The organism is Flavobacterium azizsancarii (genome assembly GCF_027980145.1).
Lineage (GTDB): Bacteria > Bacteroidota > Bacteroidia > Flavobacteriales > Flavobacteriaceae > Flavobacterium > Flavobacterium azizsancarii.
This window is the reverse complement of record NZ_JAMZNK010000014.1, coordinates 1-115,343: the sequence shown is the minus strand read 5'-3', so window position 1 is coordinate 115,343 and position 115,343 is coordinate 1. Positions and strand designations below refer to the sequence as shown.

Below are 115,343 nucleotides of genomic sequence, written 5' to 3'. Positions count from 1 at the left end.
AACTTTCCGTTAGCATCATAAACTGATCGTGTTGGGTTTGCCATTAAAGTATGTACAATCAACTGACCGTTTGAACCACCGTCATCACTAGTAGGAACACCATCATCTTTGGTTTCACTAGCCGTAAGATTTACTTTTACTTTCAAACGTTTGTTATCAAGAAAAGATTCGGCAGCATTAATTCTACCCGACATACGTTTGAAATTACTATTTCGGATAATACCTTCCTGATCCATTTGAGCCACAGAAGCATAATAATTTCCTGACTCTGTTTGCTTAGAGAAAGACAGTGCGTTGTTTTTTGTAACTGCCGTTCTGTAAATTACGTCCTGCCAATCAGTGTTTCCGCCATGATCAAAAGCAGGTTCTTTAATAGCGCCTCTATATTGACTTGCACTTAAAACATCCAGTTTATTAGCTACAGTCGAAAGTCCTGTATAGGTATCAAATGTCAAAGTTCCCTCGCCTTTAGATCCTTTTTTAGTCGTTACCAAAACAACTCCGTTAGATCCTCTTGCACCGTAAATTGCTGCTGCAGACGCATCTTTAAGAACGGTAATCGATTCGATATCACTGCTGTTCAAAAAGTTCAAAGGATTTTTTGCAGATGAAGATCCAAAACCAACATTACTTCCTGAAGGGCTCACATCATCATTTGCCAACGGAACACCATCTACAACAAACAAAGGTGTGCTTCCGCTTCTGATCGATCCAACTCCACGAATCGTAACGTTTACTCCTGCTCCCGGTTCTCCACTTGTACTTACTACACGAACTCCGGCCACTTTTCCCTGTAATAAATTATCAGGCGAAATGGTAACTCCTTGCTTAAAATTTGCTGCTTCAAGTTGTGTAACAGCTCCAGTAACATCTTTTTTAGATTGCTTACCATAACCTACAACCAAAACCTCATTTAGTTCCGCCGTATTTGGCTCTAACTGAATGGTCATAAAACCTTTTTGAATTGAAACTGTCTTTGTTTTATAACCTACATACGAAACCTCGATTGTTTTTCCTTCGCCAACCGTAATTTCAAATATTCCGTCGAAATCAGAAACAACTGAATTAGAAGAACTAGTTTCCATAACGTTGGCACCAGGAATTGGCACTTTATTTTCGTCAACAATTTTTCCCTTTATCTTGATTCTTTCAACTGCATTATTAACAATTGTTTTAAGGGCTATTGTTTTTTGAATTAAAACTAATTTGCCATTTATATTATAATTGAAATTAGCTTTTTTAGAAAGATCACTTAAAATTAAAGCAATAGATTCATTTGTGTAATTTACTGTGTAAGTGGCATTATCAGCAATAATAGCCTGTCCGTAACTGAATTTATAATCCGTTTGGGCGCTCAGTTTTGAAAAAATAGAAACAAGTGTTGCTTTTTCTATTTTATTTTTTACATTTGATTCTTCAGGGAAATTAGTTTTACTGTAACCACTTTGCACGGCCAGTAACGCTAGTACTAAAAAGACGATTCTCCTTAGATTTAAATAGGTAAGTTTAAAATACATGATTTAAGTTATTGGTTTTTTTACGATACTTAATTATAAATGGCAGTTGTTCTCAGCAACTGCTTTTTTTGTTTTTAATTTACTTTTACTATTTCGCCATAAACTTTGAATTTTAGGTTTGTGATGTAATTAATTTGTTCTAAAACATTCTCTAATGATGCGTCCTTCTTGATGAACACCGTTAACGGCGTTGCTAATACATGTTCATTATTGTACTGAAATGAAACTCCGTATTTATATTGTAAAATCGTGATAACTTGCTTTAATGTAGTTTGATTCAGCGTCACATCTGTATTGTACCAATTGACCAAAAATGATTTATCAGCCATTTGCTTACTTAGTTTTTGTGCTGTAAACAAAGCTTCTTCATTTGGAACTACATCGACACTTTGCCCTTTTCCTGAAACATTGACTTTTCCGGTTACAACTATAACCTCGCATTTTGATTTTGAAAGCTGAATGTGAAATGAAGTTCCCACCACTCTCGTTTTGATTTCGCCGGAACTAATTATAAAAGGATGCTTTTTGTCTTTGGCAACTTCAAAAAATGCATTTCCTTTTAGTAGTGAAACTTTTCTTTCTCCGCCTTGAAATTTTTCAGGATACTGAAATAATGAATTTGCTGCCAGATAAATTTTCGAGCCGTCACTTAATTCGATAGATTTGGGGATATCTGACGTTTTAAATGATAATTGCTTTTCGGCCGTAACGTTTGGCTTATAGAAAATTCCTAAACCAACAAGAAAAAGAATGCTGGCAGCTGCCATATATTTCACATAAGGATTGAAGCTTTTCTTCTTCCCTATTCTAAGTTGAATATTTTCATATATGTTTTGAGAAACCTGATTCGAATTTCCCATCGAAGTTTCATCCCAATCTGAATTTTGATATTCGTTTAAAGCAAAACTATTCAGTAAATTTTCTTCTGCTTCAGATGTTTTGTTTCGACTGCTTTTATCGACAAGATATTCTAAACTATGCTTGATTCTTTTTATCATAATACTTCTTATTACAAGTAAGTACCAGAAATGTAAAATCGTACTATCGGGAAATATTATGAAACCGTTAACACAAAGTTATCTTAAAAATTTTGATGTAAAATAATGAATGGAGCAAGCCAGGCAAGGTCTTTCAGGCCTTCTCGCAATTGCTTTAAGGCCGAAGAAATTTGATTTTTAACAGTTTGTTTCGAAATTCCAAGTTCCTCAGCAATCTGATCAATTGACATATCCTGAAATTTGTACATCAGTAAAACTTCTTTTCGTTTCTCCGGAAGCTGATCTAATAAGGAATAAAGCACATCCATTAATTCAGGATCAATCGAACTGATATTATCAATAATATAATCTTCGAATTTATCTTCCAGAATCGTCTTATCGAACCTGTTATTTTGGTAATGTTTGAAGACCTGGTTTTTTACTGCTCTGAACAAGTAAGGTTCGATGGCATTAATATTCAAATCGTCTTTTCGTTCCCATAAATCAATAAAGACATCCTGAACAATGTTCTGCGCCAAGTCTTTATCCTGAGTCATCGTATACGAAAAGGCATTGAGCTTTTTCCAGTAATCAGTATACGTTTTTTCAAAAATTTCAGGGTTTTTCATAGCTTATTTTGGAACTGTTTGGTGATGTAAAATAATAAAATGTTATACCAAACTTTTTTGTCTGAAGGTTATCTTTAAATTAAATAAAGAATTATTTTGATGTAGAAATACTACTATTTTCGGGCAATGATCACAATCAGGTTGCGATTTCTTGCTTTTTTAATAACATAAAAATCAAACACAACTCCTAATTTAGTTTCCGCTAAAATACCGTTTGGATATAAGTATAAAACATAACACGAATTGCACTATTTGTCACTAATTCGTTCCTGAAATTAATTTCACAAACAAGGTTTACCTGTTCAAATTCGTGCAATTCGTGTTCAGATTTTATAATGCTTCCGTCCACATGGTGACTAAAAAGGTAATTTTCTTATGGTGCGTCCACAGTATTAATAAAAATTACACTCTCAAAATCATGAAACAAATTCTGTTTACCTTATTTATTGCCGGCACAATACATTGCAACAGTCAGATACAAAATGACCATCTAAAAATCAATCAACTGCAAGTAATCGGATCCCATAATAGTTACCGCCAGAATATCGAACCGGATCTCTACAATCTCATTCAGGCAAAAGATACTTCGCGTTCACTAAAGGGGTTGCAATACACCCATATTCCGCTTACAGAACAATTGAATAAAGGTTTAAGAAATCTTGAAATTGATGTTCAGGGAGATACAAAAGGCGGAAGATATGCACATCCAAAGGGATTGGACATTGCAAAATCTGACGAACCTTATGATCCAAATGGAGAGATGAAAAAACCTGGTTTTAAAGTTTTTCATATGATCGATATTGATTTTAGAACTTCATCTTACACTTTACAAAGTTGTCTTGCAGAATTAAAAAAATGGTCTGACGCAAACCCTGATCACATTCCGATTTTTATTACGCTGGAACCAAAAGATGATGATAGTTATTTAGGTACAAAAGCCGAGAAATTTACGCCTCAATTGTTCGATGCTTTAGACAAAGAACTTCGTAAAGGTTTAGGGAATAAACTAATCACGCCGGATATGGTTCGTGGAAAATACAAAACCTTAGAAGAAGCTGTTTTAAACAATAATTGGCCAACATTGAAAAAAGCAAAAGGTAAATTTTTATTTATCTTGGATAATAATGGAGAAAAAAGAGATTTGTATGCCCTGAATCATCCTTCCTTAAAAGGACGTGCTGTTTTTATCAATGCTGATCCCGGAAAACCCGAAGCAGCCACTTTATTCCGCAACAACTCTGAAGATCCTGAAATCACAAACTTGGTTAAAAAAGGATACATCATAAGAACCCGTGCAGATTCTGATACTAAAGAAGCTCGCGCCAATGATTACAAACATTTTGAAGCTGCTAAAAAATCCGGCGCTCAGGTAATTACAACAGATTATTATTTGCCAAGTACTCTTTTTAATTCTCCTTACCAGATAAAATACGATGATGGCAGTTATGTGAGAGTTAATCCTGTGAATGGAGTTGAATAAGTTTTCAGTCTCAGTCCCAGTTTTCAGGTTGGGATGAATAAAATTTAACCGCAAGGTACGCAAAGATTTTTTATCTCATTTTAATGCATAGAAAACGCAAAGTTCGCAAAGCTGATCGTTAATATAGCTTTGCGAACTTTGCGTTTTTAATAGATAAATCCGTTTAAATCCGCGTTTTCGCTTTAGCGAATCCGTATCATTCGCGTACTTCATAACCACAATCCCTTTCCGATCTCAAAGCAAAGCGAACCAAATCAAATCTTAGCGAACTTTGCGCAAAATCTTAACGCCCTTTGCGGTAAAATCTACGCCTACCTTAAACTCATTTCAAACTTGAAACCTGAAACAAAATAAACCTGAAACTATTTTTCACTCTTAATCTCCCCCGTTTTCAAATTTACACTAAAATGATCCGCCGGAACTTCGTGCATGAATTTATTGAAGATGATCAGAAACAACCGCATTTGGTTTTGCAATTCATTTTCTTTTGATGCATCCTCCCTATGATTCTCGAAATATAACTGAGATAAGACTTTATATTGTTTCGCTCTTGCGGTTCCAACATCGACCAAAGCCAATTCATCGGCGCTTCTGAAACGGTAAAAATCGACCAGAAGATCATAACCTGTCCAATTGAAATCTTGCTTTTTCAGATCGTTTTTAGCTAGAAATTGATCGGCTTTACTTTCTGCTTCCGTCCATTCTTTTTTAAAATTTTCTTTATTTTTTAAGATAACATCAAAATCTTTATCGGATTGAATATTTGCCAGAACCAACAAATCTTTTCCGGAAACATTCAGGATAAAATTCTTAAAACCTACAGGCCAATCATCTTTCAGAAAACGCAATCGAACCAACTCCTTCAAATGAAAATTAGTAAAATCGTGATAATTTTTAGTTTTCAAAATATCAATATTCCAAATATCTTTTGTGTTCTGACTTTCTAAGAATTGATACTCCGTTTTGTACAAATCAAAAAGTTCATCGTATCTCGGCACCTCATCAATTGTAATAGTCTGAATATCTACCAGATTATCTTTTTTGATCGTCAATAATTTATATGCGGGAATATAGGCTGCCAAAGAAGGCGTTTGAATATTTACTAAAGTATTTCCTTTTGCTGTGGTACGAACTCCTGTATCATTAATATGCATGTGCCCGCCAAAGTGAATCTTTAATCCCGCATCTGCAAAAACCTGTGCTACTTCTTCGACCGGAACGCGGTTCAATTGCCATTTGTTTGGCCCAAGTAATTCTTTTATTTCCGTAGAAGCGTCATCATTAAAATCAATCATCGGAAAATGACTGAAAGCGATCAATGTTTTACCTTGCATTTTGGCTTGCGCCGAAATTTCTTCTACCCATTTTATTAGGTGTTTTTTATTCGAAAGTACATTATTATATCCTGTACTCGCTTCAGCGTAACTTTTAGAATCTTTTGGATCTCCATCATTTTTCTTCGGAATATAAACATTGCCATCAATTGCCATTAACCAAAGTCCTTCGACTGGTTCAACCACATAACTCACATCCGGAACTTCAAATCCAGGTGCCACACTATAAACTCTATTGGATAATAAAGCAGCTTTCGACGCTTTTTCGAAACTATAATTCTCAGCAGTATACGTAGAAAATGGTGTTGCCCAGAATTTGCATTTTTTATTTGGATAAAAACCAAAATTTTTCAAATTGTCTGTAATTCCCAAATAACCCATTTTAGCAATATCGGCGGTCACAACAACGGGCTGTTCGATGGTTAAATTAGGCGTATATAAACCGTCTTTGCTATAAATGGGCTGACTTTTTCCGTCTTTGCCTAAAAAATCTTCTTTACCGGATTCTTGTGCAAAAGGTCCAACGGGATCGTGATTTCCTGTCGTGATGAAAAACTCGATATTGTATTTTTTTCTATATTGATCTAAGATTTTCTCTAATCCTTTTACATGTATTGGCTGACCATCATCTGTATAATCTCCGGGAAGTGCCACGTATTTTATCTTTCGTCTGGCGATATCTTCTAAAGCGGCTATAAATGCAAAATAATTCTCATTGAAGATTCGGGTCGAATGCAATTGAGAAGCCATCGTTCTCATCAAAACATATTTACCTGTGTTTGGATTCAAAATACCTTTATAATCATTATCTGAAAAGGTTCCGAATAAATCCTGTAAATGAACATCGGATAAAAAAGCAACTTGCGTTCCATCGAGATTTCTTTGTTTTTGTGCGGAAATAGTAATATTCAACAAAATAAAAAACAGAAGGGTTAAAGAAGTTTTATAAGGAGAAGTAATTTTTAAAGTCATAGCTCAGCTTTTGCAAATGGGATTTCTAAACATCAAAGAATCTGCAATTTTAGGAATTAAAAGCTGAAATACCTTTATCGTAGTGTTACGGAATGATAATATTTATGGCAATAAGGGAAATTTAATCGGTAAGTTTATTTAAACGCGAAGTCGATTTAACCGCAAGGTTCGCTAATTTTTTTTATTAAGTAGCTGTAATAAAGGAAAAGTTCGCAAAGCTTTGTATTCAACCAGCTTTGCGAACTTTTTGTTTATGAACATAATGTAGTATAAAAAACTTTACGAACCTTGCGGTTAAATTATACTCAAACTATTTTTTAATAAAACGTCTCACGGTTTTAATTCCGTCTTTCTCTACTAAAACCAAGTAAATTCCGCTTTTTAAACCCGAAACATCCACACTATTATTATTCACCGTTTGTGATGAAACCGTAGCGCCTCCTTCAGAATTAATAATGTTTACGTTTGCTCCGGAGACTTCTATACTAAAGAAAAGTGCTTCTTGTGTTGGGTTTGGATAAACATTCAAATTTGCAATTCCTTCAGCTGATAATTCTGGAGAAGCTGACTTTGCTGCCAAAGCTGTTCCTGATTTTGTGATTCGGAACCAGTTGATATTAACTCCTGAACTTTGTATAAATATTCCAAAATTATACGTTCCCGCATTTACATTTACGGTTTGAGATACCGTTTGCCAATTTTGCCAACCTCCCGTATTCGGAATATTTACAGTACCTAACTGAATCGTTCCTGCATTTAGATCTGATGAGATTCTGGCACCATTTACGGCACTTGCCACTCTATATTCGATTACATAAGAACCTGAAGTCGGAAAATTGACATTTGAATATGCCATCCAGTCACCTGTATCTGCGTAACCTACATTTAATCCTCCACCAGTATCTGTTGTTGGTTCACTTTGAATACCACTCATCGAAGAATAGTTTTCTGCTTGTATTAAAGTTCCCGTACCTGTTGGCGGCTGACTTCCTGTAATTACCTGGTTTACGGCTGTTAATAATGATTTAGCGCCAACAGCATCTTGTGATAATTCCCAAATCATAACTCCTCCTGCGTTCTGAATTGCAAAAGTTGTTTTTTGTTTGATCGTTGGAATCCCGTTATAATAAATCGTGTTTCCTACCTGATCCAGATTTTCTGCTCCCGGATATTGCGCTACGATATTAGCATAAGAAATTCCCTGATTGGCAGAAGCTCCAAAACCATATCCGTAAAACGGAAGTCCAATGATTGCTTTATTTGCCGGCAATCCTCTTCCGGTCCAGTAATTAAACTGATTTACGGCCATACTATATGGGGAATGTTGTCCCGGACTTCCGGGAGCCCAGGGACCTGTTGCATCATATGCCATAATATTAATCCAGTCGAAAGCAGCAAAAGTAGAAGACGGTACATTTGCACCACCATATCCTTCTGAAAGTGCTGCTGTAATTTGTTTTCCATTCGCGTGTAATTTGGCTGCAAGTGCTATCACAAATGCTCCGTAATCACTATTAATTGCAGGTCCTTCGAGATCCATGTCGACACCATCAAAATTATGGGCAACTACGTAATCGTATATTTTTTGGATAAAAGCCGTTCTGTTGGCGCTTTTAATCAGATTGAAATAATTGTCACGAATTGCTCCTCCTTCAGAAACTGATCCTCCACCAAGAGAAACAAAAACTTTTACGTTCTGTGAATGTGCCGCATTGATAATCGTATTAGATCCGGAATTAAAAGACAGATATCCGTTTGCATCAGGATTTTCGAAAGCAATATTTATATGGGTTAATTTGCTGTACTGAACACTACTCGAAAATGCATTGAGATCTACCCAATTGGGAATATAAGCAATCACTTTCTTCTGGGCCATTGACAAATTGAAAATTCCCAATACTAAAATGATCATCCACTTTAGTGGCATTGTTTTGTAATTGTCTTTCATAGGTTTTCGTTTAAAAGTTAATAAAAATTGTAATTAATTGGAAAAAGAAAAGACTCAAGATGATAAATTCCAATTTTTTTAAATTCCAAATTCTAATTTTTTAAAACTTCAGATTTGTAACTTCAACAAGTAAAGTCATAATTGGAATTTAGAGTTCGAAATTTGGAATTTACCATCCTGAGTCTTTTACTTCATTTAAAACTATTTCTTGATAAAACGTTTCACTGTTTTTTGACCGTTTTTTTCAAAAACTATCAAATAAACACCTCGTCTCAAATACGAAACATCTAAACTGTTATTATTTACTTTTTTCCCTGAAAATACAGTACCAGTCTGAGAATCTACAATGCTTACATTTCCTCCCGATACATCAGTTGTGATGTAAAGTGTATTTTCTACCGGACTTGGATATATAGTTAAAGCCGTAGCAGTTGTTTCTTCTTCGGCTAAAGGAGCTGAAGCCATTTTAGCTGTTAAACCAGCACCCGCTTTTGTGATTTTTATCCAGTTGATGTTCATTCCGGTATTCTGAATGTAAATTCCAAAGTTGTACGTTCCTGCATTTACGTTTACTGTTTGAGATACTGTTTGCCAGTTTTGCCATCCTCCGGTATTTGGAATATCAACACTACCTAAAACAATAGTTCCTCCGTTTAAATCAGATGATAATTTACCGCCTGTGACAGCACTTGCTACACGATATTCTATTAAGTAAGAACCTGTTGATGGGAAATTGATATTATTATACGCCAGCCAATCGCCTGTATCAGTATAGGCTACGTTAGAACCGCCTCCTGTATCTGTTGTAGCTTCCACCTGAATACCGCTCATGGAAGAATAATCTTCTGCCTGAATTAAAACCGAAGTCTGCGAACTTGTAGCCGGAACCAGTTTCCATTGTCCACAAGTTTGATTGTTGTTGTCCCATTGTTGTACAACAGCTCCGGAAGCTGTACTTGCTGCTGCAACCTCAACAATTCTACCGCTGTGTCTGGCGACAATTTTATAAAATCCATCGCCTGTAGCAACCAATACAAATTGTTGGTTGGTGGTTGCATTGTACGGATATTGCTCGACACGCGCACCATTGGCTTTATTAAAATTATTTACATCTAAAGATTGTCCGCTATGATTGGCTATAATTTTATACAAACCATCGCCTAAATGTGTGAAGGTAAATTTCTGATTGTTGCCTGAATTCAGAGCGCCCTGATTAATAGCCGCACCATTCGATAAATTAGCGTTCCAGACATCCATGTACAGATTACTGTTTCTGTTTTGAAGATAAAAAGTCTGATTCCCTAAAGTAGCCGTTCCGTTTGCGATTATACGAACAGAAGTTACTTTATCATTCCAGGTGGTATTCAAACAAGCATTATCAGAATTAATTACGGTTGAAGCTCCTGTAAAATTATCATCCTGATACAAAATCGCCTGAAATCCCTGAGTGACTTTAAGTGAAGAAATATCATCATTTAAAACTCCCAAAGAATTTAAACGCGCCAGATTATAGTCTCCAATAGTCAATCCGCCTGAAAATCCGGTATAATTACAATCTTTATAAACCGTAATAACGTCTGTCGTAGCAGGAACTGATGGTACTGAACCTGCGTATCCTCCATAAGTCGCAATTACTTTAGTAGGTTGCGTTGTATGAAGCGACGGCGACTGATCTGCCACATCATCATAAGCAAATCCGTAGGCGAGATTATCAACACTTATTCCCGGTAAATGCCAGAATTTAGAATAATGATTGGTTGGATTCACCTGATAAAATTTCGATGCATCGTACCAGTTTTGTTGTCCCGGATTTGGAGTTGCCGTATTAACAACATGACGGTTAATGGCAGCTGTTAATTGTGCCTGAATTACAAGATCTAAATCTCCATCGACCAATCTTCTGTCCAGAACACCTTTTCCTTCAAGCGCTTCCTGAGTCGAAGGTCTATTTTGAACTCTTCCTGTACGACCAACAAAACCACCTGATTGTCCTACCATTTCCAATTGTTCTCCAATAACCCTTCCTTTGAAAACACCTGCGTCTCCGGCATAAAATATTAAATCTTCATTTTTATATTTGTTCCAAATGGCATCAATATAAGATTTTAGATAATTGGCCTGAGCTCCAACGCTCGTTCCGCCACTACCATCTGCAAAAGCAGGAGTTTTTGATGGTGCCGTAATTTCTCCTGTTGCATCATTTACACAACCCTGAAATTCCGCTGGAACATTGGCTTTGAAAGCCGCCACAATATCTGCGTGTTTTTTTAATTCCCCCACACGTTTCTGGTAGCCATTCGCTCCAAATAATTCTAATCCCATTGGGTATTTATACGAATCGACTCTCGAAGGATTTCCAAAAAAACCGTATTGATTGTTCGTCAATTCGATTATTTCATATAAAATTCCCTGATTTGGATCTGTTGCATTGAGCGGATTTGGTGATGTATATCCAGAAGGTGCGCCGCTTGCACCAAAAAAGTAGAAATACAATTGCTGCCCTTTGGCAATAAAAACCCTACAGCCTGCAATTTGCGGCAGCGTAAAAGTCTTGTTGGGAATTTCGCTTAATTTAGTAAAACAATTGGCATATTTTGAGTTTTGTCCCGGTCCGGTATTTCCCCCAATTGTAGGTCCTGTAACTGTATTATAAGAAGCACTCATTGGCAAAACCTGACTTGTTTTGGCATTTACCCAAACGTGGTTTCCAGTATTGTAATCAATCCCCACTATGGCGACATACAATTCGTTATCATTAAATGTTGAAGTATTGCTAATGGTAAATGGTATAGGTCCCTGCCCATACATAAAGTGGCTGAGCAATGCCAGAAGCAGTGCAGTAAAAAATCTTTTTTGTAATTTAAAGTTTCTCATTGTTTAAAATTGTTTGGGTTAATAAACTTGTTTTTAATTCATTAGTAAGAAATGAGAAAATATTAAGTGATAACTCGTAGCGTATAATTAAGAAAATATATTTAAACACATAGAAACATAGATTCTATGGATCAAAAAAAGTATACAAACAGGAAAAACATTTCTTTTGCATAGATACTGATGCATTTTTTTTATAAAATGAAATACTTTTTTTAGTAAACAAAATTTATGTTTCTATGTGCTAAAAAGAATTATACCTAACGGGTTACTTTATAAAAAGTTGGGTGTAACTATTAAGGATCATTACACCCAACCGGAAATTTTAGTTTATTGCTTAATCAATTTTTTAGACCAGCTTTTTTGATCTGATTTAAAGTTTAGGATGTAAATTCCTTTTCTAAGTTTACTCACATCTATAAATTCTCCTTTAGTATCAGAATTCAGTTTTTTCTCTATTTTCAATGTTCCTGAATCATCATAAATGGTTACGACTTTATTGTCTAATTGTTCAGGTATTGCCAATTGAACATAGTTGTTTGCCGGATTAGGATACATCGCAAAAGCAGTAGTTGTTGCTTCTGTTTCCTCGGTAGCAACCGCAGCCATTTTGGCTGTAGAAGCAGATCCGTAAGCTTCGATCTCGAATAAAGAATATCCGTATGGAGCCAAAGCTTTTGCTGTACATAAAATTCTAATGTATCTTCCTGTTCCGCTTAGAGTCAAATCATCTGTTCCTCCGTCGCTTGCCGTTTGTGTATTTACGGTTTTGCTTTCGGTAAAATTCAAATCAGATGAAATTTGTACTTTGTATTGGGTTGCAAAAGCAGCTTCCCATTTCAGCACCACACGATTGATATTGTAGTTACTTCCTAAATCAACATAAATCCATTCGCTGGCATTTACAAAACCACTTGCCCATCTTGTTCCGGCATCTCCGTCTGTGGCTTTCGCCGAAGAAAAAGTAGCATTCTCCTCTGTAGAAGCTACAGTTGGTTTTGCTAAAGCTAAATTGACATTGCTCGTTGGAGGTGTAATATTGCGAACAATAACATCGCTGAAAACTCCCGTTGCCAAAGTTCCGTTTGCATGAGACGTTACCGCCATTCCCACATAAATAGTACTTGCCATAGCAATTGTTCTTGGTGTACCAATTGGTGTCCAGGTTGTTCCGTTATCTGATGAATAAGACGTAAATACATTTCCTGCTCTTGTTACACGAAGCCATTTTGGCGTTGTTCCTGTAGCGCTCTGAGCCGTTGTGATTCCTGAAATCGCATCTCTGGATAGAAATTCTACCCCAGCTGCGGCCGTAATATCAGTCATCGCATGTTTAGAAGTTGGTGTAAGGGTTTCACGGAACATTACTCCGGCTTTAGCATAAGTGTTTGTATTCGTTAATGAATTTACTTTGGCAATAATTTCAGCATCACCCGTAATAGGTTGGTTCACAAATTGGAATTGATCACTTGATTCCCAGATATCTGTTCCTGATCCTTTAATGGTGAAAGTTCCGCTAGCATGAGTTGCTGCTCCCGCTGGCGTTACAGCACCTAAATCATTACTAACCCACGGCGCCGGTAAAGTAGCAGGAGGATTTTCTGTAGAAACTAAATTTATCGCTCTGATATTATCAAAATAATACGTGTTTCCTGAATTGGTTCCCGGTTCAAACAAGAACACAAAACGGTTGACTTCAGTATCTAATGTTGAAGCATCAGGTGCACTTGCATAAGTAAAAGTAATCGTATGCCACGTATTGCTTTGTTTTACAACTCCCTGATAAATACTATGTCTCCCCACTGGATAATTTGAAGGAACCGAAGCACTGCTTTCTGCCTGCCATGAAATTACAGATCCCACAGGAGCAGAGGTGTAAACATCCATAGCGAATTTTTTCGTTCCGCTTTTAAAATCTCCAATATTGCTTAAAGTTGTATTGAATGAAAAATTATCATACAACTCTGTCGCTTTTCTAACATATTTTCCAACGTTCGAAGATGTATTAATTCCGCTCGCACTTGGATTTGGCGTATTTGCTGTATAAGTTCCAATGGCATCTCTGAATGTGATATTATGAATGGTTTGATAATCTTCGTAAACTACTCCGGGCGTGAAAGTATCCGGTAATTTGGTTGAACCAATTCTGATATTATCAAAATAATAGGTATCGTTTGTGTATGAACCTGAATTGGCTAAGATCACCATTTGGTTTACCGCAAGATTAGATGTTCCTTCATCAGGACTTGAATTGTAATAGAAAGTCAGGGTTTCCCACTGATTCTGTTTGGTTGTGATAGCAACATAATTACTATTTCTTCCTGTGGGGAAATTAGCCGGAAGCGATGTTGCACTATTCTCTAAATTCAGACTTACAACCGTACCAATTGGCGCTGTAGTATAAAGATCAATCATGATTTTATTGGTCTGATTTTTCAGTAAACCTGCGTCTTCGATATTGCCTTGTGTATTAAAGAAAAGTACATCATATTGTTCTGTAACATTACGAACATACTTCGCCACATTTGCAGACGAGTTTACCGAATTTGCTCCAGGATTCGCTACAACAGAATATACACCGGTTGTTGTTCCTTTGATAATTTTATTGATACCATCATAATTCTGAAGAACATCTGTCGCAATAATTGCTTTTTCAGGAGCGGCTTTTGTAAGCAGATTATCAAAATAATAGGTAGTGCCGGTATTTGAATTGGATTCAAAAAGAAATACTACATTATTGATTGACAATGCACTTGTATTGGCATCTATTACTTTTTCGAATTCAAATTCAATCGTTTCCCATTTGTTCTGAACCGTTGTCGTGGCTTTGTAACCGCTATGTCTTCCTGAAGGGAAATTAGTTGCTGTAGTTACCAGACTATTCTCGAGTTGCATCGAGATTTTTGTACCAACCGGCGCCGAAGTATAGATATCAAAAGAAAGTTTTTTTCTGCCATAAACGTAATCATTGGCATTGCTAATTACTACATTTTTGATATTCAGAACATCATACAATTCAGAGGCGTTACGAACATATTTCCCTACCAAAGCAGATGTATTGATTCCCGTAGCTGATGGATTTGCAACGGCTTCTGTCAAGACTCCTGTTTTAAGTCCGTACACCACATTTCTATTGGATTGAAAATCTTCGTAGATTCTTTCTACCGGTAAAGGCACTTCTGTAATTACCGCAAGTTTATAGGTATTACCGGCACATCCAGAAACTGTTGTCGCTACCGAAACATCTCCTCCTGTAGTTCCCCAATTTACCGTAATAGTGTTTGTTCCCTGTCCTGAAGTAATTGTGGCTCCGGCAGGAACTGTCCAGTTATACGTAGCTCCGGCAATTGTATTGATAGAATACGTTTTACCAGTTTGGTTTTGGTATACTTTTGCATTTCCTAATACTCCATAAGTAAAACTACCGCTGTAAACGCGAACATAATCTACTTGTAATTTTGCAGGAAAGTCAGCTGGAATTGGTTCTACCCCTGCTCCATTTACACTTGTATAAGGCGTTCCGCCACTACCAACGGCAAGATTTAAAATAATATAAAACTGTTGGTCATTAAAAGGCCATCCGCCATTTACAGTTGTCTGTGGTGTTGCGGTATGAAATAAATTGCCATCAATAAACCATTTAATGATATTTGGTCCCCATTCTACGGCATACACATGAAATTCACCAGACAAATCAGTTGGAGAACTATAACTTCTTCCTGTATAATGATATCCTCCCGCATCATAATGAATTGTTCCATCTACAGATTTTGGGTTTCTGTGTTTGGCTTCCATAATATCAATTTCGCCTGTAAAAGGCCAGTTTGAAGTCCCGGCTGGTAACATCCAGAAGGCCGGCCATGCGCCCATTCCATTAGATAATTTCATACGGGCTTCGATTCTTCCGTATTTTAAAGCATACTTGCCTTCTGTAGTTAGTTTTGCAGAAGAATACGGCTGTGAGGGAAACGAAGCATTGGGTGCGTATTTTGCCTCAATGTTCAAATAACTGTTTGTTCCTTCCTTGACAATTGTTGCCTGAGTGGGATCGTAACGTTGCGCTTCTGCATTTCCAAATCCGCAGAGTGACGGACAGCCGTTTCCTGAAATACTTTGCCATTTGGTTGCGTCGACGGTTGTACCGTTGAATTCATCTGACCAAATTAAGGTGCTGCATTGCGAGTGTACTTTTAGAAGTGGGGATAATGCCACCACTAATACCATTAAACACTTTTTTAATACATTGTAATTACTTCTCGGTGGTCGGCCGAAAAAAGAGTCTTTTTGTTTCATTTGTTTTTAGGTTATTTGTTAGTAGAGATTATTAGTGCAATAAAAATCAACTTTGTAAAAATAGATTGTTATTTTAGTAATAAAGGAACAATATTAACAAATAAATCAGGCAAGACTTACATTTTTGAATACGGTTTGACTACGGTGTTTGTAAAAAAATGTACTATTTAGCGGTCAAAAAGCGCAAAACTACTTAGGATTTTACTGATGATAGAAAAACTGAATTATTAGATCGTTTTCAGTATCTAAAGTCTACAAATTTCCAAATAACATGTTATGTTAGAGAAATCCCAGCTGGACGATATGTTTATAGGAATTTAAATATCCATTTTTCAAAGAGCCTCATAGGGGCGACATATTTATCGATTTGATAATTTATCTATATATCGCTCCGCTGGAGCTTTTGATTATTTCATTCTTCCAATTGAGCAGATTTTCATCATTTTTAAGCTTAGTCTGTCATTTCGACCAAAGGGAGAAATCGCACTATAAACGCAACAAAGATTTGAAAGATTATTAAGCAGAGCTACTCGTGTGATCCTTCCTTCGTCAGGATGACAAAAATGAGCATATATCTGCCTGAAAAAATTTAAACAAATCCAATAACCATCAGAATAAAAATTAAAAAAATATTTCTCGCAGATTTGGCAGATTTAAATTTGATAATTATCTGTGTGTATCTGCTTAAATCTTTTTAAAATCTGCGTGAAAAAATTTAAGCCACTAGCTATGTGTGAGAACTAGTTTCTTTTTATTCTCTTTTTTCAATTTCAAAATAGCCAATGTTTCTATTTGGTTAAAAAATTATACTTTAAAAATTCAAAATAAACGCTGTAATATTTGCCTCAGATGAAAGCTGTAATTTTTTGCGAATACGATACCTCGTATCTTCTACGCCACGAACAGAAATCCCTAAAAGCGGTGCAATTTCTTTGGTATTAAAGTTCATTCGCAAATAAGCACACAATCGCATATCGCGCGGAGTCAGTTCAGGAAAACTCGTTTTTAGACGTTGCATAAAATTATCATGAAGCTGATTAAAAATCTCCTCAAACTCGTTCCAGTGCTGATCTCCTTGTAATTCATGATCAATGATCCTGTTAATTTTCTTGAGTAAACCAAAATTAGTATTGAAATCATTTTTCTTATCAATCTGACCAATAAGATCTTTTATAGAAAGCAGAATTTCATTTAAATGAATCAGATTTACGGTATTCGAAGCAACTTTGGCATTTTTAGCATTAATAGTTGTTTCCAGATTTTCCTTCATAATGGCCATATTTTCTTGTTCCAAAGCCAATTTTTGCTCGTTTAATTCGGCTCGATTTCTAAGCAATTCCTTTTCCTGATTCAGAATCAATTGTTCGCGATCACGTTCTGCAACATTCTTTTGGTATTTAATAATCGTATAAATTAAAACGCCAAAAAGGATCAAATACAAGATATAAGCCCAGGTTGTTCTGTACCAGGGCGGCAGAATTTCAAATTTAAAAGTAGCCTGCTCGCTAACGACATCATAAATATTCTTTGCCCTTACATGAAAAACATATTGGTTCTCCGGCAAATTGGTATATTCTTTTTCAGTCTGAAGATTCCAATCAGACCATTTAGGTTCAAAACCTTCAAGCCAATATTCATATTTTGTAGCATCAGGCTGATCATAACAAAGTGATGCAAACGAAAAGTGCAAAGCATTATTCGAATAGGACAAAACTGGTGAAAGTGTATTATTGGCCTGTTCCGTTTTCGTTGAAAGTACATCGTATCGGCTTGAAAACAATAAACTATCTTTAGGAAAAATACATTTAACCTCAGAAATAACTGCTTTATACTTCGATTCATATTTCTTGTTTTTAGTAGAATTATAATGAATCAAACCCTCTTGTGTTCCAAAAAACACATCTCCGTTTGCGGTAGTCTGAATATTTTCGAAACCCGGAATATATAAATACCGCAGCTTTCGAAAAGGCAATTCTTCTTTAGTAAAACTTCCCCCCGGTTTCTGGCTCATTTTTCCGGTATTCTCCCCTGAAATGTACCAGATATTGTTTTGATGATCTTCTTTAAGCAAACGAATATGGCTTTCCTGTCCAAGATATTTTTTGAAACTAACATCAGGAACCATTTTCTTCGAATGAGCATCTTGTTTGTAAATACCTTTCGTGGTTCCAAAAAGAATCTGGTTATTGATCTTGAAATTATTCAAAAACAAACTCGACGGAAAACCATTTTTATCATTGTAAAATTGAAGATTCAAAACGGTATCAAATGTTTTATTCAGTCTCATTTTGAAGATTCCTTTATACCCATGTGCAATCCAAATGTTCTCGTCTTTATCAGTGACAATTACCCTGCTGCTTTCCTCAAAACCTTTTATCTTATGCTGATAAACCCAGGAATTATTAATCTGTTTTAATAAATATAATCCGTTATAACCGCCAACAAGCAACAAATCAGGATGATTCGCAATAACTACCCCTTGCCATGCGCCATCAGTTTTGGCTAATAATTTTGCCGAATTACCCGAGATTTCGAAGACTCCGTTTTTCTCGAAAGCCAATAGAGAATTGCCAAAAACACCAATATTCCAAACGTTTTCAGACATTCCCGATATATGTTGAAAGTTTACATTGTGATGCTGACCATTTTTGTAGGCATTCCAATCCAGCCAAAAAACACCATTATCTGTAGCGATATATAATTTATTTTGATAAATCTGACTACAATATATTTTGCTTTCAGAATTTGATGCATCCAATATTTTTGATAAAGGAGAAGCAATCTGAACCATCGAAATCCCTTCTTTAAGTGTAACCCACAAATTACCTTCTCTATCAGTCTTAAGATTAGTCACATAATCGTTTTGTAATCCTGCCTGTTTATTAATATGCTGAATTAAATTTCCTTTACTATCAATAACTATCAACCCCGTTTGACGTGTTCCTATTGCGAAATATCCACCGGAAAGCAAAACTCCCGTTGAGATCTGATTCTGTTTCAATAAATGATCAGCTTCGGTTACAAAAGGTTTTAACTGATTGTTTTTACATACAAACAAACCTTGCTTTTGCGTCAATAGGATCAAACCATCTTTGGTTTCAAAGATTTTTCTAATCTTCATTCCGATAAATTCTTTACTGTTTGGAATTTCAACTAAAGCATCATTTTCTAATTTCAGCAAACCTTTTGCATTATCTGAAACATAAATCTCTTTGTTGACCTCAAAAAAATCATCAAACTTTGCTTCGGACCGTATTACATTAATTTTATTATTTTTATAAATAAATAGCTCTTCATTAGAAAAAAAAACAACTTCATTATTACGAATAACGGTATGCAGAACATCTCCAAAATTTCTAGCTGAATCCGGCAGTAATCTTACCAGAGAAGTATATTTGTATTGTCCGTTTGGTAATTGAACTGTATAGCCTACTTCACCCTGAGCACCTACATACATTTTATCGTTTTTATCAATCGCCAGAGAACGAACCATGCTTCTATTCTCCGGCTGGGCGACAATACCCCATCTCACACCGTCAAATTGCATAATTCCAAAATGATTGGCAAAAAACATCATGCCTTTAGAATCTTGCAAAAGATCCCAATTCTCTGAAGCGGCTTTATACGTTTTTGAATTATAATTGCTGATAAACGGAACTCCAATTTTTTTAATTTGGGCATTAACAATTGGATACAAAAGGGAAATGAATAGAACTAAAATTCTAAGTGCAAATTTGGTCATTTTTGTTTCTGTCTGTAGGTTAGTTGTAGCTTTTGACAACTACAATCTTAAAAATGCCCCTTTTGGGAAAAGGCATTTCTAAGCATAGAGAAACAATTTAAACAATACTTTTAAAATTATAATTTGATAATTAAAAGCATTAAAAAAAATGAATCGCTACAATCAAATATATAAAATTTTATTTTAATGTAACAAATTACATTAAAATTAGAGATTTTGACAATGAGAAAAAGAGTATAAAAATAATTAGATAATGTAGCAATTTGATTTTATTAAAAGACAAAAGCTTTGTCAAAGTTTTGAACTTTGACAAAGCTAGCATGAACCTTAAACAAATGTCAAATCTCAGGTTTTTAAAAACTGTTAGGTAATTGTTACGCGTATCCTAACAAGTTTGCAAAACCTGTTAGGTATATTAAAATATCGAACTAAAATTTGAGACTAAATCATCTTTGAACCTAACCTGAACAAATATCAAACCCGACAGGTTTTTAAAACCTGTCGGGTTTACCCGTACTGCGTAAATCTCTCATTATAACAAACAAAAAGACTGAAAACTAAATAATCTCAGCTAACTCCTCATAACTACTAAAAAGCTCTGCTCCTTCTTTTTCTAAGTCTTCGTTATTGAATCCATTTGCAAAACCATAGACTTTGAATCCGCCTTGAATTCCGGCTATCACTCCGGCTTTGCTGTCTTCTATTACAATACAATCCTTAACCTCAAAACCCATTTCTTTTGCAGCATGAAGAAAAATCCCGGGTTCCGGTTTCCAGCTTTTAATTTGGTACGAACTGAATATTTTATCCTCGAATTTATCCAACAAACCTGCTACTTCAAGATTTAAACGAATTTTATCGACAGGACCACTCGAGGCAACACAATATGGGATTTTCAATTTATTCAGAAATTCAACGATACCCTCCATCGGTTTAACTTGTGTTTTGAAAGCTTCAAAACTTTTTTCACGATACTCACGCTCAAAACTATCGGGAAGATTTTTGCCAATTGCGGTTTCAATATGCGAAAAACATTCTTTTAAATTTCTACCGTTAAAGTCACGATAGGCATCTTCTAATTTCATTTCAAAACCATATTGTGCTGCCATTGAAAGTAAAATTCCGTTACCAATTTTTTCAGTATCTACAAGAACTCCATCACAATCGAAAATAATACACTTAACTTCCATATTCTTTATTTACATTTTTAATGATCCGTTTTGACCGGAAATGTAAATTACAAAATTATTCTTTAAGCCAATGCATCTTTTACAGAGAAGAGCTGATTTTTGAAATTATCTGAACAATAAAATCAGCCTGTGCAGGATTTATCTTTTTCAAAGCGTTTTCGGTTTGAAACCATTCGGCTTTGTCAATTTCAGGAAACGATTGTAGTTTTCCAGACTTGGGCGGCCATTCCATTTCGAATTCATTACTTTTTACCAACGTCACATCAATATCGAATTCTAATGCCCATGCAAAAATTGTTTTGCCAGATTTGAGTTTTACAGGATGAAGCGCAATAAAATCAGCTTCTGAGTCAACTTCCAATTCAAAACCGGTTTCTTCCTGAAATTCTCTCTTTGCACCTTCAAGCGGATCTTCATCACTTGTAAATTCTCCTTTAGGAATCGACCAGCTTTCCAAATCTTTATTCTTCCAAAATGGACCACCAGGATGAACCAGCAAAAAGAATATTGTCTTATCTGTGAATTTATAAAGAAGGATTCCGGCACTTTGTTTCATCTGGAGAGCTATTAGAATTGATCTTGTAAAGATAACCAACAATACATTCGTTCTCAGATTTCTGTACATATTTATACCTTTTATGTACTTCAGTTTAAAATTTGATTTGTAAATTTAAAAATTCATAAATGTCATAGAAATCAAAACTAAAACAGTATTATTTTGAAAAAACATATTTTACTTACCGCAATCCTGGCCAGCAGTTTTGCCATGCATTCACAAAATAAAATCATTACCGTAACGAACTCTCTTCCTATAGATCGTGAATTCGAAACAATAGAATTATCTAAAAAATCGCTGGGATTACCCGCTTCTGTCAAACTCGAAAATTATGCAATAAAAGAGATTGGAACGAATGCATTTATAACGACACAAACTGTAGACATTGATGGCGACGGAACAATGGATGTATTACTCTTTCAGCCCAAAATAAAAGCATCCTCAAATAAAGATTTTCAGGTTCTAGTTACCGAAAATCCATCAAAAGAAACAACAATTAGTTGTTATTCGAGATTTGTTCCGGAACGCACGGACGATTATGCCTGGGAAAATAATAAAGTTGCCTTTAGAACTTACGGGCCTGTAGCGCAAAAAATGGTCGAAGACAAGGTTGCCGGAGGAACTTTAACGAGCGGAATCGATGCCTGGCTAAAAAGAGTCGAATACCCAATTATCAATAAATGGTACGAAAAAGCAACTAACGGAACCGGAACTTACCATAAAGATACCGGTGAAGGTTTAGATAATTTTCATGTAGGCGACAGCCGTGGTGTGGGTGGAATTGCCGTAAAAGTCGATGATAAATACTATTTCTCTAAGAATTTTACCAATTGGAAAACCATCACCACAGGACCTATCAGAACGAGTTTTATCCTGACTTATGCCGATTGGGATGCAAAAGGAAACAAAATAACCGAATCAAAACTTATCAGTCTGGACTACGGAAGTTATCTTTCCCGTTTTGAAATCAACATTACAGGAACAAAATCTATTGCCGCCGGAATAACGCTTCACGATAAAAAAGGAACAATTGGAACCAATATAAAAGAAGGCTGGTTAAGCTATTGGGAACCAATCGATGATTCGGAAATTGGTATGGGAATCGTGGCGCCAAAAAATACTTTGACGAGTTTTGATAATCACATTACAAACGAAAAAGACTTGAGTAATCTATACGGAAATATTCAGGTAAAAAATAATAAAGCACTTTACTATGTTGGTTTTGGATGGAAAAAAGGAAGCCCGTTTCAAACGAAACAAGAATGGGAAAATTATTTAAGTTCGTTTGCTCAGAAGATAAATAGTCCGTTGATTGTTAAGGTGAAGAAATAGATTCTTATTACCCGCGGATTAGACGGATTTGAACGGATTTTCGCTGGTTTTTATTTTTTGTACTCAATCATCTTGTCATCTTGACAAAGGAAGGATCGCACTAGAAATTTGACAAAGAAACGGATCAATCTTTGTCGAATTTCTAGTGCGATTTCTAGTTCCTAGAAATGATAAACTTTACGTGTAAATCTAAACAAACAAACCCGACAGGTTTAAAAACCTGTCGGGTTTACTATTATAATAATGATAAAAAATCCGCGCAAATCCGTCAAATCCGTAGGCCAACTATTAAGATTTTCGCGCAGGAAAATAATTCTCTTTCAAAATAATTTCCAGCGGAATATAATGTGTATTGTCTACAGCTTCCTGCAAGACCAATTTTTTATACAAATGATTAATTCCCATATACCCCTGCTCTTCCGGTCGTTGATTAATTAAGAAATCAATTACACCTTTATTAAGATATTCAATATTCTCTATTAATAAATCATAACCAATAATCCGGACGCCTTTTATGTTATTTTGTTCTAAAAATCTGGCGACAATATATGCCCGCGAATTAGGAACAAAAACGCTATTTATTCCGGAAAACATTTCCAGATTCAATTGATCGATTCCGGAATCTTTTATGGTAACTTCTGAGAATTTAAAATTTTGAAGTTCTTCGTGATCCTTAAAAAACGAATAAAACCCATCAATGCGCTGCAAATAGACTGAAGTACTTTCTATTTCTCTGGTAATTTTAAAAATCAAAATTTGCCTTTCATTCTTTACCGCAAAACTAATAAGTCTTCCCGCCAGATAACCACTCTGAAAAGCATCCTGACCAACATAGGCATGTTCATCATTATTAGAAATATTCGAATCGATCATGACAACCGGAATATTTTTCTTTTCATATTCCTTTAGAAAACGAACCGATTCTTCATAAAAAATAGGCGCAAACAATAATCCGTCGCATTCAAATTCTAATACTTTGAGAACAGACTCCTTAAACGAAACAATATTAAAATCATAAAAGAAATAATCCAGTACAACTCCAAATTTACTAAATTCAATTGCGGCTTTTTCTATTCCTGCAATTTGACTTTTCCAATATTCCAGATTTTCATATTGCGGTAGAAATACTGCAAAATGAAACTTTTTGTTCAACGCAAGATTGCTTGCCAGGATATTTCGTTTGTAACCGTATTCTTCTATAATAGCATTTACCTTATCTACATTTTCCTGAGCAACCTGCCCGCGATTATGGATAATTCTGTCAACTGTTCCCGGAGAAACCTTAGCAAGTTCGGCAATTTTTTTTATCGTTATGATATTGATTATTTTTAAGTTAAATGATTCTTTAAACCTCTCGAAATTATTATTTTTTTTATCAAATATAAGTTGTTTTACCTAACTTTTTATATACATTTGTAAAAGCCCGTGTGCGTACACGCAAATATACACATGTGTGCTAAAAAATCACAACTTAAAAGAAAAATTATTTAGTTTTTCGCTTTTGAGGGATTTATATGCATTTGAAATAAAAACAAGAAAGCAATAAATAGTACAGAAACACAAATCAAACAGTTATTTAACAGCGAGTTGAAACTACTTATATAAAGAGATTATATAAGTAAAATAAAATTACAAAACAAACATTCTCAGTACTATAAAAACGAAAATGATTTAATTTTTGAATCGTACTAACATTATGCCTTATTATATTTAAACACCAGATAGTTGACATACATTATATAAAGTAATACTTAAATATTTTTAATTGAAGACAAAGTAATTTCAGAGGATCATTATCCCGACAGATTTATAAGATAAAAACAAATTTTAGCGCATAAAAAACACAAAAGAATAAAAACATAAAACCAAATAAAATGATTGTAGATTCATTACAAAACGCTGCAAAATATTTCAGCCTTCATCCTAATTTCAAAAAAGCATTTGATTATGTTCAGCAAACTGATATTAGTACTCTCGAAGAAGGAGCTTTTGAAATTGCAGAAGGATTAAAAGTAATTGTAATTGTTGGCGAAGGCGCAACTAAGGAAGAAAGCATAAAGGGTTTTGAATGTCATGATAAAAATATTGACATTCAGATTTCGATAATAGGACCGGAAACTTTTGCCTGGAAACCTAGAGAAAAATGTATCAGTCCCAACGGGGATTACAGCGACAAAAGAGATGTTCGTTTTTTTTACGACAAACCTGATATGTTTTTTGAGTTACAGGAAAAACAGTTTGCCATTTTATTTCCCGATGATGTTCATGCTGCCATGATAGGCGAAGGAACAATCAAAAAAATTGTTATTAAAGTAAAAATCTAAAGTTATGAGCAGTATTCAAAACAGTATTGATGTTATTGCAAAACAAGGAATACTTCCGTTGTATTTTAACACAGACGAAAACATTAGTATTGAGGTTTTAAAAACGCTTTACAAAGCAGGAATCAGAGCTGTAGAATATACCAACAGAGGTTCTGAAGCTTTATCCAACTTCAAAAAAATGGTTAAGGCCCGAAATACTGAACTTCCGGGCATGCTATTAGGCATCGGAACTATTAAAAATCTGGAACAGGCCAGGGAATTTCATGCCGCAGAAGCTGACTTTTTTATCAGCCCGGGTCTTGTACCTGAAGTAGCTGATTTCTTAAAGAGTAAAGAAGTGCTGTATGCTCCCGGTTGCATGACGCCTACAGAAATCATCGCAGCCGAAAATACCGGAATAAAACTTGTCAAGCTTTTTCCTGGAAATATTTTAGGCACGGAATTTTTAAGCAGTATAAAAGATATCTTCCCATCATTGGTTTTTATGACAACCGGCGGTGTAGAAACTACGCATGCAAGCATTGAGAGTTGGTTTTCTGCCGGAGCTTCTGCTGTTGGATTAGGAAGCAAACTAATTAGTAAAAAGCGCATGGATGAACAGGATTACGACATAATCGAAAATGAAACTAAAAAAATGCTGGAAATTGTCGGGACAATAAGAAAGTAATTAACTCTGAGTAAAATTTAAATTCTGCACATACAAGCATTGTTTTTATATCAATCTTATCTTTTTAAGATTTAAAATAATCTCTTTATCTGTTAGAAAATTATAATAATCATAAAATTCAATATGGATTCAATATTTAATCTAAAAGGAAAAATTGCACTCATTACAGGTGGTGCAGGTGTATTAGGAAGCAACTTTGCAAACGTTTTGGCAAAACAAGGCGTTACTATTGGCATTGTTTCTCAATCGATTGAAAAAGCCAATAAAACGGTCGAAACAATAGAAAAAAATGGCGGAAAAGCTTTTGCGATTCAGGCAAATGTCCTGAATAAAGAAGAACTGGAAAAAGCAAAAGATTTTATCGTAGAAAAATACGGCCGTCTGGATATTTTAATCAATGCCGCGGGCGGAAATATGCCTGGAGCGACAATTAGTCCGGATCAGGCAATTTATGATATGAAAGTGGATGATTTACAAAAAGTAGTCGACTTGAATATTATAGGTACAATGTTGCCATCGCAAGTATTTGCGGAACTTTTTGCCAAACAAAAATCAGGAAACATTATCAACATATCATCAGCATCAGCACAACGGCCTTTAACAAGAGTTGTGGGATATTCAGCTTCTAAAGCTGCAATTGATAATTTCACACAATGGCTCTCTGTTGAACTGGCTTCTAAATATGGCGAAGGAATTCGTGTAAATGCTATTTCTCCGGGATTTTTTATAGGAGAGCAAAACCGTGCTTTATTGCTGACTCCGGAAGGAAAACTTACACCAAGAGGCGAAAAAATCATCGAGCATACGCCAATGGGAAGATTTGGAACACCGGAAGATATCGATGGAGCGCTTTTATTTTTATGCAGCGACATGTCAAAATTTGTTACAGGAACTATCTTAAAAGTAGACGGAGGATTTGCCGCTACAAGTATTTAAAGATTCTATTTTACAGAGACATTTCGATTCTTTGATGGCTCATATTGTATTATCAGGCTGAGTGGAGTTCAGTAAACTCCGTTTGAAACAGATAGCGGGAAACAGCTCCTAAACATTAACTAATAATAATATCCGTAGGGTTATAAAAATCTTACAGGTAAATAAAAAAATAAATAAAAATGGAACAAACGTTAAGATGGTTCGGCCCAAACGATCCGGTTTCTTTACAAGATATTAAGCAAACCGGAGCAACCGGAATTGTAACCGCATTACACCACATTCCGAACGGGCAAGTTTGGGATATCCAAGAGATTATTAAACGAAAAGTTGAAATCGAACATGAAAATGGCGATCCTAAAAAAGGTGCATCAGGCTTAACATGGTTAGTTGTAGAAAGTATTCCCGTTCATGAAGACATTAAGAAACAAACCGGAAATTACCTTCAATATATTGAGAACTACAAAGAAAGTATTCGGAATCTGGCTTTATGCGGTATAAAATGCATTTGTTATAATTTCATGCCGGTCTTAGATTGGTCCAGAACTGATCTGGCTTATGAAACAGCAGACGGAACAAAAGCCCTTCGTTTTGATATTAATGCTTTTGCGGCTTTTGAATTGTATATTTTAAAAAGACCGGGAGCAGAAAAAGAATATTCTGAAACACAAATTCAGAAAGCAAAAACCTATTTCGAAGCCATGACAGCTGCTGATAAAGTAAAATTACAGCAAAACATTCTGGCTGGACTTCCAGGTGCTGAAGAGGCGTATTCTGTAGAAGAATTCCTGATTACTTTAAGCGGCTACAATCATATTGACAGAAAAGCACTGAAGGAAAATCTATTCTTCTTTCTAAAAGAAATTATTCCCGTTGCCGAGAGTAAAGGAGTTCTGATGGCGATTCATCCTGACGATCCTCCCTACCCTATTTTAGGTTTGCCAAGAGTTGTAAGTACCGAAGAAGATTTAATTGAACTAATGGCTGCCGCTGAATCACAATCAAACGGATTCACAATGTGTACTGGTTCTTATGGTGTAAGAGCTGATAATGATTTACCGGGAATCGTAAGGCGTCACGGTGATAAAATGAACTTTATTCACCTAAGAAGTACCGAAAGAGATGCAGAAGGAAGCTTTTACGAAGCCAATCACCTTGAAGGCGATGTTGACATGTACGAAGTGGTGAAAGCAATTATTGAAGTCGAAAAAAGAAATAACAGCCATTTGCCAATGCGCCCTGATCACGGACACCAAATGCTGGATGATTTGAATAAAAAGACCAATCCGGGATATTCAGCTATTGGCCGTTTAAGAGGTTTAGCTGAATTAAGAGGCCTTGAAATGGGAATTAAGAAATCGCTATAATAGTTTTTTTTGCCATGAAGACACTAAGACACGAAGTTTTTGTTTGACGCGGATGATACGTTTTTAGCCACGAATTCACGAATGATTGCGCTTAATTGATTAGAATAATTCATGAATTCGTGGCTGTTTTTTAAATGCCACTCCCTTTTAAAAGGTTGAAAGGTTCATCCTAAAGTCAGATTTAAAAAGATTGAAACAGATTGGGTAGATTTAATTAAAAAATAAGTAAATAAATTTGCGTGCATCTGCTTAAATCTGCACCATCTGCGTGAAACAAAAAAACCTTGTGTCTTAGTCGCAAATCTACTAACTAACCAAAATAACCACAAAACCATGAAGCATCAAACCATTCTGATCTGTTGCAGTCTTTTTGTAAATAGTATTGTATTTGGACAGCAAACTCCTAAAATACTAGCAGACAAGAAAACTAATTATTTACCGGATTTTAGTTATGCCGGTTATCATTTTGGAGAAAAAAACATTCCTGAAGTTCAGGGAAAAATAATCAACGCAACAGATTATGGCGTAAAAGCAAATGATGGTCTTGATGATTCGAAAGCGTTATTGAAAGCCGTAAGAGCAGCAAATGCTGTCGATGGAAATGTAATCCTGCAATTACCCGCCGGACGTATTATTCTGAGTGATTTTTTGTATATCCAAAGAAGCAATTTTGTACTTCGCGGTGCAGGTTCTGGCGAAACAGGAACAGAAATTTATTGCCCGAGACCAATGATGTATTTCAAAGATCCGGAATCGTTAGCAGAACTTAGGGAATATCTGACCACATTTGATAAAAGACAACGCGAACCGGAAAACAATGTCGATTTGCCTTTTTCTCAATACGCATGGTCCGGTGGAATCGTCTGGACGCAAATTCCCGGCGAGCGCGTAAAATCATATCTTGATAAATACGAACCTGTTTCAAATCCTTTGGCTAAAGTGATCTCGGGAAATATGGGCGAACATACCATCAATGTTTCTGATCTAAAAGGATTGAAAGTTGGCGATATTGTTGAATTGCAATTGTTCAATAAAGACGGTGAAAACGGCGAAATCATCAAGGATTTATATCAAGGCGCGAATGTAAAACCGGGTTCTCATCACTGGAAATTTCCAAAACTGCCTATTGTAAGGCAACAAGTTGAAATAACTAAAATTTCAAACTCAAAAATAACGATTAAAACACCTTTGACAATTGCGATAAAACCAAGTTATCAGGCGCAATTGGTCGAATGGAAACATTTGACTGAAGTTGGAATCGAACATCTTCGTTTTACTTTTCCGGATATTCCAAGGGTCGCACATCATGTCGAACCGGGAAATAATGCCATATTTCTGACACGTGTTTTTAATAGCTGGGTCAAGGATGTTACCATCACCAACGCTGATAGCGGAATTCTAGGCGAAGAAATCTCAAATGTAACTGTTCAGGATATCACCACAGATGGGCCTCATATGGCACATTATACAGTTACTTTGGGTGGCGTGCATAACGTATTGGTAAAAAATTTGAAAATCTATAACAAAGCAGTCCATCCTTTAAGTTTCAACACTTTTGCTACTAAAAATGTGTATCAGAATTGCGAGATTTTTGCTGATGCACTTTTAGATCAGCATTCTGGGGCGAATCATCAAAACTTATTCGATCATATAACAGTGCATATAACACCTGATAAAAACAATAGTTATTACCTGTTTGGCGGTGGTGGAGCTGATTACTGGAAACCTTCACACGGACCATTCAGCACATTTTGGAACCTGAATGTTCAGGTGGAGAAACCAGCCGAAATCACAAAACCAGTTTTATTGTATGGAATGAAAGACGGACCATTAGCAAGAATAATTGGTGTGAATGGCAACGCCAAATTCGAAGTGAAATATGAACCTGACCCTTATATTGAATTTCTAAATACACCAATGGATAAAATTCCTTCGTTGTATGATTATCAATTGCAAAGGCGCTTGAAGTAATTTATGCCACGAAGGCGCAAAGTTTTTTTTAATAAATTAATCGCACAAAGGCGCAAAGGCGCAAAGTTTTGTAAGTAACTATTAATCGTAGTGTTTGTCATTTCGACGAAGGAGAAATCACAATAGTAATTCGACAAAGATTGGCGATTTTCTATGCGGAGTTTCGTGTTTGATTCTGTTCGCTATCGCTCGGGTCTCCTTTATCGAAATGACAAATAAAACTTAAAAAATTTTGTGCCTTTGCGGCTTTGTGGCCAAAACCTTGAAGCTATGAAATACAAAATAGCCTTACTCCTAATCATATCTGTTTTCGGAAATATATTTTCCCAAAATAAATATCGTCTCAAAAATATCTCTACTACAGATGGGCTTTCGCAAAGTTCTGTCATTGCTATTCATCAGGATAAATTTGGTCAGATGTGGTTTGGTACGCGTGATGGACTTAATAAATATGACGGAAGTAAATTCACAATTTTCAGAAATGATGTTACCAATAAACATTCGATCAGCAACAATGATATTTTATCTATAGAAGAAGATAATACAGGAAAAATCTGGGTTGGGACCTACAACGGACTTAATTGTTATGATCCTGTAACGAACAATTTTACCCGATTCCTACACACCAAAACCAATCACACCATAAGCAGCAATGCCATTTGGTCGATTAAGGAAATTGGCAATGAAATGTGGTTTGGTACTTCAAAAGGATTAACGGTTTATAATAAAAAAACAAAACTTTTTACCTCTGTATTTCATTCAGATACAGATACTAAAACAGTTCCTAGCAACAATATTATTACCATTCTAAAAACCAAAAAAGGAGAAATCTGGATTGGTACAACCAAAGGTTTATGCCAGCTTACAGATCGAAAAAATGGAAAATTATCCTTTAAAAATTATCCGCTAAACAATATTGACCTTCTCAACGTTCAGGCGATTATTGAAGATGCTTCTGGAAATTTATGGGTGGGAACAAAAAACAAAGGTCTTTTGAAATTCGACAAAACATCTAATGCTTTCGTTTCTTTTTTGCCCGATGATAAATACCGTGAAATCAATACAGATATTCGCTCTTTGGCTATTGACAGTCAGGGTTCTTTATGGATTGGAGCTTATGACGGAATCTATATTTTAGGAAAAGACAACAGCATTCAAAAAATAAATAATAGCAACAACAGCAACGGAATTGATAAAGTAAAATCAGTTTATATGGATCGAAAAGGTTCTGTATGGATTGGCTGTTATTACAAAGGCGTTAATATTTGGGATATTTCGAATGTGAATTTTTCCAATTACAATCAGAATTCAAAAAAGATTCCAATGAGTTTTGATGTTGTGAGTTCTATTATAGCTGATAAAAACCACAATATTTATTTTGGAACTGAAGGTGGCGGAATTACGATTTACAATAAGAATACCGAAGCAATAAGCTACATCAACAGTAAAAGCGGTCAAACCGTTAAAAATGATATTAAATCGATGTGTCTTTCGGGAGATATTTTATGGATTGGGACTTTCCTAAAAGGATTATCGGCTTATAATACCATTACAAAAAGAATTGAGGACAATAGAATTGCTCCGGATTTGAATGCTTTGCTAAAAGAATCCGGCGTTTATTCTATCAAAGCAGAAGGAAATGAGATCATCTGGATTGGTACTTTTGGCAAAGGACTTATTCGGTACAACACCCTTTCTAAAACCTTTGAAACTATCGAAAATGATAATACAAAAGCCAATTATCTCAGTAATACAATTGTCCGTACTATTTTGGTCGATCAAAAAAAAGGCATTTGGGTAGGAACACAAAATGGATTGAATTATATCCCACTGAACAATTTTAATCCGGATAAATATGCAATTCAACATTACTTCTTTGATTCGGCATCTTTATCAGGAGATGATATTCTGACATTGTTTCAGGACACGCAAAAGAAAATCTGGGTGGGAACAAAAGCAAAAGGTTTGCATTATTTTGATGGAAAAAAATTCAACAAAATAAATCTAAAAGTAGGAAACACAGTCATTACCTCTATACATTCTATTCTTGAAGATGATGATAAAAACCTATGGATCAGCACCAATCAGGGAATTATAAAATACAGTACAACACAAAAGACCGTTGTGATATACGATCAAAAAGATGGTTTGGCGAGTAATGAATTTAATGATAATGCAGCTTTAAAACTCGATTCGAATAAATTCTATTTCGGAAGTCCCTCCGGAGCAACCTATTTCGATGCAAAGAAAATCTCGCTGAACAGATATGCCCCACAAGTATTAATTACTAATCTAAAAATTAAAAACCTAACCATTCAGCCTAATGATTCGATTGGGATTTTAGAAAAAAGCATTGGGTATACCAAAACGATTACATTGGATTATGATAAGGCAAATTTCTCCATAGATTTTGCAATTCCCAATTATATTCGATCCAAAAACAATCAATACAGCTATCGTTTGGTTGGATTAGAGAATAACTGGACGACGACCAAAAGTACCGAAGCTATTTTTGCCATTCAGAACCCCGGAACGTATACTTTTGAAGTTCGTGGCGCCAACAATGACGGCGTTTGGAATAAAGTACCAACAACATTGACTGTTATCGTAAAACCAGCTCCCTGGCGCAGTATCTGGGCGTTTTTATTGTACGGAATCGTAATTGGTTTAGGATTGTACGGCTTGATCTGGATCATGAAATCAAAAGCCAGACTGAAACAAAAACTGGAATTAGAATATCTGGAAACCAAACGAATTGAAGAAAATAATCTCGCTAAACTGGATTTTTTCACTAATATTTCTCATGAATTCAGAACACCATTAACGTTGATATTAGGTCCTTTGCAACAAATTTTATCCAAATACAACGGAACGAATGAAATGTATAAAAAACTATTGGTGATTGAAGGAAGTGCCAATCATCTCTTAGGTCTGATCAACCGCTTAATGGATTTCAGGAAACTCGAAAATCATCAGGTACAACTGGAATCTGCTGAAGGAAACATCGTGAAATTTACTAAAGAAATCTTTTTATCTTTTATAGAATATGCCAAAGATGGCGGCTATAACTATACTTTCGAATCTTCTGAAGAAGAAATTCTCGTGTACTTTGATCGCTATAAATTAGAACGTGTTTTTTATAATCTGATTTCAAATGCTTTTAGATACACTCCAAAAGGCGGAAACATCCATCTTAAAATATCGCATGACAATGAGCATCTTTTCATCGTAATAGAAGATTCAGGAGTAGGAATTGCACCGGAACATATTGACAAAATTTTCGATCTGTTTTTTGAAGTCCCAATGCACAACAACGTCCAGAAAAATTATAATAAAGGGACTGGAATTGGACTTTCGATTGTCAAAAACATCGTAAAACTCCACAAGGGAGATATTGATGTTACTAATAAAAAAACTGAAGGTGTTGTTTTTAAAGTCATACTTCCGTTAGGCAGAGCGCATCTTTTAGACAACGAAATTATTACCGATTTTAGAATTAGTGATGATATCGATCAATATACCGCACAATTGGAAACAACTGTAATAACGGAACCGGAAGATATTGGTGATTTTGTAGTAAATGACCAAAAGCAAACCATTCTGATTGTCGAAGATCATAAAGTGCTGCGATCTTTTATGAAAAATTTACTCAAAGAAGATTACAATATTATTGAAGCCGAAAACGGAAAAATTGCCTTTGAAAAAGCATTACAGCATTTGCCAAATCTAATTATCAGCGATGTTATTATGCCGGAAATGGTAGGAACTGAGCTTTGTTCTAAAATCAAGGAAAATTTAAAAACGAGTCATATTCCCGTTATTCTATTAACATCAAGAACTTCATTAGTCTATAAATTTGAAGGATTAGAAAGTGGTGCCGATGATTACATCAGTAAACCTTTTAATCTAACTGAATTTAAACTTCGCGTTAAAAACCTGCTGAATTCGAGTGAACGTTTGAAAAACAAATTTTCAAGTGAGGATAGTTTTATTCCTTCAGAAATTACCGTTTCATCTTTAGATGAAGAACTATTGAAAAAAGCATTTAAAATTGTCGAGGAGAATATTTCAAACGAGCAATTCGATATTCCGCTTTTCTGTACAGAATTAGGTGTCAGCCGTACCATGTTGTTTCTAAAAATAAAAGCCTGGACCAATTATACGCCAAACGAATTTATTCACGAAATAAGATTAAAACGTGCGGCTCAATTATTAGAACAAAATAAATTAAACGTTTCAGAAATTAGTTATAAAGTAGGTTTCAATAATCCGAAATACTTCAGTAAATGTTTCCAGAAAAAGTACGGAGAAACACCAACACAATTTGCTGACAAGTTTTTCAAATCTTCCGTAGTTTTTTAGGAAATTCGTTATTTTAAAGGGATTAAAAAAGGGTATCTGTATTTTTAGATACCCTTTTTTGTATTTCTATATCGTTTGCGACTGTTACATTTGCCATTATGAAAGTCAAAAAAACCAAATTCATATTACTGCAAATTCTATTTGTAATAATCATAATAGGAATGAGTTTATTGATTTTTTATTTTATCTAACATTAACCTAAAACCAAAATGAATGTTCACAAACCAAAATTTCAAATCGCTTAAATGGTGTTTGCTGGTAGCTTTTTTACTGGTAAATATTGTTGTAAATGCACAGGAGAGAAAAGTCACCGGAAAAGTAACTTCCAGCGAAGACTTAATGGGACTTCCTGGTGCCAATGTTTATATCAAAGGAACTTCTGTTGGAGGATCTGCGGATATGGATGGAAACTACAGTGTCATCGTTTCAGAGAAAAACGCTGTCCTGGTATTTAATTATGTAGGATTTCAAACAGTTGAAATTCCGTTGGGAAATAAAACCGTAGTCAATGTCAGTTTAAAACCGGATACCAAAAATCTTGACGAAGTAATTGTTGTAGGTTACGGAACCCGTAAAAAGAGCGATATAACCGGTTCAGTATCTTCTGTAACGGCAAAAGAATTAACGGCATACCCAACATTAAGTGCTGAGCAGGCTTTACAAGGTCGTGCAGCGGGTGTTTCAGTACAATCAAATAATGGTGGCGAACCGGGAGCTCCTGTAAAAATCAGGGTTCGTGGCGGAACATCCATTAACGCAAGCGGAGACGCTCTTATTGTTGTTGACGGTTTTGCAGGAGTAGCAATGCCGCAACCAAGTGATATTGCTTCTATCGAGGTTCTAAAAGATGCATCAGCAACGGCAATTTACGGATCCAGAGGATCGAACGGGGTTATTATGGTGACGACCAAAAAAGGTAAACCAGGAAAACCGGTCATTGAATTCAGTAATTCAACCTCAGTACAATCTGTAAACAACAAATTAGACTTATTAAACGGGGAACAATTTGTAGCCTATAGAAAAAGTTTTACAACACATACAGATGGTGGTGCTAACACAGACTGGCAAGATGTAATTTATCGCGAAGGAATGATTTCGAACACACAATTATCATTCTCAGGAGGTTCTGATAAAATCAGGTACTATGTTTCCGGAAACTATTTCAATCAAAACGGTGTTGTAATCAATTCCGGTATCGATAAGTATACGATTGTCAGTAACCTTGAAGCTGATTTAACGGATAAGTTTAAAGTAGGACTGAATTTATTTCAAAGCAAACAAAACAAAGAAGGGATTATCAGCCAGACTGGTGCCGGAGGAACAGGTGCTGCAGGTGTAATTGCATCAGCATACCGATTTATGCCGGACAAAGGAATTTATAATGCAGACGGAAGTTATACTACAACAGCCCCAATTGGTGATGATATTGACAACCCGTATGCAACGGCGATGGAAAATATTCTTGAAACGATTTCAATCGTAAACAGAAGTAATTTCTTTGCATCGTATCAAATTACTAAAGACTTAAATTTTAAAACTACTTTAGGTTTAACCGATAATAATTCGCAAACCGGAAGATATATTCCGTCCACTTTGATAGCAGGAAAAAATATCAAAGGAGAAGCTTCTATAAACAATACCAGATTTTCCTCTTTCCTTACAGAAAATTATTTGACGTTTAAACGTGAAATTATCAACAAGGGAATCCTTACGGTTCTTGGAGGGTACTCTTATCAAAAAAATAAAAACGAGCGTGCTTATGCTGCTTCAAGAGGATTTTTGACAAATAGTAATTCCTATCATAATTTAGGCGCCGGAACGGTTTACCTGAAACCGGAATCAAGTTTGTCTGAAACAGAATTGATTTCTGCTTTTGGAAGGTTGAATTTTGATTATGATGATAAATACCTGTTTACATTTACAGCGCGTCGTGATGGTTCTTCTAGCTTTAGTGAAAACTACAAATATGGAACCTTTCCTTCCGGAGCAATTGGATGGAATATTAGCAAAGAAAACTTCTTAAAAGACAATAAAACAGTTTCTAATCTTAAACTAAGAGCGAGTTATGGTGCAACAGGAAATCCGTCTATTGATGCCTACTCTACGCTTTCTAAATTTGCTGAAGTGTATGATGTAAGTGGTGACGTTATTGTAAATGCAGTGCAACTGACTGCTATAAACAATCCGAATTTGAAATGGGAAACATCCTATCAGCAAGATTACGGAATTGATTTAGGATTATTTGATAACAGAATCAGCCTTACAGCTGATTATTATAAAACAATTACCAAAGATCTTTTGTTCAACAGACCTTTACCGGGAGTTTCAGGAATTGCTTCTCAGCTTCAAAATGTTGGAGAATTAGAAAACAAAGGTTGGGAATTGGGTATTAATACCAAGAACTTTATTGGGGCAGATTTTACATGGTCAACGAGTTTTAATATTTCTTCGAACAAGAACAAAATATTGAAATTGGCAGATAACAAAGATCTTTTAATCAACTCTACACCTGGTCATTTCCTTGCTACAGATTCTCAAATTTTAAGAGTAGGACAACCAGTTGGATCATTCTTCGGGTTTGTGTATGATGGTGTGATTCAGCAGGGAGAAACAGTTCTTCCGGGGAATTTTGAAACCATAGCCGGAGGAGAAAAATTCAAAGATGTAAATGGTGATGGAAAATTAGATTCAAACGATAAAACAATTATCGGAAATCCAAATCCTGATTTCATTTTTGGATTGAATAATGATTTCACTTATAAAAACATCGACGTCAATATCTTCTTTCAAGGTTCAGAAGGCAACCAAATTTTAAATTATACTTTAATGGAACTGGCTTCAGGAAATAATAATGCCACTACAGAAGTACTGGATTCGTGGACACCAACTCACACAGATACAAACGTGCCTATAAATGCAGCAAGAACCAAAAGAGTTACCTCAAGATTTGTTTATGATGCAAGTTACATCCGTTTAAAAAACGTTTCTATCGGATATAGCTTAGACGACAAAGTGGTTTCAAAAATGGGATTAAGTAAAGTTCGTTTCTACATCAGTGCACAAAACATATGGACCATTACCAAATATCCGGGTTCTGATCCTGAGGTAAATTACTTAAATGATACTAATTCCAGAAGTAATACCAATTTAGGATTGGATTATGGAAGTTACCCGAATGTAAGAACTTTCACTTTTGGTTTTAATTTAAAATTCTAGTTTAAAAAATAACGTTATGAAAAAATATATAGCTTTTCTTTTCTTGGGAATATTCGCTTTTGGATGTTCAGATTTAGAAGAACATCCGGTGGGAATTATTCGTCCTGAAAACTTCTTCAAAAATACTGATGACTTACAGGCCGCTGTAAACGGAAGTTTTGCCAACATCGCCCACAATAATTATTGGGGAAGAGAATTTACAATCGCTCTAATGCTGCGTGATGACATGGCAGATATTGGCGACAGAACTACTCAGGCTGCACGTATCGATGTAAACGATATGAATATGAACGATACCAATGCACTTGTTGCCAACTTCTGGCCACAATCGTATATCATTATTGCAGCTGCAAATCAGGCAATAGCCGGTGCTAAAAAAACTCCGGGAGATCCTGCAAAAATTAATGCAATTGTAGCTCAGGCTTATTTTACGAGAGCTTTTACATACTATCATTTGGTACGTATTTTTGGCGATGTTCCCTACATTGATTTCGCCGTAAACGAAGTTTCTCAGGTCGATAAATTAAGCAGAACCAAAGAAGCAGAGATATATCCTAAAATCATTGCCGATTTAGAATTTGCAAAACAATGGCTCGAGGATAAACCTAAAGTAAAAGCTGTTCCCGGAAAAGGTACCGCGGCAGGTTATTTGGCATCTGTTTATCTGACATTAGGAAATTACCAAAAAGCGTATGAAGAATCTAAATTTGTTATTACAAACGAAGCCAAATTTGGCTTAGGTTTAGATGCTGATTTTCAGGATTTGTTCAATGCAACAAAAGCGTCGACTCTCAAAGAACCTTTGTTTACAATTGACTTTAACAATTTAGTTTCAGGAAATTACGGTCAGGATTATACGGCATTCTTTACAGGTTCCCTAAAAGATGACAGTTACAGTTACGGACAAGGATTTTCGGTTGCTGTTCCTTCTTTAAAAGTATTTAACGACTGGGACAAAAGAGATTACAGAAGGGCGGTAAGCTTTGATACTATCATCAGAAAGAAAACCGGTCCCGGAGGAGCTTTACAAATTTTCCCGTCAAGTGATAACGAGAAAGCGCCACGTCCGCATATTGCAAAGTATTTCCGTTTTCCGGGAAAAGCAGGTGCCAACGGAAGAACTTCTCAACACAACTATATTACCATGCGTTTTGCCGAAGTTCTGCTAACTGCTGCTGAGGCCTTAAACGAAATTACTCCGGGAACTACAGAAGCTGACAGTTATGTAAACCGAGTACGTGCAAGAGCCAGAAACAAAGCCGGAAAACTGGTTTCTTTTCCTGCAAATGTAACACCGGGATTATCTCAGGCTGATTTCAAAAAAATGGTTATTGATGAAAGAAGATTAGAATTGGCTTTCGAATATGTGAGATGGTACGATATCAAAAGATTGAAAAACGGTCCTGAGGTTTTTGGTCCGAATGGTTTTGAGCCGCACGCTAATTTTAATCCTGAAAAAGATTATTTATTCCCATTACCGGGAACTGAGTTAGCGATCAATCCTAATTTAAAACCGAACAACCCTGGATATTAAATAAATTAAAAATTGAGAATTAAAAATTAAAAAAAAATGAAATCGTAATTATTCTAATCACTATGTGTTTAATTTTTAATGCCATTTTATCCACATTTTTTATCATCTTGATGGAGAAGAAATCACAAAAGAATTGTCAATTTTTAATTCTCAATTTTTAATTAAAACAATTAATAAGTATGAATAAAGTTAGTTTTTTTGCTTTAATTCTTGGGTTTGCACTGCTGGCAACAGCGTGCAAATCCGGGATTAATTCTACAACAAAAAATACATCTGCAACAGCACAAGATCTTCTGGAAGCCCGATACAAAATGTTACTCGATTATCCGGTAGATTCGATGTCGATGCCAAGAAGTATGACCATCAAAACAAATGATATCAAAAAAGTTCCTTCAAGAGACTGGACCAGCGGATTCTTTGCCGGAAATCTTTGGCAATTGTACCGACTAACAGGTAATGCGGAATATAAAAAGCAAGCTGAAAAATGGACTCCTTTCAGCAAAAAAGAAAGCGCAAACAAAAATTCTCATGACGTAGGGTTCAAAGTATATTGCAGTTATGGCGAAGCTTTAAAAGTAGAAAACAAACAAGAATACAAAGACGTTATCACCAAAGGTGCTGAGACTTTATGTACTCGTTTTGATGCAAAAGTTGGTGCAATCCGTTCTTGGGATTTCAACAAAGACATTTGGGATTATCCTGTAATTATTGATAACATGATGAATCTCGAATTGCTTTTTGAAGCAACAAAACTATCCGGTAATAAAAAGTATCAGGATATTGCGATTCAGCACGCCAACACCACTTTGAAAAATCAATTTAGAGAAGATAACAGCTGCTATCATGTGATCGATTACGATCCTAAAACCGGAGCCGTGAGAAAGAAAACTACGCTTCAGGGATACAATGATGATTCGGTTTGGGCGCGTGGTCAGGGTTGGGCAGTTTACGGATTTACAATGTCTTACAGATATACCAAAGATCCGGCGTATTTGAAACAAGCTGAGGCTACTGCACAATTTTTTATAACAGACAAAAATTTGCCAGAAGACGGAATTCCATATTGGGATTTTAGAGATCCTGCTATTCCAAATTCGGCACGTGATGTATCTGCTGCAACCGTTATGGCTTCTGCTTTGTATGAATTGTACGGTTACACTAAAAACAAAACGTATCTGGCTTATGCAGATAAAGTAATCGCGACTTTAGAATCAGATAAATACATTTTAGACCCAAAAATAAACGCGCCTTTTATATTCGACCATAGTACAGGAAACTGGCCAAAACACGATGAAATCGACGAACCTATAATCTATGCCGACTATTATTTTCTGGAAGCATTATTAAGAAGAAAATAAAATGAGGTCCAAAAGTACAGAGTTACAGAGCGACAAAGGTTTTCAGCCTTTAAACCATTGAGCCTTTGCCACTTTGAACCTTAAAAAAAATAATCTATGAAGAATCGACCGTACCACAATACTACATTTTCTATTTTTGCTCTTTTTGTTTTTTTTCAAATTTGTCTGAGCAGCAGTTTTGCTCAGACAAAAATGAATATCAATGAAAATTGGCTGTATCTGGAAAATCATACACCAAATCTTGGCGAAGCGCAAAAAGCTACCAATTGGACTCCATTAAATTTACCACACACCTGGAATGCGGAAGATGCAACAGATCTCAATCCGGGTTACAGACGTGATGCAAGCTGGTATCAAAAAAAGCTGAACATCGCTCCAATAGATCAGAACAAATGTTATTACTTGTACTTTGAGGGATCGAATGTAACCACAAAAGTATATGTAAATGGTAAAGAAGCCGGCGGACATATTGGGGGTTACATTGGCTTTACGATTGATATCACGAATTTCATTAAAGAAGGAAGTAACGACATTTTTGTTCGCGTGGATAACAGTTATGACATTGAAGTTATTCCATCTCAAAAAAGTGATTTCTTTATTTATGGCGGAATAACCCGCGATGTCTGGTTAATGTCTAAATACAAAAATCATATTGAGAACCTAAAAATTACAACTCCTGAAGTTTCGGCTAAAAAAGCTTCTTTAAATATTGTAGCTTCAACAGTAAATCCTGATAATACAGCGGCCTTATCGTTAACCGTGGTTCTTAAAAATCCAAAAGGAAAAAAGATTGCCAGTAAAACGGTTCCGGTTTTGGATAAAACAACCACTATCAAATTTGAGAATCTTAAAAATCCTGAATTGTGGGATACTGAGAATCCAAATTTATACAAAGTGACCGCTTTTTTATCTGAGAAAAACCAAATCAGAGACAGCGTAAACGAAAAAGTAGGTTTCAGATGGTTTGAATTCAAAGACCATGGCCCTTTTTATCTGAATGGAAAACGATTACTGATTCGCGGTACACATCGTCATGAAGAACACGCCGGAGTTGGTGCTGCGATGAGCAATGCACAACATCGTGCCGATATGGAATCAATAAAAAAAATGGGCGCTAATTTTGTGCGTCTCGCGCATTATCCGCAAGATCCTGAAATCTACAAAGCCTGTGATGAATTGGGTTTACTGGTTTGGGATGAATTGCCGTGGTGCCGTGGTGGCATTGGTGGTGAACTCTGGCAAACGAATACCAAAAATATGCTGGCCGAAATCATCAATCAAAACTACAATCATCCAAGTATCATTATCTGGTCTTTGGGTAATGAAATGAATTGGTTACCTGATTTTCCTGATGGAGACAATACTGAAAAAACAAATGTCTTCCTGACTGAGTTGAACGACATTGCCCATAAAATGGATCCAACGCGAAAAACGGCAATCAGAAAATATTACGAAGGCTCACAAATTGTCGATGTCTTCTCCCCTTCTATCTGGTCAGGTTGGTATTCAGGAAGTTACAAAAACTACCAAAAAGCAATTGACGTTTACAAAAAAGAATACAAACATTTTATTCATGCGGAATATGGTGGAGACAGTCATGTGGGACGTCACAGTGAAAACCCGATTACGGGCGAGAACATCATAAAAGCCGAAGGTTGGGAAGAAGCCATTGTGCAAACCAAAGTGGCAAATATTGCTCAGATTGGCGATTGGAGTGAGAATTATATTGTTGATTTATTCGACTGGCATTTGCATATATCCGAGAATGATCCAATGTTCGTGGGTAATGTACAATGGGCATTTAAGGATTTTGCAACACCGTTACGTCCTGAAGATGATATCCCGTATATGAATCAAAAAGGTCTTGTAGATCGTAACGGGAATCCAAAAGATGCGTATTATGTTTTTAAAAGTTATTGGAGCAATGAACCTTTTACTTACATCGAATCACATACCTGGACTGAACGTCAGGGACCTGAAAATACACCAAGAACATTGAGCGTTTTCAGTAATTGCGACAAAGTAACTTTATTTCATCAGGGGAAATCGTTGGGACAAAAACAAAGAAATCTTTCTTTATATCCTGCAAATGGCTTAACTTGGGATGTTAATTTCTTAAAAGGTGAAAATATCCTGATTGCTATTGGAGAAACCAAAAACGGTACAAAAGTATCTGATACTATAAAAGTGAATTATCGCTTTAATAAAAATGACACGGCAACATCTTTACAATTGTCATCCGAAAAATTAAAAAACGGTAATTATTTAGTAACTGCAATTGCAATTGATAATAATAATTTGCGTTGTTTAGATTATGAGGAAAGTGTTTATTTTCAATGTTTAAAAGGTGGAAAAACCATGAAAAGTCAGGGAACTCCAACGGGAAGCGAATCAATAAAAATGGCAAACGGTAAAGCTTCTATCGAAGTAGTTCCCGACGGACCCGGGATTCCAATTGAAATGACAGCATTGAATCAGAGTTTTAAAGGAGAGTATTTGAAAATAGCGAATTGATTTGCTTAACGGTTTAACCGCTAAGTTCGCAAGGGTTTACGCAAGGAACGCAAAGGTTTATTATTTTATGCTAGGATGGGATTAATCGCGCAAAGGCGCAAAATTTATATACAATCTTGTCATCCTGAGGAACGAAGGATCACACTTGTAACTCTACAAAGATTGGCGACATAGTTTGCGGAATTTCTAGTGTAATTTGCTTCACCTATTCGCTATCACTCGGGTCTCCTTCGTCGAAAGGACAAAAATGAGAATAAATCTACGAAATAATAAAGATTATAAATTATGAAAAATACCATCTTCTACGGAATTGCTGTATTGGCTAGTTTTACATGCAACGCACAAGTAACCCTAAATGCTGACGGTCCTGATGGAGTTGGAACTTACGAATTAATTACAAATGCATTAGCACCAGGAACAAAAAACGGTGCCGTAGAAGCTCCGGATGCTATTCACCCAAGTTTTGGACGCCATATTACGGAAGTTTTCGATAACGATCTAAAAAAATACGTTTTCGAATTTAACCTTCATGTGAGCAACACACCTCCCGACAATGAACCCGTAAAGGGCAAAACGGACAGGCAACGTGTCGAAATAAAATCTTTCGAACCTTCTCCTGATAATCTAAAGGGAACAAGGGGCGAAACGGTACAATACAAATGGCGTTTTAAAGTGCCTGTGGGATTTAAACCTACTTCGGCTTTTACTCATATTCATCAGATTAAAGCGGTAGATGGCGATGAAGGCAATCCTTTGTTTACGCTAACTTTGAGAAAAATGCCAAATGGTTCAAGCAAATTAGAACTCATTTATGTAAAAGACCAAGCCACAGAAATGATAAAATATCAAGCTATAGATATGTCTCTTTTTGAAGGCGTCTGGGTTGAAGCTACAGAAACTATTACAGTTGGTCCGCAAGGAACATATGCAATAACTATAAAAAAAGTGAGCGACGGGGCTGTTTTATTGGAGTATAGCAATTCTGATATTCAAACGATTCGTTCTGCCTATACTTCGAAAACGGGAACTGCCTATACAGCAAATTCTTTTATAAGACCTAAATGGGGAATTTACCGCAGTTTGAAAGATATCTCCAATATGAGAGACGAAACCATCCGGTTTTCGGATTTTAGTATACAGGAATTAGCTGCCTCATCTAAAAAAAACAAGTAGGTCTGAAAGCATAAAAATATTAAAAAATAAAATTTACCCAATGAAAAAATTAATTACTCTTTTACTATTAACAACTGTCTTTATCGGGCAGGCACAAAACCTGATTTCAAATGTTCCAAACCGAACGACAACTTCTTTAAACGGCGTTTGGAATTATATTATTGATCCGTATCAAACGGGCTTCTACAGCTTTCATCTTGATCAGTATGACAAACAAGAAAAACCATCGAATGGTGCTTTTTTCAATAATTATCATGCCGTAAACAAACAGGAATTGGTAGAATATGATTTTGATAAATCGCCTAAAATAAATATTCCCGGCGACTGGAATTCGCAGGTTCCGGAACTAAAGTATTACGAGGGAAATATTTGGTTCAAGAAATCATTTGATTATGATTTGAAGGATAAAAAACGTCTTTTTGTCTATTTTGGCGCAATTAATTATAAAGCAGATGTTTATTTAAACGGTAAAAAACTAGGAAATCACGAAGGTGGTTTTACCCCATTTAATTATGAAGTAACTTCAATAGTAAAACCAAAAGACAATTATCTGGTTATTAAAGTGGATAATACCCGTCATAAAGAAGATGTGCCAACAATTAATACCGACTGGTGGAATTACGGCGGAATCACGCGTGATGTAACTCTTATCGAGGAAAACGGATCGTTTGTTGAAGATTACAACATTCAGCTTAAAAAAGGAAATACCGCTTTGATTTCAGGTTTCGTAAAAATCAATAATTTTAATTCGACGCAAAATCAGGTAACGGTTTCTATTCCTGAATTGAAAATCAATTACAAAGGAAAAGCTAGTGCGGACGGAACTGTAAATTTTGAAATTCCGTCTAAGAAAATTTCCTTATGGTCTTCGGAAAATCCAAAATTATATGAAGTTATAATTGATTATAACGGACAAAAACTAAAGGATAATATTGGTTTTAGAACAATTGAAACACAAGGAGACAAAATTCTATTGAATGGTAAACAAATCTTTTTACGCGGTATTTCGATTCATGAAGAAAATGCAAAAGGCGGACGTGCCAATTCTGAGGAAGATGCTTTGCGCTTATTAAGCTGGGCTCAGGAATTGGGTTGCAATTATGTTCGTTTGGCCCATTACCCGCATAATGAAAACATTATCAGACTTGCCGATAAATTAGGATTAATGGTTTGGGAAGAAATTCCGGTGTACTGGACAGTTGAATTTACCAACGAAAAAACATATCAAAATGCACAGGATCAATTGACAACTGCCATAACGAGAGACAAAAACAGAGCTTGCATTATTATCTGGTCAATGGCAAATGAAACTCCAATATCTGATGCCAGAAATACTTTTATCAAAAATTTAGTGACACATACAAAATCACTGGACAATACCCGATTAATTAGTGCTGCGTTATTGACGCACAATGTAAACGGAGTTGGAATGATTGATGACGAGATTGGAAAATCTCTTGACATTATTGCTTTCAATCAATATTTAGGCTGGTATGGTGGTAATTTAGAAAATGCCGAAAAGACGTTTTGGGATACACCTTATAACAAACCTGTAATTGTTTCTGAATTTGGCGGAGATGCCAAACAAGGATTTCACGGAGAAAAAAACGAGCGATGGACAGAGGAATATCAGGAATACTTGTATATTCAAAATCTGAAAATGATCGAAAAAATACCTCATCTTAGCGGTTTAAGCCCATGGATTCTGGTAGATTTCAGATCTCCAAAACGATTGCTTCCGGGAATTCAGGACGGATACAACAGAAAAGGACTGATCTCCAACGATGGTAATAAGAAGAAAGCTTTTTATATCATGCAGGATTGGTATGCCAAGAAGAAAAAAGAATAATAAAAATTAAGAACTGTTAGCAATTCATTAACAAAAAACAAAGTGCAATGGTATGATTTTTATTCATTATTAACTTACTTTGTAGTTATTCTAAAAATTGTAATCATATGAAAAAATTAAGTTTACTGGTAGTTACTTTATTTGCTGCCTTTACAGTTCAAGCTCAGGATGTGGTAAAATTTGCTCCACTTGATGCAAGTCCGGTTGATATTTCTTATTTCCCAAACAAGGCAGTAAAGTTCAAAAAAACCGATGCTCCAAATCCTGTTATCAAAGTTATTTATGCAAGACCTTCTGTAAAAGGGCGTACTATTTTTGGTGACTTAATTAAGTTTGGTGAAGTTTGGAGAGTTGGTGCCAATGAAAATACTGAAATCAAATTCTACAAAGCAGTTACGATTGATGGTAAAAAAGTTCCGGCTGGAACCTATAGCTTGTTTGCTATTCCTGAAAAAGACAAATGGACAATCATTATCAATAAAGAACTTGATTTATGGGGAAATTATGCCTACGATGAAACTAAAGATCTTTTGAGAGTTTCAGTTCCTGTAAAACCAGTTTCAACAGTAATCGAAGCATTATCAATTGCTTTTACAACTCAGGGATCTGTTACAAATCTTGTAATTGGATGGGATAAAACAACAGTTGAAGTTCCGATCACAATTAAATAATTGTTTAGCATAAAACATACATAACAAGAGACACTTAATCAAATTAGTGTCTCTTTTTTTATTGGTCAATTAAAAAAGATATTTCCTTAAATAGAAATAATTCCCATTACCATTGCCGTTTTTACCGCTTCGGTAGTGTTGGCCACTTTCATTTTCTCTATTATATTTTGCCTGTGACGGCGCACGGTATAAACTGAAATATTCAGCTGTGCTGCAATTTGTTCGCTGTTACTTCCTTTGGCAACAAGCCTCAGGATTTCAAGTTCTCTTTTAGTGAGTAATGTTTGCTCATAATGCTTGTATTTTTCGATTGCAATAACGTCACCGGTTTCAATGTTTACTATTTTGCCATCAATTCCCAAGCGTGGCTGAGTGTCTGCTGACGGGGCATAGAGACATAAGGCCAGCCAGATGCTCCCGTTGCTGAAACTTTTCAGGTAAATTGTGCGGTGGTTGATATAAGCACAATTCTCGATTGTATTTTGAGTTCGTATCCTGCTTGATGTACTATATTTATGACTGTCCTGAAAAGGCAGACTTTTGAGGTATTGAAAATAATTTAATTCTAAAATGTGACGTTCAATTAAATCATACGGATTAATTTTGGTAAAAATACACTCTTCAAAAGCAGAATCGATAACAGAGTTTTCAGAAGGCAATCCAAATACTTTTCCGAAATTACCTGCATAAATATAACTGCAATCTGCCTGAAAATCAGACAATACTGCCACACACTGATCAAGGCTCACATAACCTGCTACTAATTGTTTGAATTTTTCTATATCATCGCATTCTTCGATCGAAAATGTTTGTTCTAATAAAGTAGCTGATAATTGATTCCCGACGGATACATTTGACATAAATGGAACTTAAAATGGTTAATTTTACGTATTGCGGCTTTTGGAAAGCAGTAGTATTTTTGATAAACTAAAAATATAATTTTTCTATTAAAAAAAAGCCTTTTATGAAATCAAAATTTTATGGTCTCTGCATTTTATCAGGATTAACTTTGTTTCCTAGCTGCGGGAACAATAACCAAAAAGAAGCAGTATCACCAACTTCACAAAACAGTACAAAAGTAGATTCTGCCTTTGTCAATGGCAGTCCTTGCGATATTAAACTTCCTAATATTCATTTTACAAAAGCAGTAAATGGTGCAGATACGCTTGCAAAAGCAGATGCTAATGGTAAAGTAGTATTTCGCGCTGGCGAAAAGAAAGATTATTTTTCTGATCCCAACGGTGAACTATCCAATAATAGCGCTCCTATCCTACTGTCGAAAGTGGATAATACAAAACCTTTTACTTTAATATCTAAAGTAACACCTGAATTTACAGAGAAAGGATTGTACAATGCCGGTGTTTTATATATTTATGTGAATGACAATTTTTATCAGAAATTCTGTTTTGAGCAGGACGAGCGCGGCAATCATCGTGTTGTAACGGTTCGTACGATTGGAACATCTGACGATAACAATCATGATGTTGTCAAAAAACCAACGATCTATATGAAAATATCCTCCGATACCCGTACTGTAGCAAGTTATTATTCTCTGGATAAAAAAAACTGGCAAATGGTTCGCTTGTATAAAAACAACTATTCTGCAACGATCTGGATGGGAATTAGTACACAATGTCCTGTAGACAAAGGAAGTCAAAGTATTTTTGAAGAAATTACTCTGGACCAAAAAAGTGTTACCGATTTTCGAATGGGAAATTAGTTCCAATAAAAAAGAGGCTGTCTAAAAATAGACAGCCCCTAACATTAAATAAAATAAAACAAATTAATAAACATCAAAATTTAAATTGAAATGTATCACTTTATTTCAATCAATTTTGGTTCTTTTTGTTTTGCCTGTTCCTTTTTAGGAATGGTAAGATTTAAAAGCCCATTTTCATAGTGGGCATTTATATAATCTTCATCCACAACATTTGGCAATTCAAAACTTCTATGGAAAGACTGATAACTAAATTCACGACGATTGTAGCTATTATTTTCCCCTTTATCTTCTTGACTAACTGATTTCGTGCAGGAAATCGTTAGCAAATTATTATCAAGTGAGACATTAAAGTCTTTTTTATCAAGTCCCGGAGCAGCAACCTCAACCTCGTAATTATCATCTGTTTCTTTGATATTTATAGAGGGTACGGTTGTAATTGTGGAAGAAAAATTACTGTTTCCCCAATTAAAAAGCTCACGGTTCAAAAAATCTTCGAATAATCCAGGAAGTGATGGGGTATTGTTCCCGTTTTTTCTGATACTAAGCATGATTTCTACTTTTTAAACAGTTATACATTAAATTAATTTTCCTGATAACGTTATTACAAAACAAATACCAAAGCAAAAAAACTGCCATTTCTTCAGAAACAACACTCTAAGGATTAGGTAAATATGAAAAAATGTCATTTTTAATAAACACAATTTACCAAACAGATATTTCAATTTTTAGTATAAAAAAGAGTTAAAGCTTAAAAAACTTTAACTCTTTTTACTTTATTAAAAAAGCAGTTCTATTATTCATTTAATGATAATGAATAATCTAACTTCGATTTTATTTTTTCCCTTTTACTATTCAGCAAAAAAATCTTATCCGGATTATCAGCAGAGTAACCATAAAAAATTTGTTCTGATTGGGGTTTATCGTAATTCAGCACATAAATCGTTCCGTCAGGATCATTTCCTAATCCTCTTTCGAGATTGAAATTGCCTTTTTTTTCTAATTTTTTTTCAGGTGCTTTTCCTTTATAAATAGTCGACAACTCAAATTTATGGCTTTCCATCGTACCATCTCCTCTATAAATTTTTAATACTGTTTCAATTCCCTCGCAATCAGCACATGGCAACAATCCTTCGTACACAGCAACTTCATCCTTACTCTCGTCATTTGTAGTATCATTATCTACAACATTGGCGGAATGCTCAGGAGTTTCTTCCTTTTGTTTTGAATTACAAGATAATAACTGAAAAGCAACAAGGAATGCTAATATTAAATTTTTCATGATATAAACTGTTAGAACATAAATATAAGAATATTCCTGTATTAATTCTTCTCTTTAACTTTTCTTTCATACTTATATTTAAAATAAAAGTAAATAAACAAAATCCAAAATCAAATGTACTTCGTGCCTTATCTCCTTTTCTTATCTGGTTAGCAGTTCATTATTTCATTAAACTGTATGATTTATATGATGAAGTTTTGTATTTTTATCTGTAGCAAAATAAATTATAATTAACTAAAATAAAACTACATGGGAAAATTTGTAATTACTAAAAGAACCAATGGCGAATTCCAATTTAATTTGAAAGCAGGTAATGGCCAAACCATTTTAACCAGCGAAGGTTATACTACAAAAGCAGCTTGTACAAACGGAATCGATTCTGTAAAAACCAACTCTCAGGATGATGGTCGTTTTGACAGAAAAGAAGCTAAAAACGGAAAACCGTATTTTAATTTAAAAGCCAGCAATGGTCAGATTATTGGCTCAAGCGAAATGTATGAAAGTGTTTCGGCAAGAGAAAACGGAATTGAATCTGTAAAGAAAAATGCACCTGATGCCACTACAGACGATCAGACAGTATAAATAAAGTTATAGCATAAAAAAGGGCTGTTTCTTTGAATAGAAACAGCCCTTACTTTTATTGACCAAAATCAATTATTTTATTGCATTCACTCCAGTATGTGTCGGAACCACTTGTTTTATAGTTCCATCCTGATTAAACTCTAGTTTGTCTATGCAAACTTCACGATGAAAACCTCCGGCATCACCCATTTTTATTCCCGTTGGGTAGGAAAATCGATGGTAAACAATATACCATTCGTCTTTATTGGGTAATTGCAAAACTGAGTTATGTCCTGTTGCATAAATACCCTCAGCTGAATTTCCTTGTATGACGATATTGTTTTCCGGAATCTCAATTGGTCCCAAAGGCGATTTCGAAATTCCGTATCTCACTTTATAATTTGGGCTTCTGGTATCGTCTTCACTCCATAAAAAATAGTATTGCCCGTTTCTATATAGTACATATGTTCCTTCGCGATATGTCTTATCTACTTTGATCACTTTTGTACTTCCTTTTTTGATCGAAACCATATCAGGGTTCAATTCGGCTACAGCCATGTACATATTGCCCCAATACAAATAACTTTTTCCTGTTTTAGGATCTGTAAAAACATCCGGGTCAATTTCCTGACCGTCTTTTATCCCTTCAGGCCTGGTGTTTACCAAAGCTTTTCCGCTGTCTGTAAAAGGTCCGGTTGGATTATCAGATGATGCAACGCCAACTTTTTGGGCTGCTGTGAAATAATAAAAATACTTGTATTTTCCCTTTATTTTTTTCTCTGTAATGCAAGGTGCCCAGGCATTTCGATTGGCCCAGCTTACATCTTTTCTAAGATCCACGATAATTCCTTCGTCTTTCCAATCTGTTAAATTATCTGATGAGAAAGTTTTGAAATAATTTCCCGACCATCCATCAAATCCATCACTTGTTGGATAGATATAATATTTCTTCGTTTTGTTTGAATATAAAATCTCAGGATCTGCATAATAACCTTCTAAAACCGGATTATTATTTAATTTTGGAAATTTTTCAGGCATTCTCCATTTCGCAGTAAGCTTTTTTAATTCAGATCTGGTAATTGGCAAAATTGTTCCGTGACGCGGATTAAAATCCATTGAAATATCGTTGTCAATTACCGTAAAATTTTCAAGATCCTTCGTTTTTGTAAACTGATATTTTCCTTTTGTATAGACATCATACATTAAAATATAATCATCAGAGTTATTGAGTTTAAAAACACTTGAACCTTCAACTCCATCTTTTGTTTGTTGCAGGTAATTGTCATTTTCAACCCATTTTCCAGATGTTAGATCCGTTGTTGTGGCTACTTTTATTCCTGCTTTCTCCGTTTCGGTTTTATAGAAAAGATGATATACTCCATCTTTTTCAATAATATCTCCGTCAATACACGCTCTTTCAGACTTTGGTACAAATAAAAGTTTCGGAGCACTTTCTAATGCTGTGAAATCCTTATTTGCATAAGCGTAATAAATTTTATCCGGACCTCCGGCATATTGCAAACTAAAGTAGACAAGATACTTTCCTGCTTTTGCATCATAAATGGTTTGTGGTGCCCAAACTCGTTTTAAATTTTCATTTCCCGTAAAAGCCGTTTGAATGTTAACCAAACTACTCTCCCAATTGACAAGATCTGTACTTTTTAGTAAAATCATGGCTCGATTACTGTCCCAGCCTTTTGACGAAGTCATATCAGTTAAAACCATATAAAAAGTTTTACCATCATCGCCACGTAAAATATGAGGATCACGAACGCCTCCCGTTGAGCTGATCGTTTTACTATCAATAACAGGTTTATTATTGTTCAGGTGATAATAATGATATCCATCAGCACTAACGGCGTAATGTACTGCTTCTTCTTCGACATTATTTCCTGTAAAATAAACGAACAAGTAAGCGGTTAAATCTTTATCTGCAATAGCAGGCGGTGTTCCTTTTGGTGTATTCTGCGCTTGTAATAAAGTAAAAAACACTAAAAATAATCCGAGGCTAAACTGTATTTTTTTCATTATTTTTTACTTTTTAATTGGTATAAAACTGAACTGTGCGGTTTAAGTGTTGCTGAAATCGCTGCCGACGCAATATTTGATTTTTCACCCGTCCATAGATTAGAAACCTGAACCGAACCCGAAATTCCAAGGTCAGAAAGATTTACTGAAATATTTTCTGTTGCAGTATCTGAGATATTGAATAATGCCAAATAAACACTGCCGTCTTTAAGATTTTTTGAGATCACGGCAATTTTTCCATCTTTCTGAAAAAGCTGTTGTACATCTGTACTTTCTTTGTGCATTTTTACCACTTCTTTATTGGTTAATAATGATAAGGTAAAAGCATCGTTGCTTGGTAAATCTCCACCAAAAAACAAAGGAGACTTAAAGATATTGAAGAAAGTAATCAGTGTATATTGTTCATCTTTGGTCAAACGGGACATTCTGTCTTCTCCACGTTCTCCTCTTAACGAGATACGCCCTAACGGAATCATATCACAGTCCGGCCATGCTCCGGGTGCAATATAAGGGTACCATTTTTGAGCAACACTCATCAAATGTGTAATGTGTGGCCAAGTGTCCCAAACATCATCAACCATACGCCACATGTTTGCATGATTTGTTACGTGCGCAGCGGCTTCTATAGGAGTTTCTCCCGGTGATGTGCTCAGTACGATTTTACGTCCGCATTTGTCAATCGCATTTCTGATTAAGTTGATTTCTCCTTCGTGATATGGTCTTGATAAATCATCAATCTTGATAAAATCTACGCCCCATTGTGCATATAATTCAAATAATGAATCATAATATTCCTGTGCTCCGGGTTTATCGGCTACAATAGTATAATTGTCTCTTAACCATTCGCACTGCAAGGCTGTCGTATAGATTTGATCCGCTGTGATTCCGTTTGCTCCTTTTATTGGCAATTTGTCTTCAACCGCTTTTTTAGGGATTCCACGCATGATGTGAATTCCGAATTTCAATCCTTTCTTGTGAATATAATCTGCTAAAGGTTTAAATCCTTGTCCGTCTTTTGCTGATGGAAAACGATTTAGCGCAGGTAGATATCTTCCGTACTGATCCATTACATAACGCGGATCTTTCTGGTTGTATCCTCCTGCTTTGTCATTTTCTACAAACCATCTGATGTCAACCACAACATATTCCCAACCAAACTTTTTTAGGTTTTTTACCATATAATCGGCATTGGCTTTTACTTCGTGTTCTTCGACAGTCGAACCATAACAATCCCAGCTATTCCAACCCATTGGAGGCGTTTGTGCCCATTGTTTGAATTCGCCTTTTTTGAATGTTGTCGTTTGTGCCTGGGTTGAAACCGATACTAAAACAACTCCTATCGCAAGCGCAATTGTATTTTTTATTTTCATGTCAATCTGAATAAATGTGAATACTACATTTTAAATATAATAAACTTTTGAATGGTATATACAATTAACCTGTCGCTTAACAAAAAATGTGAACAGATTAATTATTTATAACATTGCATTGATTAGACCTAACAGGTTTTAAAAACCTGTTAGGTCTTCGGTTCCCATTTTCTTATTTTACATTTATCGTAACCTCAACCGGTTTTAACCATTGACTTGTAAACGTTACTTTTATCGGCTGCGCTTCTCCGGTTGCCTGAATATAGGCTGCAATATGACCGTGATACACTCTCTGAACGTTATCAGTATAATCCGTCATATCGCTGTTGTTTCCAGCTTCCAGTCCTAATAAAACTCCGGGACCGGTGATAGTACACGTTACTTCATTGTCTGAAAGCATTACCGGCAAACCATTTTGATCCTGAACCTGAACCATGATTTTAGCAACTCCTTTGTCTTTTGTAATGATGATGTTTTTATCTGCAATTGCCAATTCAACAGGTTGTTGAGTTGTTGTAATCGAATATCTGCTTACTTCCTTATCATCTTTGCTTAAACCAACCGCTTCCAATTTTCCTGCAGCAAATGGAATATCCCAATAGATAATTCCTGTTTTTTGGTCGTATGCTTTTGTCTCACCAACTACTTTTCCGTTTAATTCTAAACGGGCTTTTGCTGCATTGGTATACACTACTACTCGGATTTTTTCACCTTGAGTATAATTCCAGATGGCCCATGCATCTTTAGAAATATCTTTTACATCTTTTAATGGATAAGTTCCGACATAAGTCATTGGTTTATCTGACCAAAGTGACTGACGGAAATATCCTCTAGGTTTGATTACTCCCGCAAAATCAACCAATCCTGAATAAAATCCTCTTGAAGGCCATCTTCCTGATTCTCCTAAATAATCGATCCCTGTCCATAAGAATTGACCGAAGATATGTTTGTTGTTTTTTACCGCCAACCAAGGTTCCATATCGTGCACATTTTCACTTCCAAAAATAACTCTGTTTGGATATTTTTCGTGATCTGATTGGTATTTACTTTCGGTATAATTGTATCCTGTAATGTCTAAAACTCCTGGATATTCTGTTTCGTTCGACATCGCAACACCCGCTAAGCCTGCAGTTGTTGGACGTGATTCATCGTATTTTTTTACTGCAGCAACCAAACGTTTTGCAATTACTCCAAGACGCATCGCATCCGGAGCATCTTTTTTATAACCGCCATAAGCCGCTTGTCCAAAACCTTCTTTTCCTTTGTCCAGAACCGGATGAGAATACGGATCATTTGGATAATCTACTTCATTACCAATACTCCATGCAAAAACCGAAAGATGGTTTCTGTCACGGCGCACAAAATCTTCAAGATCTTTTTCGCCGTAGTCTGCAAAAATATCAAACGTGCCTTCGAATCCCGGAGTTCCGTAATTCCAGCCTTCCAGCCATTTACGTTTTGGGAATTCCCATTCATCATAAGCTTCGTTTAAAACCAATAATCCTAACTCATCGCAAAGTTCGTAGAAAACCGGGGCTTGCGGATTGTGGCTCGTACGAATGGCATTTACACCTATTTCTTTTAGTGTTTTCAATCTTGTTTCCCAAACTTCTCTTGGTACTGCAGATCCTAAAACTCCTGCGTCATGGTGTAAACAAACCCCTTTCATCTTCATCCATTTTCCGTTTAATGCAAAACCATTGTTGGAATCGAATTTGAAATCTCTGAAACCTGTTTTCGTAACCGTTTCATCTATTAGTTTTCCGTCTTTGAAAACAGTTGTTTTAAGCTGATATAAATTCGGATTTTCTAAATCCCATAATTGTGGATCTTTTACATTTATTTTAGTCGAGATTTTTTCGTTTTTGTTCGCAGCAACGTCTACTTTAGTAGAAGATTTTTCAACAGATTTTCCGTCTTTTGAGATCAGTTCATTGATAACGGTAAGAGTTGATTTTACAGCTGAACCATTTTCTACCTCAACCTCCACATTCAACGTTCCTCTTCCTTTTTTTACTTCAGGATAGGCATAAACTCCCCATTGTGCAATATGAACCGGATTTGAATATACCAACCAGACATCACGATAAATTCCTGATCCTGTGTACCATCTTGAATCAGCACTCTGACTGTGATCTACACGAACCGAAATGGTGTTTTCTCCACCATATTTTACATACGGCGTGGCATCATAAGCAAAAGAAATATAACCATTTGGACGTTTCCCTAATGAATGCCCGTTGATAAAAACTTCGCTTCTGTTGTACACTCCTTCAAAATATAAATATACTTTTTCGCCTGTTTTATTTTGAGGAATCGTAACCGATTTGCGGTACCAGCCAATTCCGCCGGGCAAGTAACCGGTACAACTTGCCAAAGTTGGGCTCAATTGTCCTTTTACGCTCCAGTCATGCGGTACACTTACTGATTGCCATTTGCTATCGTCGTAAGCTTGTTTTTGAGCCTCCGGAGTATCCTGAAGATTGAACTTCCAGTTGTTATTGATTTTCTTTGAATCTCCAAACGAGATCTGACTGAATGCAGACAAACACGAAAAGAGAAATACGGGTAGTAAGATCTTTTTTTTAAACATTTTTTTTTAAGGTTCTAAGTTGCTAAGCTTTTGTTATTTTTTAGTTGTTATTTTTTTGTTTCAAGTTTCAAGTTTCAAGTTTGAACTATGACTGAAAACTAATACTCCATCTCCCCCACAAAAGTCACTATCGATTTTGCGGGAATTTCGAGATTATCGATTTTCTGGCTATTTCCTCTTTTTAAATTTGAAGTATCAGAAGTTGTATAAGGCGTAAATACATCATTTTTTATTACTCCTTTCGATAAGTCAAACTTGTATTTTTGGGCTGATTTCCCACAATTTATGGCAACTACGATTAGCTTTTTGTTTTCGACATCTTTGTAAGCGGTTAACATTACATCTTTTGCAGCCTCAAGATCATTTTGGTTGGGAATATCGACTCTCAGCATTCCTGGACGTACGAACAAAGAATAATTTCCTAAAGCCCAAAGCAATTTTGAATCGTGAAATTCACCGTCATTCTTCACATAATCCGGCGCTGTTCCTCCGTTGCTTTTGCCATCGTCGAGATAAATCAAACCGTCTTTATAATCTACTCGGGTGATCGATGTCCACCATTGCCACGAAGCGGCATTGGCAACGGCAATATCATTATGAATCAAACGTGCTACAAACAAAGCGGTTTGCATTCCTAAATCCCTGCCTCCTCCTGAGCCTCCCGGAATCTCTGCTTCTCCGGGATTTTCTAAGATACAATATTCAGACTGCCAATATTTTAGTCCCGGATTTTGTTTAATGTTCGCTGCAATTAATTTTCGGCTTAAAACTTGTTTCTCGATTGGCCAGGTAGTAAAATAACTGTGTCCTAAAATAACGGTTTTTACATTCGGTAATTTTGAAACGTTTGTTTTTGTTTTTCCAAAGAAATAATCGATTTGCTTGTCGCGGTTTTCGTTATTTACATTTTCATATAAATAATCGATTTGGGCGGCTTCAGCAATGACGATTTCTGTACTCATTTTATTGGCTTTGAGTTTTCCTGAAAGTGATTTGGTCAAATCATAAATTTCCTGATTCGTAGCCGGAGTTCCTTCCTGGCTATTGGTATCGCCGTCTTTTGGCATCCACTCCCATTGTGGTTCATTAATTGGACTTATATAGTCAAATTTAATTCCTTCTTTCTTTTCCAAACCCTGAATACTTTGAACTAAAAAATCGGTAAATTTTGGAATTGCACCGTCTTTTAGATTCAGTTTATTCTTTTGACTTGCAAATGATAATCCGTTTCTGGTCATATAAACCGGCGGACTATTGGTAAAAATCAGGAATTTTTCGACACCACGTTTTTTCGCCGCTTGCAAAAACCATCTTTGTCCTTCTTGTTTATTGAAATCGTAAGTTCCGTCAGCTTGCAGAAAAGATTCACTTCTTCTCCATTGGTCTGAAACTTTACTTTTTTCGCCTTGTTCTGTGCTTCCTGATCCCAGATTAAATCTCCAGATCGAAAGCCCGATTCCTTTAGGATTTCCCTGTGCGTCAATTTCTTTACTAAAAAGCAAATCTGCCATAGCATTCTTTTTTTGATCCGGCCAATTTTTACCTACAAACTGGCATCTCCAGGCATCAGAACCACCAAAACCATCCATGGTTTGCACTACATTATCCGTGCTAATGGTTACGGTTCGCTGTGCATATGACAGCGAACCCATGACCAATAAAAGCGAGATGTATACTTTTCTCATTTATTCTTTTTGTTTTTCAACCGCTAGCGCGCTAAGTTTTTGCAAGGTTCGCAAAGTTTATTATCAGTTTTGCGAACTTTTGCGGTCTTTCTTTGTGTCCTTGCGGTTAATTTTTACTCTTATTTATAACTCCCCACATAAGTCACAATTGACCTGGCCGGAATTTCAAAATTAGTAGCCTCTACAGCAGTTCCTTTTTTCAAACTCAAGGCGTCAGAAGTTGTATAAGGCGTTAGTTTATTATCTGTTAAAGCACCACCTGAAAGATTCATTTTATAGGCTTTTCCCGATTTGCCAACGTTAACTGCTACAACTACTAATTTTTTTGTTGCGGCATCTTTGTATGCAGTTATCATTACACCATTCACCGAAGTGGCATTATCTACGCTTGGAACCTGAACTCTTACCATTCCTGGTTTTACGAAAAACGAGAAGTTTCCTAAAGCCCAAAGTGTTTTAGCATCTCTGACATAACCGTCGTTTTTGCAATAATCCGCATTTCCTGCTCCGTTGCTTGAACCGTCATCAACATGAATTAATCCGTCTTTATAATCTCCACGGCTAATCGCCGTCCACCATTGCCATGACGAAACTCCCCCAACAGCAATGTCAGTGCTAATAATACGTGCAGTCCAAAGTGCGGTCTGAATCCCAAGATCCCTTCCCGGACCTGCTCCACCCGGTAATTCAGTTGTTCCCGGAGTTTCTAAAACACAATACTCTGATGACCAAAGGCTTAAACCTGCCACTGATTGCGTTTTTGTTCCAGCCAATTGTCTTGAATATACCAATTCTGTCAAAGGCCATGCCTGCCAATAGCTGTGTCCTGAAATGGTTTTCTTTACGTTGGGTAATCCTGCAATATTTTTAGCCGAATTTACCCCAAAGAAATAATCGATTTGATTCGATCTGCTTTCTTTACCTGAAACGGTTTTATATAAATGCTCGTAAGCGGCTGTTTCTCCTACTACAATCTCAGAACTCAATCCTTTTGACTGTAATTTTGGAGATAAAACTTTTACAAAACTGTAGATATTAGTATTGGTTGCCGGCGAACCCTCTTGTCCTGAACCGTCCCATTCGTATTGTGGCTCATTAAACGGAGATACATAATCGATTGTTAAACCTTGCTCTGATTTTAGTTTATCTAAAGAAGTGGTCCAGAAATCAGCTAAATCTGACCATTTTCCATCTTTTAGATTATAAAACTCTTTAATCGATGCATGTGCTTTTCCGTTTTGTGTTAAATACACCGGCGCACTGTTGGCGAAAGCCAGCAATTTCTCTAAACCACGTTCTCTGGCTGCTTTCATAAACCAAACCTGACCGGCTTGTTTGTTCATATTATAGCTAATTCCATCAGTGGTAAAACATTCTGTACGTCGCCACTCATCTGTAATATCACTTGCTTCGCCTTGTTCTGCACTTCCTGAACCAAGATTGAAACGCCATAATGATAATCCAATTCCTTTTGGATTTCCTTCTGCATCAAGCTCCTTACTGAATAGTAAATCGGCGATTTTATTTTTTTTATCCGAAGGCCAATTTTTACCAATAAAATTACATTGCCACGCATCAGAAGCGCCAAAGCTTTCCATCGTTTGAAGATTGGCATCCAGATTAATACTCAATTCAGCTGTAGTATTCTCAGTATCTGAATTTCCGTTGTTTTCTGAATCACAGCTTACTAAAAATAAGTTAGCTAAAAGTAAGCCTGCACATAGCAGACTTACTTTATTATTGTTTATTAATCTCATTTTAATAATTAGGGTTTTGAGTTATTACTCCTCCACTTAAATCAATTTCTAACTGTGGTATTGGCCACAATAAGTGTTTTGCAGGATTAAAATTGATTCCTTTATCCTGAGGTTCCCTTAAATTGGTTGTTTCATAAGGATCTGTAGAACTTAGATTGTATTGTACAAAAGTTCCGTTAGGCCCCATTAAGGATTCGATAACCGGTCTTCCTGTATTGGGATCTTTTTCACGACGGATGTCAAACAAACGCAATCCTTCGAAAGCCAGTTCCAGACGACGTTCTTTGTAGATTTGTCGCAGTAATGTTGGTCCTGATAATCCAGTTTTAGGATCCAATTTTACACGGGCTCTGATAATATTGATATCTCCCAAAGCATCTGCTCCAGTATGATAACTTGCTTCTGCTCTAGTTAAATACATCTCTGCCAAACGAATCAACGGAATATTCAATGGTAAATGATTGTCTTTTTTATCTAACGCACGGCGCGTAGCTACAGGGATATAATATTTACGAATAATACGTCCTGATTTATTATCATTTAAACTGAATTTATGGGTCGGGTTTAAAACCTCATCACCGTAAGCGGCTTCTCCCCATTTTGTAATGGTACTTCTGCGGCGAATTATATCATTTTCAGAAAGGTAGGCATTTTCAAGATCGCTGGTTGGCATACACCATCCCCATCCATCAAGAACATCCTTGGTATCATTACTTGGAAAATTTTTCTTGTCTTCTCCTCTGGCCCCTGCCAAAGTTGGTAAAGCAGCTCCCAAATCTTTGTCTTGTACAGATGAAGATTGCGCTTCTAAAATAGATTCAACACCGTTATGATTGTTCACATTCCAGATATTAATGAAATCCGTTTCTAAAGCAAAAGGCCCTTCTGTAATTACTTTGTTGGAGTACAATCTGGCTTCTGCCCATTTTTCCTGAAATAAGGAAACACGTGCCAATAAAGCATAAGCCGCCCATTTATTGATTCTTCCGTTTCTTGCTACGGGAGTATTTTCTAATTTTGAAGCAGATTCTTTAAGATCAGCTTCAATTTGAGCGTAAACTTCTACAGCAGGACTGCGTTGGAGTTTTAAATCTGCGGTTCCAAGTGATTTTGTATACAAAGGAATCGCTCCAAAAAGGTTCACTAATTCATAATAACAATACGCACGAACAAATAAGGATTCGCCCATATACTGATTTTTCTGAGCATCAGAAATTGGCGAAACCGCCATTTTCTCTAAACCAATATTTGCCGATTGAATGGTGTAATAATGCGCTGTATAAATACTGTTCATATCTCCCATATTATCCGGTGTAATCAAATATTGCGAAGCTGGTCTGTGTGCACTATTATCCTGTCCTGTGTTTCCCATCCAGGCATCATCGGTAGACATTTCGTTGGTCACTCTTGGTGCAACCAAAGCATACCAATCCTTTGCCAGTAATAATCTTTGTGTTAATTCATTGGCATAGTTTTCACATTCCTGTGCGGTCTTAAAGTAGTTTTCTAAAGTTTGAGTTCCTCTTTGGTCTTTTTCAATAAAATCACTGCATGAAACTGCAATTAGAGAAAAAGCTAGTATTGATAATATCGTTTTTTTCATGTTGTTTTTTATTAAAATGCTACATTAAGTCCCATCAAAATGGTTGGCTGAACCGGATAATTCCATCCTCCAAAACCTGACCCTTTCACTCTGTCATCTTTTTTCTCATCACCACCTGCAACTTCAGGATCTACTCCGGTATATTTTGTCCAGGTCCATAAGTTCTGTCCTGACAATGAGATTCTCAATTTATCTAAACCAAATTTATTGTAGAATGAAAATCCAAACTGTAAATTTTTCATGCGAACAAAAGATCCATCTTCAACATAAAAAGAAGAGAATTTTGTGAAATTTTCATTGTTATCGTCTTTAGACAAACGCGGAACGTAATTGGAAGTTCCTTCGCCATGCCATGCCATTTGCTCTAATCCGCTTACTTTATTTGTTAAGCTTGCACCGTTGTATAAATCTTTAATGTTTTCGTTGACGATATCATTGCCAATACTTGAATAGAAATTCGCTACCAAATCAAATTGCTTGTAGGCAAAAGTCAGATTTAGACCAACATTATAATCTGCCCATGGAGAACCAATTTTTGTACGGTCTTTATCGTCTATTTTTCCGTCACCGTTCACATCTTTAAAACGGATATCCCCAACCTGAGCATACGGCTGTAATTTTGTTCCGTGCTCGTCTGTATGAGCATTCAATTGTGTTTGATTCTGGAATAATCCGTCCGCTACATATCCGTAAAAATATCCTGGTTGTTCCCCTTTTACGGTCAATGTTCTGTTTCCTGCTCCGTAAAGTCTTTCTCCTTCAGAGGACAATGAAAGCATTTCTACGTTTACTGTGGTAAAAGTTACATCTACTCCATAACTAAAGTCTCCTTTTTTGTCTTTATATGAAACCAACAAATCGATACCGCTGGATTGCATTGAACCTACGTTTGTCCAGATTGTCGAATAATCAGGAAAACCACTATAGGTTGGAAATTGTTTTTTGAACAACATATCATTTGTTTTCTTTTGATAGTACTCTAAAGATCCTGAAAGTTTGTTTTTCCAGAATCCAAAATCAAGTCCAAAACTGATATCTTCAACAGTTTCCCATTTAATGTCTTTGTTTGCCATTGAGGACGGGAATGAAGTATCTGCAATAATACCTCCTATTGGATAAAATCCCTGCCCTATATTCGATTGATAAACCGCTGCAGGTAAACCCTGATTACCTACTTTACCCCAACCTGCCCTGAATCTTAAATCACTTAATACCTCTTTTGCAGGTTCCATAAATCCTTCGTTTAAAATTCTCCATGAAACAGAAGCGGAAGGGAAATTTGCCCATTTGTTATTGGTCATGAATTTAGAAGAACCATCACGTCTGAAAGTCCCTGTGAAATAATATTTATTGTCATAGTTATAAGAAAAACGCGAAATGTAAGACATCAATGAATTCGACCAGCTGTTTCCCTTACTATTACGGTTTTTGGTAGCAGCATTTACTTCTCGCATCTCTTCTGAATTGTTAGGAACACCTTCTCCGTATCCCCAAAGATCATTGCCATTGTACTCTTCCATGGTGTTACCAATCATTAAAGAGGCATTGTGCTTCCCGGCAAATGATCTGGTATAAGTAGCAGTATTTTGCCATGTCCAGTCTACATTTGTCGTGTTTGTTCTTTCTACACTATTAATCTCCGCTTTTTCATGCGCTGCATCAATTACAAAATCAGGTTTGAAAATGCTTTGTGTTTTATCTCCCACTTCAATAGAAGCCTGCGTACGAATCACCAACCCTTTGATAGGCTGATATTGTAAATATCCATTTGTATTTAAGTTGTACTGATCTGTAAAATCATCATAACGTTTTACGGCTGCAACAGGATTCCAAACATAAGACGGAGAACGTGCATAAATGCTGTATTCATTTTCTAAACCAGTTAATTGATCTGCCGGCTTATAAATTGGCGTAATTGGATCAATTTTATCAAAATCAGCCCAGTTATTAGGAGCGCCCCAAGTTTCATAACGAGGATTTAAGGTAATTCCCGCGGAGAATTTATCTGAGAATTTAAAATCATTATTGATTCTCATCGTGATTCTTTCCCATCCACCAACTTCATAAATAGATTCTGAGTTATAATAGTTTAAACTTATCGAATAGGTATGTGTGTCAGAACCCCCGCTAACTCCAAGCGAAGCATTGGTTACAGGTGCACCGGACTTGATTCCCGCTTTCCACCAGTCTGTCGTTTTTCCATTGTACTGAGACGGGTTTGGCAAATAATCAGCATAACCTGAATTATTATATGCCTTATTGATAATGGTAGCGTAGCTTTGGGCATTGGCCATATTATAAGGATTGTTCATAATTTGCATACCCGAGCTCATATCAAAATTGAATCTGGTTTTTCCTGCTTTACCTTTTTTGGTCGTAATCAAAATAACTCCGTTAGAAGCACGTGAACCGTAAATAGCACTTGCAGAGGCATCTTTTAGAACCTCCATAGACTCGATTTCGTTGTTGCTTAAAAAGTTAATGCTTGTTCCCATCGGAATTCCATCAATCACATAAAGCGGATCTGTACTAAGATTTACAGTCGAGATACCGCGAATTAAAACTCTTGGCTGCGCTCCCGGACCACCTTGTCCTGTAACCTGAACCCCCGCAACTTTACCTTGCAAAGATTCGGCAACATTACCTACAGTCATCGTTTGAAGTTCTTTTCCTTTTATCGAAGAAATAGAACTGGTTACATCGCTCTTTTTTACGGCAGCATAACCTACCACAACAATCTCATCAAGAACCTGACTGGATTCCTCAAGGGTAATATTAAGAACTGTTTTGTCCCCAACAGCAACTGTTTTATTGGCAAAACCAATAAAAGAAAATTCAATCTGAGCATTATTACTAGGAACAGAGATGGTGAAATTACCATCGAAATCTGTAGCTCCTGTTGTAGCAGTTCCTTTTACTGCTACGTTCACTCCCGGAATTGGCACATTGCCTTTATCCTTAACAGTTCCTTTTACTGTTATTTGTCCAAATGTTGCGACGCTGCACAACAGGACAATAAATAACCATATAAATCTATATTTCATCTTACGATATTTTTTAATTAAATGTTATAGCACTATAACAACTATTTTTTTGTGATAAAGACTCTCTCCAATTCCGTATCCAACACTACTTTGTAAACTCCCGGAGCTGCCGGATATTTACCGTTTCCGTTTTCTCCCGGTGACATTGTAGCAATACCATTTTTGATTAATCTCCAGGACGGACTCCACCATTGACCGGTAAAAGTCGCTTCCATAGTACCTGTCAAAGTATACTCTCCAACTAATTGGTACGGGTTATTTGGGTTATTAGCCAGGTGTAATCCTGTCTGAGCCCATGCTGTCCAGGTATCCCAGTCAGCCCCCTGAATTCCGGCCCCGCAAACACTCACAAAAGGTTTTCTTTTTGCTTCTTCGTCATGCCATAATCCGTTAGCAACATCAGCCCAGACTTTGCTTGAAGGCGTATATTTGGTTGCAGTATATTTTAGGGTATTCGGATTTACTTTGATTACATAATATCCTTTGGTTGGTAAAATAATTGGTGTCGAAGCAACATCATCCACTAATTCTCCTAAAGGATTTAATCCAAAACAATGAGGGGCGAAATCAGATTCCTGACCTAAGAAATAAATTTCCTTATTGTCTTTATCCGTATAATATTTAAATTCGAAATCTTGTCCGTTTTTATCATGAAAATACATGGGTACACCCACTGCATCAGTAGTAAGGTTAGTGCCTTTTGGCTGATCGCACAGATAAATTGCCGGATATTCATTTGTAGCAACAACATTTACGTTTAATGTTCCTGTATTTGGAATCGCAAATTTGTCTTTCGCCGTAATGGTTAATACATAATTATCAGCCGTTACAGGTAATGTGTAGATTTTACTAAAGCTATACGATTGAGGCGCATCTGTTAATTGCACTTTTTCGTCGATACCTAAAGCAGCACATTGAATTTGAATATAATCGATTCCTGAATCGTCATTTACAACAAAATTCACAGGCATTTTATTACTGGTCGACAATAAAATTACGGCTCCTTCTTTTGGAGTAATCATGGTGATAGATGGTGCAGCAAATTCTCCGTCAAGACGTAAATTGATCTCTTCATCAATTGCATTACCTGACACATCGGTAATAGTCAGTTTTATTTTGAAAGCTTCTGAGGTTCCTTTGTTAGCAGGAACTTCGAAGAAATAGCTCAAATCATACTTTGTCAGTAAGGGATCTGTTGCAAAAGCAATGACTTTATCCAATGCTAATTCCGGGATTTGAATTCTCACGCTTTGTAATCCCAAATCATCAGCCAAAGCGGCTTTAATTTCAAATTTTCTACTTGGTGCTCCGTAAATTTCCTTTGTTGATACAACAACAGTAGGATTATCAGAACTTGGAAAACCAGATTCATTATTTTGACATCCAGTAAGGACAGCAAAAACAGCAAGAAAAAATAAAAATACATTTTTTTTCATTTTTTGATTTTTAAGGTTGGTTAGTTAGTTTATTCTAAAAGTGATCGTGGTATTAATCATGAAGGTTACTTTGTGTGGTTATTATTGCTTCTGCATTTAGGGAAAACAGAATAACATTGATTATCTGATTCTTTTCATATTATTGGGTTTGGTTAATGGTTTTATAATTAGTAAATGTGATAATGTCATAATGTGTCAATTAGATAATTTGATAATAAAAACTGTGCTAATTTTTTAATTGACAAATTGAACAACTACATTAATTATCTAATTGAATAACTCTTTATTTTAAACCCGCAGCCTTCACTGCGGGTTTGATAAGTATGTAGGTAAAACCAACTCTTACTAACCTATTTTAAAGAAGGCTCAATTCCTTAAAAAGACAAAACTTATCTTAAAACAAAAACACTTATTCAATGAATAGTAAACCACTTAAATGATTAACTATCACTGCAAAGAAATGTCTAATTAACACTTTTAAGGAGGGGTAAAATGGAAAAAAAAGGAGGTCAAAATTGTAATTAACTATTATTTTGGATTAAAAATTAAGGAGTACAAAAAAATAACTACTTATTTTTGAATTATATGCAATCACGAAATAAAACAGCATCTTCAATTCTAAAACGTTTGCGGTTTCTTTGAGTACCTCTTTATCATACCGAGAGTTCTGTTGTCATCTTCGATCGAAGGGAGACTCGATAGCGGACAGACAAAGTAAATCGCATTACAAATTCAGCAAAGAGAATCGTCAGTTTTTGTGGAATTACGAGTGTGATTTACTTTGTCTGTTCGCTATCGGCTCGAGTCTCTCTTCGGTCGAAATGAACAAGATTGTGATCAAATCTTGTCGAAATGAAATATTAAACGAAAACATTCTTATGAACATGATTTCCCTAGCCCCGATAGAAGTGGAAATCCTTTTGTTCCGGGTTTCGGAACAAAAGATTGGAGCAGATAGCTGGATTAGCTCCTGAAAAAAAAGATTTTGTTTTATCATAGAAATCGAAATGACAAGATTGGGTATTTGAAATGCGTAGAATGAATTAATTCATTTAAAAAAACATGAAATTGATTTTCATTATCGCTATCAAAAATGACAACATTATTATTTAATAACATTAAGATCCGAGTTGAAAGAACTCTTGTATTTTTTTATGTATTCTGAAGGTGTCATTCCAAAGAGTTTTACAAACTGCTGTCTGAAATATTTAGGATCTTCAAAGCCAACTTCGGCACTAGCCTGAGTAATATTGATATCTTCAGTAAGCATTAACATTGCCGCTCTTCGAATTCTAACCGAACGAATAAAAGCATTTAAAGTCTGTCCGGAGATGATTTTAATTTTTGTGTATAACGTTCTATGGCTCATGCCCATTTCAAGGGCAAAGTTTTTAATCGTAAAATCTCTTTTATGAATGTTGGCTTCTACAATATCAATACACTTTTTCAGGATTTCCTGATATTCCTGTGGTACTTTTTGAGTGTTTTCTTTAAGCGTTATGCTATCTAAGAAATAAGTACGCAAATTGCTTCGGTTTCTTAATAATGATTCTACCCTAGCGACTAATATATCATCATCAAAAGGTTTGGTAATATAATCATCAGCCCCGTCGTTGATTCCCTGAAGATGGGTTTCCGGATTTTTTGATGCCGTTAATAAAATAACCGGAATATGGGATAATGCATTATTTTCCTTTATTTTTCGACACAATTCCAAGCCGTCCATTTCTTCCATTGTGATGTCGCTAATAACCAAATCGGGCATGTGCTTATTGGTGAGCCTTAAACCTTCTTCTCCGTTCTGAGCACTGTAAACGATATAAGAATCTGAAAACAGTTTGATAAGATAAGCTCTTATTTCAACATTATCATCAATAATTAAAACCGTTCGTTTTTCAGTAAGCATAATTTTCTGGAAATCCTGCTCTGAAATCGAAGTATTCGAAAGCTGAATACTCTCTTCTGAATCATCGATCATTAATTCATCAAATAATTGACTTCGTTGCGGAACTTCATTTGTAATCTCAATATTATCAAAATGACTGTCTCCTTTAAGGAACGTCAGTTTAAAAATACTTCCTTTGCCTATTTCACTGCTACAGCTTACAGTTCCTTTGTGTTTGTCTACAAAATATTTAACAATATAAAGTCCAATTCCAAAACCTGTACCTATTGAAACTTTTGATTTTACTTGTTTGAATTTTTCAAAAATTACCTCAATATCTTTTTGGTCGATTCCGTCTCCGTTATCCGAAATTTCTAAGTAAATTTCGTGATCGTTTTCCGTTAGTCTAAGATTTATTTCTCCGCCAATTGGTGTGTACTTAAAAGCATTGGACATTAAATTGAACAACGAAATTTCGATTTTTTCATAATCGCCAATGATCACAATTTCATGATCCGGAATCAGAAAATGATATCGAATACTTTTATCTTTTGCCTGATTGACAAAACATTGGTACACTTCATTGCAAAGGTTATTAACATTTATAGGCGATAATCTCAATGAATCTGCATCATTTTCGGCTTTTCTAAAAAGCAATAGCTGATCTACCAGACTCAAAAGTCTTCTGGCATTTCTATGCGCAATCGCCAAATCACTTCCCGAAGATCCGTTTTCGACACTTTCTTTCTGAACCGCTTTTTTCAAAGGATTTATAATCAACGAAAGCGGCGTTCTAAACTCATGAGAGATATAGGTAAACATAGAGGACTGTTTCTCTGCAATTTCTTTTTCTTTCTTGCTTTCGAGTTCGGCTATTTTAACTTTGTATTTTAGTTTTTCTTTGTTTTTATTGTATTGCAGATATGCAAAAACGGCTCCTATACCTGCTAATAAATACAAAGAATAGGCCCACCAGGTTCTGTACCATGGTGGTAAAACTTCAATAGTAATGAGGCTGACTTCTTTGTTCCAGCCTCCTTTAAAATTGGTTGTTTTTACTTTAAAAGTATATTTTCCTTCCGTTAATCGGGCATAATTGGCTTTTCGGGCCTGACCCACATAATTCCATTGCTCATCCCAGCCTTCTAGGTAATAGGCATAATTGATTTTGTCGGCATTATTATAGTCCAGAGCTACAAACTCAAGCGATAATGTAGTTTGATCATATGGCAGGCTCACTTTTTTAATTTTACCCGAATCCCATTCTAAGTTACTTTTGCTTTCTTCTATGGGTTGATTGTTGACATAAAAATCAGATAACAATATATTATTCTTCTGATTGAATCCTTTTATTGCTTCAGGAAAAAAGGCATTAAAACCATTTATTCCTCCAAACAAAAATTCTCCTGTAGAGAGTTTAAGTCCGGCGTTAAAACTAAACTGATTGCTTTGCAAGCCATCGTTGACAGAGAAATTACGAAATGTTTTTCTCTTTTTATCGTATCTACAAATACCATTGTAGGTACTTATCCAGAGATTTCCTTCTTTATCTTCCAGCAACCTTAATACTGTATTAGAAGGCAAGCCGTCGTCTATTGTTAACCTTTTGAAAGTAGTTGTTTTTCGGTCAAACAATAATAATCCGCCTTCCTGAGTTCCTAGCCAAAGGTTTTTATCCCTGTCTTCGTGAATATATCTTACAGGATTTCCAATGGAAATTGTACTTATTTTTCGGGTTGCTTTTTCGATAGAAAATAATGACGTATAATTTCCTGCCCACAATTTTCCGTCACTGGTTTCAGTAATACATTGCAAATTCGTAACCGACGGATCAAAAAGTGTAAAACTGTTTTTTTGCCTGTCAAAGAGATATAAGGCCCCCTCATTTGTAGCGCTTGCCCAGATATTCGCCTGTGAATCTTTGTAAACAAACCAGATATTTTTCTCTATGTGTTTTGTAGTGGGATTATAACAGGAATATGATGTTACCGAATTGTTCTTTGGATTAATTTTATTTACACCGCCTGCCCAGGTCGAAACCCAGATATCATTATTTTGATCCCGTACAATGCTGGTAATAAATTTACTGGAGAGCTTATTACTGTAATTGGTATATGTATTGTTTTTTCGGTCCCAATATTTTAATCCTGCACCATCTGTACCCACCCATACATTGTTTTTTTCGTCTTCGCAAAATGACAAAATAAAGTTTTCAACCTGATCTTTTGAGTTGTATTTTATATTTTTAAAATATTTAGGCGTATTGCTGAGCATACTTATCCCTCCGCGCAATGAGCCAAACCATTTATTACCTGATCTGTCTTCGTATAAACTCCAGACGGAGTTGCTTTTTGCAAGCTCGTTGTCTTTTATCGCATTAGCCGGAACTGCTTTTTTATTTGTACCAATAACTTTGTAAATTCCTGAACCGTCTGTTGCAATCCAGATTTCTTTCTTTCTGTCTACCAGAAGATCTGTTACATTGCATTTTGTCGAAAAATAATTCTCAGAAAGCACTCCTGATTTGGTATTAAACAGAAAAAGTCCTTCATCTGTTCCCAGTAATAAATTCCCATCAGCAGCCAGTTTCATTGCTTTTACTTCTTTAGAAAGCGGAAAAACGACTTTCAAATTTTTAGATTTATAGTTATAACTGCAAACCCCTACATTTTTAATATAGATCCAGGCATGATTATTTTTTTTATCATCCTGAATCGCTATGGCGTCATAAGCATTAACTGTGATGCGATTTCCCGGAATATTTAGCGCAATATGTTTCCCGACAAAAGAACCATTTTCGAAAGCTAATAACCCTAAGCTCTGAGAGGCAATCAAAACCAAATTATCAGAAACAGCACGCATCTGATGAATAATATCCTTTAAAATAACTGCTTTTTTATTAGAAATGGTGTATTGTACAGGATGAAATGTTGCAGTAGTTTTATTGTAAATGCAAACACCGTTTGAACCTCCTACCCATATATTATTTTTAGCATCTCCTTCGATATTATAAACTGTATTGAAGAACAGTGATTTTTTATCATTGATTCGGTTACGAAAAACTTTAAAACTATAACCATCATAACGATTTAATCCGTCATAAGTTCCAAACCACATATAACCGTTGTTGTCCTGAAAAATTGTAGTTATAGAATTGTTCGACAAACCATCAGAAATATCAAGGAATTTGACTGGATTATCCTGAGCATAACTTAATGGAGGAAAACCAAATAGTAGTATAAAAAGAGGAACTAAATACTTCAAAATAAAAACTGTTTTTTTGATCTTGCGTTAGCAGTACAATTATAAGCTAATTTTATCTATATTTCATAACAAACAATCTACAAAAAATACTTTCAGCGCAATGCTTATAGGATTTTATCGATGCTCTTTACTTTTAATAAACTAATCCCTACGTGAAAAAAAGAAATACCACAAACGCGCAAATATTTACTTAAAAAGAATGCCACGAAGACGCTAAGACACTAAGAATTTTAACAGGTTAGATGCCACAAAGGCAGTAAGGCACAAAGATTCCCTATTTAGCTTTGGCTAAAAAAAAGTATGCCACGAAGGAACTAAGACACAAAGTCTTAAATCATAAAGATTGTAAAAAAAACTTTGTGCCTTCGCGTCTTCGTGGCAAGAAAAAAAAACTTTGTGTCCTAGTGCCTTTGTTGCAAAACCTTGCAGTAAAAAAACTTTGTGTCTTAGCGTCTTCGTGGCAAAACCTAACAATAAAAAAACTTAGTGGTTAAATCTTAACCACATTTAGAGGAACCGCAATCACTGCAAGTAAGACATCCTTCCTGATAAATAAGATTACTTGAGTTGCAATTGCTGCATTTCTGTCCGCGGGCTTCAGTTCCGTCTACGATATAGCGTTTCAGTGCACGTGATACACCATTTTTCCAGGTATTAATAGATTCACTGTCTAATTGCAAACTGCCAATTAGCTCCACCACTTTATCAATTGGCATTCCGTGTCGTAATGTACTTGATATTAGTTTGGCATAATTCCAATATTCCGGATTAAATTTATGAGAAAGCCCTTCGATAGTGGTTTTATAACCTCGGGTATTTTTATATTGAAAATCGTAACGGGTATTTCCGTCTTCATTTTTATTCTTGATAATTAGTCCCTCAGTAACCCAACGCGGAATCAAAATACCGTCTTCATCATCTACCAAACCTGTAAAAATTTCATAAGGCCTGCCTTCCAGTAATCCAATAAAAGCGATCCATTTGTCTTTACTATTTTGAAAACGAACGACATCAGCCTCTAATACCTGAGGACGCTTGGCAGAAAAAACACTTGTTTGTATTTCTGAAGTTTCTTCTTTCTTTTCTGTATTGGCAATCAAAACCCCGGAGCGTGAACCATCACGATAAACAGTAACGCCTTTACATCCTGCCTCCCATGCTTCCATATACAACTTATTCACCATTTCTTCAGGAGTTTCATTCGGAACATTAATAGTAACCGAAATAGAGTGATCGACCCATTTCTGGATTTTGCCCTGCATTCTTACTTTGCTCAGCCAATCAATATCATTACTTGTTGCTTTATAATAAGGTGATTTTTCTACCAATACATCAATTTCTTGCTGACTGTAATTTCTCGAAGTATCATATCCGTTAATAAGCATCCACTCCTTAAATCTGTGATGAAATACCACATATTCTTCCCAACTGTCTCCTACTTCGTCTACAAAATCAACGCGTGCATCTCTATCATTTGGGTTTACTTTTCTTCTGCGTTTGTAAACCGGCAGAAAAACTGGTTCTATACCTGAGGTCGTCTGGGTCATTAAACTTGTTGTACCCGTTGGCGCAATTGTTAATAAAGCAATATTTCGGCGTCCGTACTGCTGCATTTCATTATACAGCTCAGTATCAGCTTCTTTTAATCGAAGTAAAAACGGATTATTTTTTTCTCTTTTAGCATCATAAATAGCAAACATTCCCCGTTGTTTAGCCAAATTCACAGACCCACGGTAGGCTTCTATTGCGAGTGTCTTTTGTATTTTTTCAGCAAACAAAACACCTTCATCACTTCCGTAACGCAAACCTAGTGCTGCCAGCATATCTCCTTCGGCAGTAATCCCAATTCCAGTACGGCGTCCTTCATTTGCTTTATGTTTGATGTTTAACCAAAGATTTTTCTCGACTAGTTTTACTTCTTCGCTTTCCGGATCCTGATTGATTTTTTCTAAAATGGCATCAATCTTCTCGAGTTCCAGATCAATAATATCATCCATTATTCTTTGGGCTGCCGCAACGTGTTTTTTGAAAAGCTCAAAGTCAAAAGAAGCTTTTTGGGTAAACGAATCATTAACATACGAAAACAGGTTTATAGCCAGCAAACGACAAGAATCGTAAGCACAAAGCGGGATTTCGCCACACGGGTTTGTCGATAAGGTTTTATATCCTAAATCAGCATAACAGTCCGGTAATGATTCATTTATGATGGTATCCCAGAATAAAATTCCGGGTTCTGCTGATTTCCAGGCATTATGAATAATTTTATTCCAAAGTTCTTTTGCTTTAATTTCTTTGGAATACAATGGATTATCACTAAATATGGGATATTTTTGTTCGTATAAAGCATCTTGTTTTACTGCTTTCATAAACAAATCATCAATTCGAACAGATACATTGGCTCCGGTCACTTTTCCCTGCTCCATTTTGGCATCAATAAAATCGGCGGCATCGGGATGATTTACAGAAACGGAAAGCATTAAAGCACCTCGACGACCATCCTGCGCTACTTCACGTGTTGAATTGGAATAGCGTTCCATAAACGGCACCAATCCTGTAGAGGTCAATGCTGAATTTTTAACCGGCGAACCTTTCGGGCGAATGTGCGACAAATCATGACCTACTCCTCCTCTTCTTTTCATGAGCTGGACTTGTTCCTGATCTGTTTTCATAATGCCGCCATAGGAATCTGAATTGTCATTACCTATCACAAAACAATTAGACAATGAGGCCACCTGAAACGGATTTCCAATACCAGTCATCGGGCTTCCCTGTGGCACCAGGTATTTAAAATCTTTGATCAGATCAAAAACTTCTTTTTCTGTAAGCGGATCTGCATATTTATTTTCGATTCGCACAATTTCTGATGCAATACGACGGTGCATATCATCAGGTGATTTTTCAAAAATATTACCCTGAGAATCTTTAAGAGCATACTTGCTTACCCAAACTGTTGCCGCCAGACTGTCTCCTTTAAAATATTCTAAAGAGGCCTGAATCGCTTCATCCTGAGTGTAAATAATTGTTTCATTTTTTGCAGCTAATAATTCATCCATGATTATAATATTTTGAAGTTTTTTACGAGTTGTAAATTTAGAACCAAATAAACTCTAAAAAAAATGAAATGTAAAAAGTTTACAAAAAAGATACATTAAAACCTTAAATATCAATTAATTAAAATTTTACAAACACACAAAAGTTATCAAATAAATATATTTATGTAAAAACATTAACAGAAAATATGACAAAAATCATTGAATAATAAAAACGCAATCAATGCGTTAAACAAAAACATTAAAAGACAAAATTTCTTACTTATTTTAAACCATTGTTTTATAATTAAGAGTTTTAGTAAATCATACCTTTCTTTTTTCATATTATACATTTTCAAGTAATTAAAATACCCTCAAATAGTACGTAACTTTTTGAGGGTAATTCTAAATGTAACGGAAGGTATTTTATAAATTACTTCCAGTATTAATGAGTACTGTCTTTTTATTCCGATTTTCTAAAATGCTTCTAAAGGCAACCATCAACAATGATATCATACCGAACCCCATTCCTGCCCAGGGAATATTACTAATCGTACTTTGCGAAATAATCCAGCCTCCAACGGCTGTACCAAGAAATACACCGAGATTTCCAAATGAGGTTGCCAGACTATTCGCAAACTCAAGAGATTTTGGTGCCGCCGAAATCATATAAGCCGATGCGTTTAAAAAACATGGCGCATAAAAAAATCCCCAAAGAGCAACAACAAGTATAGTTATCCAGACGCTGTCTGCGGAATAAATAAGTATTACCGGAATAATTACAGTTCCCAAAAGAAAAAAGGCAACTGTTTTTGTTATACTTCTCGTTAGCATTTTTCCGGAGAGCCAATTAGAGAAAACGCCAACAACGCCAAACAAAAGCAAAAGATAACTAATGGCCGCCATGTCTACTTCTCTGGTTTTTATCAAATAATCAGCAAAATAACTATAAGTAGAAAACCACGATGCAATCATGAAAAAATTCATTGCAGTACTTAAAACAAAGGATTTATCTTTTAGAATTTTAACCTGGCTTCCGTATGTTTTTTTCTCTGGTATTTCTCCCCCAGGCATAATCCTGAAAATTGTAAATAATGCTAGTACACTTACGAGCGCCTGAACAAAAAATGAAATCTGCCACGTAAAAATACTTGCTAGATAGGTAGCAAACGGCACGGTTGTAACCATTGCCAATGCGATTCCGCCAAGAACAATTCCCATTAACTGATTCTCCTGGCTTTTTTCTCCAGACGCTACGGCGGCGGCAATTGCAGTGGCGATATAAACCGGCTGCAGAAAGGCAGGTAACATTCGAACAATCATCAAAAGCCAAAAAGGCGGTGAAAACGCAGAAACGACAGTTGATAGCAAAAAGATAAAAATAGTGGTGAGCATGATCTTTTTTCTGTCAAAACCCGAAAATAGCAAGGTCATAAACGGACCGGTAAGCGCAATAACAAGTGCAAAAGCACTCAACAGATACGCTGCCTTATCGATTGTAATTTCGTAATAAACGGCAATTTGCGGCAAAATTCCAATTATTCCAAATTCAGTCGTTATGATGCCTATCATCCCAAGGCAACCCACGTATGCAATTTTTTTATTTAGCTTCATTACTTCCAGAATTTAGAAATGAATAAATCGCGTTTTTGATTTTTTGTTGCTGAATGGGTATTTCTATTGTTGCTTTTACTATAATAAGAGAGAACGGGTATTTAAACATATTTGTAACTATTTTGATTAGGGTTGCAAAACTACATTGAGTAGCCTAATTTTGTACCGCATACATCCCAATGTAGGGTACTAACAAAAAAGTAAGTAATGGCAAAAAGAAAAGAAACATCTACAAATACAGAGAACAGAAACTATATCACCTCCTGCGACCTGACTTATGCAGTTTGCCTTGTGGGCGGGCGATGGAAACTGTTGATATTATGCAAACTTGAAAAAGGAAAATTGAGATTTGGAGAATTAAGAAACCAAATATGCAACATTACAGAGCGCATGCTTACTTTGCAATTGCGCGAATTAGAACGAGACGGAATGGTAAAACGTACTGTTTATGCCGAAGTACCGCCCAGAGTAGAATACGAACTTACTGAAATTAGCCTGAAACTAGTACCAATCTGGGGCTTAATAAGCAATTGGGGAGCCGAACACAGAGAAACGATGCTTCAAAAAAATACTGCCGAAGCAGAAAACTTAATAGAACAGCAATAAAAGAAGCGAATCTCTATAATAAAAAAACCACTCTAAAAAGAGTGGCTTTTACTTCTTTGTTCTTCAAAAAGCAATAAAGGCTAAAATAGTTATGAAACTTTAGCCATTAATTCTTCAATTTTAGATGCTGAAATTATCGGATTTGCGCCCGGAGACGAAGCTACTAAAGCGCCTATTGCGCAAGCAAAATCAATGGAGGACTGAGGATCTTTTCCTGTAAGTAACCAGCTGGTTAATGCCGCCAAAAATGAGTCGCCTGCTCCTACTGTATCGGCCACTTCTACAGGATAACCTTCGTTATCATAGAGTTTACCTTCCCACAATAACAAAGCCCCGTGTTTTCCTTTGGTTACACATATCCCAGTTGCTTTTGTTTTGTCTGCAACAAAATGCATGTTCTCTTCCAAACTGGTAAAAGGAGAATGCATAGCTGCGGCTATTTCCAACAATTCTTCATCATTGAACTTTATAAAATTAGCCGAATGCATTAACTGGTCTAAGGTTTCATAGGAATAATGGGGTTTTCTTAAATTCACATCAAAAACCTTGTACACATCTGTTTGCAACAATTCTTCCAGAGATTCCCTGGAGACTTCGTCTCTGCAGACCAAACTTCCGTAAATTAAAACATCAGCATCAGCAACGACTTTTTTTGCAAAATCATTCAGCACAATTTTATCCCAGGCAGATGGATAAGCAATTTCATAGGTAGCAGAACCACGCTCGTTTAATGTTACATTTACTAATCCTGTCGGGAAATTTTCTGATTGCATAATCGCATTGGTTTCAAGTCCCATGCTTTTTACCTGATCTATTATGGCGTCTCCGTCTTGATCATTACCTACACAACTAATCATGGCTACCTCGCAACCTAAAGTTTTCATTCGTAAAGCTACGTTTAATGGTGCACCTCCAATCTTTTTTACATGATCAAAAACATCCCAAAGTACTTCTCCATAAGCTACAGCTTTAAGTTTTTTTCCGTTATTCATTCTAAAACTATTTTTACATTATTGTTATTCCGAGTGTGTAATCTCAAGGCTAGAGACAGTAAAAACTAACCTTCAGATTACTACAATCTACTTTTGTATCTTTCGCAAATGCGATTTTTTAAATTCATTTTTACGTTATTGTAAGATACAATAATACTTTTCAACCTCTTTATTGTTTCACAAAAAATTAATAACCTGGATTTTGTTTGTATACTCCCTGGCTAAAATTAATTTGCTTCAACGGAATTGGGCAATATTCCTCTTTATGCGCATCAAAAAAGGCATCCTGATAATAGGTGCGCTTTGTTTTTTCTTCGGTATAAAATTTATTCATCACTTCATCAGTTACACCCCAGCGAACTAAATCGAAGAAACGATTTCCTTCCATAGCCAATTCTAAACGGCGCTCCCAACGCAATGCTTTTCGGGCAAAATCCTGTGTCCAGTTGCAATTGTTTCCGTCAACGTAAGTATTGATTTTAAAGTTTTTTGCATACGGCAATCGTCCTGTACTTTGCGCTGCACGTTCTCTGATCTGATTAATTAATGGCAAGGCTTCTGATTGTCTTCCTAATTCAATCAAAGCTTCGGCGCGCATTAAAATCACATCGGCATAACGAATCTGAATTCTGTTTTTCGAGTTTCCATAAAACGGATCAATATTCACCACACAACTACAGCTTGGTGCTACATTTTCTTTTAATGAGGCAAAATAACCATACGTTCCCGGAGATCTAACCCAGGCTTCAACATAAAGAAATTCAGGATCGTATTTATAAGGCAATCCCGGCATCGCAACAGTATGATACAATCTTGGATCAACCGTATTGGCATCTCTGTTTTTATAATCAAAATCCTGATCGTTATAAGTATCAAATTCAGGTAAACCATTTGCTCCGGTTTTAAAGGCGTTTACTAAGTTTTGACTTGGCTTATGAAAATCGCAGCATCCTAAACCTTGTGGAGTTGAAAGTACATCGGAGAAATTTAATCTTCCGTATAAAGTTCCGTCGTTGTCTGAAAACTGAATTGAGAAGATCGATTCTGCTCCGTTTTCAAAATTACCAGGCAAGAAGTTATTGGCAAAATCAGGTTCTAAACTTGCTTTTCCAATTACTTTATCCGTAGCTGTAATTACTTCCTGTAAATGTTGTTGGTTGATTCCGGTAACTTTATACGTTTCATCTTGTGTATACGCCTGATACAAACGTGTTTTGGCTAAATAGGCATAAGCTGCTTTTTGAGTCGCACGACCTACTTGTGGCTGTGTTTCCGGCAAAGCGTCGGCTGCAGCCTGAAAATCTTCGGCAATTTTGTTCCAAAGTTCTTCGTTTGAAAGTGCTTTGTTGGAGATCGTTTTGTAATTTTCGACCGCAATATCTTCTGTAATATAAGGAACATTCCTGAACATAATTTTCAGCATAAAATAAAAATGGCCTCTCAAGAAACGCATTTCAGCCATACGTGTTTTTTTCAACGGAAAATCAGCTTCTGATATTTGTTCTAATGCTTTCAAGGCTTTATTCGTTCTGGAAACCCCAACATAACTGATGTACCAGAAATTGTCTAATTCACCAAAATCAGGTCGGATATTATTAGACACTTCGAAAAAGTGAAAATCCTGAAGATCATTAGTTCCGCTTCCGCCTTTGTAAGCATCATCAGAACGCACATTCCCAAAAGGCCATAAACTATAAGGCGAATCATAATGATCATTTCCTAATTGTGCATAGGCCGCATTCATAAATCCTTCTACTGATTGCGGTGTCACAATATCTTCTTCTGAAAGTACGCCACGAGGGTCATTCTCCAGAAAATCAGAACAGGAACCCAACATTCCAAGTACTAAAAAAGCAGTTATATATACTAATTTTTTCATGTTTTTTGATTTAAGCTTTTATTATAAAGTAAAATTAAGACCAGCCGTAAAAGTCGTTGGCTGCGGATATCCAAATCCTGCATTTTCAGGATCTACACCAGTAAAACTTTTGGCATCAATGATCAGTAAATTTTGACCGCTGATGTACAATCTAAAGCTATCGAAATTCATTTTTTTCAACAGATCTTTTGGTAAACTGTATCCTACCTGCAAGACACGAAGTTTAAGATAGTTTCCGTTTTCTACATAATAAGTCGAAAATCTTGATTCTGCATTCCTGTCTACAGTAGTTAAGGCAGGAATAGTAGAATTAGGATTATCAACAGACCAGGCGTTTAATAAACGTGTTCCTTTATTAGAACCTACGTCATCTACGCTCCAGAAATCAGTTTGGTATTTTGTATTATTTATGACATCAACATCACTTGCTCCTTCCCAGAAAGTGGTAAAATCCCAGTTTTTATACCCTAATCCCAAATTAAAACCATACGTCAATCCCGGATTTGGATTTCCTATCCAGGTACGGTCTTTATCTGTAATAACTCCGTCTTCGTTTAAATCTTTGTAACGAATTCTTCCTAGGCCTTTTCCTTCCTGAGTGGCCGAGTTATCTACTTCGCCCTGACTTTTAAAGAGTCCGTCAGCTACATAACCGTACATTGAGTTAATTGGACGACCTAAGATATTATCGTCAAGTCCATCTCCTCCGTAGCTATTTCGTACTTCATCAGGCAATTTTGTAATCTTGTTTTTATTGGCTGAAACATTCGCCGAAATATCATATTTAAGTCCAAATGAGGTTTCGTCATGGTATCCTAAACTAACTTCCCAGCCTTCATTCTGCATCGAAGCACCGTTTACCCAACGATTTCCGCCTTCGCCAATTACACCTAAATAAGGTGGTAAAACCAGAATATCATCTGTTTTTTTGATGTAATAATCTACAGAACCGCTTAATTTTTGTTTGAATAATCCAAAATCTAAACCTATGTTGGTTTGCGTAGTGGTTTCCCATTTTAAATTATCATTTCCTGACTGAGTGGCAATAAAACCAGACGGAAGCAAACCGTTTCCGTTTCCTGCAATATCATAAGCTGTACCGTAAGAAGTAGCCCAAGTTGGACTTCCGCCTGCATAACTTGCCAAATACAAACTGTAAACCGCAGTATTACTGATTTCCTGATTTCCGGTTTGTCCCCAACCTGCTCTTAGTTTTAAATCAGAGAAAACAGGCGCATTATTTTTAATGAAATTTTCATTGCTGATTCTCCATCCTGCCGAAACTGCTGGAAAGGTTCCAAATTGATTGTTTTTTCCAAAACGGGATGATCCGTCACGACGAATCGTACCTGAAAGTAAATAACGGTTATCAAACTCATAATCTACTTTTCCAAAATATGACAGCAAAGAATAGGTTGTCGAAGTTCCGCTGGTAAACGATTCTCCAGTTCCAGCATCTGGATACATATAATCAGGAGTTTCTATCAAAAAGTCATTTTTACGTAAAGTTGTCGTATCATAAACATCTTTGTACATCTCTGTTCCTGCCATCAAATTCAGGTTGCTTTTTCCGAAATTCAAACTGTAAATGGCAGTATTCGTCCAAGTCCATTTATCACTTACCGACTGATCAATGGTTACTGATGACTGATCGTTTTTCAGATAACCTGATTGATAACTTCTTTGCAGCGTTCGTTTTTTATAAGATCCATAATCAATACCAAAACTACTTTTGATATGCAGATTTTTGATGATCTCTAAATCAGCATACATATTTCCGAAAAGACGCAAATAATCATATTTATTGTCTTTGTTATATTCTAAAAGTCGAACAGGATTTTGCCTGTCGTTCATTCCTCCTACTGGTCCTCCCCAGCCTTTTCCGTCTACAGTACGCACCGGAATTATCGGTAAAGCACGAAGCGCAGGATCAAGAACTCCTGGATCTGTAACCTCATTGGTACGCGTCATCGAGAAATTTTCTCCAATTACCAGTTTACCGTCAAAATATTTATAAGAACCATTCATTCTGGCAGAAATCCTTTCGAAATCAGTCGTTTTTACAACACCTTCGTTCCCATAATACCCCAAAGAAAAAACATAACTTCCTTTATCTGATGCATTAGAAACAGATAAATCATACGAATTCGCGATTCCGGTTTGCGAAATTGCATCGTACCAATCTGTATCCGAAGCTTTCAGGGTTTGATTCGCATCTAGATATTCAGGAATCAACACTTTGTTTAGTTGTGGTTTGTTATTGTTTACAGACCAGTCAAACTGATAACGTAAATTATTATTGTTTGGATTTAAGCCGTCGTTAATATTTGCCTGCCATAAAGCCTGACCAAATTGATTAGCATCTAATACTTCCTGTTTTCTGGAATAATTTGAAAAAGAAGTATAAGTGCTGAAATTAATTCTCATTTTACCCTCTTTTCCTTTTTTGGTAGTAATGATAATTACTCCGTTTGAAGCACGGGAACCGTAAATACTAGCCGATGAAGCGTCTTTTAAAACCTGAATCGATTCAATATCATTTGGATTTAATTCGTGCATTCCGGATTTTGTTGGCATTCCGTCAATTACATAAAGAGGGTCTGTGTTGTTTAAGGTTCCTACTCCACGAATCACAACTTTTGTATTAGCTCCGCTCGGAGAACCATCAGACGAAACTTTTACCCCTGCAACTCTTCCCTGCAGCGCTTTTATTGGGTTAGGCTCTGGTTGTGTCATGACTTCCTTCATGTTTACAACGGCCACGGCTCCTGTAATATCGGTTTTCTTTTGTTTGGAGTATCCCGTTACAACCACTTCATTGAGCTGGTTGTTGTCTACTTTTAAAGTAATATTGAATGTTTTTTGCCCTTTAACTTCAATCGATTGTGGGCTGTATCCGATAAAAGAAACGACAATCTTTGCATCTGAAGTTACCTCTTGAAAAGAGAAATTTCCATCAAAATCTGTTACTGTACTGGTATTTGTTCCCGCAATAAGTACCGTTGCTCCGGGAAGTGGCATTCCGTCGTCTGACGAAATTACTGTTCCCTTAATTCCTGTTTCCTGCGCGGTCATAACCAGCATTGGAAAGAAGAAAAATAGAAAATAAATGAGTTTGGTTTTCATAGTTAGTGGTTTTGGTTTTAAGGTTAGTTTACATTTAATTGGTTAATTTCTAAGTTACTCAGCTCAACGCCATTTTTTGAAGAAACGCAAAGAGTGGTATACGGCTGGTTTGGGAAAAAGATTTCAGTAATTACTTTTTCACCATTGTTGTAAAATATTTCGATAGATGTTTTGTCCAGAATGATTTTAAAAATCCCTTCTTTTTGACTTCCGTCTAAAGCTGCTTTGGTAATTGTTGAGGCAAACTTTTCTGAGAAATCAATTTTTCCTGATTTCAAGCGATCCACAAATAAATAATGTTCTGTATTATTAATTCCGAAAGTCACCGTTTCTCCATTTGCATTTGAAAGTGTAAAAGTGTAGGTGTCCTGTTTAAGATTTCTGATATTAAAATGAAGCATCGCCTTAGTCAAATCAATTTTCCCTGCTTGAACCAACACTAATTTTCCTTTCCCTTTCAGGCTTTTCACTTTGATTGTTTTACCAATGTATTTGTTTATTTCTTTTACAGGAAAATTAATCAAAGTATAATCGTTCCCTTTTTTGATTACCTGAAGTTCACGCGCAATTGTTGTGGCGCTTCTCCAGGATTGTGTTGGAACTTGTTGTGCATAATCCCAATTCGACATCCAGCCAATAAATAATCTTCGTCCGTCAGCACTTGGAATATTATTCCAGGTCACGCCTGCATAATTATCTTTTCCGTAATCAAGCCATGCCGCTTTTTCTTGTTCTATTTTTTTAGCAAAATTAGATTCTAATGTAAAATTTGTTCCGTCGAAATCACCAATGAAATATTGTGTTCCCGATCCTCCGTTCGCGCCGCCGGGATTCAAATTCTGAATTAAAACCCATTTGGATTCATTGGTTCCTTTTACTTTTATCTCAAAGAAATCAGGGCATTCCCAAACTCCTCCGTGAGCGCCAATATTTTTTCCGAACTCTGATAAATATTTCCAGTTTTTAAGATCTTTTGAAGCGTAAAACTGAGTTCTGTCCTGTGCTGCCAAAGACATTATCCATTGTTGATGGGTTTCATCCCAATTTACTTTTGGATCACGAAAATCACGAATTCCGGGATTTTTAATCACTGGATTTCCTTGTTCAAATTTCTGCCATGTAAAACCATTGTCATTCGAATACGCAATATCCTGCTGCTCTACATCAATCTTTCCTTCTTTTTCTTTGGTCATATCATGCAGCGTATAAATCGCCACAATAGGAGCCGTTTTTCCGGTACCTAAACCCGATGTATTATGCGTATCGACAACAGCACTTCCAGAAAAAATATATTTGTCTTTTTCAGGATAGAGTGCAATTGGCTGTTCCTCCCATTTGATTAAATCTTTACTAATGGCGTGCCCCCAATGCATAGGTCCCCAAACACTTTTTTCAGGATAATGCTGGTAATACAAATGATAATAACCATCAGCATAGAACATTCCGTTAGGATCATTCATCCAGCCATTTTTTGGAGTAAAATGAAAATTAGGACGGTACATTTTTTCTTCTGTAGCAATGTTTGTTGCAACAGCAGTGGTTTGTGCAAAAGCCGAATAAGGTTTGCATCCTCCAATAGAAAGTACCATTGCACTATAAAATGCCAGCGGTAGATGTTTCTTTGATGTCATGTTTTTTGATATTTTTTTTGGTTAGATTTTCACTTAATACTTCTAAAGAGATTCCTTTAGTTTCAGGCATTATAAAAATTACGAAGAGCAACTGCAGCACCATCATCAGTGCAAAAATTAAGAATACCACATCAGGTCCGATTTCTGAAAAAAGCATCGGAATTAAAGAGGGAATAATGGCCGCTAAAACCCAGTGTACGGAACTCCCGAAAGCTTGTCCCGACGCGCGGATATGGTTAGGAAAAATTTCTGAGATGAAAACCCAGATCACGGCTCCCTGCCCAATGGCGTGTGAAGCAATAAATAAGAAAAGGAAAATTGGTACTGATAATCCTCCCCAATTGTAATAAAACGAAGCAGAGACTAATCCAAGGGAAATAATATATCCTACAGAACCAATGTACATTAACAACTTTCTTCCTAATTTGTCAATTAATGCTACTCCGATTAAGGTAAATATAAGATTGGTAATCCCAATGCCGATACTGCTCAGTAAAGCGGTATTTTGTCCTAAACCTGCTTCTTGAAAAATTCTTGGGGCGTAATATAAAAAGGCATTGATTCCTGAAAACTGATTGAAAAAGGCAATTAAAAAAGCCAACATCAACGGAAAACGATATTTTTTCATGAAGATATTCTCATGTTTGGTAACTCCGTTTTCTCTGGAATCATCCATTATATCTTTTAGATCCGCAGTGGGATCAATTTGAAACAAAACTTTACGGGCTTCTTCGTCACGGTTTCTAGACAATAACCATCTTGGACTTTCTGGGATTGTAAGAATAAAAAGAATATAAATAACGGATGGAATCGCCTGAACTCCTACCATCCAGCGCCACGCATTTTCTCCGATATCCTTTAAAAAGAAATTGGATATAAAGGCAATTAGAATTCCTAATACAATATTGAACTGATACAACGCTACCAAACGTCCGCGTTTCTCTGGCGGAGCAATTTCTGATACATAAGCCGGAGCAGCAATAGTTGAGGCGCCAACACCTAAACCGCCTATAAACCTGAAAGCGGCAAATACATAAGGATCGTTTGCAAAAGCAGCACCAATGGCAGAAATAAAATATAAGATTCCGATCCAGAACAATGTCTTTTTACGTCCTATTTTATTGGTTGGAATTCCTCCAAAAATGGCTCCTATAACAGTTCCCCAAAGTGCCATTGCCATAACAACAGATCCATGAAAAGCATCAGATGAATGCCATAGAAGCTGTAATTGTTTATCAGCTCCAGAAATAACTACGGTATCAAAACCGAATAGAAAACCTGCCAGTGCAGCAGTAACAGACCAAATCAATATCTTGTTCATTGTAGATGTATTAAAAACTTATCGCTAAGATATCCGCAAAAAAAACAACTTATTTTTAATGATGTTACAATTTAATTCCTTAAATATTGATAGATTGACACAAAAGAATTAACTGTCTTATTTACAAGGTTTTATACTTATTGAAATTTAATTACGAAAACCATGTAGTTTCGATTATGTTACATTTGGTACAAAATTGATACATAAAATGGAATGCTTTTGTATTAATTAGAATTTGATGTTTTGTATTCTTTAGGAGAAATTCCAAATTTATTCTTAAAAGCTGTAGAAAAATAATTGGGAGAAGAGAATCCAAGTGAGTACGCAATCTCAGAAATATTCATCTGATTAGACTTTAAAAGCTCAGCAGCTTTCTCTAATTTGACATTATTGATATGATCACTAATATTGATTCCTATAATTGCTTTTACTTTTCGGTACAACTGAACTCTTGAAACTCCGAGCTTGTCGGCTAAATCCTCGACAGAAAACTTAGGATTTTCAACATTCTTCTTAATAATATCATTCATCTTGGTTATGAAAGTTTGTTCCTGATTGCCAAATTTAGACTCAGGTTCAACACGGTAAATATTATTGGTGTAATAATAACGAAGTTTTTCTCTGTTGAAAAGCAAACTCGAAATGGATTGTTTTAAAATAGAAAGACTAAATGGTTTTGTTAAATATTGATCAACCCCGCTCTGCAATCCTTTTAACACCGATTCTTTGTTGCTTTGCGCTGTTAGAATAATAATAGGAATATGGGAAGAGCGCAGATCTTTTTTTAATTCTCTACTAATTTCATAACCATCTTTGTCTACTAAATTGATATCGCAAATAATGATATCGGGAACAATTTCCATTGCTTTTTCAATAGCATCACTTCCATCAGAAGCGTACACCATATATTCACCGGATAATTTTGCTTTTAAAAATGATACTAGATCAATATTGTCTTCTATGATTAAAAGGGAATGTTTCTCTGATTCAGCAATTGTGTTTACTTCTTTAAAATCAGGTTCTATATCTAAATTATCTGTTATAAGATTTGGAGTAATATTGAGATTTTCTATTTCATTTACAATCTCTGAAGGCTGTAAATGACTGTTTGCTTTCAATAAAGTAATCACGAATTCACTTCCTTGTTTTGATTTGAGTTCGATCGTACCGTGATGCAAAAGCACAAATTCTTTAGACAAATGAAGTCCAATTCCTGAACTGTTTTTATTATTGTTTGAAGCTTTAAAAAATGGACTAAACACGTTGGACAATTCATTTTCAGGAATTCCAATTCCCGAATCCTTAAAGTTTATTTTTACTGTATTATCCTGATTTTCGAGAATCGAAATGGCTATTTTTCCGTTATCCGGTGTGAATTTAAAAGCATTGGAAAGCAAGTTGAAGTACACTTTATCCATAAGTCCTCTATCGATAAACAACTCCAGATTTTTATTTTTCATCGTCAGCTGAAAATCGATATTTCTGCGGGCAGCTTCGCCTTTAAAATTAGTCATTACCTCATTGGTAAAATCATAAATCTTAGTTCTAGAAGCTCTTAGGGTAAATTTTTGCTCTTCTATTTTTCTAAAATCCAGTAGCTGATTTATTAACCGCAGTAATCTGTTCGAGTTTTTATGAATAAGTTTTACCTCGTCAATAAGCGCGGTTCCTTTGATTTTTTCATTTTCGATCAGGGACTCCACATAACTCATAATCAGCGTTATTGGAGTTTTAAATTCATGGGAAAGTCCGGTAAAGAAATTCAGTTTCGCTTCGTTGCTTTTCGATGCAATCTTTGCCATTTCCTGTATTTCACTATTTTGACAGATTACGGTTTGATTGATATTTTCAAGCTGTTTTTTCTTTTTTGAAATAGAAATCGTCGAATAAATACTGTAAATGGTCAGACTCAAAATAATCACTAAGAAAAAACTCAGCAAACGTACCAGATTGTTCTGGGAAGCATACTCTTTTTCCTGTACTTTTATGGCTCCCTGCTGCGACTCAATAACCGCTTGTTGCTGATCTACCTTATCCATTTGGTTCTCGATAATTTCAGCATTGTTCTGGTCGATCACAATGGTATTTAGAATATTGTTCTTAGAAACAGGTTCTTTATGGTACATTTTTAAAGCCAGTTTCAAAGCTTCATTTCCTCCCGTAGGATATAAAATGGTTCCGTTTAAAACGCCGCTTTTAACCAGTTCAATCCCTCCGTTTACAGAATTTAATCCGTCTACACCTAAAAATTTAATTTTATTCTCTAATCCAACTGTCTTTGCCGTTTCCCAGGCGCTCAATGCCATTCGATCGTTATGGGCAAAAATGTATTCAACATCAGGATTTTGTAAAAGAATTGTTTTTAAGGGCGCATTAACAGATTCTTTTTCCCAATTGCCGTGAATGGTATTGACAATCGTAAAACGTTTATTGCCTTTAATGATCTGATCAAATCCCAGACTGCGCTCATAGGCCGGTGAAGAACCGTTTGCGCCTGTAATTTCGACTATTTTGCCTGAAGCTTTGCTGTGTGAGATGATATATCGGGCGGCAACTCTTCCAATTTCAATATTATCAGCTCCAAGATAAGCCGTGTAATTTTCGCCATCGATCTTGCGGTCTACAACAAGAACCGGAATTCCGGCTTTAATCGACTTCTCTACAACTGCAGTTAAGGGTTTGGACTGGATTGGAGATACAATAATTACATCTACTTTATTGGCTATAAATCGCTCTATATCTTCAATTTGTTTATTGACATTGTTATTGGCGTCAGTAATTTTTAAATCGACTTCAGGTCTGAGAGAAGCTTCAATTTTTATCGAACTGGTCATTTGTTTGCGCCAATCGTCTGTGGTCATTGCTTGCGAAAAACCAACTTTTATTTTATCTCCCTGTTTTTGACTGCACGAAACTAAAGTTAATGATGCTAAAAATAGCAGCAAAATATATTTTACAAATGGATACATGAAATTATGAGTTTATGTAAATGAAAATAGTTTTCAAAAAAAATACCTTACTGAACCAACAACTTGCCAAAATAATTAGGAAGGATTACTTTGCACAGACAAGCGGGAAGGATATATGATAAGGTAAAATTAAACTTTTATTTGATCTTTGCAACTTAGTATTGAAATATCTTAATCAAAAACAGCGATACTTAAAAAACGCTCTGACTTACTGATAAGGCGCGTTGTTCCTGTTAAATAAGACGATACTATACACATAGATAATTAACCTGCAAAGCTTTGTTTTGTTCCCTTCATTCTAAAACTTCTCAGGCTCATCCCTTTGTGTCTTTTAAAAAATTTATTAACATGACTTTCATCCGAAAATCCAAATTCATCTGCTATCTCATGAACTCTTTTATCGCTAAATTGTAGTCTGTGCTCTATCAGGCGGATCCTGTAAGAAGAAATATAATGCTGAATGGTTTCGCTACATTGCTTACGAAAATAACTGCCAAGATAAGTTGGCGATAACCCAAATAGATCTGCAATTACTGCTATTTTCAAGCGTTCGGGATTACGTATATGCTCTTGAATATAATCCAATATTTGCATAATACGTACATCTGCACTTGGAGAAATATTTTTTGGTTTAACCGCTGATATATTTCTTGCAGCAATAACAATAATCGCATTTACTAAGTGAGCAATCAGGTCTTGGTTATAAATATTGTCATGCTCAATAGTCTGCCCTAGCTGCCCCATAAGGATACGAACCATTTGTTTATCTTGATGGCCCGCCAAAACCGAACCTGTCAAATCAGAAGCATAATATAAAAGACATTCAATATGATCGATGCTTTTCCATTGATATTCTCTAATATAATTTTCACCAAAACGAACCACTATAAACTCACAAATACCATATAGGTCAAATTCATGGCAATCATTGGGCGTAGTCAAAAATAAGTCTCCCGACCTAAAATCTACTTTATTTCCATTTGTACAATAGCTTCCATTACCTGATATAACATAAACCATTTCAAAAAAATTAAACTGCCTGTCACGCAGTGGACATGTATCGATTTTTTCATAAAATACTTCGAGTGACTGATAAATATTTTCTCTTCCCATATGGTAAAGATACCTAAATAGGCTTGAAATATACCTGTAATAAGGCGCTTTACCGGTCTACTTTTGCCAAGCACAAATAAGGATTATAAGTTAAGGTTGTGTTGAATTATAAAAATCACTGAATATGAAAAACACCAATTTGAAGAATATAGATAGCAACCTTTGGCAGGCTATTATCAAAAGTGAGTACATGCAGATAGACTATGAAAGCTTGCTGGAGAATGATCCAGCGCAAATTAGAGCCAAGGAATTAACATTGTCATTAAAGGAAGAATCTGCTGAAATACCTGATGAGTTACATCTGGAAAATATTCAGATTCCTTCTTCTAAAAATAAACGTACCATCTCATTGAGAACATACAAACCTGCCAAAAAAGGTACCTTACCAGTATTGCTTTATTTTCATGGAGGAGCTTTTATATATGGAACTCCAGAGCAATATGATTTTTTATTTTTCAGATTGGCAATCGATATTAATGCAGTAATTGTTTCTCTCGATTACCGATTGGCGCCTGAAGATCCTTTTCCGGCTGCTCTGGAAGATGGATATGATGCGCTGCTCTGGTTGTCTGAATATGCGGGGGATATCCAAGGGGATAAAAACAACATTATCATTGGTGGAAGCAGCGCCGGAGCAACTATTGCTGCTTCTCTTGCCCATCTGGCAAGAGATAAAAAGCAAGTAGAAATTCAGCACCAGTATTTACTTTATCCAGCAATGGATCATCGCCTGAAAACCCAATCAATGCAAGACTTAGCAAATGCTCCTATGCAAAGCAAAAAAGCAGCACAATGGATGTGGAAACATTATTTACCACACCTGATCGATAAGCCGCCAAGATATGCAGTGCCGTTATTGGAAGACAATTTCAAAGATTTACCAACTGCAACAATCATAGTATGCGAATTGGATCCTCTGAGAGACGAAGGAAAAAAATATGCTGCAAAATTACAACAGGCCGGTATTGCAGTTAATCTATTGGAAATACAAGGAGCTGTGCACGCCTTTGATTTTTTTCCATGTCAATTATCTGATGCTTTTTATACACAGCAAGTTCAATTATACAATGAAATTTTAAATCCTGAAAAATGAAAAAAATAGTAGTTATAAATGGGCATCCTGATAAAGAAAATTTAAACAGTGCAATTGTAGAGACTTACATTAATTCTGCCAAACAAAACGGTTCACAAGTTCGCTATATCGCCATCGGAGCGCTCAACTTCAATGCTAATTTAGAGTTCGGTTATTCTCAAAGAATGGAATTGGAACCTGACTTGGTAAAAGCCTTGGAGGATATTAAGTGGAGTGAACATACCGTATGGATACATCCTATGTGGTGGCTGGGTATGCCAGCAATTATGAAAGGTTTTTTCGACAGGACATTTCTTCCGGGTATTACCTTTAAGAGGGATGAGAAAGGTGTTACCCAAGGATTATTAAAAGGAAAAACAGGAAGAATTATTACAACCGCAGGAGATTTATCCCTAACTATTTACAACGAAATCTATAAGTCAAGCGGACTAGTACAATTAAAAGAAGGGATTTTAGCTTACTGTGGAATATCTCCTATCGAAAGTGATTTTATTGGACCTTTGAATGAATTAACCGAAAGTGACACATTACAATGGCTAAAGAAAATCAAACACCTAGCCTTCTTAGACTCCAAATCGATTTGAATCTTTTTTATAATTAACTCATTGGGTATAATTGCTTTTAACATATAAAAGTTATGTCTGAGCACGGAAAATTATACCCAACGATTTTTAATCCAACATAAAAACAATCAATCCTCTTGCACCATGTGCTCCAAGAACTAATGACTGCTCGATATCAGCTGTTTTTGATGGTCCTGCGATAAAAGTTCCGAAACCATACTGCTGATTGCCAATTCTTTCATAGGCCTGATGCATGGTGGCCAAAATATCATTTTTATGAACTATAATAGCTAAATATTGTGCAATAAAAGGCGATATACGTTGTCCAAGTACATCATCTGTAACCCAAAGTGCACTATTTTCGGCTACACCAAAATGAGCTTTTATCACATTTAGTTCCACATCGGCAAGCGAATGCGGATCATCACTCGTCCAGTCTAAAGATGCAATTTCAGAAAGCTCCGAAATTGTGGTTATGATGCGTTTTTCGAGTGCATAATTTTTCTTTATATAATCAAGGATTTCAGCGTAACTAGCTACTTCTACTAGATCACCTCCAATATTTTGCAGTACCGTTTTATAGGTTGCCAGCACATCAGCATTCTCTGAACTTAAAAGATTCAGATCAGGCAAGTCTGTAATAAAAGCAGGTTGATTTTGCTTTATTTTATTTAAAATATCCGCTTTACTACTCATTGTCTTTTGCTTTTGCTTCTCTTGAATTTTTCTTGTACCATTCTCTAAAAGATTCCTCTGGAACGTCTGGCATTTCTCGCTGGTCGTACCATTTGTTCATTTTATTATTGACTAGCCCTGGAATGTTTTTCATCACAAAACGCCCTGATTTTCCTGCGATATTAAAAATCGTTGGATTAGCGAGAACTTTCGCCATGGTATTCATTGCAATTGTTTTGGATGTTGGTGTATGTCCTTCTTTTACCAAAACCTGACGCCATTTATACAATTGGTCGTGTATATCAATTTTTACAGGACAAACATTGGTACAAGAACCACAAAGTGTACTTGCAAATGGTAAGTCGGCATTTTTACTCATGTCCAGATTGGGCGCCAATATAGAACCAATTGGTCCTGCAACGGCATTGTGATAACTGTGTCCGCCACTTCGTCTGTAAACAGGGCACGTATTCATACACGCACCACAACGAATGCATTTAAGGGAATTTCTAAAATCTTCTCTTCCCAGTTGCGTACTCCTACCGTTATCGACAATCACGATATGAATTTCTTTTCCGTCCCTAGGCTTTTTGAAATGACTTGAGAATGTGGTAATAGGCTGTCCAGTTGCACTTCTGGCCAATAATCTCAGGAAAACACCTAAATGTTTGCGCTCGGGAATTAGTTTCTCAAATCCCATACTGGCAATATGAACATCGGCTAGATGTGCGCCCATGTCTGCGTTTCCTTCATTGGTACACACTACGATTTCACCCGTTTCTGCAATCGCAAAGTTAACTCCGGTCAACGCTACTTTTCTGGTTAAGAAGGTATTTCGTAAACTCAAACGAGCTGATTCGGTTAGATATTGAGGGTCAATATTACCTTTTTCTGTTCCCAGATGTTCATGAAAAGTTTCACTTACATCTTCTTTTTTTAGGTGAATGGCAGGCAAAACAATATGGCTAGGCGGTTCTTTACGAAGCTGAACAATATATTCTCCTAAGTCTGAATCAATCACTTCGATGCCTTTTTCGGCTAAATAATCATTCAAATGGCATTCTTCTGTAAGCATTGATTTTGATTTCACCATTTGCTTTACATCGTGCTTTGCCATAATCGAATGTACAATTTCGTTGTGTTGTTTTGCATCGGCCGCCCAATGTACGATGATACCATTTTTCTGCGCATTGGCTTCAAATTCAATCAAATAATCATGAATATTAGAAAGCACATTGTTTTTAATCTGTGAAGCGGTTTCGCGAAGCAATTCCCAATCTGGTATTTGATGCGCCGACTTATCACGCTTTTCACGGACAAACCAAAGTGTTTCGTCGTGCCAGTTTACGCGTTCTACATCTTTATTAAAATGCGTGGCGGCCTGGCTGTGTTCGATTATTTTTTTTGAAGACATTTTTTCTTATTTATTTCACCATTAAGAGATTAAGTTTATAAAGCTTTAACTTAAATTATTTAATCTCTTACTGGTAAAAAGAATTTTAAGTTTAATTTTAAAATCACCTAATTTCCTAGTGAATTTAAAATTTCGGCGATATGAATGGTTTTGATCGGGCTTTTTTGTCTTTTCAGAATTCCTTCTAAATGCATCAGACACGACATATCCCCACCTGTAATATAATCTACATGCTGGTTTTCATGATCCTTTATTCGGTCTTGTCCCATTTTTACAGAAACGGCTTCTTCGGTCACACAGAATGTTCCTCCAAAACCACAGCATTCATCTTTTCTGGATAACGAAACCAAGTCCAATCCTTTTATATTGTGCAATAATTGTTCTGGTTTAGAAAAAAATGGGGCATTAAGCTCTGTCATCTGCGAAAGCTTTAATCCACGCTGACCGTGACAACTTACGTGCATTCCTACTCTGTACGGGAAATTTCCGTGGATGGAATCTACTTTTAGAATATCGGTAATAAACTCTGTTAGTTCAAATACTTTCCTTCTCATCTCTGCGGCTACTTCTTCTTGATTCTGGTCATGTAAATGTTCCTTTACATGTAAAACGCAACTTCCCGATGGGCAGACAATATAATCGAATCCTGCAAAATTGGCGATAAAATTAGCATCGCAGCCTTTGGTTAAATATTGGTATCCGCTGTTTGCCATAGGTTGACCACAGCAGGTTTGTCCCATTGGAAAATGAACATCGCAATCTAATTTCTGCAAAAGTTCATAGGTGGCAATACCTACTTTTGGATAAAACTGATCTACATAACACGGTATAAATAATCCGATTTTCATTTTTTTATATTTTTTAAACCCGTGTGAGATACAAAGTCACAAAGTTTTTTTTTATCTTTTTTTTTATCTCGCAATCGTGATTGCGGAATTAATTCTATTTTTAGTGTTTGTAAAATTTCAAATCAATCAAATCATTCTGGATCGGTTTAGGATTCCAGTTTTGATGAATCGCTAGCGCAGCACCCAATGCACTTGCCTGTGCCATCGAAGCCGCATAAACTTCTATATCGGGATAAGCTTCTGCGAGTAAATTCATGAAAATTGAATTTTTACTAAAACCTCCATCCACAAAAATCTTTTTTACAGCACTATTATGAATTACTAAATTAGTCGAAAAAACCTGTTGTTCAACAAGGTCAAGCATCAATTGATGATACGCTATTTCGTAGTTTTTAAAATTCTTCAAATCTCTTTTTTGAAAAGGACATTCTTTCAGAATATCAAAATCATATTTCTTTGGATAAATGATTTGAAAGTTTATCGCTCTTAAATTTGAAACTATCTTTTTATCAAAATATACCTCTTTATAAATATCAACCGGCACATTAAAATGTGCTGCTAATCTTTTGGTCTGCACTTCATGTTCGTTCCCTGAAAACAGACGGGCTGCTTTTACAGGTTCATCAGTATATTGCATGTAACACAAACAATCTTGTTGCAATTCTTCAAAAGTCAATTGTTTGTTATTGAACGGATTCAGGGAAATACTCCATGTTCCTGTAGACAGTAAAACGAAAGGCTCTGTAAAGTTTATGGTGTAGGGAATAATCGCAGATGAACTATCGTGCAAACCAACGCCAATGGCTAATCCGTCTTGCTTTTTAATGGTATGTTTTCCGTAATGAAGCGGTGGGATTTTATCTGAAATGTTTTCGTTTTTGAGCCACTTATGATACTTCATCTTCTTGAAATTCCAAAGATTAGTGTGGCATCCAATACTTGTAATATCAGCGTAAGGCTCATTGGTTAAAAGAAAACTTAAATATTGCGGTAAATGCAAACAGTATTTTACCTGTTTGAATAGTTCCGGGTTTTCTTCTTTGAATCTGTAAATCTGCATCCCGGAATTCAGACTTCCTAAAACAGGAGAAGCTGTTTTTACTGCAAAAACCTCTTTTCCTTTGTATTTAGTATAAAAGTCATTTTTTAACTCCTCCGGATACTCTTTCAAATAATTATACAGAGGAGTTAAAACTTTTCCTTTTTCATCAATGTAGACAAAACTAGCACCATAGGTACTAAAATTGATGGCTTTTAGAACGTAATCCGTCCTGTTTTCTATTTCTGATAAACGTTCGGATATCCAGTTTTTTAGCACTTCAATATCTTCGCAGGGAAAACCATCTTCATCGACAGTTTCATCAAGATTCACTGATTTTTCCCAAACAATTTTATAATTTTCATCAAATAAAAATACCTTTTTGTTTGTTTTGCCAATGTCAAAAATTGCAACTACATTCATTTAATTAATTATGAATTATAAGTTATTAATTATGAATTACAGAATTATGATTTTTGCTCCGTCTTTTTGTTTTTACATCAAAGGATTGGTAAAAACAAAATAGTTTATGAACTTATAACTCATAATTCATAACTCTATTTATAAGCCTGTAGCCATCGTTTTTAAACCTCTTTCTCCTATTAGATTTTTTCTAACCGAAAGACTACGGTACAATTCAACTGGATTTAATGCCGCACCTGAACGTAAACGGGCCTCAGCAACTACTGCACGAACATCTGTACGGAAAGCATCCTGCAGAATTTCCTGCGCTTTTACCACATCATTTTCCTGCTGTGCAATTTCTAAAGCTTTTCTATCTACCAAAAGCGCCTGAGCATAAGCAATCATAATGGCTTCTACAGATTGTAATAAATCTTCTAAAGGATCTTTTATGTTGTGTGAAGCGTCAATCATCCAGCCTAAATCCTTCGCGTGATTCATTCCTCTGGCGTCCATTCCTTCAACTAATTCATTAAAGATTAAGAATAACTGGTATGGTTTTAAAGCTCCAGCAGTTAAATCGTCGTCTCCGTATTTTGAATCATTAAAATGGAAACCTCCTAGTTTTTCTTCCATAAGTAATAAAGAAACGATTTGTTCGATATTGGCATTTGGCAAATGGTGTCCTAAATCAACAAGGGTTTGTGCTTTGTCTCCTAATTTTTTTACATAGGAATACGATTGTCCCCAATCTGCAACTGTAGTGGAATAAAAGTTGGGTTCAGCACATTTGTATTCTAAAAATAATTTCCAGTTAGAAGGTAATGCATCATAGATTTCTTCCAGACTTTCTAATGTATTTTGGTACGCTTTTCTAAAGTTCAATTGTCCTGGAAAAGAAGAACCATCAGCCAGCCAAATTGTTAGCGATTCTGACCCTAGTTCTATTCCGTGTTTGATTACTTCTATATTGTGCGCAATGGCCTGTTTACGAACTGCTTTATTTACATTTTGTAATGATCCGAATTTATACGAATTCTCCTGACCTGCCTGATCCTGAAAGGTATTGGAGTTCATGGCATCAAATCTTAGATTGTGCTGCGCCGCAAGATTTTTGATTGCTTTATAATCTTGTGGAATATCCCACGGAATATGCAAAGAAATTGCTCCTGAAGCATTGTTTAAAGCGTGAAGCAAACCTACATCTTCGATTTTTTCTTCGATAGAACGTGGTTCTCCACCTCCGGCAAAACGTCCGAATCTTGTTCCTCCTGTTCCTAAAGCCCAGGATGGAATTGCAATTTGAAAGTCTATTAATTTCTGAATAATTACTTGTGTATCAACAATTTCTGAAACTGTAAAAGCAAATTTATTCTGGTGTTTTTTTAATAATTCCTCATTATGAGATGCTATATTGTCTGATCCGATTAACATATTATTTTATCTTTTAATAGAGATTACAATATATAAATTATATAAATTGAACTCTGGTTTAACGTTACTATTTTATGCTATTTTAATGGGTTTTCCAGGGCTATTATATCCTAAAAAAATCTAACGCTCGAATGCTATCGAACGTTAGATCACAAAAAACCACTTTTGCTTTAAACAAACTTAAAAAAACTTAACAATCTATCTGTAAAAGCCCATTGATACTCCGCCGTCTACGTTCAGGGCATTTCCTGTTGATTTATCGAGTAAACCTCCCACAAAAGCGAAACAAGCGTTTGCAATATCATCGGGCAATATAATTTCATTGAGTAACGTACGTTTTGCATAATAAGCGGGTAATTCTTCTACCGTAATACCATATGCTTTTGCACGACCTTCTGCCCAACCTCCAGACCAAATATTCGAGTCTGAGATTACTGCATCAGGATTTACTGTGTTTACACGAATTTTGTCTGCGCCTAATTCGGCAGCCATAAGTCGTGTTAAATGCGCCTGAGCTGCTTTTGCTGAACCATATCCTGGATTATTTGGTCCTGCAACCACAGCATTTTTAGAAACAATATTTACGATGTCTCCTCCAAATCCTTGTTTGCGCATTACTTCGATTCCAGCTTTAGAAACAATAAATTGCCCTTTTACCAAAATATTATATAATCTGTCCCATTCTTCCAGAGTATGCTCTGCAATTGATTTAGAAATACTAATTCCTGCATTGTTTACAATGATATCAGCACCACCAAAAGCCAGACAAGCTTCGTCCAATGCTTTTTCAGTACTTTTTTCATCCGTAACATTAAGTAAAGTACTCGAAACAGCATCTTTACCAAACAATTTAATAAACTCGGCTGCAGCAGTTTCCAGACGTTCCTCGTTAATATCATTAATTACTACACACGCACCTTCCTGAGCAAATTTTTTGGCAATAGCCTTACCAATTCCTCCGGCAGAACCTGTGATAACAGCGACTCTTCCTGATAATGCTTTAGGTTTGGGCATACGCTGTAATTTTGCCTCTTCCAACAGCCAATATTCGATATCAAATGCTTCCTGACGCGGTAACGAAGTATATTCAGAAACTGCCTCGGCACCTTTCATCACGTTTACCGCATTGATATAATATTCAGATGCAAGACGTGCCATCGTTTTATCTTTGGCAAACGTAAACATACCAACTCCCGGATATAAAATCACAACCGGATTTGGGTCACGCATGGCTGGCGAATTCGACTTTTTGCACGTATTGTAGTAGTCTTTATACATCTCACGATACGCCTTAAAAGCAGGTGTTAATTTTGCTTTAATTGCCTCTACATCTGATAAATCTTCGTTTGGTTCTAAAGTTAAAACCAAAGGACTGATTTTGGTACGTAAAAAGTGATCCGGACAAGAAGTTCCAAGAGGTGCCAGTTTGGATAAATCATTAGAATTAATGAATTCCAAAACTCTCGCATCATCTGTATAATGACCAATCATCTGACGCTCTGAGGAACAGAAACCTCTTAAGATTGGTGCTACTTTTGCTGCTCTTAATTTACGATCAGCTTCAAGCAGACTTTCTATTTTTTTACCTCCAAAAACAGGACGTTTTTTTCCGTAGTTATTCTCTAAGTATTCCGCACATTTCTCGATTACTTCCAACGTGTTGACATAACTTTCGTATGCTGTATCTCCCCAGGTAAATAAACCGTGAGAACCCAGCATGATCCCGCGTAATTTTTTACCATTTTTCTCTGCTTCTTCCAGACAACTTCTTAACTGAAGTCCAAGGTCAAAACCGGGACGCTGCCATCCTACCCAGCCAATTTCACCATCGAATAATTCTTCAGTAATTTTAGCTCCGTCCTTGGCTGCAGCGATTGCAATTGCTGCATCAGGATGTAAATGGTCAATATGTTTAAAAGGTAAGAAACCGTGTAAAGGTGTATCTATAGAAGGTGCTTTTGAAGCTAAGTCGAAAATACAGTGATTGAATAATTCTACCATTTCATCCTCAAACTCAATGCCTCTGTATAGATTCTCGAGATTGCGAAGCCTGTCTAAATATAGCGCTGCACAACCGGATTTTGTTAATGTACCAATGTCTCCACCAGAACCTTTAATCCACATGACTTCAGAGCTTTCTCCGGTTAGCGGGTCTTTATCAGTAATTTTTACTGAAGTGTTTCCACCACCATAGTTAGTCAGTCTTAGATCGGCCCCTAATAAATTAGAACGATAAATGAAAAGCGCTACTTCATCTCCTGCCAGTTCCTGTGCCTTAGCGTCATCCCAAAGATAGCTTACATGCTTAAAAGTCATATTTTTTATATTTATATTCGACATTGTTGTTATGTTATATTTTGTGTATTTATAATGAATTTCCAATTCCGACCAAAACAATCGACAGCATAATTAGTCCTATTCCGCATAGAAAAGTTCTGAATGTCTTTTGAGAAACACCTTTCCATTCTTTCAAATAAAATCCCCAAAGATTAGCGGTCAGAATAATAGTTGCCATGTGCAGAATCCAAGAACTGGCACCATTTCCTAATTTACTTTCTCCCATTCCGTAAAAGAAAAACTGTAAAAACCACATGGTTCCTGCCATCGCCGACCACAGTATATTTTTAGCAATTGGTGTGTTTTTATTGGTGTAATCTGAGAAAGTTTTATTTTTGAAATTAAGGTACATGCACCAGATAAAATTGGTAGTCAATCCGCCCCACATTAAAACGATATAGGTAACATTATTTTGAAATAAAGGGTTACAACCATAATCAATAGCTACTTCTGCCATTGGTTTTCCGGCTTCGATCCCATAGTTAAAAAACGAACTCAGGATACCTGAAATAACCGCTATAATTAAACCTTTTACCAAACTAAAATCTTTGTCTTTATCCTCATGCCCACTGGCAAAATCTTTTTCTTTTAAGATTCCCGCTTTTCCGGAAATGGCAATTCCTAAAAGACAAACTGCTACTCCAGCCAAAACCATTTGTCCGCCTGGATTTGAGAGCATATCACTAAATGAAATTTTACCGGCTGTTGGGTATAAATCATAATAAATAGAAGGAACCAGAGCGCCAAAAGCAGAACAGAATCCAAGAATAATAGAATTCCCTAATGACATCCCTAAGTAGCGAACGCCTAAACCATAAGTTAATCCTCCAACTCCCCAAATAAGTCCCATCGAAAATGTGAATGCTTTTATTGATGGTGCGGCGGTGGTAATAATCTCAGCAAAATTTGGAATCGTTAAATAAGCAGCAATTGGCGGTACTATTAACCAGGAAAAAAATCCGCCTACAATCCAGTAGCTTTCCCAGGCCCAATCCTTTACTTTCTTAAAAGGCATATAAAAACTACCTGAAGAGAAACCTCCGATAGAATGAAAAATAATTCCTAATAATGATTCCATTAATGATTTAGTTTTTGGTTAAATGTGATAGTTAATTTGGTTTTGTAAAATAATAGAATAGAAAAAAGAAAACTGTCCTGTACTATCCTTTATACTTTTATTATTTATGTTAAATCTGAGAATTATTACAAAGAACAATCTGATTATATTGGAAATATAAATTTAAAATTTCTATTTTAGCAATCGATTTCGTAATTATTATATCCTCAATTTGCCAAAAACAAACAAATCATCAAAAACATAAAATAAGCCTTATTTAATTGCAGAGGTTTTGTGAGAAAAATACCAGAAGGTGTTATTTTATATATTTTAGAGAAAACTTTGATTGCAGGCTATAATTCATGAATTATGTTGCAGCAAGTTGTCAATTAATATACAAGCCAGACAAAATGATTAAACTAATTAAAATAGATGAAGATTCCAGGGTTCCTAAATACAAACAAATTGTAGACTCAATCCTGCAGAATATTGCTAACGGAAATTTAAAAATAAATCAAAAAATTCCCTCAATAAATAGTTTTAGCGAAGAATTTTATATGTCGAGAGACACTGTAGAAAAGGCGTATAATATTCTGAAAGAACGAAAAATAATCTCGTCTATTCGAGGTAAAGGATACTATATTACCCGAACTAAACTTGAATCTAAAGTCAATATTTTGTTTGTACTTAATAAACTGAGTGCCTATAAAATGAAAACTTACAACTCTTTTATCAATACAATTGGAGCCAATGCGCATACTGATTTGCATATTTATCATTGCGATGAAACGCTGTTTCTAAACTTATTAGACAAGTTCGAAGGTGCTTATGATTATTATGTGATTACAACTCACTTTAAAACCGACGAATTAAAGCATTTAAGTTTTACCAATGAAGTAGCAAAAGCAATTCAGTCAATACCTGACGAAAAACTGGTTTTAATGGATAATATTAAACTGGGAATGGAAGGTGAAATCATTAAGATTTATCAGGATTTTGAGAATGATATTTATAATGCATTAAAAGAAGGTCTTTCGAAAATAAGCAAATACAATAAACTAATTCTGGTATATCCTGACAAGGCTGTTTATCCTTATCCGAGAAGAATTTTACATGGGTTTAAAAAGTTTTGTGTAGAACATGAAATCAATTTTGAAGTCCTAAGTGAAGTTTATGATGATATGATCCTTAAAAAAGGGGATTTATTTATCACGATCGAAGAATCTGATCTGGTGAATTTAATGAAACAAATTCGCGATGAAGAGTTTGTCTTGGGTAAAGATATTGGTGTGATCTCATATAATGATACACCCCTGAAAGAACTATTGGGAATAACGGTAATGTCTACCGATTTTAATGTCATGGGGGAAACCGCAGCCAGAATGATCCTGAATAAAGAAAAAGGAGATGTAAAAGTACCTTTTAATTTTATTGATCGAAATTCTATTTAGGAATTTTATTTTTTATAATGAACAAAGCTCTAGATTTCTCTGGAGCTTTTGTCTTGGTAGCCCTAACGGTACAATTCTCGAACCATTTTGTGGATGATTTAAATAAAATAAATATTTAAGTAATATTAAATTTTCGTTCAAATCCCATAATGGTCAATATAAATATTAATAAATATAGACCCTGATAGTAAAGAATTCGAACCTTTTATTGGAGGATTTGAAAGTTATAAGTGAGTTTTAAATTAAAATTATTCAGTCCTGAATAATAAAATTTTAAAAAAAAGTCAAAGTCATCTTTAAAGTTAAAATTAAGTCTCTCATTTTATGTGAATTATGATTAAATTTTTATCTTAGTGAAGAATATATATTTAGAATCTAAAATAATCATAATAATTCCAAGTGCTTTGTGAGCTTGATTCAAAAGTAATACCTTGAACTGCTCAAAGAATTCTATTTTATTATAATCCCAAGCTGAAAGAGCGAGTTTGTATGCGTATTTTTAAGATTTGATTTGTGGTCTTTCTGAGTTTTTTACTTTTTTTTTGTAGATCAGTTCAATTTCAGATACAGTCTGCCAGTTTTGATTTAAAGTTTCCATAATTTCTATATTTTAAATTAATTATGGAACATCCACCGGGAATCGCTTAGCAAGCGCAAAAAGCAACGCAATAAAGCAGGAATTTTTTGCTGCATTTATGGGGGGATTTTTTGCTAGCGCCCGTAAGCTATTCTCTAACTTTGTGACGAAATTAATTAAGATATTAAAAGAATAATGGACTCTTTGGTGTAGGTCAAAAAACATTAATTATTGCGAAAAGTATTAAGGTTCGAACCCCATCACGGTCACAATAAAAAAACAAAAGCCTGTAACCCCTTGTTTTTACAGGCTTTTGATGGTTCGACAAAATCAACGGTAAATTTCATTGATTGCTAAACCCTTGTGTTTATTGAGTTTTACGGTTCGAACCCGTAATGTTTTAAGTGTATGTTAAACTTTTGAAAGGGATTCGGTTTATCATATTATAGCTTTACGAGATTCATTAGTAGAATACTTTTTGGCTTTAATTTAGATTTTAAAAATTAAAAAAGATTCAGAATTTCATGTTTCTTTTTTTTTGAAATACCGGATTTTTTATCTGAACTTCCTTAGTTTTCCGTCATAACTTTTCTATGCAGCTGTCCCCATGAATCTAGTTCACATATAACACTTTTTAAAGTTTGACAGTACTCGGTTGCTTCATATATAATTGTGATTGGTGTCGTTGGAAAAACGTTACGTTTTATAAAATTATTTAATTCCAAATGCTTTAGTTCATTCGCTAAAACCTTAGGTGTTATAGGAATATCATTTTGAATTTCAGAAAAACGCTTTGGAGATTGAGAAATACAGAGTATTAGCGCAAGTTTCCATTTTCCATTAAGAACAAACATAGCATCAATTACATTTCTGAGTGATTGGGCGCATTCTGCCGAGTCTTGAACTACTTTTTTTTCTTGTTTTTTCATAGTCGAAAGGTAATAAACTTTCCTAAAAGGAAGCGCTTCCCTTTGGGAAAGGAGCATTATATGGTAATTTATATGCCATAACTTTGGCCCCTGAAATAAGATTATGAAATAAATATCCAATTTAAAATGAAACAAACTATTTTAACAACACAAGAAGTTGCAGCTAAATTTATAGAAATGTGCCGTCAGGATAAATTTTATGAAGTACAAACGCAATTGTATGCCGATAAATGCGTCAGCGTCGAAGCCAACGATTTTCTACTACCAAAAACTGTTGAAGGGCTGCAGGAAATTCTGAAAAAATCCCAATTATTTGAATCTTTAGTTGAGAAGGTTCATGGACGTATTATTTCAGACCCAGTGATTGCAGGCGACTACTTTACGGTGTCTTGGTCTGCCGATATGACATTTAAAGGAAAGGATAGATTCACAATGGATGAAATCTGTGTATATAAAGTACAAGAAGGCAAAATAGTTTTTGAACAGTTTTTTTATTAACTCTTGATCTTCATTGAAAAAGCCCTGAAATTTCAGGGCCTTTTTATTATTACAATTTAATTTTTAGGAAACTACATTTTTGGAAGAAGTACTGTGTCCACTACATGTATCACACCATTAGATTGATTTACATCCGAAATTGTGACTTTAGCTTTATTTCCACTTTCGTCACTGATATACAAATCTTTTCCATCCATCCACGCAGTTAAAGTTCCTCCACTTACTGTTTTTAATGTTGCTTTTCCTTTACCAGCTTTTATTGCTTTTGCAATATCTGAACTATTCATTTTACCTGCCACTACATGATACGTCAAAATAGTTTGTAATGTTTTAATATTCTCAGGTTTCAATAATGTTTCAACAGTTCCGGCTGGCAATTTACTAAATGCTTCATTTGTTGGGGCAAAAACAGTAAATGGACCTTTACCTTGTAAAGTTTCAACCAATCCAGCTGCTTTCACTGCTGCTACCAAAGTTGTATGATCCTTTGAGTTTACCGCGTTTTCTATAATATTTTTATTAGGATACATAGCCGCTCCACCAACCATTACTGTTTTTTGTGCAAATGATGTAAATCCAAATCCTAATGCCAGGATTGCTACGGCTAAAAATTTTCTAGTTTTCATGATTCTTTTTTTTTAAGTTATAAAGTCATTTACGCTTTAATATTCCTTTTGGTTTTAACAAAGTCCAGAAAGAAGAAAAAATAAAAATGGGTCAACTTAAAAAACATTGTTTGTCTGTGTTTTATATCTTTTTGTTAATCATAAAACGTTCTATAAATTTTCACCACTGCAGATTAATTGAAGTGAACTTAGGTCTTCTTTATTTTTTTTGATGGTTCATATTACCCCCAGTTTAAGTGGACAGTTCAAAGTTAAAATATTAAAATATAGTGTAAAAGTCGAGCTTAGGACTTCGGTCCATCTCCATTCTGGCATCCATGTTAACCTAGTATTTTTAGTGGCATTGTAGCGTCGTTTAGTTAAAATGTTGTCTAAATTCCAAAGGCGAAAGGTTGGCTTTTCTTCTTAAATAAGCGAAAAAAGGCACTAAAGGATCTATTTTGTTCTTTTTGTCTTGATTTACAGGGTCATAAATAGGATAGAGGATACTTATTATAACTTTTACCAAAGAAAGCCAAAAAGGCTTAAAATCAATTTAGAAAACTTGTGGAAGTTATATTTATAAGTCCCTTCATGCTTATAATACTTTTGTCTGAATCTGAATCCAAAATAATTAATCCTTCACGATCCAGTACTATTAATGCCCTCTAAAACTTGTGCCTGATTGATAATTTCCATAGATAAATCCTGTTGTAATGATTTAGCTAAATAAGGTATAACCAAATTAGTTAAATCTTCTAAAGTATAATCCCTTTCAGGATTTTGAGCCATAATACTAAGAATCTTCTAGAAGATATTAAAAGTTGTATGCATAAAATTAATTCAATTTTAAAAACTTGTATTGACTTTAAAATTACTTGTTATTTTTGATTTATAATCCTAAAAATAAATTTTCTTAATTCGCTTTAGGCTTTTTTAAAAATATTTAATAACAAAAGATATTAGAAAGACATTGCCAATTTCAGCATTTTTCCAAAGCATGCATGTAAGAACATAAATTTAGTATGTGTTTTCCTTAAGTTCAATCATTTCTTCTGTCAAAATTGAAAAAACAAAATCTATTTCTATTTTCTAAAATTATATCCGGCAAATTAAAATGAAATGTATTTCAATTTTACGCTTCTAACAAATATAAAAAAGATTATTTTTGTTTAAAGTTATTTAATAATTGTTAAACAATATAAAATGAAATCAATTATTGCAAAGATCGATAATACTGTATTGAATGAAGTTCAAATTGACAGAATTATAGAAATGGCATGGGAAGACCGAACCCCTTTTGATGCTGTAAAATTTCAATTTGGTCTATCTGAAGCTGATGTAAAAGCTTTGATGAAGAAAGAATTAAAGTTCAGCAGTTATAAGTTATGGCGTGAAAGGATTGAAAATTGTAAAACAAAACACGCTGGAAAGAGGACTCAGGCAATTGACAGGTTTAAATGTAACAGACAAAGAGCAATTTCAAATAATAAAATCTCTAAGCGTTAATAAAAATATTAGAAGATGTCCAAAAAAGATAAACCGGATAATGTAGTGTTTTATGATCAGTATGGTTATAATGCAAGCCTTTTGCCGTATGCTACAAGTGTGGGCGCACCGGTAATAAAGGCAGATGATGTAACCGGCTGGAAAAACATGGGCATCAATAAGGTAAACAGAGAATTTGAAAGCAAATTCAATGAACTAAAAATGCAATACCAGGATTTAATCGAAGAATTCCAGTGGAATGAACGGGTATACAATGCCAGATTTTCTTTTGAACCTATTGTGGGTGAAATATATCATTTATACAAAGATGCAGATGGTTTTGATTTTCTCTCGCTAATAGGACCCAAAGAATGGAATAAGGAACATGTAGGTACTTTGAGACTTAACAGTGATAAAAAATGGATCCTTATCGATTTGAAAAGTGCTGTTTTTTAATAAAATTTCAAACTAATGAAAAACAAAATAAATTTTAAAACCAGTGATCTGGGAAAAATGGACAAACAAACTGCCGTGCATTTAATCAATAGTTTAGGCGGTTTTAAAAGTGTAGCATTAGTAGGAACTTCTGATGGTCAGGGAAACACTAATTTATCCATTTTTAGTTCTTTTTTTCATATTGGTGCCAATCCGCCATTAATAGGGATGATTTTTCGCCCAAGTCCGCCCGAGCGTGATACTATGAGAAATATTTTAGATACACGATTTTATACCATTAATCATATCAACGAAAAGATTTATAAACAAGCACATCAGACATCAGCGAGATACAACAAAGAAATTTCAGAATTTGATGCTGCAGGACTCAGTGCAGAATATAAAAATAACTTTCCAGCTCCTTTTGTACTCGAAAGCAACATACAGTTAGGTATTGAATTTAAAGAAAAAACAGATATTTCAATCAATAATACCACTATGATTATCGGCGAAATAGTCCAGGTTTTTATTCCCGAAGATTGCTTGTCTGAAGATGGTTTTGTCAATTTAGAAAAAGCTAATACGGTTACTTGTTCGGGTCTGGACAGCTATCATAAAACAGTACAGCTGGACCGTTTAAGTTATGCAAAAGCCAATAAGGAAATTACATCAATACTTAAAAGTTGAGTAAAAAAAAGATAAATATTATGTGGTTCAAACGTGATCTGCGTTTTACAGATCACGAACCTCTTTTTATGGCGCAGCAGGAAAACATTCCGCTTCTTTTGGTTTATTTTTTTGAGCCTTCAATAATGGCCTTTGATGATTCTGATGTACGTCATTGGCGGTTTGTTTATGAATCCTTACAGGAAATGAAGTCTAAATTAAAGTCAATTGACACGCAGATTTATTATTTTCATCAAGAAGTCCAGACTGTTTTTGAACACCTATGCAGTCTTTATGATGTTCAAACCGTGTTTTCGCATCAGGAAATAGGCAACAAAGTAACTTTTGACAGGGATATTGCCATGCAGTCTTTTTTTGATGCTCATAACATTCTTTGGAAACAATCGCAACTGCACGGTGTAATCAGAAAGCTGCGATCAAGAGAGGACTGGGATAAGCGCTGGGAAAAAACGATGCGTGCAGCACCTAAAATGATTGAACTCAATACTTTTAATTTTGAAAATTTAACTCCTGATTTTTATCAAAAGCTACAAGGAAAATTACTTTGTAATGAAATAACAGAGAGAAATGAAAACTTTCAACAGGGAGGAGAATATTGGGCCTGGCGGTATTTGGAAAGTTTTGCAAAAGAGAGACATGTCAATTACAGTAAACATATTTCTAAACCCGGTTTAAGCCGAAAGGGCTGCAGCCGTTTATCTCCCTATTTAACCTACGGAAACGTTAGTATGCGAATGGTGTATCAATATACCAATCAGTTTTATGAAGCATCGCCCAACAAAAGAGCCATGCTTAATTTTGTTTCCAGGCTGCACTGGCATTGTCATTTTATGCAAAAATTTGAAAATGACTGTCAAATTGAATTTAAAAACATAAACAAAGATTACGATTCTTTGGTAAAACCCAAAAACGAAATCTATATAAAAGCGTGGCAGGAGGGTAAAACCGGAGTTCCTATTGTTGATGCCTGCATGCGATGTTTAGTTGAAACAGGTTATATCAATTTTAGAATGCGGGCGATGGTAGTTTCCTTTTTTACATTTAATTTGTGGCAGGACTGGCGGGAACTGCATTTTCTGGCCAGACAGTTTTTAGATTACGAACCCGGAATTCATTATCCGCAGATTCAGATGCAGGCGGGTACAACAACCGGCAATATTATTAGAATTTATAATCCCATAAAAAACTCTCAGCAGCACGATTCAGAAGGCCTTTTTATAAAAAAATGGCTGCCTGAACTAAAGGAAATCCCATTACAATTAATTCATGAACCATGGAAATTAAATGGTATTGAGCAGCAATTTTACAAATGCGAGATAGGTACAGATTATCCAGATCCTATAGTTGACATAGAGGAAACTCGAAAATACGCGAGTGATATTGTTTGGGGTTTTAGAAATAAACAACAAAATGCGAGGAGTTAAGAAACAAAACCTGCCCACTAAAATCTGCGTTGTCTGCCAAAGACCATTTGCATGGAGAAAAAAATGGAAAAAGGTTTGGGACAAAGTGAAATATTGCAGTGATAAATGCAGAAATAAATAACACTAGTTAGTAATAGACTATTGTTTGAGATTAGATTGCACGTAATTAATATTGTTAAAAAACATTTGATTTAATATCATTGGAATTTTGAAATAATTTAATAAATTATTGTAAAAAATAAAGTATAAAACAATACTACATTCGTAAAAAAAACTAAATCTACTGCTATTATGTACGACAACTTGCTTATTTTGAAAGGCATAGTAGAAACTGCACCATTTCCAATAGGAGTTTATGTCAGCGATGAATTAAAAATTCAAATAGCTAATCCTGCTATGATCACAACCTGGGGTAAAGGGGAAGATGTTATAGGTAAAAGTTACAAAGAAATTCTGCTAGAACTGGAAAACCAGCAAATATTTGAACAGATACTTAATGTGCTAAAAACAGGCTTTGCATTCTATGCAAAAAATGTAAGGGTAGATTTGGTAATAAGTCAGGTATTACAAACGCATTATTTTAATTATAGTTTTACACCGCTATACGATTCCAATGGAAAAATCTATGGCGTAATGAATACAGCTACAGATGTTACAGATCTTAATCTTGCACAGCAGCAGATACTGAACTCAGATGAAAGATTAAGGATGGCACTGGATTCCTCAGGTATGGGAACATATGAAATAGATCTTAAAACAAAAAAAATCAAGACATCGCGAAATTTCAATGAAATCTGGTCTGTTGAAGGAGAAATAGCCAACGAGCAGCTTATTTCAAAATTGCATCCTGATGATCAGTTAATGCGGGAAAAAGCACACAAAGAAGCTCAGATTACTGGAAAAATGTGTTATGAGGCAAGAATTTTAAATAAGGACAATTCTGTTCGATGGGTTAAAATCAATGGTAAAATTATCAAGGACGAAAAGGGTAATCCTACCACTATTATCGGAATTGTACAGGACATCAGCGAACAAAAACAGTTCTCGGATGAACTTAAAAAACAGGTTGCCGAGAATACCGAGGAGCTGCGCAAATCAAATGATGATTTGCTGCATTTTGCCAATGTAGTAAGCCATGATCTGAAAGAGCCGGTTAGGAAAATTAAATTTTTCAATGGTCTTTTAAGAAATGATATTGAAACTAATTTTTCGGAAAACTCAAAAAAATATCTTGAAAAAGTTCAACATTCTGCTGAGCGCATGCAGACAATTATAGAAGGTATTTTGTCTTACTCGACCATTAATAAAACAACTCAGCCAGTTGACAATATAAATCTCGATGCAATAATTGAAAATATAAAAATAGATCTTGAACTGATTATAAAAGAGAAAGACGCCATACTAATTGCAAGTGAGCTTCCGTATATCGAAGGAGCTCCTATACTGATCCAGCAGCTTTTTTATAACCTTATTCACAATGCATTAAAGTTTTCAAAAGCAGATCAGCCGCCCAGGGTTATAATAACATCTATTATTATAAATAGTGATGGTAAAGATTTATTGCAAATAAGCATCAAAGACAATGGTATTGGATTGGATTCAAGTCATTACGAAAGGATTTTTAATGCTTTTGAAAGACTGCATTCCAAAGATCAGTACGAAGGAAATGGTCTTGGTCTTGCACTTTGCAGAAAAATCGTAAAAAGACATAATGGAGATATCAGAGCTATTGGAGAAAAAGACAATGGAGCTGAATTTATTGTTACGCTGCCTTTAAAACAGTTTAGAACTACTATTTAGAATAAAATTGATTCTATTCTTTTTTATCTGACTTATTTAAAAGTTTTAGAAGAAACTGAAAACTATTTAAAATTCAAGCAAGGTCAGTATTAAGTTCAATAGATTCGTTACAATTTGAATAGTCAAGAAAACGGCAACCATAAAAATTAATGTTTATAAATAGCAACATTTAATTAATGATTTTTTTAATACTAATTTAAGATTAATTTTAATACCATGATAAATACTTACAATAAACTTAATATAACTATTTGATTTACAAATATTTTTACTCATGCAAAAATATAGCAAACATTATTAAACTATTTTTTCTAAACCTAGAATCAACTCGATAAAAATCTGGAAATAAGCCTTATGTATTCCACTCTTCAAAAATTCATAAAAAGCAAAACTGACATAGACGACCAATCACTTCTTAAAATTTCTTTGTACTTTAGTTTAGTAAAAACAAAGCGAAAGGAAATCCTGCTGAATTATGACCAAGTATGCCATCATTATTATTTTATAAACAAAGGCTGTGTTCGTTTGTTTACTGCGTCTAAAGATGGCTATGAAAGTTCGAGATATTTTGCTTTCGAGGGCAATTTTGTTACTGCTTTACCAAGTTTTATTGACCAAAAACCAGCAGAAGAGTACTTACAAACCATAGAAAAGTCTGAATTACTTTGTATTTCAAGAATCGATTTTTATAAATTAGTTGACGAGGTACCTCAATTTGCAAAATTATACACTGAAATTTTAGAGCTTGGGTTTATTGTAGCTCAAAAAAGAATTTATGGCTTTCAAGGTTTTGATGCTTTAGATAAAGTTAAATGGGTTATTAAACACCAACCACAATTGTTGCTACGCATATCAAATAAAATGATGGCTTCCTATTTAGGAATATCTCCTTCTACCCTAAGCAGGATAAAATCGAAATTGTAAAAACGTTGACATAGGGCAACATTTTTCAATTCTACAGCAATTAACTTTGCAGAAAAAAAATCATGAGAATTATATTTTTATTTCTGCTAATTGCAAATGCAAGTAGCGGTCAAAATAATACAGAAATCCAAAAAGCCGAATTATCAATTAATAATTATGTTACTTCTGTTGATAATTTAACTTTAGATGCAGCATTAGATATCAATAAGCGTGTTACAAAAACCGCAGCATTACTAAACCAAAAGGTCTCCATAGCACTATTAGACGCTTCAGGAACAATTATTTTAATTACCCGTGCAGATGGTGTCGGCCCGCACAATGCCGAAGCAGCGAGAAGAAAGGCTTATACGGCGCTATCTACAAAAACAGCAACGCTTACTCTACTAAGGAATGCAGAAAAAAATCCAGACACAAAAAATTTAAATACACTGCCAGAATTGTTACTCTTAAGCGGCGGGATACCAATTTGGTATAAGGGAAATATAATCGGAAGTATCGGAGTTGCTGGCGGAGGTAACCCAGAAAATGATGACTTGATAGCTAAATCTGCAGCAATTGCAGAATTAGGAATTACTACAACAAAATAATTTTAACCTTAAAAATAAAAACATGAAAAAATTAATAATAACATCCCTCTTTCTACTCTTCTCAACAGTAATTTTTGCTCAAAAAAATAACTATCAACTTTCAAGCCATATCCTGGATGTATCAAAAGGAGAACCAGTAAGAGGAGTTACAATTAAATTAGAACAATACAATGAAGAAACAAAAAAATGGTCTTTCACTGATGAAAAAAAAACAGATTCAAACGGAAGAATAACAGATTTTTTAAACTCGCAACAATCTAATTTAGGAATTTATAAACTGACTTACTTTACAGCTGATTATTTTAAAAAGAGTGGTATCGACAGTTTCTATCCCTTTATAGAAGTCGTATTTCAGATTAAGGATCAAAACCATTACCATGTTCCAATCACGCTTTCTGCTTACGGATATTCGACTTATAGAGGAAATTAATTTGGTTTAAAATGAATAGCTTAAAATAATAGTTCTATACTATTTTTTTAAGCTAAGACCAATACCATAAAACTGCCTTATTTATAATTCAATTAATTAAAAACAAATATAGTTTTTAGTTAATTGAAGTCATATCTCTCTATTGGTAGCATGTAAAATTAAAATTATGTTGAATACTAAAATTAAGCGAGGCTATCGCAAAACCCGATACATTAGTGACTAAAGCGGAAATAAAGCTAAAGTTACAATTGCGGATGTAAATCAATCGAATGGCGTTATACATGTAGTGGATACAGTGCTACTTCCAAAAATGTAATTTCCTAAAAAAATTAATTGATAAAAAAACCTGAAATTTCAGTTTTTTTTATTGCGAAATTTTGATTTGTTTTCTCTAAAGATCGAATGTTGGCTTAGATCTAAAAAAATAAAACACTACACCAGTACGTTTAATTTATTTGGAATAATTTCGGTAAATAAATAATTACTATTAAATGTAATTGTGACTAATTTTACGAAATGGCTTTTTTTAAATAATTATTTTCATTATTTAATTACTCATAAAAGTTAAATAGATAGTTTCGTGGAAATAAGTTTTACATTAAATTATCTTGTTTTACTTATTAAATTAAAACTTTTTTAGGCATGATTAAAAAATGGATACATTTATACTTGCAGCTAAAATTTGACATTTTCTCAATCTCCGATAAAAAATGTAGTAGATCTATTTAATAATAATATATTTCGTAAGCTTTCTATATGCAAAAATCGTCTGAATAATTGTAGATATCACTTATTAGGTAGCAAATTTTTTCAAGACAAAAAAACCACCTTCACAATAACTCGAAGGTGGTTCAATATTTAGAATTGTTTTGTTAAACAATAAATAAATTTGCAATATCAACAACTTGTTGGGTCGTAAGTGGTTCATCATAAGCCTCTGAACCTGCGGAAGCTCCAAATGCAGTTGAAGTATTAAATCCTGCCTGAGTAGTAACTCCTTCACCATCATAAACGGCTTGTGTTGCAGGTGGCATTCCTGCGCCTCTTTCGCTATTTGAGATCCATCCTTTTAATCCGCGTAATCGTCGTACTTCAGATGCGTGGCGTGCTTCTACAGAGTGAATTTGTAATGCGGCAGTCAATAAATCAGGTGCGCTAATTAAATTTGCTGCCTGACCTTTATAGGCTCTTACGCCTGTATCTTCAAAAGCCTGAGCCAATGCTAAAAAGGTTGGATAGTCACCAAACGGATCAAATGCTCCGCCAACTGTAAAGTCAAAAGTAGGTTTTGCAACAAAATTAGCACTTGCTGGTCCGCCGAGTCCTGCAATTAAAAATTTAACATGATTGGATTCGTGTGCTGCTATTTGTTGGAAAACTTTTAAATCTCTCCCTGAATTTTCTGATGCCGGAATTACGCCTGAATCTAATGCCATGGCATAAAATTCATTTTCCAGATATTCTAATGTTAATGCAAATTGCAAAGCTCCAATTGGAGTTGCCGGTGTTGCAGTAATATCTTTTGCGAGTGCCTTATTTGCCATAGCCGATAATCCGAATGGTATTGATGCGTATGCCAATGTTTTTCCTATGTTTCCAAACTGATTAAAACTGTCTCTTCTTGATCCAGTGCTTCTCATTAAGCTATCATCAGTAAATGTTTCTATAAATTTTAAAATATTCATAATTTCTAAGTTTTAGCTAGTTAAGATTTAAGGTAAGTATTTGGCAGTAAATTTTGTGGTAATAAAGCCTCCTGCAATTGGTAATATTTTAGAAGGATCTTTAGCAGCATCTAATCCTGTTGTTGTACTAATGATATCGTCGCCAGCAAAGTCCTTAGAATTAGGATTAATTAAACTTCTAATAGCTGATGCGTGCCTTGCTTCTACTGAAACAATTTTTCCTGCTAATAGTAAATAATCGGCACTTTTAATTAATTTTCCTGCTCCATTATAAGCTGCAACTCCAGTATCCTCTAGTGCTTTTGCAGTGGCAAGAACTTCGGTACGGCTATTAAAATTTAGTGAACCATAATTAAAAGCCAAAGTTGGAAGTAATTGAGTAGTAGGATTTGGAAGTGCTCCGGTTAAAGCAGCTTTAAAAAAATCTCTGTGAATTACTTCATGATGATATAAGTCAGTTAATACCTGACGTTCAATATCGTTAAAAGCGCTATTAAAACTTGTGGAATTTACAACTTTAGTATAAAAGTCCGCTTCCAGTTGTTCCAGAGCATAAGCATAGGTTAATACTCCAAAATCTCCTGAACCTAAATCAAAGACGCCATTTCTAACTCCTGGCAGCGATGTGTCTTCCGGCTCATTATCATCGTCATTGTTGCTACAACCAGCTATTACCAGACCCGCGCTTGCTAATGCCAAGCCACTGAGCTTAAGAAAGCTCCTTCTGTTATTCAATGAGCGGTCAACTTCATGAATTTTAACTTCATTTTTCATAATTTTAGTTTTTAAAAAAAGTTTATTAATAGTAATAATTGTAATTCCGCAAATACATATAAACGAAATCTTTGATATTGCAGTTTTTATTTTTAGCTTTTTTTTAAGATTTGTAGATTACAAGAATAAATGTACGTATTTACCTTGTAATTAAAACAAATTATGAAGTATTGTTTTTAAATTTAACATCCTGTCATTCAATTAATTAATTACACAGCGTTTTTTATTGAAATCTTAAATTTTTATCAAAGATGAAGGTGAGGTAATTTATATAAGTTAATTTAAATAGAAAATTTAATGTTTGTGGAACACAATAAAGGTAGGTAATTTCTTAATACAAATAAATAGTAGATCTCTTTTTTTCAATTTCAAAGACGAATTTCTAAATAATAAAGCCTGAATTTAATTTTGAAAAAATGTCATTTAAAAACAATTTAATTTACTTTTTCAGCAAAATGAAGTGAAAAATTGGAAAATCAGCATATCGAATTTTATGGCAAAATTGGACAGTAATAGTACCCCTGCTCTAAACTCCTTAAGATTTGGGAATAATTTTTGCCATGCCGGCCTATTGAAAGTTTTAGTAGAATATTGAAAATAATTTGTAGATAAATATTATAATGCCTAAAAATAATAAGTATAAAAAAAGCTACCCTTGTGAGACCGCTTTGAATGTTTTCATAACGGAATAATCCTTATTGGATATTTCGGTTCGATTTGTGCCAGTGATTTCGGTCGGACCGTGCCACCCATTTCGGTGAATTTGTGCCACTATTTCGGTTTGAATAGTCCCACTATTTCGGTTCAATTTGTGCCACTCGGTTAATAAGTCATAGTTTTCCGGTTCGATTTGTGCCACTTTGAAAGATCAAAATCAGCTACTATCTTGTTGTTATCTAAAG

75 protein-coding genes and 1 pseudogene (1 of these 76 running past the window's edge) are annotated in these 115,343 nt (G+C 35.4%); 32 read left to right on the top strand and 44 right to left on the bottom strand.

The annotated features are described in order from the left end of the window. The 3 genes from NJT12_RS11025 to NJT12_RS11015 form a co-directional block, all read right to left on the bottom strand. Nucleotides 1–1,517: the 5' portion of a SusC/RagA family TonB-linked outer membrane protein gene (locus tag NJT12_RS11025; RefSeq protein ID WP_271335957.1), read on the bottom strand. The gene continues 1,768 nt to the left of window position 1, outside the view; the window shows 1,517 of its 3,285 coding nt (coding positions 1–1,517); it begins with the start codon at nt 1,515–1,517; its stop codon lies off the left edge, out of view. 74 nt (nt 1,518–1,591) lie between these two features. Beyond that, nucleotides 1,592–2,515, bottom strand: coding sequence for a FecR family protein (locus tag NJT12_RS11020; RefSeq protein WP_271335956.1), 924 nt, complete (start codon nt 2,513–2,515; stop codon nt 1,592–1,594). 83 nt (nt 2,516–2,598) lie between these two features. Next, nucleotides 2,599–3,123 (bottom strand): RNA polymerase sigma-70 factor, encoded by a 525-nt coding sequence (locus tag NJT12_RS11015; RefSeq protein ID WP_271335955.1) that lies wholly within the window; start codon nt 3,121–3,123, stop codon nt 2,599–2,601. Nucleotides 3,124–3,541: 418 nt separating this feature from the next. Between NJT12_RS11015 and NJT12_RS11010 the strand changes: the two genes are divergently transcribed. Next, a complete protein-coding gene (locus tag NJT12_RS11010) occupies nt 3,542–4,603 on the top strand; it encodes a phosphatidylinositol-specific phospholipase C1-like protein (RefSeq protein WP_271335954.1) in 1,062 nt (353 codons plus the stop codon). Nucleotides 4,604–4,965: 362 nt separating this feature from the next. Here NJT12_RS11010 and NJT12_RS11005 read toward each other — a convergent pair whose 3' ends face one another. The 7 genes from NJT12_RS11005 to NJT12_RS10975 all read right to left on the bottom strand — a co-directional run bounded on the left by NJT12_RS11005 (nt 4,966) and on the right by NJT12_RS10975 (nt 21,578). Continuing rightward, complete coding sequence (locus NJT12_RS11005; protein WP_271335953.1) at nt 4,966–6,909, bottom strand: metallophosphoesterase family protein; 1,944 nt, start codon at nt 6,907–6,909, stop codon at nt 4,966–4,968. A gap of 310 nt (nt 6,910–7,219) precedes the next feature. Further along, complete coding sequence (locus NJT12_RS11000) at nt 7,220–8,857, bottom strand: glycosyl hydrolase family 18 protein (RefSeq protein WP_271335952.1); 1,638 nt, start codon at nt 8,855–8,857, stop codon at nt 7,220–7,222. 201 nt (nt 8,858–9,058) lie between these two features. Then, the gene (locus tag NJT12_RS10995) at nt 9,059–11,731 is read right to left on the bottom strand and encodes a beta-1,3-glucanase family protein (RefSeq protein ID WP_271335951.1); all 2,673 of its coding nucleotides are present in this window, start codon (nt 11,729–11,731) and stop codon (nt 9,059–9,061) included. A 327-nt stretch (nt 11,732–12,058) separates the two neighbouring features. Next, nucleotides 12,059–16,021 (bottom strand): family 16 glycosylhydrolase, encoded by a 3,963-nt coding sequence (locus NJT12_RS10990; protein WP_271335950.1) that lies wholly within the window; start codon nt 16,019–16,021, stop codon nt 12,059–12,061. 811 nt (nt 16,022–16,832) lie between these two features. Next, entirely contained in the window at nt 16,833–19,763 is a 2,931-nt protein-coding gene (locus NJT12_RS10985) for a triple tyrosine motif-containing protein (RefSeq protein WP_271335949.1), read from the bottom strand. Nucleotides 19,764–20,320: 557 nt separating this feature from the next. Further along, nucleotides 20,321–20,953 carry an HAD family hydrolase gene (locus NJT12_RS10980; RefSeq protein WP_271335947.1) on the bottom strand — a complete coding sequence of 211 codons (633 nt, stop codon included), beginning with the start codon at nt 20,951–20,953 and terminating at the stop codon, nt 20,321–20,323. Between the two features lie 79 nt (nt 20,954–21,032). Further along, nucleotides 21,033–21,578, bottom strand: a complete 546-nt coding sequence (locus tag NJT12_RS10975) for an NUDIX hydrolase (protein WP_271335946.1) — start codon at nt 21,576–21,578, stop codon at nt 21,033–21,035. A gap of 93 nt (nt 21,579–21,671) precedes the next feature. On the opposite strand from NJT12_RS10975, the gene NJT12_RS10970 reads away from it, so the two are divergent. After that, nucleotides 21,672–22,841 (top strand): DUF4861 family protein, encoded by a 1,170-nt coding sequence (locus NJT12_RS10970; RefSeq protein ID WP_271335945.1) that lies wholly within the window; start codon nt 21,672–21,674, stop codon nt 22,839–22,841. Between the two features lie 288 nt (nt 22,842–23,129). Here the strand turns inward: NJT12_RS10970 and NJT12_RS10965 are convergent, their stop codons facing one another. Next, complete coding sequence (locus NJT12_RS10965) at nt 23,130–24,140, bottom strand: LacI family DNA-binding transcriptional regulator (RefSeq protein WP_271335968.1); 1,011 nt, start codon at nt 24,138–24,140, stop codon at nt 23,130–23,132. A 575-nt stretch (nt 24,141–24,715) separates the two neighbouring features. Here NJT12_RS10965 and NJT12_RS10960 point away from each other — a divergent pair. From NJT12_RS10960 to NJT12_RS10900, 13 genes are all read left to right on the top strand, one after another. Further along, nucleotides 24,716–25,165, top strand: coding sequence for a NanQ anomerase/TabA/YiaL family protein (locus NJT12_RS10960; RefSeq protein ID WP_271335944.1), 450 nt, complete (start codon nt 24,716–24,718; stop codon nt 25,163–25,165). A gap of 4 nt (nt 25,166–25,169) precedes the next feature. After that, on the top strand, nt 25,170–25,832 hold the full coding sequence (locus NJT12_RS10955) for a bifunctional 4-hydroxy-2-oxoglutarate aldolase/2-dehydro-3-deoxy-phosphogluconate aldolase (RefSeq protein WP_271335943.1): 663 nt from the start codon (nt 25,170–25,172) through the stop codon (nt 25,830–25,832). Between the two features lie 123 nt (nt 25,833–25,955). Next, entirely contained in the window at nt 25,956–26,768 is an 813-nt protein-coding gene (locus NJT12_RS10950; RefSeq protein ID WP_271335942.1) for an SDR family oxidoreductase, read from the top strand. Nucleotides 26,769–26,947: 179 nt separating this feature from the next. Next, on the top strand, nt 26,948–28,132 hold the full coding sequence (gene uxuA / locus NJT12_RS10945; protein ID WP_271335941.1) for a mannonate dehydratase: 1,185 nt from the start codon (nt 26,948–26,950) through the stop codon (nt 28,130–28,132). A gap of 333 nt (nt 28,133–28,465) precedes the next feature. After that, nucleotides 28,466–30,103: a hypothetical protein gene (locus NJT12_RS10940; RefSeq protein WP_271335940.1), complete on the top strand. Its 1,638-nt coding sequence runs from the start codon at nt 28,466–28,468 to the stop codon at nt 30,101–30,103. 270 nt (nt 30,104–30,373) lie between these two features. Further along, on the top strand, nt 30,374–34,465 hold the full coding sequence (locus NJT12_RS10935; protein ID WP_271335939.1) for a two-component regulator propeller domain-containing protein: 4,092 nt from the start codon (nt 30,374–30,376) through the stop codon (nt 34,463–34,465). Nucleotides 34,466–34,678: 213 nt separating this feature from the next. Then, nucleotides 34,679–37,681 (top strand): SusC/RagA family TonB-linked outer membrane protein, encoded by a 3,003-nt coding sequence (locus NJT12_RS10930; RefSeq protein WP_271335938.1) that lies wholly within the window; start codon nt 34,679–34,681, stop codon nt 37,679–37,681. Between the two features lie 16 nt (nt 37,682–37,697). Then, on the top strand, nt 37,698–39,215 hold the full coding sequence (locus NJT12_RS10925; RefSeq protein ID WP_271335937.1) for a RagB/SusD family nutrient uptake outer membrane protein: 1,518 nt from the start codon (nt 37,698–37,700) through the stop codon (nt 39,213–39,215). Between the two features lie 179 nt (nt 39,216–39,394). Further along, complete coding sequence (locus NJT12_RS10920; RefSeq protein WP_271335936.1) at nt 39,395–40,573, top strand: glycoside hydrolase family 88 protein; 1,179 nt, start codon at nt 39,395–39,397, stop codon at nt 40,571–40,573. 96 nt (nt 40,574–40,669) lie between these two features. Continuing rightward, nucleotides 40,670–43,087, top strand: coding sequence for a glycoside hydrolase family 2 protein (locus NJT12_RS10915; RefSeq protein ID WP_271335935.1), 2,418 nt, complete (start codon nt 40,670–40,672; stop codon nt 43,085–43,087). Nucleotides 43,088–43,372: 285 nt separating this feature from the next. Continuing rightward, a complete protein-coding gene (locus NJT12_RS10910; protein WP_271335934.1) occupies nt 43,373–44,260 on the top strand; it encodes a fibronectin type III in 888 nt (295 codons plus the stop codon). Nucleotides 44,261–44,300: 40 nt separating this feature from the next. Further along, complete coding sequence (locus NJT12_RS10905; protein WP_271335933.1) at nt 44,301–46,109, top strand: glycoside hydrolase family 2 protein; 1,809 nt, start codon at nt 44,301–44,303, stop codon at nt 46,107–46,109. 107 nt (nt 46,110–46,216) lie between these two features. Next, a complete protein-coding gene (locus tag NJT12_RS10900; protein ID WP_271335932.1) occupies nt 46,217–46,780 on the top strand; it encodes a DUF2911 domain-containing protein in 564 nt (187 codons plus the stop codon). An 86-nt stretch (nt 46,781–46,866) separates the two neighbouring features. Here NJT12_RS10900 and NJT12_RS10895 read toward each other — a convergent pair whose 3' ends face one another. Further along, nucleotides 46,867–47,640 (bottom strand): response regulator transcription factor, encoded by a 774-nt coding sequence (locus tag NJT12_RS10895; RefSeq protein ID WP_271335931.1) that lies wholly within the window; start codon nt 47,638–47,640, stop codon nt 46,867–46,869. 104 nt (nt 47,641–47,744) lie between these two features. Between NJT12_RS10895 and NJT12_RS10890 the strand changes: the two genes are divergently transcribed. Continuing rightward, nucleotides 47,745–48,500: a DUF1349 domain-containing protein gene (locus NJT12_RS10890; protein WP_271335930.1), complete on the top strand. Its 756-nt coding sequence runs from the start codon at nt 47,745–47,747 to the stop codon at nt 48,498–48,500. A gap of 95 nt (nt 48,501–48,595) precedes the next feature. On the opposite strand, the gene NJT12_RS10885 is transcribed toward NJT12_RS10890, so the two are convergent. Then, nucleotides 48,596–49,048, bottom strand: a complete 453-nt coding sequence (locus NJT12_RS10885; RefSeq protein ID WP_271335929.1) for an Hsp20/alpha crystallin family protein — start codon at nt 49,046–49,048, stop codon at nt 48,596–48,598. Nucleotides 49,049–49,293: 245 nt separating this feature from the next. After that, nucleotides 49,294–49,779, bottom strand: coding sequence for a copper resistance protein NlpE (locus NJT12_RS10880; RefSeq protein WP_271335928.1), 486 nt, complete (start codon nt 49,777–49,779; stop codon nt 49,294–49,296). Nucleotides 49,780–50,028: 249 nt separating this feature from the next. Between NJT12_RS10880 and NJT12_RS10875 the strand changes: the two genes are divergently transcribed. Further along, a complete protein-coding gene (locus tag NJT12_RS10875; protein ID WP_271335927.1) occupies nt 50,029–50,361 on the top strand; it encodes a YegP family protein in 333 nt (110 codons plus the stop codon). A gap of 72 nt (nt 50,362–50,433) precedes the next feature. On the opposite strand, the gene NJT12_RS10870 is transcribed toward NJT12_RS10875, so the two are convergent. From NJT12_RS10870 to NJT12_RS10820, 11 genes are all read right to left on the bottom strand, one after another. Further along, nucleotides 50,434–52,368: a glycoside hydrolase family 43 protein gene (locus NJT12_RS10870; RefSeq protein ID WP_271335926.1), complete on the bottom strand. Its 1,935-nt coding sequence runs from the start codon at nt 52,366–52,368 to the stop codon at nt 50,434–50,436. Continuing rightward, entirely contained in the window at nt 52,368–53,738 is a 1,371-nt protein-coding gene (locus NJT12_RS10865; RefSeq protein ID WP_271335925.1) for a glycoside hydrolase family 27 protein, read from the bottom strand. Before NJT12_RS10865 ends, NJT12_RS10870 begins: the two co-directional genes overlap by 1 nt. Nucleotides 53,739–53,910: 172 nt before the next feature. Then, a complete protein-coding gene (locus tag NJT12_RS10860; RefSeq protein WP_271335924.1) occupies nt 53,911–56,331 on the bottom strand; it encodes a glycoside hydrolase family 2 TIM barrel-domain containing protein in 2,421 nt (806 codons plus the stop codon). Nucleotides 56,332–56,429: 98 nt separating this feature from the next. Beyond that, nucleotides 56,430–58,016: a glycoside hydrolase gene (locus NJT12_RS10855; RefSeq protein ID WP_271335923.1), complete on the bottom strand. Its 1,587-nt coding sequence runs from the start codon at nt 58,014–58,016 to the stop codon at nt 56,430–56,432. A gap of 119 nt (nt 58,017–58,135) precedes the next feature. Next, nucleotides 58,136–59,773: a glycoside hydrolase gene (locus NJT12_RS10850; protein WP_271335922.1), complete on the bottom strand. Its 1,638-nt coding sequence runs from the start codon at nt 59,771–59,773 to the stop codon at nt 58,136–58,138. Between the two features lies 1 nt (nt 59,774). Further along, complete coding sequence (locus tag NJT12_RS10845) at nt 59,775–61,376, bottom strand: RagB/SusD family nutrient uptake outer membrane protein (protein WP_271335921.1); 1,602 nt, start codon at nt 61,374–61,376, stop codon at nt 59,775–59,777. Between the two features lie 11 nt (nt 61,377–61,387). Then, nucleotides 61,388–64,420, bottom strand: a complete 3,033-nt coding sequence (locus NJT12_RS10840; protein WP_271335920.1) for a SusC/RagA family TonB-linked outer membrane protein — start codon at nt 64,418–64,420, stop codon at nt 61,388–61,390. 41 nt (nt 64,421–64,461) lie between these two features. Continuing rightward, entirely contained in the window at nt 64,462–65,856 is a 1,395-nt protein-coding gene (locus NJT12_RS10835; protein ID WP_271335919.1) for a hypothetical protein, read from the bottom strand. 1,105 nt (nt 65,857–66,961) lie between these two features. Further along, on the bottom strand, nt 66,962–71,005 hold the full coding sequence (locus tag NJT12_RS10830) for a hybrid sensor histidine kinase/response regulator transcription factor (RefSeq protein ID WP_271335918.1): 4,044 nt from the start codon (nt 71,003–71,005) through the stop codon (nt 66,962–66,964). 497 nt (nt 71,006–71,502) lie between these two features. Next, nucleotides 71,503–74,058 (bottom strand): adenosylcobalamin-dependent ribonucleoside-diphosphate reductase, encoded by a 2,556-nt coding sequence (locus NJT12_RS10825; protein ID WP_271335917.1) that lies wholly within the window; start codon nt 74,056–74,058, stop codon nt 71,503–71,505. A 402-nt stretch (nt 74,059–74,460) separates the two neighbouring features. Further along, the gene (locus tag NJT12_RS10820) at nt 74,461–75,648 is read right to left on the bottom strand and encodes an MFS transporter (RefSeq protein ID WP_271335915.1); all 1,188 of its coding nucleotides are present in this window, start codon (nt 75,646–75,648) and stop codon (nt 74,461–74,463) included. A 207-nt stretch (nt 75,649–75,855) separates the two neighbouring features. Here NJT12_RS10820 and NJT12_RS10815 point away from each other — a divergent pair, with 207 nt between their 5' ends. Continuing rightward, nucleotides 75,856–76,254 (top strand): winged helix-turn-helix transcriptional regulator, encoded by a 399-nt coding sequence (locus NJT12_RS10815; protein ID WP_271335914.1) that lies wholly within the window; start codon nt 75,856–75,858, stop codon nt 76,252–76,254. An 89-nt stretch (nt 76,255–76,343) separates the two neighbouring features. On the opposite strand, the gene NJT12_RS10810 is transcribed toward NJT12_RS10815, so the two are convergent. The 7 genes from NJT12_RS10810 to NJT12_RS10780 form a co-directional block, all read right to left on the bottom strand. Next, nucleotides 76,344–77,246 carry a carbohydrate kinase family protein gene (locus NJT12_RS10810; RefSeq protein ID WP_271335913.1) on the bottom strand — a complete coding sequence of 301 codons (903 nt, stop codon included), beginning with the start codon at nt 77,244–77,246 and terminating at the stop codon, nt 76,344–76,346. A gap of 187 nt (nt 77,247–77,433) precedes the next feature. Then, the gene (locus NJT12_RS10805; RefSeq protein ID WP_271335912.1) at nt 77,434–79,125 is read right to left on the bottom strand and encodes a RagB/SusD family nutrient uptake outer membrane protein; all 1,692 of its coding nucleotides are present in this window, start codon (nt 79,123–79,125) and stop codon (nt 77,434–77,436) included. A gap of 21 nt (nt 79,126–79,146) precedes the next feature. After that, the gene (locus NJT12_RS10800) at nt 79,147–82,251 is read right to left on the bottom strand and encodes a SusC/RagA family TonB-linked outer membrane protein (RefSeq protein WP_271335911.1); all 3,105 of its coding nucleotides are present in this window, start codon (nt 82,249–82,251) and stop codon (nt 79,147–79,149) included. Nucleotides 82,252–82,274: 23 nt separating this feature from the next. Then, complete coding sequence (locus NJT12_RS10795; RefSeq protein WP_271335910.1) at nt 82,275–83,882, bottom strand: glycoside hydrolase family 32 protein; 1,608 nt, start codon at nt 83,880–83,882, stop codon at nt 82,275–82,277. After that, nucleotides 83,845–85,203, bottom strand: a complete 1,359-nt coding sequence (locus NJT12_RS10790) for a sugar porter family MFS transporter (protein WP_271335909.1) — start codon at nt 85,201–85,203, stop codon at nt 83,845–83,847. Before NJT12_RS10790 ends, NJT12_RS10795 begins: the two co-directional genes overlap by 38 nt. A gap of 224 nt (nt 85,204–85,427) precedes the next feature. Then, the gene (locus NJT12_RS10785; RefSeq protein WP_271335908.1) at nt 85,428–88,172 is read right to left on the bottom strand and encodes a substrate-binding domain-containing protein; all 2,745 of its coding nucleotides are present in this window, start codon (nt 88,170–88,172) and stop codon (nt 85,428–85,430) included. A 264-nt stretch (nt 88,173–88,436) separates the two neighbouring features. Beyond that, nucleotides 88,437–89,285: an AraC family transcriptional regulator gene (locus NJT12_RS10780; protein WP_271335907.1), complete on the bottom strand. Its 849-nt coding sequence runs from the start codon at nt 89,283–89,285 to the stop codon at nt 88,437–88,439. Nucleotides 89,286–89,409: 124 nt separating this feature from the next. On the opposite strand from NJT12_RS10780, the gene NJT12_RS10775 reads away from it, so the two are divergent. Together NJT12_RS10775 and NJT12_RS10770 are read left to right on the top strand one after the other, a co-directional pair. Beyond that, nucleotides 89,410–90,378, top strand: a complete 969-nt coding sequence (locus NJT12_RS10775; RefSeq protein WP_271335906.1) for an alpha/beta hydrolase — start codon at nt 89,410–89,412, stop codon at nt 90,376–90,378. Further along, complete coding sequence (locus NJT12_RS10770) at nt 90,375–90,962, top strand: NAD(P)H-dependent oxidoreductase (protein WP_271335905.1); 588 nt, start codon at nt 90,375–90,377, stop codon at nt 90,960–90,962. Before NJT12_RS10775 ends, NJT12_RS10770 begins: the two co-directional genes overlap by 4 nt. Before the next feature lie 87 nt (nt 90,963–91,049). Here the strand turns inward: NJT12_RS10770 and NJT12_RS10765 are convergent, their stop codons facing one another. The 7 genes from NJT12_RS10765 to rhaT all read right to left on the bottom strand — a co-directional run bounded on the left by NJT12_RS10765 (nt 91,050) and on the right by rhaT (nt 100,168). Beyond that, complete coding sequence (locus NJT12_RS10765; protein ID WP_271335904.1) at nt 91,050–91,637, bottom strand: LutC/YkgG family protein; 588 nt, start codon at nt 91,635–91,637, stop codon at nt 91,050–91,052. Beyond that, entirely contained in the window at nt 91,630–93,030 is a 1,401-nt protein-coding gene (locus NJT12_RS10760; RefSeq protein ID WP_271335903.1) for a lactate utilization protein B, read from the bottom strand. Before NJT12_RS10760 ends, NJT12_RS10765 begins: the two co-directional genes overlap by 8 nt. Nucleotides 93,031–93,137: 107 nt before the next feature. Then, nucleotides 93,138–93,878 carry a (Fe-S)-binding protein gene (locus NJT12_RS10755; RefSeq protein ID WP_271335902.1) on the bottom strand — a complete coding sequence of 247 codons (741 nt, stop codon included), beginning with the start codon at nt 93,876–93,878 and terminating at the stop codon, nt 93,138–93,140. Nucleotides 93,879–93,978: 100 nt separating this feature from the next. Beyond that, a complete protein-coding gene (locus NJT12_RS10750) occupies nt 93,979–95,340 on the bottom strand; it encodes an FGGY-family carbohydrate kinase (protein ID WP_271335901.1) in 1,362 nt (453 codons plus the stop codon). Between the two features lie 138 nt (nt 95,341–95,478). Then, nucleotides 95,479–96,753 (bottom strand): sugar isomerase, encoded by a 1,275-nt coding sequence (locus NJT12_RS10745; protein ID WP_271335900.1) that lies wholly within the window; start codon nt 96,751–96,753, stop codon nt 95,479–95,481. Between the two features lie 198 nt (nt 96,754–96,951). Further along, nucleotides 96,952–99,093: a bifunctional aldolase/short-chain dehydrogenase gene (locus NJT12_RS10740; RefSeq protein ID WP_271335899.1), complete on the bottom strand. Its 2,142-nt coding sequence runs from the start codon at nt 99,091–99,093 to the stop codon at nt 96,952–96,954. A gap of 25 nt (nt 99,094–99,118) precedes the next feature. Then, nucleotides 99,119–100,168, bottom strand: a complete 1,050-nt coding sequence (gene rhaT / locus NJT12_RS10735; RefSeq protein WP_271335898.1) for an L-rhamnose/proton symporter RhaT — start codon at nt 100,166–100,168, stop codon at nt 99,119–99,121. Nucleotides 100,169–100,557: 389 nt separating this feature from the next. Between rhaT and NJT12_RS10730 the strand changes: the two genes are divergently transcribed. Beyond that, nucleotides 100,558–101,598 (top strand): GntR family transcriptional regulator, encoded by a 1,041-nt coding sequence (locus NJT12_RS10730; RefSeq protein ID WP_271335897.1) that lies wholly within the window; start codon nt 100,558–100,560, stop codon nt 101,596–101,598. A gap of 1,146 nt (nt 101,599–102,744) precedes the next feature. Here NJT12_RS10730 and NJT12_RS10720 read toward each other — a convergent pair. Next, complete coding sequence (locus NJT12_RS10720; protein ID WP_271335896.1) at nt 102,745–103,104, bottom strand: winged helix-turn-helix transcriptional regulator; 360 nt, start codon at nt 103,102–103,104, stop codon at nt 102,745–102,747. Nucleotides 103,105–103,230: 126 nt separating this feature from the next. Here NJT12_RS10720 and NJT12_RS10715 point away from each other — a divergent pair, with 126 nt between their 5' ends. Next, on the top strand, nt 103,231–103,602 hold the full coding sequence (locus tag NJT12_RS10715) for a SnoaL-like domain-containing protein (RefSeq protein WP_271335895.1): 372 nt from the start codon (nt 103,231–103,233) through the stop codon (nt 103,600–103,602). Between the two features lie 71 nt (nt 103,603–103,673). Here the strand turns inward: NJT12_RS10715 and NJT12_RS10710 are convergent, their stop codons facing one another. Both NJT12_RS10710 and NJT12_RS10705 read right to left on the bottom strand, forming a co-directional pair. Next, nucleotides 103,674–104,228 (bottom strand): fasciclin domain-containing protein, encoded by a 555-nt coding sequence (locus tag NJT12_RS10710; protein ID WP_271335894.1) that lies wholly within the window; start codon nt 104,226–104,228, stop codon nt 103,674–103,676. A 621-nt stretch (nt 104,229–104,849) separates the two neighbouring features. Continuing rightward, nucleotides 104,850–104,999, bottom strand: a complete 150-nt coding sequence (locus NJT12_RS10705) for a hypothetical protein (RefSeq protein ID WP_271335893.1) — start codon at nt 104,997–104,999, stop codon at nt 104,850–104,852. Between the two features lie 414 nt (nt 105,000–105,413). Here NJT12_RS10705 and NJT12_RS10700 point away from each other — a divergent pair, with 414 nt between their 5' ends. The 10 genes and pseudogenes from NJT12_RS10700 to NJT12_RS10655 form a co-directional block, all read left to right on the top strand. Further along, nucleotides 105,414–105,716 (top strand): TIGR03643 family protein, encoded by a 303-nt coding sequence (locus tag NJT12_RS10700; protein ID WP_271335892.1) that lies wholly within the window; start codon nt 105,414–105,416, stop codon nt 105,714–105,716. A 15-nt stretch (nt 105,717–105,731) separates the two neighbouring features. Then, nucleotides 105,732–106,151, top strand: a complete 420-nt coding sequence (locus NJT12_RS10695) for a DUF2452 domain-containing protein (protein WP_271335891.1) — start codon at nt 105,732–105,734, stop codon at nt 106,149–106,151. 15 nt (nt 106,152–106,166) lie between these two features. Then, nucleotides 106,167–106,817 (top strand): flavin reductase family protein, encoded by a 651-nt coding sequence (locus tag NJT12_RS10690; RefSeq protein WP_271335890.1) that lies wholly within the window; start codon nt 106,167–106,169, stop codon nt 106,815–106,817. Nucleotides 106,818–106,837: 20 nt separating this feature from the next. After that, nucleotides 106,838–108,241 carry a cryptochrome/deoxyribodipyrimidine photo-lyase family protein gene (locus tag NJT12_RS10685; protein WP_271335889.1) on the top strand — a complete coding sequence of 468 codons (1,404 nt, stop codon included), beginning with the start codon at nt 106,838–106,840 and terminating at the stop codon, nt 108,239–108,241. Then, nucleotides 108,228–108,362, top strand: a complete 135-nt coding sequence (locus NJT12_RS10680) for a DUF2256 domain-containing protein (RefSeq protein WP_271335888.1) — start codon at nt 108,228–108,230, stop codon at nt 108,360–108,362. Before NJT12_RS10685 ends, NJT12_RS10680 begins: the two co-directional genes overlap by 14 nt. A 170-nt stretch (nt 108,363–108,532) precedes the next feature. After that, nucleotides 108,533–110,041: a PAS domain-containing sensor histidine kinase gene (locus tag NJT12_RS10675; protein ID WP_271335887.1), complete on the top strand. Its 1,509-nt coding sequence runs from the start codon at nt 108,533–108,535 to the stop codon at nt 110,039–110,041. Nucleotides 110,042–110,395: 354 nt separating this feature from the next. Continuing rightward, nucleotides 110,396–110,965: a Crp/Fnr family transcriptional regulator gene (locus NJT12_RS10670; protein WP_271335886.1), complete on the top strand. Its 570-nt coding sequence runs from the start codon at nt 110,396–110,398 to the stop codon at nt 110,963–110,965. 62 nt (nt 110,966–111,027) lie between these two features. After that, nucleotides 111,028–111,552 (top strand): GlcG/HbpS family heme-binding protein, encoded by a 525-nt coding sequence (locus NJT12_RS10665; RefSeq protein ID WP_271335885.1) that lies wholly within the window; start codon nt 111,028–111,030, stop codon nt 111,550–111,552. 22 nt (nt 111,553–111,574) lie between these two features. Then, nucleotides 111,575–111,982 carry a hydroxyisourate hydrolase gene (gene uraH, locus NJT12_RS10660; protein ID WP_271335884.1) on the top strand — a complete coding sequence of 136 codons (408 nt, stop codon included), beginning with the start codon at nt 111,575–111,577 and terminating at the stop codon, nt 111,980–111,982. 223 nt (nt 111,983–112,205) lie between these two features. Further along, nucleotides 112,206–112,298 (top strand): annotated as a pseudogene (locus tag NJT12_RS10655) (fasciclin domain-containing protein); the annotation flags it as partial. A gap of 556 nt (nt 112,299–112,854) precedes the next feature. Here NJT12_RS10655 and NJT12_RS10650 read toward each other — a convergent pair. Both NJT12_RS10650 and NJT12_RS10645 read right to left on the bottom strand, forming a co-directional pair. Then, nucleotides 112,855–113,667 (bottom strand): ferritin-like domain-containing protein, encoded by an 813-nt coding sequence (locus NJT12_RS10650; protein WP_271335883.1) that lies wholly within the window; start codon nt 113,665–113,667, stop codon nt 112,855–112,857. Between the two features lie 27 nt (nt 113,668–113,694). Next, nucleotides 113,695–114,441: a ferritin-like domain-containing protein gene (locus NJT12_RS10645; RefSeq protein WP_271335882.1), complete on the bottom strand. Its 747-nt coding sequence runs from the start codon at nt 114,439–114,441 to the stop codon at nt 113,695–113,697. Nucleotides 114,442–115,343: the final 902 nt, after the last annotated feature.

Bases quoted from the DNA above. Each gene is read 5' to 3' on its own strand.
- NJT12_RS10955 (WP_271335943.1), top strand. From the start codon at position 25,170: ATGAGCAGTATTCAAAACAGTATTGATGTTATTGCAAAACAAGGAATA.
- NJT12_RS11010 (WP_271335954.1), top strand. From the start codon at position 3,542: ATGAAACAAATTCTGTTTACCTTATTTATTGCCGGCACAATACATTGC.
- NJT12_RS10845 (WP_271335921.1), bottom strand. From the start codon at position 61,376: ATGAAAAAAACGATATTATCAATACTAGCTTTTTCTCTAATTGCAGTT.
- NJT12_RS10760 (WP_271335903.1), bottom strand. From the start codon at position 93,030: ATGTCTTCAAAAAAAATAATCGAACACAGCCAGGCCGCCACGCATTTT.
- NJT12_RS10765 (WP_271335904.1), bottom strand. From the start codon at position 91,637: ATGAGTAGTAAAGCGGATATTTTAAATAAAATAAAGCAAAATCAACCT.
- NJT12_RS10730 (WP_271335897.1), top strand. From the start codon at position 100,558: ATGATTAAACTAATTAAAATAGATGAAGATTCCAGGGTTCCTAAATAC.
- NJT12_RS10775 (WP_271335906.1), top strand. From the start codon at position 89,410: ATGAAAAACACCAATTTGAAGAATATAGATAGCAACCTTTGGCAGGCT.
- NJT12_RS10935 (WP_271335939.1), top strand. From the start codon at position 30,374: ATGAAATACAAAATAGCCTTACTCCTAATCATATCTGTTTTCGGAAAT.
- NJT12_RS10890 (WP_271335930.1), top strand. From the start codon at position 47,745: ATGAAATCAAAATTTTATGGTCTCTGCATTTTATCAGGATTAACTTTG.
- NJT12_RS10875 (WP_271335927.1), top strand. From the start codon at position 50,029: ATGGGAAAATTTGTAATTACTAAAAGAACCAATGGCGAATTCCAATTT.
- NJT12_RS10880 (WP_271335928.1), bottom strand. From the start codon at position 49,779: ATGAAAAATTTAATATTAGCATTCCTTGTTGCTTTTCAGTTATTATCT.
- NJT12_RS10790 (WP_271335909.1), bottom strand. From the start codon at position 85,203: ATGAACAAGATATTGATTTGGTCTGTTACTGCTGCACTGGCAGGTTTT.
- NJT12_RS10895 (WP_271335931.1), bottom strand. From the start codon at position 47,640: ATGTCAAATGTATCCGTCGGGAATCAATTATCAGCTACTTTATTAGAA.
- NJT12_RS10770 (WP_271335905.1), top strand. From the start codon at position 90,375: ATGAAAAAAATAGTAGTTATAAATGGGCATCCTGATAAAGAAAATTTA.
- NJT12_RS10820 (WP_271335915.1), bottom strand. From the start codon at position 75,648: ATGAAGCTAAATAAAAAAATTGCATACGTGGGTTGCCTTGGGATGATA.
- NJT12_RS10685 (WP_271335889.1), top strand. From the start codon at position 106,838: ATGTGGTTCAAACGTGATCTGCGTTTTACAGATCACGAACCTCTTTTT.
- NJT12_RS10815 (WP_271335914.1), top strand. From the start codon at position 75,856: ATGGCAAAAAGAAAAGAAACATCTACAAATACAGAGAACAGAAACTAT.
- NJT12_RS10925 (WP_271335937.1), top strand. From the start codon at position 37,698: ATGAAAAAATATATAGCTTTTCTTTTCTTGGGAATATTCGCTTTTGGA.
- NJT12_RS10705 (WP_271335893.1), bottom strand. From the start codon at position 104,999: ATGGCTCAAAATCCTGAAAGGGATTATACTTTAGAAGATTTAACTAAT.
- NJT12_RS10670 (WP_271335886.1), top strand. From the start codon at position 110,396: ATGTATTCCACTCTTCAAAAATTCATAAAAAGCAAAACTGACATAGAC.
- NJT12_RS10700 (WP_271335892.1), top strand. From the start codon at position 105,414: ATGAAATCAATTATTGCAAAGATCGATAATACTGTATTGAATGAAGTT.
- NJT12_RS10855 (WP_271335923.1), bottom strand. From the start codon at position 58,016: ATGAGAAAAGTATACATCTCGCTTTTATTGGTCATGGGTTCGCTGTCA.
- NJT12_RS10785 (WP_271335908.1), bottom strand. From the start codon at position 88,172: ATGTATCCATTTGTAAAATATATTTTGCTGCTATTTTTAGCATCATTA.
- rhaT (WP_271335898.1), bottom strand. From the start codon at position 100,168: ATGGAATCATTATTAGGAATTATTTTTCATTCTATCGGAGGTTTCTCT.
- NJT12_RS10980 (WP_271335947.1), bottom strand. From the start codon at position 20,953: ATGGAAGTTAAGTGTATTATTTTCGATTGTGATGGAGTTCTTGTAGAT.
- NJT12_RS10995 (WP_271335951.1), bottom strand. From the start codon at position 11,731: ATGAGAAACTTTAAATTACAAAAAAGATTTTTTACTGCACTGCTTCTG.
- NJT12_RS10805 (WP_271335912.1), bottom strand. From the start codon at position 79,125: ATGAAAAAATTAGTATATATAACTGCTTTTTTAGTACTTGGAATGTTG.
- NJT12_RS10870 (WP_271335926.1), bottom strand. From the start codon at position 52,368: ATGAAAAAAATACAGTTTAGCCTCGGATTATTTTTAGTGTTTTTTACT.
- NJT12_RS10915 (WP_271335935.1), top strand. From the start codon at position 40,670: ATGAAGAATCGACCGTACCACAATACTACATTTTCTATTTTTGCTCTT.
- NJT12_RS10740 (WP_271335899.1), bottom strand. From the start codon at position 99,093: ATGTCGAATATAAATATAAAAAATATGACTTTTAAGCATGTAAGCTAT.
- NJT12_RS10710 (WP_271335894.1), bottom strand. From the start codon at position 104,228: ATGAAAACTAGAAAATTTTTAGCCGTAGCAATCCTGGCATTAGGATTT.
- NJT12_RS10950 (WP_271335942.1), top strand. From the start codon at position 25,956: ATGGATTCAATATTTAATCTAAAAGGAAAAATTGCACTCATTACAGGT.
- NJT12_RS10835 (WP_271335919.1), bottom strand. From the start codon at position 65,856: ATGAAAAAAAATGTATTTTTATTTTTTCTTGCTGTTTTTGCTGTCCTT.
- NJT12_RS10650 (WP_271335883.1), bottom strand. From the start codon at position 113,667: ATGAATATTTTAAAATTTATAGAAACATTTACTGATGATAGCTTAATG.
- NJT12_RS11000 (WP_271335952.1), bottom strand. From the start codon at position 8,857: ATGAAAGACAATTACAAAACAATGCCACTAAAGTGGATGATCATTTTA.
- NJT12_RS10745 (WP_271335900.1), bottom strand. From the start codon at position 96,753: ATGTTAATCGGATCAGACAATATAGCATCTCATAATGAGGAATTATTA.
- NJT12_RS10905 (WP_271335933.1), top strand. From the start codon at position 44,301: ATGAAAAAATTAATTACTCTTTTACTATTAACAACTGTCTTTATCGGG.
- NJT12_RS11015 (WP_271335955.1), bottom strand. From the start codon at position 3,123: ATGAAAAACCCTGAAATTTTTGAAAAAACGTATACTGATTACTGGAAA.
- NJT12_RS11020 (WP_271335956.1), bottom strand. From the start codon at position 2,515: ATGATAAAAAGAATCAAGCATAGTTTAGAATATCTTGTCGATAAAAGC.
- NJT12_RS10690 (WP_271335890.1), top strand. From the start codon at position 106,167: ATGAAAAACAAAATAAATTTTAAAACCAGTGATCTGGGAAAAATGGAC.
- NJT12_RS10795 (WP_271335910.1), bottom strand. From the start codon at position 83,882: ATGACATCAAAGAAACATCTACCGCTGGCATTTTATAGTGCAATGGTA.
- NJT12_RS11005 (WP_271335953.1), bottom strand. From the start codon at position 6,909: ATGACTTTAAAAATTACTTCTCCTTATAAAACTTCTTTAACCCTTCTG.
- NJT12_RS10850 (WP_271335922.1), bottom strand. From the start codon at position 59,773: ATGAGATTAATAAACAATAATAAAGTAAGTCTGCTATGTGCAGGCTTA.
- NJT12_RS10840 (WP_271335920.1), bottom strand. From the start codon at position 64,420: ATGAAATATAGATTTATATGGTTATTTATTGTCCTGTTGTGCAGCGTC.
- NJT12_RS10665 (WP_271335885.1), top strand. From the start codon at position 111,028: ATGAGAATTATATTTTTATTTCTGCTAATTGCAAATGCAAGTAGCGGT.
- uraH (WP_271335884.1), top strand. From the start codon at position 111,575: ATGAAAAAATTAATAATAACATCCCTCTTTCTACTCTTCTCAACAGTA.
- NJT12_RS10930 (WP_271335938.1), top strand. From the start codon at position 34,679: ATGTTCACAAACCAAAATTTCAAATCGCTTAAATGGTGTTTGCTGGTA.
- NJT12_RS10900 (WP_271335932.1), top strand. From the start codon at position 46,217: ATGAAAAAATTAAGTTTACTGGTAGTTACTTTATTTGCTGCCTTTACA.
- NJT12_RS10885 (WP_271335929.1), bottom strand. From the start codon at position 49,048: ATGCTTAGTATCAGAAAAAACGGGAACAATACCCCATCACTTCCTGGA.
- NJT12_RS10695 (WP_271335891.1), top strand. From the start codon at position 105,732: ATGTCCAAAAAAGATAAACCGGATAATGTAGTGTTTTATGATCAGTAT.
- NJT12_RS10645 (WP_271335882.1), bottom strand. From the start codon at position 114,441: ATGAAAAATGAAGTTAAAATTCATGAAGTTGACCGCTCATTGAATAAC.
- NJT12_RS10990 (WP_271335950.1), bottom strand. From the start codon at position 16,021: ATGAAACAAAAAGACTCTTTTTTCGGCCGACCACCGAGAAGTAATTAC.
- NJT12_RS10825 (WP_271335917.1), bottom strand. From the start codon at position 74,058: ATGGATGAATTATTAGCTGCAAAAAATGAAACAATTATTTACACTCAG.
- NJT12_RS10860 (WP_271335924.1), bottom strand. From the start codon at position 56,331: ATGTTTAAAAAAAAGATCTTACTACCCGTATTTCTCTTTTCGTGTTTG.
- NJT12_RS10780 (WP_271335907.1), bottom strand. From the start codon at position 89,285: ATGGGAAGAGAAAATATTTATCAGTCACTCGAAGTATTTTATGAAAAA.
- NJT12_RS10940 (WP_271335940.1), top strand. From the start codon at position 28,466: ATGAAGCATCAAACCATTCTGATCTGTTGCAGTCTTTTTGTAAATAGT.
- NJT12_RS10675 (WP_271335887.1), top strand. From the start codon at position 108,533: ATGTACGACAACTTGCTTATTTTGAAAGGCATAGTAGAAACTGCACCA.
- NJT12_RS10750 (WP_271335901.1), bottom strand. From the start codon at position 95,340: ATGAATGTAGTTGCAATTTTTGACATTGGCAAAACAAACAAAAAGGTA.
- NJT12_RS10720 (WP_271335896.1), bottom strand. From the start codon at position 103,104: ATGAAAAAACAAGAAAAAAAAGTAGTTCAAGACTCGGCAGAATGCGCC.
- NJT12_RS10960 (WP_271335944.1), top strand. From the start codon at position 24,716: ATGATTGTAGATTCATTACAAAACGCTGCAAAATATTTCAGCCTTCAT.
- NJT12_RS10715 (WP_271335895.1), top strand. From the start codon at position 103,231: ATGAAACAAACTATTTTAACAACACAAGAAGTTGCAGCTAAATTTATA.
- NJT12_RS10910 (WP_271335934.1), top strand. From the start codon at position 43,373: ATGAAAAATACCATCTTCTACGGAATTGCTGTATTGGCTAGTTTTACA.
- uxuA (WP_271335941.1), top strand. From the start codon at position 26,948: ATGGAACAAACGTTAAGATGGTTCGGCCCAAACGATCCGGTTTCTTTA.
- NJT12_RS10920 (WP_271335936.1), top strand. From the start codon at position 39,395: ATGAATAAAGTTAGTTTTTTTGCTTTAATTCTTGGGTTTGCACTGCTG.
- NJT12_RS10810 (WP_271335913.1), bottom strand. From the start codon at position 77,246: ATGAATAACGGAAAAAAACTTAAAGCTGTAGCTTATGGAGAAGTACTT.
- NJT12_RS10800 (WP_271335911.1), bottom strand. From the start codon at position 82,251: ATGAAAACCAAACTCATTTATTTTCTATTTTTCTTCTTTCCAATGCTG.
- NJT12_RS10975 (WP_271335946.1), bottom strand. From the start codon at position 21,578: ATGTACAGAAATCTGAGAACGAATGTATTGTTGGTTATCTTTACAAGA.
- NJT12_RS10865 (WP_271335925.1), bottom strand. From the start codon at position 53,738: ATGAAAATAAAAAATACAATTGCGCTTGCGATAGGAGTTGTTTTAGTA.
- NJT12_RS10680 (WP_271335888.1), top strand. From the start codon at position 108,228: ATGCGAGGAGTTAAGAAACAAAACCTGCCCACTAAAATCTGCGTTGTC.
- NJT12_RS10755 (WP_271335902.1), bottom strand. From the start codon at position 93,878: ATGAAAATCGGATTATTTATACCGTGTTATGTAGATCAGTTTTATCCA.
- NJT12_RS10985 (WP_271335949.1), bottom strand. From the start codon at position 19,763: ATGACCAAATTTGCACTTAGAATTTTAGTTCTATTCATTTCCCTTTTG.